General features: G+C 61.3%; 93 protein-coding genes and 1 tRNA gene (1 of these 94 running past the window's edge). 43 read left to right on the forward strand and 51 right to left on the reverse strand.

Going from position 1 to position 88,736, the window contains the following annotated elements; all coding sequences use genetic code 11:
* The 4 genes in view from EKH80_RS13450 to EKH80_RS13465 are tightly spaced (at most 4 nt apart) and all read left to right on the forward strand, a layout consistent with a single transcriptional unit that may run on beyond the window.
* Window positions 1-888 carry the 3' portion of a phosphoribosylaminoimidazolesuccinocarboxamide synthase gene (locus tag EKH80_RS13450; protein ID WP_126685286.1) on the forward strand. It extends 9 nt beyond the left edge of the window, so the window shows 888 of its 897 coding nt (coding positions 10-897); its start codon lies beyond the left edge, outside the window; the stop codon is at window positions 886-888.
* Window positions 889-892: 4 nt separating this feature from the next.
* Window positions 893-1,225, forward strand: coding sequence for a DMT family transporter (locus EKH80_RS13455; protein ID WP_126685287.1), 333 nt, complete (start codon window positions 893-895; stop codon window positions 1,223-1,225).
* Window positions 1,225-1,713, forward strand: coding sequence for an Mpo1 family 2-hydroxy fatty acid dioxygenase (locus tag EKH80_RS13460; protein WP_230473674.1), 489 nt, complete (start codon window positions 1,225-1,227; stop codon window positions 1,711-1,713). Before EKH80_RS13455 ends, EKH80_RS13460 begins: the two co-directional genes overlap by 1 nt.
* Window positions 1,710-2,123: a hypothetical protein gene (locus tag EKH80_RS13465; RefSeq protein WP_126685288.1), complete on the forward strand. Its 414-nt coding sequence runs from the start codon at window positions 1,710-1,712 to the stop codon at window positions 2,121-2,123. The genes EKH80_RS13460 and EKH80_RS13465 overlap by 4 nt, the downstream gene beginning before the upstream one ends.
* A 103-nt stretch (window positions 2,124-2,226) precedes the next feature.
* On the opposite strand, the gene tkt is transcribed toward EKH80_RS13465, so the two are convergent.
* Window positions 2,227-4,221, reverse strand: a complete 1,995-nt coding sequence (tkt, locus tag EKH80_RS13470) for a transketolase (RefSeq protein WP_126685289.1) — start codon at window positions 4,219-4,221, stop codon at window positions 2,227-2,229.
* A gap of 267 nt (window positions 4,222-4,488) precedes the next feature.
* On the opposite strand from tkt, the gene EKH80_RS13475 reads away from it, so the two are divergent.
* On the forward strand, window positions 4,489-5,085 hold the full coding sequence (locus EKH80_RS13475) for an outer membrane protein (RefSeq protein ID WP_126685290.1): 597 nt from the start codon (window positions 4,489-4,491) through the stop codon (window positions 5,083-5,085).
* 72 nt (window positions 5,086-5,157) lie between these two features.
* On the opposite strand, the gene EKH80_RS13480 is transcribed toward EKH80_RS13475, so the two are convergent.
* The 4 genes from EKH80_RS13480 to EKH80_RS13495 form a co-directional block, all read right to left on the reverse strand.
* The gene (locus EKH80_RS13480) at window positions 5,158-6,162 is read right to left on the reverse strand and encodes a class I fructose-bisphosphate aldolase (RefSeq protein ID WP_126685291.1); all 1,005 of its coding nucleotides are present in this window, start codon (window positions 6,160-6,162) and stop codon (window positions 5,158-5,160) included.
* A 137-nt stretch (window positions 6,163-6,299) separates the two neighbouring features.
* The gene (locus EKH80_RS13485) at window positions 6,300-6,743 is read right to left on the reverse strand and encodes an energy transducer TonB (RefSeq protein WP_126685292.1); all 444 of its coding nucleotides are present in this window, start codon (window positions 6,741-6,743) and stop codon (window positions 6,300-6,302) included.
* Window positions 6,744-6,829: 86 nt separating this feature from the next.
* Window positions 6,830-8,302 carry a pyruvate kinase gene (gene pyk, locus EKH80_RS13490; protein ID WP_126685293.1) on the reverse strand — a complete coding sequence of 491 codons (1,473 nt, stop codon included), beginning with the start codon at window positions 8,300-8,302 and terminating at the stop codon, window positions 6,830-6,832.
* A gap of 422 nt (window positions 8,303-8,724) precedes the next feature.
* Complete coding sequence (locus EKH80_RS13495; protein ID WP_126685294.1) at window positions 8,725-9,537, reverse strand: S1/P1 nuclease; 813 nt, start codon at window positions 9,535-9,537, stop codon at window positions 8,725-8,727.
* A gap of 169 nt (window positions 9,538-9,706) precedes the next feature.
* Here EKH80_RS13495 and gap point away from each other — a divergent pair, with 169 nt between their 5' ends.
* A complete protein-coding gene (gene gap, locus EKH80_RS13500) occupies window positions 9,707-10,720 on the forward strand; it encodes a type I glyceraldehyde-3-phosphate dehydrogenase (RefSeq protein WP_126685295.1) in 1,014 nt (337 codons plus the stop codon).
* A 70-nt stretch (window positions 10,721-10,790) separates the two neighbouring features.
* Here the strand turns inward: gap and EKH80_RS13505 are convergent, their stop codons facing one another.
* Complete coding sequence (locus tag EKH80_RS13505; protein WP_126685296.1) at window positions 10,791-11,717, reverse strand: 2OG-Fe(II) oxygenase; 927 nt, start codon at window positions 11,715-11,717, stop codon at window positions 10,791-10,793.
* Window positions 11,718-11,873: 156 nt separating this feature from the next.
* On the opposite strand from EKH80_RS13505, the gene EKH80_RS13510 reads away from it, so the two are divergent.
* Window positions 11,874-13,445 (forward strand): glucosyltransferase domain-containing protein, encoded by a 1,572-nt coding sequence (locus EKH80_RS13510; protein WP_158628836.1) that lies wholly within the window; start codon window positions 11,874-11,876, stop codon window positions 13,443-13,445.
* A 71-nt stretch (window positions 13,446-13,516) separates the two neighbouring features.
* Window positions 13,517-13,927 carry a group III truncated hemoglobin gene (locus tag EKH80_RS13515; protein WP_126685298.1) on the forward strand — a complete coding sequence of 137 codons (411 nt, stop codon included), beginning with the start codon at window positions 13,517-13,519 and terminating at the stop codon, window positions 13,925-13,927.
* Between the two features lie 156 nt (window positions 13,928-14,083).
* Here EKH80_RS13515 and tpx read toward each other — a convergent pair whose 3' ends face one another.
* The 4 genes from tpx to hppD all read right to left on the reverse strand — a co-directional run bounded on the left by tpx (window position 14,084) and on the right by hppD (window position 18,281).
* Window positions 14,084-14,584, reverse strand: a complete 501-nt coding sequence (gene tpx, locus EKH80_RS13520) for a thiol peroxidase (RefSeq protein WP_126685299.1) — start codon at window positions 14,582-14,584, stop codon at window positions 14,084-14,086.
* Window positions 14,585-14,687: 103 nt separating this feature from the next.
* A complete protein-coding gene (locus EKH80_RS13525) occupies window positions 14,688-15,671 on the reverse strand; it encodes a fumarylacetoacetate hydrolase family protein (RefSeq protein WP_126685300.1) in 984 nt (327 codons plus the stop codon).
* A gap of 112 nt (window positions 15,672-15,783) precedes the next feature.
* The gene (hmgA, locus tag EKH80_RS13530) at window positions 15,784-17,082 is read right to left on the reverse strand and encodes a homogentisate 1,2-dioxygenase (protein ID WP_126685380.1); all 1,299 of its coding nucleotides are present in this window, start codon (window positions 17,080-17,082) and stop codon (window positions 15,784-15,786) included.
* A 104-nt stretch (window positions 17,083-17,186) separates the two neighbouring features.
* The gene (hppD, locus tag EKH80_RS13535; RefSeq protein ID WP_126685301.1) at window positions 17,187-18,281 is read right to left on the reverse strand and encodes a 4-hydroxyphenylpyruvate dioxygenase; all 1,095 of its coding nucleotides are present in this window, start codon (window positions 18,279-18,281) and stop codon (window positions 17,187-17,189) included.
* A 114-nt stretch (window positions 18,282-18,395) separates the two neighbouring features.
* Here hppD and EKH80_RS13540 point away from each other — a divergent pair, with 114 nt between their 5' ends.
* Window positions 18,396-18,881 carry a MarR family winged helix-turn-helix transcriptional regulator gene (locus tag EKH80_RS13540; protein WP_126685302.1) on the forward strand — a complete coding sequence of 162 codons (486 nt, stop codon included), beginning with the start codon at window positions 18,396-18,398 and terminating at the stop codon, window positions 18,879-18,881.
* 34 nt (window positions 18,882-18,915) lie between these two features.
* Here EKH80_RS13540 and EKH80_RS13545 read toward each other — a convergent pair whose 3' ends face one another.
* Both EKH80_RS13545 and EKH80_RS13550 read right to left on the reverse strand, forming a co-directional pair.
* Window positions 18,916-20,424: a peptide MFS transporter gene (locus EKH80_RS13545; RefSeq protein WP_126685303.1), complete on the reverse strand. Its 1,509-nt coding sequence runs from the start codon at window positions 20,422-20,424 to the stop codon at window positions 18,916-18,918.
* Between the two features lie 148 nt (window positions 20,425-20,572).
* Window positions 20,573-21,424: a tryptophan 2,3-dioxygenase gene (locus EKH80_RS13550; RefSeq protein ID WP_126685304.1), complete on the reverse strand. Its 852-nt coding sequence runs from the start codon at window positions 21,422-21,424 to the stop codon at window positions 20,573-20,575.
* 268 nt (window positions 21,425-21,692) lie between these two features.
* Here EKH80_RS13550 and pdhA point away from each other — a divergent pair, with 268 nt between their 5' ends.
* From pdhA to EKH80_RS13565, 3 genes are all read left to right on the forward strand, one after another.
* Entirely contained in the window at window positions 21,693-22,778 is a 1,086-nt protein-coding gene (pdhA, locus tag EKH80_RS13555) for a pyruvate dehydrogenase (acetyl-transferring) E1 component subunit alpha (RefSeq protein ID WP_126685305.1), read from the forward strand.
* A 3-nt stretch (window positions 22,779-22,781) separates the two neighbouring features.
* Window positions 22,782-23,762, forward strand: coding sequence for an alpha-ketoacid dehydrogenase subunit beta (locus tag EKH80_RS13560; protein WP_126685306.1), 981 nt, complete (start codon window positions 22,782-22,784; stop codon window positions 23,760-23,762).
* 77 nt (window positions 23,763-23,839) lie between these two features.
* Entirely contained in the window at window positions 23,840-25,213 is a 1,374-nt protein-coding gene (locus EKH80_RS13565; protein ID WP_126685307.1) for a dihydrolipoamide acetyltransferase family protein, read from the forward strand.
* Window positions 25,214-25,267: 54 nt separating this feature from the next.
* Here the strand turns inward: EKH80_RS13565 and EKH80_RS13570 are convergent, their stop codons facing one another.
* The gene (locus EKH80_RS13570) at window positions 25,268-26,188 is read right to left on the reverse strand and encodes an alpha/beta fold hydrolase (RefSeq protein ID WP_126685308.1); all 921 of its coding nucleotides are present in this window, start codon (window positions 26,186-26,188) and stop codon (window positions 25,268-25,270) included.
* 139 nt (window positions 26,189-26,327) lie between these two features.
* Between EKH80_RS13570 and EKH80_RS13575 the strand changes: the two genes are divergently transcribed.
* Together EKH80_RS13575 and EKH80_RS13580 are read left to right on the forward strand one after the other, a co-directional pair.
* The gene (locus EKH80_RS13575) at window positions 26,328-26,747 is read left to right on the forward strand and encodes a winged helix-turn-helix transcriptional regulator (protein ID WP_230473675.1); all 420 of its coding nucleotides are present in this window, start codon (window positions 26,328-26,330) and stop codon (window positions 26,745-26,747) included.
* A 140-nt stretch (window positions 26,748-26,887) separates the two neighbouring features.
* Window positions 26,888-27,454, forward strand: a complete 567-nt coding sequence (locus EKH80_RS13580) for a lipocalin-like domain-containing protein (protein ID WP_126685309.1) — start codon at window positions 26,888-26,890, stop codon at window positions 27,452-27,454.
* 49 nt (window positions 27,455-27,503) lie between these two features.
* Here the strand turns inward: EKH80_RS13580 and EKH80_RS13585 are convergent, their stop codons facing one another.
* Both EKH80_RS13585 and EKH80_RS13590 read right to left on the reverse strand, forming a co-directional pair.
* Window positions 27,504-28,886, reverse strand: coding sequence for a sensor histidine kinase (locus tag EKH80_RS13585; protein ID WP_126685310.1), 1,383 nt, complete (start codon window positions 28,884-28,886; stop codon window positions 27,504-27,506).
* On the reverse strand, window positions 28,883-29,578 hold the full coding sequence (locus EKH80_RS13590) for a response regulator transcription factor (protein ID WP_126685311.1): 696 nt from the start codon (window positions 29,576-29,578) through the stop codon (window positions 28,883-28,885). The genes EKH80_RS13585 and EKH80_RS13590 overlap by 4 nt, the downstream gene beginning before the upstream one ends.
* Window positions 29,579-29,749: 171 nt before the next feature.
* On the opposite strand from EKH80_RS13590, the gene EKH80_RS13595 reads away from it, so the two are divergent.
* Window positions 29,750-30,250 (forward strand): Spy/CpxP family protein refolding chaperone, encoded by a 501-nt coding sequence (locus EKH80_RS13595; protein WP_126685312.1) that lies wholly within the window; start codon window positions 29,750-29,752, stop codon window positions 30,248-30,250.
* Window positions 30,251-30,398: 148 nt separating this feature from the next.
* Here the strand turns inward: EKH80_RS13595 and EKH80_RS13600 are convergent, their stop codons facing one another.
* Both EKH80_RS13600 and rocF read right to left on the reverse strand, forming a co-directional pair.
* On the reverse strand, window positions 30,399-31,772 hold the full coding sequence (locus tag EKH80_RS13600) for a tryptophan--tRNA ligase (protein ID WP_126685313.1): 1,374 nt from the start codon (window positions 31,770-31,772) through the stop codon (window positions 30,399-30,401).
* Between the two features lie 67 nt (window positions 31,773-31,839).
* Entirely contained in the window at window positions 31,840-32,763 is a 924-nt protein-coding gene (gene rocF, locus EKH80_RS13605) for an arginase (protein ID WP_126685314.1), read from the reverse strand.
* A 492-nt stretch (window positions 32,764-33,255) separates the two neighbouring features.
* On the opposite strand from rocF, the gene EKH80_RS13610 reads away from it, so the two are divergent.
* Together EKH80_RS13610 and EKH80_RS13615 are read left to right on the forward strand one after the other, a co-directional pair.
* Entirely contained in the window at window positions 33,256-34,020 is a 765-nt protein-coding gene (locus tag EKH80_RS13610; protein WP_126685315.1) for a hypothetical protein, read from the forward strand.
* Window positions 34,017-36,344: a pyridoxal phosphate-dependent decarboxylase family protein gene (locus EKH80_RS13615; protein WP_126685316.1), complete on the forward strand. Its 2,328-nt coding sequence runs from the start codon at window positions 34,017-34,019 to the stop codon at window positions 36,342-36,344. The genes EKH80_RS13610 and EKH80_RS13615 overlap by 4 nt, the downstream gene beginning before the upstream one ends.
* A gap of 134 nt (window positions 36,345-36,478) precedes the next feature.
* Here EKH80_RS13615 and EKH80_RS13620 read toward each other — a convergent pair.
* From EKH80_RS13620 to EKH80_RS13635, 4 genes are all read right to left on the reverse strand, one after another.
* A tRNA-Thr gene (locus EKH80_RS13620) sits at window positions 36,479-36,554 on the reverse strand.
* Between the two features lie 30 nt (window positions 36,555-36,584).
* On the reverse strand, window positions 36,585-37,307 hold the full coding sequence (locus EKH80_RS13625) for an SPOR domain-containing protein (RefSeq protein ID WP_126685317.1): 723 nt from the start codon (window positions 37,305-37,307) through the stop codon (window positions 36,585-36,587).
* A gap of 28 nt (window positions 37,308-37,335) precedes the next feature.
* Window positions 37,336-38,091, reverse strand: a complete 756-nt coding sequence (locus EKH80_RS13630; RefSeq protein ID WP_126685318.1) for a type III pantothenate kinase — start codon at window positions 38,089-38,091, stop codon at window positions 37,336-37,338.
* Window positions 38,088-39,059 (reverse strand): biotin--[acetyl-CoA-carboxylase] ligase, encoded by a 972-nt coding sequence (locus tag EKH80_RS13635; protein ID WP_126685319.1) that lies wholly within the window; start codon window positions 39,057-39,059, stop codon window positions 38,088-38,090. Before EKH80_RS13635 ends, EKH80_RS13630 begins: the two co-directional genes overlap by 4 nt.
* Window positions 39,060-39,414: 355 nt before the next feature.
* Here EKH80_RS13635 and EKH80_RS13640 point away from each other — a divergent pair, with 355 nt between their 5' ends.
* Window positions 39,415-39,789, forward strand: a complete 375-nt coding sequence (locus EKH80_RS13640; protein ID WP_126685320.1) for a hypothetical protein — start codon at window positions 39,415-39,417, stop codon at window positions 39,787-39,789.
* A 28-nt stretch (window positions 39,790-39,817) separates the two neighbouring features.
* Here the strand turns inward: EKH80_RS13640 and EKH80_RS13645 are convergent, their stop codons facing one another.
* The 6 genes from EKH80_RS13645 to EKH80_RS13670 all read right to left on the reverse strand — a co-directional run bounded on the left by EKH80_RS13645 (window position 39,818) and on the right by EKH80_RS13670 (window position 45,429).
* Window positions 39,818-41,245 carry an ATP-binding protein gene (locus EKH80_RS13645; protein ID WP_126685321.1) on the reverse strand — a complete coding sequence of 476 codons (1,428 nt, stop codon included), beginning with the start codon at window positions 41,243-41,245 and terminating at the stop codon, window positions 39,818-39,820.
* Window positions 41,199-41,885 carry a response regulator transcription factor gene (locus EKH80_RS13650; protein WP_126685322.1) on the reverse strand — a complete coding sequence of 229 codons (687 nt, stop codon included), beginning with the start codon at window positions 41,883-41,885 and terminating at the stop codon, window positions 41,199-41,201. The genes EKH80_RS13645 and EKH80_RS13650 overlap by 47 nt, the downstream gene beginning before the upstream one ends.
* Complete coding sequence (locus EKH80_RS13655; RefSeq protein WP_126685323.1) at window positions 41,885-42,205, reverse strand: PepSY domain-containing protein; 321 nt, start codon at window positions 42,203-42,205, stop codon at window positions 41,885-41,887. Before EKH80_RS13655 ends, EKH80_RS13650 begins: the two co-directional genes overlap by 1 nt.
* 84 nt (window positions 42,206-42,289) lie before the next feature.
* Window positions 42,290-43,270 (reverse strand): tRNA dihydrouridine(20/20a) synthase DusA, encoded by a 981-nt coding sequence (gene dusA, locus EKH80_RS13660; RefSeq protein ID WP_126685324.1) that lies wholly within the window; start codon window positions 43,268-43,270, stop codon window positions 42,290-42,292.
* A gap of 128 nt (window positions 43,271-43,398) precedes the next feature.
* The gene (locus tag EKH80_RS13665) at window positions 43,399-44,331 is read right to left on the reverse strand and encodes a hypothetical protein (protein WP_126685325.1); all 933 of its coding nucleotides are present in this window, start codon (window positions 44,329-44,331) and stop codon (window positions 43,399-43,401) included.
* A gap of 474 nt (window positions 44,332-44,805) precedes the next feature.
* Window positions 44,806-45,429: a hypothetical protein gene (locus EKH80_RS13670; RefSeq protein WP_126685326.1), complete on the reverse strand. Its 624-nt coding sequence runs from the start codon at window positions 45,427-45,429 to the stop codon at window positions 44,806-44,808.
* A 1,304-nt stretch (window positions 45,430-46,733) separates the two neighbouring features.
* Between EKH80_RS13670 and EKH80_RS13675 the strand changes: the two genes are divergently transcribed.
* Window positions 46,734-49,364, forward strand: a complete 2,631-nt coding sequence (locus EKH80_RS13675) for an autotransporter outer membrane beta-barrel domain-containing protein (RefSeq protein ID WP_158628837.1) — start codon at window positions 46,734-46,736, stop codon at window positions 49,362-49,364.
* A gap of 477 nt (window positions 49,365-49,841) precedes the next feature.
* Here the strand turns inward: EKH80_RS13675 and EKH80_RS13685 are convergent, their stop codons facing one another.
* Window positions 49,842-51,365: a hypothetical protein gene (locus EKH80_RS13685; RefSeq protein ID WP_148110425.1), complete on the reverse strand. Its 1,524-nt coding sequence runs from the start codon at window positions 51,363-51,365 to the stop codon at window positions 49,842-49,844.
* 250 nt (window positions 51,366-51,615) lie between these two features.
* Between EKH80_RS13685 and EKH80_RS13690 the strand changes: the two genes are divergently transcribed.
* The gene (locus tag EKH80_RS13690) at window positions 51,616-52,392 is read left to right on the forward strand and encodes a ferredoxin--NADP reductase (RefSeq protein WP_126685330.1); all 777 of its coding nucleotides are present in this window, start codon (window positions 51,616-51,618) and stop codon (window positions 52,390-52,392) included.
* 20 nt (window positions 52,393-52,412) lie between these two features.
* Here EKH80_RS13690 and EKH80_RS13695 read toward each other — a convergent pair whose 3' ends face one another.
* Window positions 52,413-53,063, reverse strand: coding sequence for an RIO1 family regulatory kinase/ATPase domain-containing protein (locus tag EKH80_RS13695; protein ID WP_230473677.1), 651 nt, complete (start codon window positions 53,061-53,063; stop codon window positions 52,413-52,415).
* A 100-nt stretch (window positions 53,064-53,163) separates the two neighbouring features.
* Between EKH80_RS13695 and EKH80_RS13700 the strand changes: the two genes are divergently transcribed.
* Window positions 53,164-53,649, forward strand: a complete 486-nt coding sequence (locus EKH80_RS13700; RefSeq protein ID WP_126685383.1) for a DUF456 domain-containing protein — start codon at window positions 53,164-53,166, stop codon at window positions 53,647-53,649.
* Window positions 53,650-53,726: 77 nt separating this feature from the next.
* On the forward strand, window positions 53,727-55,499 hold the full coding sequence (locus EKH80_RS13705) for a DUF885 domain-containing protein (RefSeq protein ID WP_126685331.1): 1,773 nt from the start codon (window positions 53,727-53,729) through the stop codon (window positions 55,497-55,499).
* A 358-nt stretch (window positions 55,500-55,857) separates the two neighbouring features.
* Here the strand turns inward: EKH80_RS13705 and EKH80_RS13710 are convergent, their stop codons facing one another.
* Both EKH80_RS13710 and EKH80_RS13715 read right to left on the reverse strand, forming a co-directional pair.
* Window positions 55,858-56,868 (reverse strand): hypothetical protein, encoded by a 1,011-nt coding sequence (locus EKH80_RS13710; RefSeq protein ID WP_126685332.1) that lies wholly within the window; start codon window positions 56,866-56,868, stop codon window positions 55,858-55,860.
* Window positions 56,869-57,126: 258 nt separating this feature from the next.
* Window positions 57,127-57,285: an ankyrin repeat domain-containing protein gene (locus EKH80_RS13715; protein WP_126685333.1), complete on the reverse strand. Its 159-nt coding sequence runs from the start codon at window positions 57,283-57,285 to the stop codon at window positions 57,127-57,129.
* Between the two features lie 518 nt (window positions 57,286-57,803).
* Here EKH80_RS13715 and EKH80_RS13720 point away from each other — a divergent pair.
* A complete protein-coding gene (locus EKH80_RS13720; protein ID WP_126685334.1) occupies window positions 57,804-58,466 on the forward strand; it encodes an energy transducer TonB in 663 nt (220 codons plus the stop codon).
* A gap of 84 nt (window positions 58,467-58,550) precedes the next feature.
* Here EKH80_RS13720 and EKH80_RS13725 read toward each other — a convergent pair whose 3' ends face one another.
* Entirely contained in the window at window positions 58,551-58,823 is a 273-nt protein-coding gene (locus EKH80_RS13725; RefSeq protein WP_126685335.1) for a hypothetical protein, read from the reverse strand.
* Between the two features lie 235 nt (window positions 58,824-59,058).
* Here EKH80_RS13725 and EKH80_RS13730 point away from each other — a divergent pair, with 235 nt between their 5' ends.
* From EKH80_RS13730 to cls, 3 genes are all read left to right on the forward strand, one after another.
* Window positions 59,059-59,637, forward strand: coding sequence for a cysteine dioxygenase (locus EKH80_RS13730; protein WP_126685336.1), 579 nt, complete (start codon window positions 59,059-59,061; stop codon window positions 59,635-59,637).
* Window positions 59,638-59,676: 39 nt separating this feature from the next.
* Complete coding sequence (locus tag EKH80_RS13735) at window positions 59,677-61,044, forward strand: FAD/NAD(P)-binding protein (protein ID WP_126685337.1); 1,368 nt, start codon at window positions 59,677-59,679, stop codon at window positions 61,042-61,044.
* A gap of 180 nt (window positions 61,045-61,224) precedes the next feature.
* Entirely contained in the window at window positions 61,225-62,643 is a 1,419-nt protein-coding gene (gene cls, locus EKH80_RS13740; RefSeq protein ID WP_230473678.1) for a cardiolipin synthase, read from the forward strand.
* Here the strand turns inward: cls and EKH80_RS13745 are convergent, their stop codons facing one another.
* Window positions 62,644-63,027, reverse strand: coding sequence for a hypothetical protein (locus EKH80_RS13745; RefSeq protein WP_126685338.1), 384 nt, complete (start codon window positions 63,025-63,027; stop codon window positions 62,644-62,646). It lies immediately after the preceding gene.
* Window positions 63,028-63,112: 85 nt separating this feature from the next.
* Between EKH80_RS13745 and pncA the strand changes: the two genes are divergently transcribed.
* Window positions 63,113-63,748, forward strand: coding sequence for a bifunctional nicotinamidase/pyrazinamidase (gene pncA, locus EKH80_RS13750; protein WP_126685339.1), 636 nt, complete (start codon window positions 63,113-63,115; stop codon window positions 63,746-63,748).
* Between the two features lie 24 nt (window positions 63,749-63,772).
* Here pncA and EKH80_RS13755 read toward each other — a convergent pair whose 3' ends face one another.
* Both EKH80_RS13755 and EKH80_RS13760 read right to left on the reverse strand, forming a co-directional pair.
* On the reverse strand, window positions 63,773-63,961 hold the full coding sequence (locus EKH80_RS13755; protein ID WP_126685340.1) for a CPXCG motif-containing cysteine-rich protein: 189 nt from the start codon (window positions 63,959-63,961) through the stop codon (window positions 63,773-63,775).
* A 2-nt stretch (window positions 63,962-63,963) separates the two neighbouring features.
* Complete coding sequence (locus EKH80_RS13760) at window positions 63,964-64,689, reverse strand: HAD family hydrolase (RefSeq protein WP_126685341.1); 726 nt, start codon at window positions 64,687-64,689, stop codon at window positions 63,964-63,966.
* A gap of 119 nt (window positions 64,690-64,808) precedes the next feature.
* Between EKH80_RS13760 and EKH80_RS13765 the strand changes: the two genes are divergently transcribed.
* Window positions 64,809-65,708 (forward strand): ion channel, encoded by a 900-nt coding sequence (locus EKH80_RS13765; RefSeq protein ID WP_126685342.1) that lies wholly within the window; start codon window positions 64,809-64,811, stop codon window positions 65,706-65,708.
* A gap of 66 nt (window positions 65,709-65,774) precedes the next feature.
* Here the strand turns inward: EKH80_RS13765 and EKH80_RS13770 are convergent, their stop codons facing one another.
* Entirely contained in the window at window positions 65,775-66,149 is a 375-nt protein-coding gene (locus EKH80_RS13770) for a YciI family protein (protein ID WP_126685343.1), read from the reverse strand.
* Window positions 66,150-66,359: 210 nt separating this feature from the next.
* On the opposite strand from EKH80_RS13770, the gene EKH80_RS13775 reads away from it, so the two are divergent.
* Together EKH80_RS13775 and EKH80_RS13780 are read left to right on the forward strand one after the other, a co-directional pair.
* Window positions 66,360-66,662, forward strand: coding sequence for a lipid-A-disaccharide synthase N-terminal domain-containing protein (locus EKH80_RS13775; RefSeq protein WP_230473679.1), 303 nt, complete (start codon window positions 66,360-66,362; stop codon window positions 66,660-66,662).
* Window positions 66,659-66,934, forward strand: coding sequence for a lipid-A-disaccharide synthase N-terminal domain-containing protein (locus EKH80_RS13780; RefSeq protein WP_126685345.1), 276 nt, complete (start codon window positions 66,659-66,661; stop codon window positions 66,932-66,934). The genes EKH80_RS13775 and EKH80_RS13780 overlap by 4 nt, the downstream gene beginning before the upstream one ends.
* 157 nt (window positions 66,935-67,091) lie before the next feature.
* On the opposite strand, the gene EKH80_RS13785 is transcribed toward EKH80_RS13780, so the two are convergent.
* Together EKH80_RS13785 and EKH80_RS13790 are read right to left on the reverse strand one after the other, a co-directional pair.
* Window positions 67,092-67,844, reverse strand: a complete 753-nt coding sequence (locus EKH80_RS13785; RefSeq protein ID WP_126685346.1) for a LytR/AlgR family response regulator transcription factor — start codon at window positions 67,842-67,844, stop codon at window positions 67,092-67,094.
* Complete coding sequence (locus EKH80_RS13790) at window positions 67,841-68,923, reverse strand: sensor histidine kinase (RefSeq protein WP_126685347.1); 1,083 nt, start codon at window positions 68,921-68,923, stop codon at window positions 67,841-67,843. The genes EKH80_RS13785 and EKH80_RS13790 overlap by 4 nt, the downstream gene beginning before the upstream one ends.
* Before the next feature lie 195 nt (window positions 68,924-69,118).
* Between EKH80_RS13790 and EKH80_RS23835 the strand changes: the two genes are divergently transcribed.
* Entirely contained in the window at window positions 69,119-69,616 is a 498-nt protein-coding gene (locus EKH80_RS23835; RefSeq protein ID WP_158628839.1) for a nuclear transport factor 2 family protein, read from the forward strand.
* Between the two features lie 69 nt (window positions 69,617-69,685).
* Here the strand turns inward: EKH80_RS23835 and EKH80_RS13800 are convergent, their stop codons facing one another.
* Window positions 69,686-70,375, reverse strand: coding sequence for an aspartate/glutamate racemase family protein (locus EKH80_RS13800; RefSeq protein ID WP_126685349.1), 690 nt, complete (start codon window positions 70,373-70,375; stop codon window positions 69,686-69,688).
* A gap of 145 nt (window positions 70,376-70,520) precedes the next feature.
* Between EKH80_RS13800 and EKH80_RS13805 the strand changes: the two genes are divergently transcribed.
* The 7 genes from EKH80_RS13805 to EKH80_RS13830 all read left to right on the forward strand — a co-directional run bounded on the left by EKH80_RS13805 (window position 70,521) and on the right by EKH80_RS13830 (window position 73,428).
* The gene (locus tag EKH80_RS13805) at window positions 70,521-71,132 is read left to right on the forward strand and encodes a hypothetical protein (protein WP_126685350.1); all 612 of its coding nucleotides are present in this window, start codon (window positions 70,521-70,523) and stop codon (window positions 71,130-71,132) included.
* 164 nt (window positions 71,133-71,296) lie between these two features.
* Window positions 71,297-71,536, forward strand: coding sequence for a hypothetical protein (locus tag EKH80_RS13810; protein ID WP_230473680.1), 240 nt, complete (start codon window positions 71,297-71,299; stop codon window positions 71,534-71,536).
* A gap of 22 nt (window positions 71,537-71,558) precedes the next feature.
* Window positions 71,559-72,053, forward strand: coding sequence for a RidA family protein (locus tag EKH80_RS13815; RefSeq protein WP_126685351.1), 495 nt, complete (start codon window positions 71,559-71,561; stop codon window positions 72,051-72,053).
* Between the two features lie 170 nt (window positions 72,054-72,223).
* The gene (locus EKH80_RS13820) at window positions 72,224-72,568 is read left to right on the forward strand and encodes a carboxymuconolactone decarboxylase family protein (RefSeq protein ID WP_126685352.1); all 345 of its coding nucleotides are present in this window, start codon (window positions 72,224-72,226) and stop codon (window positions 72,566-72,568) included.
* Between the two features lie 52 nt (window positions 72,569-72,620).
* Window positions 72,621-72,944: a hypothetical protein gene (locus tag EKH80_RS13825; protein ID WP_126685353.1), complete on the forward strand. Its 324-nt coding sequence runs from the start codon at window positions 72,621-72,623 to the stop codon at window positions 72,942-72,944.
* A gap of 43 nt (window positions 72,945-72,987) precedes the next feature.
* Window positions 72,988-73,164, forward strand: coding sequence for a hypothetical protein (locus EKH80_RS23840; protein ID WP_158628840.1), 177 nt, complete (start codon window positions 72,988-72,990; stop codon window positions 73,162-73,164).
* A gap of 75 nt (window positions 73,165-73,239) precedes the next feature.
* Entirely contained in the window at window positions 73,240-73,428 is a 189-nt protein-coding gene (locus EKH80_RS13830) for a DUF805 domain-containing protein (RefSeq protein WP_126685354.1), read from the forward strand.
* Window positions 73,429-73,536: 108 nt separating this feature from the next.
* Here EKH80_RS13830 and EKH80_RS13835 read toward each other — a convergent pair whose 3' ends face one another.
* Window positions 73,537-73,920, reverse strand: coding sequence for a hypothetical protein (locus tag EKH80_RS13835; RefSeq protein ID WP_126685355.1), 384 nt, complete (start codon window positions 73,918-73,920; stop codon window positions 73,537-73,539).
* Window positions 73,921-74,258: 338 nt separating this feature from the next.
* Here EKH80_RS13835 and EKH80_RS13840 point away from each other — a divergent pair, with 338 nt between their 5' ends.
* Window positions 74,259-74,831, forward strand: coding sequence for a class I SAM-dependent methyltransferase (locus tag EKH80_RS13840; protein ID WP_230473681.1), 573 nt, complete (start codon window positions 74,259-74,261; stop codon window positions 74,829-74,831).
* A complete protein-coding gene (locus EKH80_RS13845) occupies window positions 74,776-75,756 on the forward strand; it encodes a flavin reductase (RefSeq protein WP_230473682.1) in 981 nt (326 codons plus the stop codon). Before EKH80_RS13840 ends, EKH80_RS13845 begins: the two co-directional genes overlap by 56 nt.
* Before the next feature lie 171 nt (window positions 75,757-75,927).
* Here EKH80_RS13845 and EKH80_RS13850 read toward each other — a convergent pair whose 3' ends face one another.
* Together EKH80_RS13850 and EKH80_RS13855 are read right to left on the reverse strand one after the other, a co-directional pair.
* Window positions 75,928-76,635 carry an alpha/beta fold hydrolase gene (locus tag EKH80_RS13850; RefSeq protein ID WP_126685358.1) on the reverse strand — a complete coding sequence of 236 codons (708 nt, stop codon included), beginning with the start codon at window positions 76,633-76,635 and terminating at the stop codon, window positions 75,928-75,930.
* 47 nt (window positions 76,636-76,682) lie between these two features.
* A complete protein-coding gene (locus tag EKH80_RS13855; protein ID WP_126685359.1) occupies window positions 76,683-76,949 on the reverse strand; it encodes a hypothetical protein in 267 nt (88 codons plus the stop codon).
* On the opposite strand from EKH80_RS13855, the gene EKH80_RS13860 reads away from it, so the two are divergent.
* Window positions 76,948-77,475, forward strand: coding sequence for a DUF3592 domain-containing protein (locus EKH80_RS13860; RefSeq protein WP_126685360.1), 528 nt, complete (start codon window positions 76,948-76,950; stop codon window positions 77,473-77,475). The genes EKH80_RS13855 and EKH80_RS13860 overlap by 2 nt on opposite strands.
* A 115-nt stretch (window positions 77,476-77,590) precedes the next feature.
* Here the strand turns inward: EKH80_RS13860 and EKH80_RS13865 are convergent, their stop codons facing one another.
* Complete coding sequence (locus tag EKH80_RS13865; protein WP_126685361.1) at window positions 77,591-78,397, reverse strand: hypothetical protein; 807 nt, start codon at window positions 78,395-78,397, stop codon at window positions 77,591-77,593.
* Window positions 78,398-79,091: 694 nt separating this feature from the next.
* Here EKH80_RS13865 and EKH80_RS13870 point away from each other — a divergent pair.
* Together EKH80_RS13870 and EKH80_RS13875 are read left to right on the forward strand one after the other, a co-directional pair.
* Entirely contained in the window at window positions 79,092-80,216 is a 1,125-nt protein-coding gene (locus EKH80_RS13870; RefSeq protein ID WP_126685362.1) for a YadA family autotransporter adhesin, read from the forward strand.
* 416 nt (window positions 80,217-80,632) lie between these two features.
* The gene (locus EKH80_RS13875) at window positions 80,633-81,295 is read left to right on the forward strand and encodes a response regulator (protein WP_126685363.1); all 663 of its coding nucleotides are present in this window, start codon (window positions 80,633-80,635) and stop codon (window positions 81,293-81,295) included.
* A gap of 256 nt (window positions 81,296-81,551) precedes the next feature.
* Here the strand turns inward: EKH80_RS13875 and EKH80_RS13880 are convergent, their stop codons facing one another.
* The 8 genes from EKH80_RS13880 to EKH80_RS13920 all read right to left on the reverse strand — a co-directional run bounded on the left by EKH80_RS13880 (window position 81,552) and on the right by EKH80_RS13920 (window position 88,625).
* On the reverse strand, window positions 81,552-83,351 hold the full coding sequence (locus EKH80_RS13880) for an amidohydrolase family protein (protein WP_158628841.1): 1,800 nt from the start codon (window positions 83,349-83,351) through the stop codon (window positions 81,552-81,554).
* Window positions 83,352-84,009: 658 nt separating this feature from the next.
* Window positions 84,010-84,492, reverse strand: a complete 483-nt coding sequence (locus EKH80_RS13885; protein WP_126685365.1) for a hypothetical protein — start codon at window positions 84,490-84,492, stop codon at window positions 84,010-84,012.
* A gap of 160 nt (window positions 84,493-84,652) precedes the next feature.
* A complete protein-coding gene (locus EKH80_RS13890) occupies window positions 84,653-84,961 on the reverse strand; it encodes a DUF4288 domain-containing protein (protein WP_126685366.1) in 309 nt (102 codons plus the stop codon).
* Window positions 84,962-85,643: 682 nt separating this feature from the next.
* Complete coding sequence (locus EKH80_RS13900) at window positions 85,644-85,931, reverse strand: hypothetical protein (protein WP_126685368.1); 288 nt, start codon at window positions 85,929-85,931, stop codon at window positions 85,644-85,646.
* Between the two features lie 108 nt (window positions 85,932-86,039).
* A complete protein-coding gene (locus EKH80_RS13905; RefSeq protein WP_126685369.1) occupies window positions 86,040-86,300 on the reverse strand; it encodes a hypothetical protein in 261 nt (86 codons plus the stop codon).
* Window positions 86,301-86,433: 133 nt separating this feature from the next.
* The gene (locus EKH80_RS13910) at window positions 86,434-86,859 is read right to left on the reverse strand and encodes a hypothetical protein (protein WP_126685370.1); all 426 of its coding nucleotides are present in this window, start codon (window positions 86,857-86,859) and stop codon (window positions 86,434-86,436) included.
* A 260-nt stretch (window positions 86,860-87,119) separates the two neighbouring features.
* The gene (locus EKH80_RS13915; RefSeq protein WP_126685371.1) at window positions 87,120-87,776 is read right to left on the reverse strand and encodes a hypothetical protein; all 657 of its coding nucleotides are present in this window, start codon (window positions 87,774-87,776) and stop codon (window positions 87,120-87,122) included.
* Between the two features lie 189 nt (window positions 87,777-87,965).
* Window positions 87,966-88,625 (reverse strand): hypothetical protein, encoded by a 660-nt coding sequence (locus EKH80_RS13920; RefSeq protein WP_126685372.1) that lies wholly within the window; start codon window positions 88,623-88,625, stop codon window positions 87,966-87,968.
* Window positions 88,626-88,736 lie beyond the last annotated feature (111 nt).

Here is an 88,736-nt window from a genome sequence, read left to right on the forward strand (position 1 = left end):
ACCCTGCTGCAATCGAACCTGCCTGGCCTGGAACTGATCCACCGCGGCAAGGTGCGCGACGTTCACGCGTTGTCCGGCAACCGCCTGCTGATCGTGGCCACGGATCGCCTGTCCGCGTTCGATGTGGTGCTGCCCGATCCGATTCCCGGCAAGGGCGAAATGCTTACGCAGATCTCCAACTTCTGGTTCGGCAAGACCGCGCACATCGTGCCCAACCATCTGTTGCATACGCCGCTGGAAGAGGTGCTGCCGCCCGGCACGGACCTGCAGTTGTACCGCAAGCGCGCCGTGGTCACCAAGCGCCTAAAGCCGGTTCCGGTGGAAGCCATCGCCCGCGGCTACCTGATCGGTTCGGGCTGGAAGGATTACCAGGCCAACGGTTCGCTGTGCGGCATCAAGCTGCCTGCCGGCTTGCGCCAGGCCGAGCAGTTGCCGCAACCGATCTTCACTCCGTCGACCAAGGCGGCCGTAGGCGATCACGACGAAAACGTCAGCTTCGACGCCGTAGTCGCGGCAGTCGGCAAGGACCTCGCCGAACATGTGCGCGACGCGACCCTGGCCATCTACAAGTGGGCTGCCGCCTACGCGGCCGAGCGCGGCATCATCATCGCCGACACCAAGTTCGAATTCGGCACCGATGAAGACGGCAAGCTGTACGTGATGGATGAAATGCTCACCCCGGATTCCTCGCGCTTCTGGCCCGCCGACCAGTACCAGGTGGGCATCAGCCCACCGAGCTACGACAAGCAGTTCGTGCGCGACTATTTGGAAACGCTGGACTGGAACAAGCAAGCACCGGGCCCGCAGATTCCGGCGCAAGTGATCGCCGGCACTTCGGCCAAGTATGCCGAAGCGCTGCAGCGCCTGGCCGGCATCACGCTGGAATGAGCGCATGAACGCCTGGATCTGCCTCGGCCTGGCGATCCTCGCCGAGGTAATCGCCACCAGTGCGTTGAAAGCGTCCCATGGCTTCAGCCAATGGGTGCCCAGCCTGGTGGTGATCGTGGGTTACGGCATCGCCTTCTATTGCCTGAGCCTCGCCCTGCGCAACGTGCCACTCGGCATTGCCTATGCGATCTGGTCCGGGGCGGGGACCGCACTGATCGCGCTGATCGGCGTGGTGCTGTACAAGCAGAAGCTCGATCCGGCCGCCCTGCTTGGGATCGCGCTGATCGTCGCGGGCGTGCTGGTTCTCAACCTGTTTTCCAACAGCAAGGCGCATTGATGACGCCCGCATCCGGCCAACGCAATATGAGTGAGTGGCTGGCCAGCTACAGCCAGGACCATCAACACCCCGTCAATCGCGTACTGCACTGGATCTGCGTGCCACTGATCGTGTGGAGCGCCCTGGCCTTGCTGTGGACCGCACCGGTACCCGAATCCTTGCTGCGCCCGGGAGCGTGGGCAGTATTTACGATCGTGCTGGCGTTTGCATGGTATTGGAAGCGTTCGCATCGCCTGGGCGCTGCCCTGTTGGTGGCACTGTCCATTCTGGCGCTGATCTGTGCGTGGCTCTTCGCGCCACTGGGGCCGACACGCATGCGCTGGCTTGCGGTGGGCGTGTTCGCGATCGCCTGGGCGGGACAGTTCATCGGCCACCTATTCGAGGGAAGGCGGCCGAGCTTTTTCACCGACCTGGCCTATCTGCTCGTCGGCCCGGCGTGGCTGATGGATAAACTGTTGAACCGCATCGGCCTGAAGGAAAAACCATGACGGGTTTGCTTGCGCTGCTAAGCAGCCTGATCTGGTGGGTCCTTTTCAGCAGCATGGGAGCGGTTCTTCCCAGCGCGATCGCCTGGGTGGTGTTGCGCTGGAGCGAAGGCGCGACGGTGGTGTTCAACCGTACTTATCTGGCGTGCCTGGTCTGGAGCTCGTTGACGCTGCTGATGGGCGCGATGGCCGCGGCGCACGTTGGTATCACCCGTCCGCCCTTCGGGCCTCTGCTTGCCAGCGGCGCGTTCAAGGTATCGCTGGTGTTGTCGATGTTGATTGGCGTGCTTGCGTTGTGGCGTTTGATCCCGCGGGTGGACGCACGTCGGATTCGCATTGGCAGCGCCTGTGTAGCGGTGGCCGTGGTGATGGCCATAGTGTTCGGTATCGCGACCACACTGGTGAGTTCGTAGGCTAGGCTGACCAGCCCAGCATTCTTTCGACCCGCCGATAGCGGGATTGCCGTCCCGGCCCACGCCCCTCCGCTACAAGGGAGGGGCGTAATAAAGCCTCGGGTTAGCCGGTTACGCGCTTCACCGCATCCACCACATTCGCCACAGTGAAGCCAAAGTGCTCGAACAACGCACCGGCCGGCGCGGAAGCACCGAATGTGCTCATGCCGATCACTTCGCCATCCAGGCCCACGTACTTGCGCCAGAAATCGGCGCTGGCCGCTTCCACCGCAACGCGCGCACGGCACCAACCGGGCAGAACGCCTTCGCGGTATTCCAACAGCTGGGCATCGAACACTTCGTTGCAAGGCATCGAAACCACGCGCACCGGCACGTTCTGTTGCGCGAGCGTGCGCGCAGCCTCCATGGCAAGCTCGATTTCGGAACCGGTGGCGATCAGGATCGCCTTGAACTTGGTATCGGCCGGATCATGCAACACATACGCGCCACGCTTGATATCGGCCAACTGCTGCGCAGTGCGTTGCTGATGCTTGAGCGTCTGGCGCGAGAAGATCAGGCAGGACGGGCCCCGCCGGTGCTCGATCGCCTCCTTCCAGGCCACTGCCGATTCCACCGCGTCACAGGGACGCCACACACGGTTGTTCGGAATCAGGCGCAACGAAGCGAGGTGCTCCACCGGCTGGTGCGTGGGGCCGTCTTCGCCCAAGCCGATCGAATCGTGCGTGTACACGTGGATGGAGTGCGCGGGAATCAGCGCGCTCATGCGCACTGCGTTGCGTGCGTAATCGGAGAACACCAGGAAGGTGCCGTCGTAGGGAATGAAGCCGCCGTGCAGGGCCAGGCCGTTGGCGATCGCGCTCATGCCGAACTCGCGCACGCCATAGTGCACATAGTTGCCATCCGGTCCGGTGACGCTCCGGCTGCCCTTCCACATGGTGAGATTGGAGCCGGCCAGGTCGGCCGAACCGCCGATCATCTCCGGCAGCAGCGGACCGAATGCATCCAGCGCCATCTGCGAGGCCTTGCGGGAAGCGACGTCCGGGCCATCGGCCTGCACTTTGTCAACGTAGCCCTGCGACTGCCTGGCCCAGTCGGCCGGCAGTTCGCCCGCCATGCGACGGCGGAATTCCGCGGCAAGTTCAGGATAGGCGGCTGCATACTTGGCGAAAGCTTCGTTCCACTGCTGCTCGCGCTCAGCGCCGACTTTCTTCTTGTCCCATGCCGCATAAATGTCCTCAGGGATCTCGAAGGGCGGATGGCGCCAGTCCAGTGCATCCCGCGCGGCCGCCACTTCGTCCTTGCCAAGCGGCGCGCCATGCGATTCTTCCTTGCCCTGCTTGTGCGGGGCGCCGAAACCGATGATGGTCTTGCAACAGATCAGCGTGGGCTTTTCGTGCTGCGCCGTCGCGGCGGCGATCGCCTTCTTCACGGCTTCCGAATCGTGACCGTCCACGCCACGAATCACGTTCCAGCCATAGGCTTCGAAACGCTTGGGCGTGTCGTCGGTGAACCAGCCTTCCACTTCGCCGTCGATGGAAATGTTGTTGTCGTCGTAGATCGCGACCAGCTTGCCCAGCTTCCACGTACCGGCCAGCGAGGCCACTTCGTGCGAAACACCTTCCATCAGGCAGCCATCCCCCATGAACACAAAGGTGTGGTGGTCGACGATGGCATGGCCAGGGCGATTGAAGTGTTCGGCCAGCAGTTTTTCCGCCAGGGCAAAACCGACTGAGTTGGCCAGGCCCTGGCCCAGCGGGCCAGTGGTGGTTTCCACGCCTGGGGTTTCGCTCGCTTCCGGATGGCCGGCGGTCTTGGAATGCAGCTGACGGAAGCGCTTCAGTTGCGCCATCGGCAGTTCGAAGCCGGTCAGGTGCAACAGCGCGTACTGCAGCATCGAGCCATGGCCGTTGGAAAGCACGAAACGGTCGCGGTTGGGCCATTTCGGGTTGCCGGGGTTGTACTTGAGGAAATCGTTCCACAGCACTTCGGCGATGTCGGCCATACCCATCGGCATGCCGGGGTGGCCGGACTTGGCTGCCTCCACGGCATCCATGGCAAGGGCGCGGACGGCGTTGGCAAGTTCGCGGCGGGACGTCATCAGGGTATCTCCGGGGGCAGGCGCAAAACGTCTATTGTCGCCGATTGACGACTTCCTGTCGTCCGACACCTAGGGATGAGCGGGACTTTGCGCCTGCCCGGCGCCATGGCGTGAAACACAGTTTAATTTTTAATATTGAACTACGCGGTATTGAATTTATCGGACGCGTCCTTATCTCCTGGCCACGCATCGCTAAAGCGTGCGTACGGGCGTTCGGCTTCCCCCTCTGTGCCGAGCTCCCGACCCATGCATAACAAGGAGTACTCCATGAAGAAGTCGCTGTTCGCTGTTGCCCTGGCCGCCGCCGGTTTTGCTGCCGTACCCGCTGCCGCGTTCGCCCAAAGCGCCTCCTCCCCGACGGCCCAGCAAGGCTGGTATGTCGATGCCGAGGTCGGCTACGGCCAGATCAACAAGGGCCCCTACGATTCCAAGGGTGACGCCATCGGCGGCCTCAAGGGCGGTTACCGCTTTGCGATCAATCCGGCCATGTCGGTCGGCGTGGAGGCCGGTTACGAGTACCTTGGCCGCATCGATGCGCGCTATTCGAATGCATCCTCGCTCCGCTCCAAGCTGTACGGCCCGACGCTGGGTGCGAACCTGCGCTACAACTTCAGCCCGGACTGGTATGGCGAAGTGCGTGGCGGCGCTTTCTATGCCCAGGGCCAGGGCCTCACCGATAGCACCAATCCGAACTACCAGCGCTTTGATCGCACCCGCTACTACGCCGGCGTGGGTGTGGGCTACAACATCAACCAGCACTGGAGCGTAGGTGTGAACTACAACTACTACGACGGCTCCAACCGCAGCCATGGCGTGCAGTTGCAGACCAATGCCTATACCGCGCAGGTGGAATATCGCTTCTGATCGGGCACGCTATCGACTGCAAAACGAAAAGAGCGCCTCTCGGCGCTCTTTTTTTGTTCGTACAACGACCTATCAGCCCTTCCACTGGCCCAGCGCGGCCAGGCCATTGTCCTTGGCGCGGGCATGCACCACTTTCTGCGCGTCGCCGTAATGGGTCTTCATGTCCTTCGACCACAGCTTCAACGCGGCCTGCTGCATGGCGCGGCCGTAGGAGAAGGACAGCGGCCACGGATGCGGACCCATGCGGTTCATCGCATTGAGGTGCGCGGTGGACTGTTCGTCAGTCTGGCCGCCGGAAAGGAACACGATGCCCGGCAGGGTCGCCGGCACGGTGGTCTTGAGCACGCGCACCGTGGCTTCGGCCACTTCCTCGACGCTGGCCTGCTCATCCGCATCCTTGCCCGGAATCACCATGCTGACCTTCAGAATCGTGCCTTCCAGCAGCACATTCTGCTCGTACAGCGCATTGAACAGGCTGCGCAGCACGGCTTCATGCACTTCGTAGCTCACTTCGATGCTGTGGTCGCCATCCATGATCACTTCCGGCTCCACCATCGGCACCAAGCCGGCTTCTTGGCACAGCGCGGCGTAGCGGGCCAGCGCGTGCGTGTTTGCTTCGATCGCGGTGGAGCTGGGGTTGTCTTCGCTGATATTGATCACGGCGCGCCACTTGGCGAATTGCGCGCCAAGCTTCACGTACTCGGCCAGCCGCTCGCGCAGGCCGTCCAGGCCTTCGGTCACCACGTCGCCCGGGAAACCGGCCAGCGGCACCGTGCCCTTGTCCACCTTGATGCCCGGGATGATGCCGTTCTTCTTCATGATCTGGGTGAACGGCACGCCATCCTTGGTGGACTGGCGGATCGTCTCGTCGTACAGGATCGCACCGGAAATGTGTTCGGACAGATTCGGCGTGGTGAGCAGCAGCTCGCGATAGGCGCGGCGATTTTCCTCGGTGTTCTCGATGCCGACCGACTCGAACCGCTTCTTGATGGTGTTGGTCGATTCATCGATGGCGATGATGCCCTTGCCCGGAGCCACCATGGCCAGGGCAACGCTCTCGAGATCTTCAATGCTCATGGGACGACTCCGTAAAACTTTGGCGGCACTTGGCCGCAAGGGAGGGATGCCGCCCATTCGGGCGGACAAGCTGGAAAGCGCGCGATTATAGCCCCATCCCGTCGGCGGGGCGTTCAGGGGCCGCCTGGGGAGGTCTATCAGGCCTCGCCGTAGCCGGGCAGCTTGCAGGGCGCCATCAGCTGTGCGCGCCGGGCCGGGTCGTCGGGAGCATTAAAGGGAACGATGTAGTAAGTGGCTACCGGCGTATGGTTTTTGTTGCCTAGCGAAGGGCCATAACGGAAATTGGACACCGCGCTCACTGCCGCCTTGCCCAGGTCGCTGGGTGGCGCCAACTTGGCCACCTGTACGTTCAGCGGTACGCCATCGGTGTCGATCAGGTAGGTGACCGCCACGCAGCTGGGCTTGTAGATGTTCACGCCGCTGTTGGGCACGTCCACCGAAACATCGCGGTTGAGCAGGACCCAGTCATTGAACAACTGCTCCGGCGCTACCTTGCGCGCCTCTTGTGCCATGGCCGGCATGCCGGCTGCCAGCAAGGCTGCCACGAGCAGGGATGAGGCAATACGAGTCGTCGTGCGCATGGCGGAACCTCCGATGTCGAGCTGTGGGGACGTGGCGCCAGTCTAGCCAACCGACGGCGCTCCGGCGTAGCGCCTTGGCGCTCCCGTTACAGATCGCGCAGGCTTTCCACCACGCCATCCGCCCCCACTGACAGCAGCTTGAGCGTATTGGTGCCGCCACCCTTGCCGATGTGGTCGCCGTGCGTAAGCACTACCCGATCGCCTTCCGACAGCTTGCCTGCCGCAAACAGCTGGCGCACCGCTTCACGAGCCGACACCGCCGGGTTCAAAGTGTCATGCGTGAACTTCACCGGCTGCACATCGCGCAGCACCAGCATGCGGCGGCGCGCATCGTCAAACGGCGACAGCGCGTAAATCGGCACGGCGCTGCGGTAGCGCGAAAGCCATTGGGCGGTGGCGCCCGATTCGGTCAGGGCCACGATCGCACGCACGCCGATCTCGCTGGCCAGCAGCATCGCCGCGAGCGCGATCGCCTGGTCGGTACGATCCAGGTGATGCGCATCCTTGGTGAGGTCTTCCTTCGGCTCGAACTGGCGCTCGGCCCCCAGGCAGATGCGGCGCAGCGCCGCCACCGCCTTGTCCGGATGCGCACCCGCCGCCGATTCTTCGGACAACATCACCGCATCCGTGCCGTCGATCACGGCGTTGGCCACGTCCAGCACCTCGGCGCGGGTGGGGATGGGGGAACGCACCATCGACTGCAGCATTTGCGTTGCGGTGATGACGGCGCGATTGCGCTGCACCGTTTCGCGGATGATCTTCTTCTGCAGGCCGGGCAGCTCGGCATCACCGATCTCCACGCCCAGGTCGCCGCGCGCCACCATCACCACATCGGAGGCATCGATGATTTCGCCAAGCACCGGAATCGCATCAGCGCGCTCGATCTTCGCCACCAGCGATGCGTTGCCGCCGGCCTCCCTGAGCAGGCGACGCGCGAGGTCCATATCGGCAGCCGAGCGCACAAACGATACGGCCAGGAAATCCGCGCCGATTTCTGCGGCGAGCTTGATGTCCGCCTTGTCTTTATCGGACAGCGCATCGACAGACAAACCTCCGCCCTGGCGATTCAATCCCTTGCGATCGGAAAGACGCCCCCCGATCAGCACCCTGCAGCGTATTTCGCTGCCGGCCACTTCAAGCACCGTGAGCGCGACCAGGCCGTCATCCAGCAACAGGACATCGTCCGCCTGCACATCCCTGGGCAAGCCCAGGTAGCTCACACCCACGCGCGTGTTGTCGCCGGGCGGTGCATCGGCGCGGCAATCAAGCACGAACGGATCGCCGTCGCGCAACTCGATCGGACCGTTGGCAAATCGCTCGACGCGAATCTTCGGCCCCTGCAGATCGGCGAGGATGCCCACTTCACGGCCCACCTTTTCGGCCGCCTTGCGCACCGCCGCCGCGCGAGCGCGGTGATCGTCGGGCTGCCCATGCGAGAGGTTGAGGCGTACGACGTTGACGCCTTCGGTTAGGATTTTCTCGAGCATCCCGGGCGCATCGGTGGCAGGCCCTAAGGTGGCGACGATCTTGGTGCGGCGGGAGGGGGTGTCGGTAGCCATTGCGGGAGTTTTGGAAATTGTCGGACGAGACTAGCAGAACACCATGGCGCCCCTGCAATATCTTTTTGTGTGCAAACGTATGCAAGATTGCATGTGGCAGCGCGGCATGACCGACTCTGGCGATTTGGACGGAAAGACGTAAAAGCGCGTTCTGTGCGAGCTGGCACACGTGTGCCGCCGGAACGCATGTCTATACGAAGGCGCATGGTACGCACACGCACCCGCTGTCGGATCGAGCTCACGCGTCAAAGGCGGTCATGCCGCCATCGAGGGCGTCGCGTACGAGCCGGATTTCTACAAGTGCGTCATCGGCTACGACGGCAGCCATGATCTGCGCGTGCCATCGAGCAAAGGCGACGCCAGCAAAGCCGACGCGAGGAACGCTTGTCTACGCGCTGCCCTCGGCGACACGATCGTTCTGGTCAACCGTTCTGCAACGCCAGGTTCAGCACTTCAGCCAGCCGCCTGCCCGCTTCGCGCAGGCGGCTGTCGGCCACAGGCAGCTCGGTATCGATGTAGGCCTGATCGATCTTGTGACCGGCTGGATAGATATCGCGCGTGATCTGACAGGACTCTTCCGCCCATTGCGCCACCGGCTGGTCGAGCGGCGCGATCGGCTGCGGCAGCGGGGCAACGCCTTCGGCATCAAGCCGCTTGGCGTAGCTCTTCCAGTCCAGTCCACGCGTGCCCAGCAGGCCCGAATCCCACACCCGGTGCAGGTTCGAGCCTTGTCCCTGGAATTGCACCTGATAGGCGTTGCCGCCGGCATCGTCGCGATAGCCCGCGTGCAGCGGCTGATGCAGGTCGCCGATGAAATGCACCACGAACTTGAGCGCCTCTAGCCGTGCCGCATCCGGCTGGCTGCGATCGCCCAGGATGGCTACGTAACGCGGAATCGCCTCCACCACACACTGCCCGTCCTTGCAATCGCGCGGCGGCACGTACTTGCACGAAGGATCGCGAAAGTTGACGTAATGCAGGGTGCGCGTTTCCTTCCACAGTTCCTGCTGCTTGGGATCGTTGCGGATCTCGTCCGGCCAACTGGCAATATCGGCCAGCGACTTGGTGTGGTCCAGGGCCAGCAGGTGCTCTACCTCTGCCCGCGCGGCCGGGCTCAGATGGCGCTGGGCCAGTTCCGCCACCACGCTGTGTCCCAGCGGTCCCCATGCGTAGGCGGCGGGTGCGACGGTCAGCGCGGTGAACAAGGCTGCGGCAAGGCGACGGACGGAAACCATCGGGTACCCCTTGGAAACAAGTGCGGAATGATGCCACACGCGTCATGACAATCCGACGTGAACGGCATGCCCGGATGAGGGAGACGGCCGGTTCGGGCTAGAATGCGGGTTTTGGCGGCCAACGAGCCGCCGTTTCGCTGCCCCATCATCCTTTGGAGGACGCTGTCTCATGGCCATCAAGGTCGCCATCAACGGTTACGGTCGCATCGGCCGCAATACCCTGCGTGCGCTGTACGAAGCCAAGCGCACGAATGAAATCCAGATCGTCGCGGTCAACGACCTCGGCAACGCCGAAACCAACGCGCACCTTACCCAGTATGACACCGCCCACGGTCGGTTCCCCGGTGAAGTGTCGGTGGATGGCGGCGAGCTGGTCGTCAATGGCGACCGCATCAAGGTCTGCGCCGAACGTGATCCGGCCAAGCTGCCCTGGGGTGAGCTGGGCATCGACGTGGTGCTGGAATGCACCGGCCTGTTCACCTCCAAGGCCAAGGCCGGCGCGCACCTCGCGGCCGGCGCCAAGAAGGTGATCATCTCCGCGCCCGGCGACAAGGATGTGGACGGCACGTTCGTGTATGGCGTGAATCACGACCAGCTCACCGCCGCGCACCAGGTGATTTCCAACGCTTCCTGCACCACCAATTGCCTGGCGCCGCTGGCCAAGGTGCTGCACGAAAAGATCGGCATCGTGCACGGCCTGATGACCACCATCCACGCCTACACCAACGACCAGGTGCTGACGGACGTCTACCACTCCGACCTGCGCCGCGCCCGTTCGGCCACGCATTCGCAGATCCCGACCAAGACCGGTGCCGCCGCGGCGGTGGGCCTGGTGCTGCCGGAACTGTCCGGCAAGCTGGACGGCTTCGCGATCCGTGTGCCGACCATCAATGTGTCGGTGGTCGACCTCTCCTTCGTGGCCGCGCGCAACACCAGCAAGGAAGAAATCGACGCCGCCATCAACGAAGCTGCCAACGGTGCAATGAAGGGCATCCTGGCGGTCAACACCAAGCCGCTGGTGTCGATCGACTTCAACCACAATGCCCACTCCTCCATCTACGACTCGACGCAGACGCGCGTGATGGGCGGCACCCTGGTAAAGGTGCTGAGCTGGTACGACAACGAGTGGGGCTTCTCCAACCGCATGCTGGACATGACCAAGGCCTTGGTGGCGGCGAAGTAAGCCCAAGCTCCCCAGTTCACACAAAAAAAGCCGCCCTCGGGCGGCCTTTTTTTGGGGAGGTACAGAATCCCTAGCGCCGAAAGCGCACGAACGCTCGCTTGGCAAGATAAAGCAGGTGGCCGGTCAAGCCGCTGTCCTGTGCGGCACGCAACGCCGTGTTGTCCGTGTAAAGCATGCGGATATGTGCATCCCGCTGCTCCAACAGCTGCTTGATCTCCGCCAGATCGCCGCGCGTGAGCGCATGCCCCTCGGTGAAACGCTCGGACAACTGGCGGTTGACGTAGAAGGTGGTATGCCGCCCCGCGGTTTCTTCCGCCGGACGATCCTTGGTGTAGAAATACAGCGCCACAGAACGCCGCGTCATGTCGGCCTGTGCCTCGGGCAAGCGAATGGGATCAAAGCCATGCCATGAACGCTCCGAGGTTTCGAAGATCACGCAGCGATTGAACGCCGGGCTTACCAGGCGCGAAGCGCGGCCGTCCACATGCGGATCCCGGAACAACTCCAGGCAGCCACCCCACGCCTCCTCCCATTCGTGATTGAGATAGACGATGAGATTGAGTCGGCGATGCCAGCGTTCGCTGGGGTGATAATTGAAATCCACGTGCGCATCCAGCGACATGCCGTTGCGGTTTTCGTGCGTACCGCCCCCCAGATACCATGGATCATAGATCAAGCCATCGATGCCGGTGACGCGACCGACCACGTCCAGGAATGCCGGGCTTTGAATCGCATCGTCCAGCTGCTGGTAAGCCGGCCCCAGGCTTCGCACCTTGGCAAGCGTGGATTTGCCGCCAGGCTCACCGCCGTCACCGATGTAATTGCCGCGCTCGAAAGCGGGAAAAGCATCCAGCAAGGCCTGCGCGAAAGCCGGCTCGAGAAAGTCGTCGATGACGACGTGCGGAAACGGTGTCGCGGCCGCGAATTCCCCGGAATACTCGGCCAGCTTGGCCAGTACGGCCGGATTGATGATGGCGGTTCCTGCAGCAGCTTGCATGCAATCCCTTTTCGTCGGTATCTGGGCGCTCCACCAAGGATCGGCGCCGACCATGGCTCTTGCGCATGGGAGCTGGCATTCTAGCAATTTGGCCTTCGCCAAGAGCAGGCCGGGCGCCGATGCGCCTCGTTCATGGCCATGGAGAAAAACCGGCTTATGCCCCCATCGCAACAAAACCTCGCCGGCAGCAAGCAGGTGTTCGGCATCCTGTTCACCGGCTATCTGCTCTTCGTGCTCTACCCGATTCTGCGTGCAGACCGCCCCTGCAACGACGATATGGCACGCATGCTTTCGGGGGCGTACAGCTGGAACGACAACGGGCGCCCGCTCACTACCGCCTTGATGCGCCTGCTGGAAGGAAACCTGCCACGCCTGGTCGATTTTTCGCCCATGCCACAGATCCTCGCCATCGCCCTGCTGGCCTTGGCCGGGGTGCTGATCGCGCGCCGCCACGCCATCCAGTCGCCATGGCTGGCCGCCATGCTCGTGCTGCCTTTGGGCGCGCAGCCGTTTTTCCTGGAAAACCTCTCGTTCCGCTTTGACGCAGTCGCCATGGGTGCGTCTGTGCTGCTGGCCGTGCTCCCGGTGAGCGTGTGTCGTGACAACCTGCGCGGCTTCGCCCTGGGAGCGCTTGCGCTGCTCGGTTGCCTGTGCAGCTACCAACCATGCCTGAACGTATTCCTGATCTTCATGCTGCTCGATCTGGTGGCGGCGCAGGCTCGCGATGAGAAACCGCAGCGTGTGGCGCGACTGGCCGCGTTCTACGTCGGCGAGGCACTGCTGGCCATGCTCGTTTACCAATGGAAGGTGGCGCCCTCGATCAAGGACTGGATCCACGAGCACAGCCAGATGATCCACAGCCCACAGCAGTGGGACGTGGTCATCGGCAATGCGAAGAACATGGCTGCCTTCCTGCTTCACGCACTGGCGCGGCGCTGGACGCCCGTACTTGTCTGGCTCCTCGCGCTCACGGCATTGGCTCCCGCCACCATCGGCCTGCATTACGCGTTTGCATCCAGCGGGACGCGAACCCAGCCTATGTGGATCAGGTGCGGCCTGGCGCTCTTCGCGATCCTTCTGCCGTTAGTCGCCCTCGCCTGCGTGGCCGGCCCCATGTTGCTGCTGGTCTCGCCGATCATTTCGCCAAGGGTGTTTCCCGGGGTGGGCGCACTGATGGTCGCAAGCCTGGTCACCTTGCACATCGCATTGCGCAAATGGGGTGCCGGCTGGAGCCATGCGCTCTGCTTCACGGTAGCCGGAGTCTGGGCGCTGGGTATGCTGGGCTTTGCCAGCATCTACGGCAACGCGCTGTCCGCGCAAAAGCAATATGAAACGCAGATCGCCTCACAGCTTGCCAACGATCTGGCCGAGCTCCAGCAAAAACAGGGCATCACCCGCTTCCTGATGGACGGCTCGGCCGGCCTGTCGCCGCTTTCCGCCCATGCGGCCGAAGTCTTTCCGGTGCTCAACGTCCTGGTCTCGCCCTACCTGGTGGGGAACGACTTCCACTCGCGCAATTTCGTCAAGCTGTTCGGCACCGGACTGGACGAGGCCAGGCAGGATCCGACCGGCAATGCCGCGGCCGACGCGCTGCTGCTGCGTGCCTGTGATGCGCCGGCCGTCTACGTGAGAAACCGTTACGCGCTGCGCGTGGTCGACACTACCGCCGTGGTGACCTTCCCGGGCGGGCGTCCCTTGTCCTGTCCGGGCGGCTCGTCGAAGTCCTGAGCCGCCCCCATCGCAGCCCAAGCGGCATCCTGCCACGGGGAATACGATGGTCGGGGGAGTATCATGGCGGCATGCAAGATGCAAAGCTCGATGCTGCACAAATCGCTCGACTCGTTGATCGCTTTTACGAGAAGGTGCGCGCCGATTCCCTGCTCGGCCCCGTGTTCAATGCCGCCGTTCACGACTGGGTCGAACACAAGCTCACGCTGACTTCCTTCTGGTGTTCCGTAGCTTTAGGCGCCAATAGTTATCGCGGAAACCCAATGGCCGTTCATCGCATGCTGCACGGCATCCGCACCGAACATTTCGAGCGCTGGCTGTCGCTGTGGCAGAACACCACGCGCGAGGAACTGGACGAAGCCGGCGCCAGACTGATGCTTGGGCACGCCGACCGTATCGGGCGCAGCCTGCGGCTGGGCATGGGCCTGCAGGAACGCATTGGCGTGCGCCCATTCTCCATTCCAGTGATCGGGCGCGGCTAGGCACACGCCCCGGCATTGACCTGCCGCCCCGTACGTCGGGCGCTGTTCGCGTAGGCTGGGATGACAATCCCAGCTTTGATCGCAGCCAACCGATGCTGGGATTGTCATCCCAGCCTACGCAATGGTGCGTCACCAGGGTCGATGCTAACCAGTAGCTTACTGGAGAGCCTGCAGCGCAGCGTCGTAGTTGGGTTCGTGGGCGATCTCCCCGACCAGCTCGGTATGCACCACCTTGTCTTGCTCGTCCAGCACCACCACGGCACGTGCAGCCAAACCGGTCAGCGGGCCGGACGCGATCGCCACGCCGTAGTCCTGCAGAAAATCATGGCCGCGCATGGTCGACAAGGTCACCACGTTGTCCAGACCTTCTGCACCACAGAAGCGCGCCTGGGCGAACGGCAGGTCTGCCGAAATGCACAGCACCACCGCGTTGTCGAGCTGACTGGCCTTCTCATTGAAGCGGCGCACCGATGTTGCGCAAGTCGGCGTGTCCACACTCGGGAAGATATTCAGCACCTTGCGCTTGCCGCTGAATTTGTCCAGCGCGGCATCGGACAGGTCCTTCGCCACAAGTTTGAACGCGGGCGCTTTGCTGCCAACAGCAGGTAGTTGGCCGTCGACTTGAACCGGATTGCCTTTGAGGGTCACTTGGGACATATGCTGCTCCTGGCGTCGGTGAGAAAGGGACACGCGAAGATAACGCCGACAGCCCTGCGCGTCACCCCTTCCTTTCCGGCCAGCACCCTGCGGGCACGGCAGCTTACTTCAGCGGCGAAACAACCTGCTCGATGGCGCCGAAGATCGAGGCGCCTTGGAGGTCGGTAATTTCGATCCGCAGCGTATCGCCAAACTTCAGGAACGGCGTGCTGGGCTTGCCGTCGCGCAACGTTTCCACTGTGCGCTGCTCAGCCAGGCAGGAAGCTCCCTTGCTGGTGTCCTGGTTGGCAATGGTGCCGGAGCCGACGATGCTGCCTGCGGTAAGCGGCCGCGTTTTCGCCGCATGCGCCACCAACTGCGCGAAGTTGAACTGCATGTCGACGCCGCACTCGGCTTCGCCGAACCACTGGCCATTGAGCCAGGTGCGCATCGGCAGATGCAGCTTCTCGCCTTGCCATGCATCGCCCAGTTCATCCGGCGTGACGAACACCGGCGACAGCGCCGAACGAGGCTTGGACTGCAGGAAGCCGAAACCCTTGGCCAATTCAGCCGGGATCAGGTTGCGCAGGCTGACGTCGTTGACCAGACCGACCAGCTGGATATGGGCGACGGCCTGTTCGGGAGTCACGGCCATCGGCACGTCGTCGGTGATGACGACCACCTCGGCTTCCAGATCGATGCCGTAGTCTTCACTAGGTACCACCACAGGATCACGCGGCCCCAGGAAACCTGCACCGGTTGCCTGGTACATCAGCGGATCGACATAGAACGATTCGGGCACTTCCGCGCCACGCGCACGGCGAACGCGCTCCACGTGCGGCAGATAGGCACTACCGTCGACGAATTCATAGGCGCGTGGCAGAGGTGCCGCCAGGACCGACGAATCCAACGCAAAAGCATCTGCCGCCTTGCCGGTATTGAGCTCGTCCGACAAGGCGTTCAAGCGCGGCGCAACATTCGACCAATCGTCCAGCGCCGCCTGCAGGGTCGATGCGATGCCGGTTGCCTTGACTGCCTGCTTCAAATCGCGGCTTACCACGATCAGCGTGCCGTCACGGCCACCTTCCTTGAGACTGCCCAGTTTCATGCGTTCACTCCGTCGGCTGCCTTATGCGCAACCTTCCACGTAATCGATCTGCGGCGACACATCTGCGCGCGCCCGCTTATTTTGCCAGTGACTGCCGTTTCGCACAGCCCGCTTACGCACGCTGCGGATCGAAATGCCTGGCGATGCCCTGCCAGCACTGGTAGTAGTCGTGCTGCAGCTGCGGCGCGTCGAGCGCCTGCCGGGTCGGATGGATCACCTTGCGCGTTTCGAACATGAAAGCCATCGTGCCAGTAATGTGATCCGGTTTGCCGACGTCAGCCTTGCTGGCCTTTTCAAAGGTCGCCGCATCCGGACCATGTCCGCTCATGCAGTTGTGCAGGCTGGCGCCGCCCGGCGCGAAACCACCGGCCTTGGCGTCATAGACACCTTCGATCAGGCCCATGAACTCGCTGGCGACATTGCGATGGAAATACGGCGGCCGGAACGTACGCTCGGCCACCAGCCAGCGCGGCGGGAAGATCACGAAATCCACGTTCGCGGTGCCGGGCGTGTCGCTCGGCGATGTAAGCACGGTAAAGATGGATGGATCAGGGTGATCCACGCTGATGGAGCCCACCGTGTTGAAGCGGGTGAGATCGTATTTGTAGGGAGCATAATTGCCGTGCCAAGCCACTACGTCCAGCGGCGAGTGACCGATGCCTGCTTTCCACAATGCGCCCTGGAATTTCGCGACCAGCTCGAAATCGCCCTCGAGGTCTTCATAAGAAGCATGCGGGGCGAGGAAATCGCGCGGCAACGCCATGGAGTTGGCGCCGATCGGGCCCAGGTCAGGCAGGCGCAACAGCGCGCCGAAATTTTCCGCGACGTAGCCGCGTGCCTCAGCATCCAGCAGTTCCACGCGAAATCGCACACCACGCGGTATCACCGCGATTTCCAGCGGCTTGATTTGCAGCACGCCCAGCTCGGTGGCGATGTTGAGGCGCCCCAGCTGCGGCACGATCAGCAGCTCGCCGTCCGCGTCGTAGAAGTAGCGTCCCTGCATCGAACGATTGGCGGCATACAGGTGGATGCCGCAACCGGCCTGCTCGGCCGGACCGCCGTTGCCGGCGATCGTCACCAGCCCGTCGACAAAGTCCGTCGGTGTAGACGGCAGCGGCCACGGGTCCCAGCGCAGCTGATTCGGGGTAGCGGGTGCTTCGTCGAAACGGTTGTGGAAGCTGGCATGGGCAAGCGGCTCGAACGGCTTGTGCATCGCAGCCGGCCGAATGCGGTACAGCCAGCTGCGCCGGTTGCCGTGGCGCGGCGCGGTGAAGGCAGTGCCGGACAACTGTTCCGCATACAAACCATGCGCTACCCGCTGTGGCGAATTCTGGCCCACCGGCAGCACGCCAGGAATGGCCTCGCTGGCGAACTCATTGCCGAAGCCGGATTGGTAGCCGTTCGATTCCATCATGAAGTCGTTCTCGCACCATGCATTTTTCTGCCGCCATTCCCGCGAAAGCGGGAATGACGGCGCCGAGAAAAAGACGTCGTCCCCTCCGAATGGGGAGCGCGTTATAGTACTCCGCGACGCATCTGATCACGCTCGATCGACTCGAACAGTGCCTGGAAGTTGCCTTCGCCGAAGCCCTCGTTGCCCTTGCGCTGGATGATCTCGAAGAAGATCGGGCCAATGTTGTTCTGCGTGAAGATCTGCAGCAGTTTGCGCTGCTTGGTTTCCGGATCGGCGTCGATCAGGATCTTGTTCTTCTCCAGGCGCGGCACGTCCTCGCCGTGATTGGGGATACGCTGATTGATCACCTCGTAATAGGTGTCCGGCGTATCCAGGAACTGCACGCCTTTGGCGCGCATCGCTTCCACCGTCTCGTAGATGTTGTCGGTGAAACAGGCGATATGTTGGATGCCTTCGCCGTGGTATGCGTCCAGGTATTCGTTGATCTGGCTCTTCGGGTCGCTCGATTCGTTGAGCGGAATGCGCACGATGCCGTCCGGCGCGGTCATCGCCTTCGACACCAGGCCGGTCTTGGCGCCCTTGATGTCGAAGTAGCGGATCTCGCGGAAGTTGAACAGGCGCTCGTAGTAGTCCGACCACTTCTGCATGTTGCCGAAGTAGAGGTTGTGCGTGAGATGGTCGATGAAGGTGAGGCCGAAGCCGAACGGATTTTGGGCGGTGCCGGGCACCGGTTCGTAGTCGCCGTCATAGATGCTGCCGGCGCCGGCGTAGCGATCCACCAGGTACAGCATGCAATCGCCGATGCCCTTCACCACCGGCGCATCCACTGCCTTGCTATCGACCTTGGCCGTCAGCGTCTCGCCGCCATTGGCCAGCACCGCCTTCAGCACTTCACTCGCAGGCTTGCTGAAGCGGATCGCGAAGCCGCAGGCGCAAGGGCCATGCTTGGCGGCGAATTCGGCGGCGAAGGAATCCGGGTCTTCGTTCACCAGGAAGTTGACGCCGCCCTGGCGATAGACGGTAATCGGCCGGCGCTTGTGCTTGAGCACTGCGGCAAAGCCCATGTTCTGGAATAAGCTGTGCAGTTCGCCACTGCGGCCCGCCGGGGCGGCAAATTCAACGAATTCGAATCCGTTGATGCCCATGGGGTTCTCGAAGGTGGTGACCTGCATGCCGAGATTGGGTTGGGCGGTCATGGCGCTCTCCTGGTGAAGTTGACGCACGACGGAGGCAGGGTCAGCGTGCCACCATCAAGCTCAGCCCATCCTTATAGTTACAATTGAAACTAATTGCAAGGAACACCGCCGCAAATGTCCCACCCGCGCAAGCCCGCCCCCGCCGGAGCCGAACACGCCCCCCTCGAACTGGAGCGTTTCCTGCCCTATCGACTGTCGATTCTTTCGAACACGGTGAGCCAGACGATCGCCAACGACTACCAGCGCCGTTACGATCTCAGCATGACGGAGTGGCGCGTGATGGCGGTGCTGGCCCGATTCCACGGGCTTTCCGCGCGTGAAGTGGCGGAACGCACGGCGATGGACAAGGTGGCGGTCAGCCGGGCGTTGGCCCGCCTAGTCGAGGCTGGCCGAGTGCACCGGGAAACCCATGGCAACGACAAGCGCCGTTCCGTGCTGAGCCTGACCGAAGCCGGCTGGGTCATCCATGACGACGTGGCGCCGATGGCGCGCGCGCGCGAACGGGATGTGCTCGCCAAGCTCGACGAGGAAGAGCGCCAGTGGCTGACGCGCATCCTCGACAAACTGCTGGATGAGGTGCCTGGTTTGAACAGCCGGTGAGCGCTGAACGAGTTCAGCGCTGCATGCCTGCCACTTACTTCACCCCGTGCATCAAACGGTTCACCAACGGCGAAATCAGCAGCAGCAGGACGCCTGAGCCGGCCAGCACATAGAAGCAGAAGGTGAAGCCGCTCAGTGCCGAGGCCGCGGTCATGCCGGTGGCGCCGCTGATGTGCGAAGCCAGCATGCCGGAGAGGTTGCCCCCCAGCGCCGTGGACAGAAACCAGCCGCCCAGGCCCAGGCCCACCAGGCGTGGCGGGGCCAGCTTGGTCACCATCGACAGGCCGATCGGCGATAGGCACAGCTCGCCCACCGACTGGAACAGGTAGCACATCGCCAAGGGCCAGAACGGAATCAGGCCGTGGCTGTCGAGCAGATGCGACAGCGCATAGATCAGGCTCAGGAAGCCGACGCCGTTGAACACCAGCCCCAGGCCGAACTTGCGTGGAATGGAAGGCTCCTTGTGGCGGCGGGCCAGCACAGCCCAGGCAAACGCTGTCGCCGGCGCCAAGGCCACCACCCAAAGCGGCGTCATGGACTGGAACCAGCCCACCGGGAACACCCAGCCGCCGATCATCTGCCGATCCACCAGGTTTTCGGCCAGGAAATTGAAGGTAGTGCCGAACAGGTAATAGAACACCCAGAACAACACATTGAAGGCGAAGATGATCAGCATGGCGATCACGCGGTGGAGCTGCACCCGATCGTGGCGCAAGGCTTCGGCGACCAGCACCACCACCATGCCGACGAACAGCACGCCCATCACCCATTGCAGGCCGACCGCACCGAGCTTGGCCAGCAGCAGATAAGTCACCGGCACCGCGACCGCGACGCCGACAAGCACTTTCGCTACGCGCATGCGGCTTTCGCTGCCCGGCGCCGGGCGCCCTACGCCGCGCAGGCCACGCCGCCCGAACCAGAACCACAACAGGCTCAGGAGCATGCCCACGCCGGCTGCCGCGAAGACGATGCGGAAGTTCTGCTGCAGCGGTGTCTTGGTGAAATAGCTGGCCATCCAGCCCGTGATCAGCGGCGCCAGGAAGGCACCGCAGTTGATGCCCATGTAGAACAGCGTAAAACCGCGGTCACGGCGTTCATCGCCTTGCGCATAGAGCTGCCCCACCATCGAGGAAATGTTCGGCTTGAACAAGGCGTCGCCCACGATGACCATCGCCAGGCCGAACAGCAAGGCATCGCGGCTGGGGATCATCAGCACGAACAAGCCCGCCGCCATGACCACGGCGCCAAGCAGGATCGAGCGCTGATAACCGATGATCTTATCGGCTACATACCCCCCGAACACACCGAAGGCGAACGCCAGCGCCACATAGGCTCCAAAGATGCTACTGGCCCAGCCTTGCCCGGTGGGATCGCCGTTGTAGAACTGCGCCACCGCATACAACGCCAGCACCCAGCTGAGGCTGTAGTAGGCGAAGCGCTCCCAAAACTCTGTCATGAACAGCATCCATAACGGTCGTGGATGACCGAACAGCTGCGGAAAGTCGGGCGTAGCTCGGACGCCGGCTTCGGAATGCTGGTTCACTTAAGATTCCCCCGGGGGTATTGGACCTAAGAAGATGTAACGGGCCTGGTGCGTTCAAGTCAAACGCGATGCAGCAACTTTAGCCGCCGTCCCTGCCGCAGCCCATTGTGTTTGTGCCGGATTGATCGACGGTATGGGCTAAAAGCACCTAAGTGCTGCCAAGCACCGTTCGCACATCCAGCAACTCCGGGAAAAATTCCAGCTCCAGCGCCTTCCTCAAAAACGCCACGCCCGAGGAACCTCCGGTACCAGGCCGGTGTCCGATGATCCGTTCCACCGTTTTCATATGGCGGAAACGCCAAAGCTGGAAACTCTCCTCGACGTCCACCAACTGCTCGCACATGTGGTACTCGGACCAAAACACCGAACGCTGTTCATAGATGCGCTTGAAGACCGGCAATAGACCCTCATGGCGCTGATACGGCTCACTCCAGTCCCGCTCCATCCTCTCGGCCGGCACGGCATGGCCGCGGCGGGCGAGGTAGCGCAGGAATTCGTCGTACAAGCCGGGGGTCTGCAGCACCTCGCGCAAACGCGCCTGTGCAGCCGGGTCATAGTCAAACACCTTCAGCATCTGCGCGTTCTTGTTGCCCAGCATGAATTCGATCAGGCGGTACTGCAGCGACTGAAAGCCCGACGACGAACCCAGCGCGTCGCGGAATTCGAGGTATTCGGCCGGCGTCAGCGTCTCCAGCACTGCCCATTGCTCGAACAGCTGCCGCTGCACATGCTTCACGCGCGCAAGAACTTTCAGGCACTCGTTCACGTCGTCGATACGCAGATGAGCGATGGCCGCCGTCAGCTCATGGATGACCAGCTTCATCCACAGCTCGGCCACCTGATGCATCACGATGAACAGCATTTCGTCGTGCTGCGGCGGCTGGGTGAGCGGCTGCTGTGCACCAAGCAATTGATCCAGCCGCAAATAGCCGGCATAGGTCATCCGGCCGCTCAGGTCCAGTTCGATGCCTGCCTCGAGGTCCCGCTGGTTATCCGTCATGACGCCCATAAACCCGCAAAAAGATTCATGTTACCCGCTATGAAGAACGCCCACGTACGGGCTCGCATGCTGCAGTGTACCTTGCGGCGGAAAATGGCGCCCTGCTATTAATTGGTGTTTGTCTGGGTCCAGAGGATGTTTTGACGGCACACACATCGCGGTAATGCCCGCGTAAAATACGTCAAAGCATCCTTAAGCGCGTTCGGCCCCACTGGATGGGCCGCGCCTCCCCCGCAGCGTTTTCCCCTACCCCACCCGGGAGCGAGTCGTGTCCATCGCCGCCAAGTTTGAAATCGAATATCTGCAATATCTCGATGCCGAAGGCAAGCAGGTTCGTGATGACCTGCCCGAATTCGCCAAAGACCTCGACCACATGGTCGAGTTGTACAAGCTGATGATGTCCACCCGCGTGTTCGACGCGAAGTCGGTAGCGCTGCAACGTACCGGCAAGCTCGGCACGTATGCAAGCTGCCTCGGCCACGAAGCCGCGCACGTCGGCATCGGTAGCGCCATGAAGCCGGAAGACGTGCTGGCCGTGAGCTATCGCGAATACGGCGCGCAGCTGTATCGCGGCGTGCAGCCGCGCGAGGTATACATGTACTGGGGCGGCGACGAACGCGGCAACGATTACCAGAATGGCGCCGCGCGCCACGATTTTGCCTGGTCGGTGCCGATCGCCACGCAATGCCTGCATGCCGCCGGCACCGCACTGGCATTCAAGATCCGCAACGAGAAGCGCGTGGCCGTGTGCACGATCGGTGACGGCGGTTCGTCGAAGGGCGACTTCTACGGCGCCATCAACATCGCCGGCGCCCAGAACCTGCCGATGGTGGCCGTGATCGTCAACAACCAGTGGGCGATTTCGGTGCCGCGCAAGATCCAGTCCGGCGCGCCCACGCTGGCACAGAAGGGCATCGCCGCCGGCCTGTACTGCATCCAGGTGGATGGCAACGACATCATTGCCGTACGCAAGGCGATGGAAGATGCCCTCGAGCGCGCGCGCAACGGCGAGGGCGGCACCGTGCTGGAGCTGGTCACCTATCGCCTGAGCGACCACACCACTGCCGACGATGCGCGCCGCTACCGTGGCGAGCAGGAAGTGAAGGACGCCTGGGCGAAGGAGCCGATGACGCGCCTGCGCAACTGGCTGGTCGCCAAGAAAGTGTGGGACGACAGCAAGGAAGAGGCCTGGAAGGCCGAATGCGACGAGTGGATGGACAACGAGGTCAACGCCTACCTTGAAACCAAGACCCAGCCGGTGACGGCGATGTTCGACTACACCTTCGCCGAAATCCCCGCGGACCTCGCCAAACAGCGCGACCTCGCGCTCTCGCTCGACAAGAAGGCGCACTAAGCCATGGCACAGATCACTCTTATCGAAGCCGTCACCCAGGCTCTCGCTTATGAAATGGCCCGTGACGACAGCGTTGTCGTGCTGGGCGAAGACGTCGGCGTCAACGGTGGCGTGTTCCGCGCCACCCAGGGCCTGCAGGAAAAATTCGGCCCGCTGCGCGTGCTCGACACGCCGCTGGACGAAACAACCATTGCCGGCGTCACCGTGGGCCTTGCCGCCGCAGGCATGAAGCCGGTCGCCGAGGCGCAGTTCGAAGGCTTCATCTATCCGATGATGGAGCAGATCGCCTGCCACGCCGCACGCATGCGCAACCGCACGCGTGGCCGCATCACCGTGCCGGCGGTGTGGCGCGCGCCGTGGGGCGGTGGCATTCGCGCGCCGGAGCATCACTCCGAGGCGAACGAGCACCTGTTCACCAACATCCCGGGCTTGCGCGTGGTCATGCCCTCTTCTCCAGCACGCGCCTACGGCCTGTTGCTGGCCGCGATCCGCGATCCGGACCCGGTGATGTTCTTTGAACCCAAGCGCATCTATCGCCAGTACAAGGAAGAAGTGCCGGATGATGGCGAGGCGCTGCCGCTGGACGTGTGCTTCGTGCTGCGCGACGGCACCGACGTCACCATCGTGACCTGGGGCGCGCAAGTCAAGGAGGCGCTGGAAGCCGCAGACGCGCTCGCCGAGGAAGGCATCAGCGCCGAAGTGATCGACGTGGCCACCCTCACGCCGCTTGATTTCGACACCATCGCCGAATCGGTGCAGAAGACCGGCCGCTGCGTGATCCTGCACGAGGCGCCCAAGACGGCGGGCTTCGGCGCGGAAATCGCCGCCCGTATCGCTGAGGAATGCCTGTACGACCTGCTCGCCCCGGTGGAGCGCGTGACCGGCTGGGATACGCACATTCCGTTGTTCCGTCTGGAAATGAAATACCTGCCAAGCGCCGAGCGCGTGGTGGAAGCCGCCAAGCGCGCGCTGGCCGCGTCCTGACCTCACAACGAAGCGTCATTCCGGTTGCCGCCGGAATGACGCACAAAGCACATCAAGACTGATTACGGGAACCGAACATGGCCGACATCAAGACGTTCTACCTGCCGGACCTCGGCGAAGGCCTGCCCGACGCGACCATCGTCGAGTGGCACGTGAAGGAAGGCGATACCATCAAGCTGGACGCGCCGCTGGTGTCGATGGAAACCGCCAAGGCCGTCGTCGACGTGCCCTCCCCCTACACCGGCAAGGTCACCAGGCTGCACGGCGCCGCCGGCGACGTGATCGAGACCGGTGCCGCGCTGGCTGAATTCGAACCGGACCCGAACGCCAAGCAGCGTGCGGAAGCCGAAGCCACCGGCCATCATCACGGCCCCAAGAAGGCCGCCGCCGCGGAACCGAAGAAAGTCACCGCTTCGGATGAAGGCGGCGAGATCGAAACCAACGGCAAGGCCGAGCGCGAAGACGAGGGCACCGTGGTCGGCGCCATGGTCAGCGGCAGCCACGTACATGTCGAGCAGGCCTCCAGCGCTGGCGGTGTGAAGGCCGTACCGGCCGTGCGTGCGCTCGCCAAGAAGCTCAAGGTGGACATCACGCGTGTGCGCGGCACCGGCGCCGATGGCGTGATCACCCTGCAAGACGTGAAGAACGCCGCCACCAATGGCACCGCCGCGCTCGGTGCAGCCCCTGCGCGCGCGGTACCGGCTTCTGCCGGCCGCCATCTGGCTCCAGAGCTGCCGCAGCCGGAACCGGCACGCACCGCCATGTCGCTGGCCGGCAAACCGGTACGCACCGCGCCACCGAGCGTGCATGCAAGCGGCCAGCCGGAGCAGCTCAAGGGCGTCCGCCGCAACATGGCCCGAGTAATGTCCGAGGCGCACGCCAACGTGGTGCCTACCACGCTGGTGGACGATGCCGACCTGCACGCCTGGATCGGCAAGCAGGACATTACCGCGCGCCTGATCCGCGCCATCGTGGCTGCATGCAAGGCCGTGCCCGCGCTCAATGCCTGGTTCGACGGCAAGAACCTTACCCGCACGCTACACCCGCACGTGGACATCGGCATTGCGGTGGATACGGAAGACGGCCTGTTCGTACCGGCGCTGCGCAATGCCGACGTGCTGGACGGCGCCGGCATTCGCGCCGGCATCAAGCGCCTGCGCACGCAAGTGGAAGATCGCAGCATTCCGGCTACCGAACTCAGCGGCTACACCATTAGCCTGTCGAACTTCGGCATGTTCGCCGGCCGCTATGCCACACCCGTGGTCGTGCCGCCGTGCGTGGCGATCATCGGCGCTGGCAAGCTCAGCCATGATGTGGTGGCCGTGATGGGCGGCATCGAAGTGCATCGACGCATGCCGATCAGCCTCACCTTCGACCATCGGGCCGCGACGGGCGGTGAAGCGGCACGCTTCCTCAAGGCCTTGCTGGACGATCTGTCTTTGCCGAACTGATGCACGCCCAGCCACCGAAAAAGCGCCCGCAAGGGCGCTTTTTTTTGTGCCGGCTCAAGTTTGCTGCAGGAAGGCAGCCACGTGCGCAGCAACCGTCCCGGGCGCATCTTCGAGGCAGTAGTGCCCGACTCCTTCCAGCTTGTACACCGGTGCCTGCGCAAACAGCTCGCTGAACAGCGGCAGGAAATGTTCCGCCTGCAAGGTGCGGTCAGCCATGCCCCAGATGGCCAGCGCAGGCCTGGATTGAATCGCCCGCCTGGCCGCCGCGTCGGGCACCTCGAATTGATGGCTCCCCGTCGCGAAGCCCTTGGCCCAGCCGATCGCCCCCAGGCACTCGGCCGGTGTGGCGAAAGGTGCCGCATAGGCTTGCAGCCAGTTATCGCTGATCAGCGCATGGCGCTCGAAGCCATTGAGCTTCAACGTGCTCAGGATGTTGAAGCCGAGTTCGCCCAGCACGGCCTCAAGGCGGCCCTCCGCTTCAGCCTTCAGGATCCATTGAAACCATGGCGAAGCCTGCGCATTCGCGGTCAAGCGCTCGGCCAGGCGCGGCTGACCGAACGGCGTGGGCCCGTTGGTGGAAATGACCCGGCGGATGCGTTCCGGGTGCCGCGCGGCGAGTCCCATGCCGACCGGTCCACCGAAATCGTGCACGAGCAGGCTGATCTCGCGCAGATCCAGGCCGAGCACGAACCGTTCGAGATTGTCGACGTGATCCTGCAGCCAGTAGCTTCGGTCAGCCGGCGTGGCGCTCTTGCCGAAGCCCATGTGGTCGGGAACGACCACGCGGTAGCTGCCGCGCAATGCGTCGATCAGGTTTCGAAACAGATAGCTCCAGGTCGGCTCGCCATGCAGGCATAGGACGACCTGGCCGTCGCGCGGCCCCTCGTCGACGTAATGCATGCGCAAGCCGGCCGCATCGGTGAAATGCGGTGCATACGCGAAGGTGCCGTTGAACGTTTCGTCGGGCCCGACCATGATCTCGCTCCCTAGGTTTCAAATTGAAACTCATTGCTTTGTAGCAGACGAGGTTTTATGTTGCAACCTTACTTACAACGGCAACATCATGGTTAAACGAACCAGCCACGAGGATTCGCCATGCGGCGTCGCACGGCCCATGGACGCCATCGGCGACGGCTGGTCATTGCTGATTGTGCGCGATGCGTTCGATGGCTTGCGCCGCTTTGGGGAATTCCAGAAGAGCCTGGGGCTGGCCAAGAACATCCTGGCCGCTCGCCTCCGTCATCTCGTGGCACACGGCATCCTGGAAGCGGCCCCCGCCCCTGACGGCGGCGCTTACCAGGAATATGTCCTGACGGATAAAGGACGCGGCCTGTTTCCACTGCTCGTTGCGCTCAGGCAGTGGGGCGAGGAATTTTGCTTCGGACCGGGCGAAACCCACGTGCAGTTGGTGGATAGCAAGACCGGCCGCCCCGTACAAAAGCTTGAACCTCGCGCGCGGGACGGGCGCGTGCTGAAACCCGAAGAGACCTGCGTGCAACTGCCGTCGCGCTTGCCGAAGCGCAAGCGAAGCTGAAAGCCATCGAATCGGCGACAGGCATCGCGGGGTGCCCGCATGTCGATTCGCAATCACTGAAATATCGGTTTACCCCATGTTGGGCCGATTCCGTGGACGCATAGACTGCTTGCGCACTCCGTGCCCACCAAGGAATCCCCATGCATCCCCTACGAAAGCTTTTCATGTTCGGCATGATGGCGCTCGCCCTGGGCGTATCCGCGAGCCATGCCAGCACCAACGCGCAAGAACAGGCCCAGCGGAAGTCCGACTCGGCGAACCCGTCCGGCAGCATGCCGCCCCCCGCCTGGCTGGCCGGCACCTGGACCCTGGTCCGATGCGACAACGTCTACCCTGATGGCCATCGCGTCGAACTGTACGGCCCCCATCCACAAGGCCTGTGGATGATCGATACGCACGGCCATTACATGATGCTGATCGCGCGCGCGCAACGGGCCCCATTCGCCGCCGGCGACAAATCCAAGGGCACGCCTGAGGAATATCGCGCCGCGTCGCTGGACGTCAATGCGCACTATGGCAGCGTGAGCGTGCATGGCGATCAAATCAGCACGCATATCGAGCAGGCCTCCTTCCCCAACTGGATTGGTCGCGGCGGCAGCACCGGCTACACCCTACAGGGCAACGAGCTGACCTATATCGTTGCCAAGCCCAGCAGCGGCGCAGCAGAGGGCGCCCATGGCGAGGTGGTTTGGCAGCGCCTGGATTGAGCGACAGCGTATCAGGTGTATTCCGGCAATCCGGACGCAGCGATTCTCGTCAAGCGCTTGCCGTGCTCACCTGCAACGGCAGGCGCATGACGACTTCCAGGCCGCCGCCCTCAAGGTTTCGCGCCATCACTTCGCCACCATGCGCGTGCATCACCCGCTGCACGATCGCCAATCCAAGCCCATGCCCCGTGGCCTGCACCGCGTTCTTGCCGCGGAAGAATGGGCGGAACAACAGTTCCAGTTCCTCGCTAGGTACGCCTGGCCCGTGATCGCGAACGTGCAGCTCCACGCACGACTGCAGGCGGCCCAGATCGATTTGCACGGCGGCCTCGGGGGGACTGAACTTGATGGCGTTGGCAAGCACGTTGTCCAGCGCCCTCTCCAGCAGAATGCCGCTGCCCTGCACGGCGACCGGCCCGTCGTCGGTCCATTGCAGGACGATGCCGCGGGCTTCGGCATCGATGCGTGCCGCCGCCACGCGATCCCTGGTCAGTGCCGCCAGGTCGATCGATTCACGCACCATCCCCGGCAGGCTGCCTTCCAGCCGCGACAGCGCCAACATCTCGGCCGTCATGCGATCCATGCGTGCGATCTCGTGTTCGGCGCGCTCGAAGTGCGCTGCGGCGGCTCGCGGATCCGTACTGTGCTGGGCCAGGTCCAGAATCAGTTGCAATCGTGCCAGGGGCGAACGCAACTCATGCGAAAGGTCCTGCAATACGCCGCGCTCATGGACCACCAGATGTTCGATGCGCTCGGCCATGCCGTTGAAATCGCGTGCGAGCTGGCCCAGTTCGTCGTGCTGCCTGCTCCAGCGCCGGTCGACACGGGTGGAGAACTCGCCTCCAGCCATCTTGCGAGCGGCTGCGCGCATCGCTTCGACCGGCCGGGACACGCTGCGCGCTACCCACCAGCCGATGATCGCGATCAGCAGCAGGGAAAGGCCCAGCTGTACGCCGAGCAGGATCTTTTCGCGCGTGTGCCGCGGAATACGTGTCCGCGAGCTGCTTACCGCCACCAACTGTCGCACATGCCCGTCGTGGCCCGTTACGTTCTGCACGGCAATGTAGAAACCGGGCCATGGATTCAATGCGATGTCGTGTCCGGATGACAACCAGTCAGGCAAGGTGTCACGAACCGGCGGAGGCAGGCGGATATCGCGCAAGGGCCCTCCGTTTTCGTACAGCGTGGCATCCACGCCCTGTTCGCGCTCCTGCCTTACCCATGCACCCAGGCCGCTGTCCCCGCCTTTTTCATAGGCCTGCTCGGCCGCCTGCGCCATCGCCGGCCAATCGAAATCTTGCTGCATCGAATAAGCGATGAAGCTGTGCGTCAGCAGCCCGCCCAGCATCAGCACAATTACATTGGCGATGCAGACGGAGATCAGCAGGCGCCAAAACAGCGGGCTACGCAATGGGCTTGTGGATGGGTTCATGCCGATCCCATGCTGTTGGGCAGGAGCACATAACCCGCGCCGCGTACCGAGTCGATGCGCGGCGCCTGCGCCGATGCTTCCTGCAGTTTGTGGCGGAGCCGGCTGACGTGTACGTCGATGCTTCGATCGAAACGCTCCAGCTCACGCCCCAGTGCCACGCGAGTCAGTGAAGTCTTGTCGACCACTTCGCCGGCGCGCTGCGCCAACAGCAGCAGCAAGGCGAATTCCGCGCCAGTGAGATTGAGCTCTTGATCAGCCGCATACGCACGCCGTTCGGCAGGCAACAAGCGCAGCACGCCGGCAGTGAGCTCACCCGCCCTTTCCACCGTGTGGCGACGCAATTGCGCTCGCACGCGCGCCAGCAGCTCGCGCGGCAGGCACGGCTTGGAAAGATAGTCGTCCGCGCCCAGTTCCAGCCCGACCACGCGATCCACCGGCTCACCGCGCCCGGAAAGCATGATCACCGGCAACCGGTATTGAGCGCGCAGATCGCGCAAAGTATCCAAGCCGCTGCGGCCTGGCATCATCACGTCGAGTATCAATAGATCCGGACGCATGGCCGGATCGCGCAGGTGCGCCAGCACAGTTGCGCCGTCGTGCACCACATCGACCTGCAGGCCCTCGCGGCGCAGGTATTCGGCCAGCAGCGAGCACAGCTCGCGATCGTCATCACCAATCAAGATCCGGGACATCCGCCAAACCGTCGACAAGGCCTAACCTACTATCGCATGACAACGGCGATGGTCCTGCGGTCGCTGACACCGGACTAACTTTACCCTTCTTTACACCGCGGCAAAGCTCTTAAACCTGCCCCTGCTTTCCAATGCTCATGCAAGACCCTTCCCCCTAGCAGGAGCTTCACCATGCGCAAGTCCATGACTTTGTCCCTCCTTCTCTCCGCTGCCCTGGGCGTATCCGCGCTGGCCGTCGCCCACGACGGTGGCCCCGATTTTGGTCCCGGTCCCCATGGCCACCACGCCGAAGCCATGCTTGCCCTGCATGGCCTGAACCTCACGGACGCCCAGAAAGCCCAGGTCAAACAGATCCTTCAACAAAGCTTCGCAACGCTGAAGACGCAAGAGCAGGCCGTTCACCAGCAACACGAGGCCTTCGAAGCGCTGTCGCCGGGTGCATCCAATTACCAGTCCGCCGCAGCCAGCCTGGCCCAGGCTGAAGCCGACCTCACCAAAGCCCGCATCACTGCCCGCGCCGCCGCGACGGCGCAGATCTACAACAGTGTGCTGACCAGCGCACAGCAGAGCCAATACGCCAGCCAAAAGGCTGCGTTCCAGGCACGCAGGGCGCAGTGGGAACAGTTCAAGCACGAACATCCGCTGCCGGCAGGCGCCAGTTCGGCGCCGTAACGCGCAGCGTGCCATGACAAAAAAAGATGGGTTAGCGGCGCTTAGCGGACGTTCTAACCGATAAGTTGAGCGATCGCCGCGGCATCGGCGATCGCTTTTTTTTGTTCTGAGTGTTGCGCGGACTGTGCCCGGCTGCTCGAACAGCTAGTTACTCACCTTTTTCCTGCTCAGCCAGCAGGTCCAGCGCCGTACGCAAATAACCCAGTGCTTCATCACGCGCCATTTCGTCGGTGTAGTCCGGCGCGGTCGCCACCGGTTCGCCGTCAAGCTCAAGCACCCATGAACGCGGCAGGCTACGCACGGTTGCAGCCGCGCCGCCGAGCACTTTCAGGCGCTTCTGCACAGAGCCGGCTTCCTTCGGATCCTTGAACGACCTGGACAGCAGCAACTCATCGCCCTCCGACGAAAACAGGCGGAAACGGAAGCTGCCATCGGCGTCGCGGAAGCTGGCAAAACGCGGCGGCTTGGCCGCTTTCGTCGCCTGACTGGCTGCACCGACAGGCAGACTCACGGAAGACATCGTGCGCAAACCAGTCGCGGCACGCAGTTCGGCAATTTTCGGACCGGCGATCGCCCGCGCCTTGCGTGCCCCCTCGCGCAGGATGTCTTCAATATCGCCGGGTCGCGCGATCAGCTCCTCGTAGCGCTCGCGCATCGGTGCGATATCCGTTTCCAGGCGTTCGTACAACACCTGCTTGGCATCGCCCCAGCCGATCCCCTCCTCCAGTGCACGGCGGAAGGCATAGCTTTCGGTTTCGCTGGCAAAGGCGTGGAAGAGGGTAAACAACGAGGAACTGTCCGGGTCCTTTGCCTCGCCCGGCATGCGCGAATCCGTGACGATGCGCATGATGGTTTCACGCAACTGCTTCGCACCACCGGCGAACAGCGCAATGGTGTTGTCGTAGCTCTTGGACATCTTGCGGCCGTCCAGCCCCGGCAAAGTGGCGACCTGCTCTTCGATCACCACCTCAGGCAGCACGAAGAATTCGCGCCCGTAGATGTGATTGAAACGCTGCGCCATGTCGCGCGTCATTTCGATGTGCTGGATCTGGTCACGCCCCACCGGCACTTGCTGTGCGTTGAACGCAAGGATGTCCGCCGCCATCAGCACCGGATACATGTACAGGCCCGCCGTCACGCCTGCATCCGGGTCTTCGCCCGCTTCGGTGTTCATGTCCACGGCGGCCTTGTAGGCATGCGCTCGATTGAGCATGCCCTTGGCGGTGACACAGGTAAGGAACCAGGTGAGTTCCGGAATCTCCGGGATGTCGGACTGCCGGTAGAACGTTACTTTGTTCGGGTCCAGGCCCGCCGCCAGCCAGGTGGCCGCGATTTCCAGGCGCGAGCGTTCGATGCGGGCCGGATCATCGCTCTTGATCAGCGCGTGATAGTCGGCCATGAAAAAGAACGCATCGACATCGGGCCGGCGACTGGCGGCAATCGCCGGCCGGATCGCACCGACGTAATTGCCCAGGTGCGGCGTACCGGTGGTGGTGATGCCCGTGAGGACGCGTGTTTGCATGCGGCATTCCAGGATAGGTCAAATGGCCCGCGCACCCTGCGCGGGCCGGTTTTGCAGTTTAAGAACTTTAGTCGGGCTCGCGCATCAAGGTGGACTTGCCGAACAGCGATTCGACCAGTTCCACCGCCAGCCGAGCCGTGCGGTTGCGCTTGTCGTAGGCCGGGTTCAATTCCACGATGTCCAGCGAAGCCAGGCGGCCGGTATCGGCGATCATCTCCATGCACAGCTGCGATTCGCGATAGGTCGGACCGCCACGTACCGTCGTGCCCACGCCGGGCGCGATCGAGGGATCCAGGAAATCCACGTCGAAGCTGACATGCAGATGGGTGTTCTCGTCGAGCCCATCGAGCGCTTCTTCCATCGTGCGCTTCATGCCCACTTCATCGATGTGGCGCATGTCGTAGATATCCATCTTCGCCTGGCGCACCAGCCGCTTTTCGCCTTCGTCCACCGAACGGATGCCGATCTGGCGGAACACGTCCGGCGTAACCGCGGGAACGCGATCGCCGATTTCCACCAGCTCGCGCGGCCCGTTGCCGCACAGGCAGGCGACCGGCATGCCATGGATATTGCCCGAGGGGGTCACTTGCGAAGTGTTGAAATCGGCGTGCGCATCCAGCCAAAGCACGCGCAGCTTGCGACCCTGCTCGTGGCAATAACGCGCCACCGCACTGATCGAACCGATCGCCAGGCTATGGTCACCGCCCAGCATGACCGGCAGTCGACCCGCCTGCAGTTCCTGGTGGATGGCCGTGTGCACGGCAAGGTTCCAGGCGATCACTTCCGGCAGATGCCGATAGCCGTCCTCCGGCGGCTGCCAGGGGTTCATCGGACCGTGCAGATTGCCGCGGTCGATCACCTGCATGTCGCGCCGGCGCAGCTTCTCCCCCAGCTGAGCTACGCGCAGGGCCTCGGGCCCCATTGAAGCGCCGCGATGCCCGGCGCCGATATCGGTCGGCACGCCAACCAATGCAACCACCTGTTTTTTCATACGACCTTGGCTTATGTCCTGCATGAAACCCAAGTTTAGCGGCTCAAGAGGGGTCACATGCGGGAGCAAGCGGGTCGAGCACGGTTTAGGCAACTTGCTCGCGTTCTTATGTAACTGAAAAATATGACATTTCACGTAGGAAACCGGTTCTGGGCGAGCATCGTCCGCAGGCCCGATTAACCTCAATGTGACGCTTCCGTGAGGCATCGTGCACACGTCCATTGCTAGGTTGGGGCGCTGTCGTGTCACTGAGCGTCACCCGTACGTGCTTCGTCTCCAGGGGGAGACTTGCATGCTTGTCGGTTAGGCTTCGTGCTTCAGCTCCATTTGCGCAATGCATGCCGCATCGCTGAAGGCGGCATGGTTTTCGGAAGTCGTCGATCCCTCCCCCTCCAGGAACCACGTGGCGAGCGGCACTGCATTGCCAACAGCTACGCGCCCGTTTGTGAAACTTCGCTGTTCACTTAAGCGATCAACCTAAGGAGGTGGGTCATGATCTCAACCTATCCGCTGGCCGACTCGCCGGACCAGCACGGGTTTGTGATGATGGGAACCGAAACGTTGTTTGTGCACCACCTGGCCATGTTCAACATGGAAGACCATCGCTATCAGCTGCTTTTGCAAGTGAGTTTGCCCCCCTATGCCATGCAGGCCTATGCGGCGGACAGAGCCTCGCAACCGCCAGGCACCACCTACATACTCGGCAATCTGCAAACGGATCTGATGACCATCCCGCAGATCGCCAGCGGCCAGCGTATCGCCTTCAACGCCGATATTTTCCGCGGGCTGCCGAGCGATCCGAACACCGATCCGCCGCTGATCCATAACGTCCCCGTGCGGATCGAGCGGATCGTGATATTCCGCCGCTTCGACTATTGCATGGATTACCCCCCCTACCTCACCTACTACCTGTTCGGGGCAGGAACGAAAGCACATCTGGTGCACTGGACCAGTCAGTCGCCCGACTTCGACCAGGTGCTTGATCTGATCGAGGTGCCGGCGTGGCTCGATGCGGAGCACCTGGCCTCCGGCGTAACGGTGAACTTTCTGTCGTTGCCGCAACAGTTCCACACCAGCAACCCGCTCACTGCGCCCGCCTACAGCGTCAGTGTCGGCGGTATCGGCGAGTACCTCGTCGATATCGGAGTCACCTCGTACTTCGACACGGCAGCCATCAACATGGCCCATGAATCCAGCGGCGGTGAGCAGTTGCATGCAGCGCACCGCGCCAACGCAGAGCTAGGAGGAAGAGCATGAATTCGAAAACATCCGCCCAGCGCTTCACCGAGCAGCTCAACCAAGCGCTTGCCCAAACCAAAGCCGGCGATGTGTTCTCACTCGACGTCCCTGGCACTTCGTCCCTGGCGGCATGGTTCCTCGGACCCAAGGCCGAGAACGAGCAGCTGCTGAAGGAACTGATCGCCGATGCCATTGGGGCGCATTGCATGGATCGGCGCGAATACTTTCCGAACGATCCGCCCTACGTAACCGAGGAGATCAAGAAATCCCAGGCGTACAAGGAATCGGTAAAGGTGATGCGCGAGGAGTACCTCCATCTCCTGGAAAAGCTGAAAGGCTCGGTGCCATTTTTCAGCTACCGTTATCAAGCCCACATGAACTGGGACATCACCTTGCCCGGTGTTGCAGGGTATTTTGCCGGCATGCTGTACAACCAGAACAATGTTGCCTCGGAGGCCTCGCCGGTCACAACGCCGCTGGAGATGATCGTCGGCGACGATTTGTGCGAACTGCTCGGGTATCGGATACCGCCGAAAGACGACATGGCGGCCATCCGTCCCTGGGGACACATCACCTGCGACGGTAGCGTGGCCAATCTTGAAGCGATGTGGTCCGCGCGCAACTTGAAGTATTACCCCGTTTCGGTAGCCGCCGCACTCATGCGCGAGCCGTCGCTGGCCGCGGCCAGGAACATGACGGTGCGACTACCCAACGGTGAGCGGGAGATCCTGACGCGGCTGACACCATGGCAGCAGCTCAATCTCGAACCGGACGTGGTTTTGGCCATCCCCACAGTGATGGTGAACGACTACGGCATCAGCTCGGCGTCGAACGAGGGTATCAACCTCATCAACAATTACTCCATCCAGCAACTGGGCTACGTCGAATTCGCGCGCCGGTACCTGAGAAGCGAGGTAGGTGCACCGGCGCTGATCGGCCCGGCGACGATGCACTATTCCTGGCCCAAGGCGGCCGCCATTCTGGGCATCGGGCAAAACAGCCTCGTCGGCGTCGATGTAGACCTCAACGCGCGCATGGCTATGCCGGCCCTGCGGGCTGCACTGGACCGCTGTCTGGCCGAGCGCCGGCCGGTGATACTCAATATCGCCGTGCTGGGGTCGACCGAGGAAAGCGCAGTCGATCCCCTGGACGCAGTGATCGCCTTGCGGGACGAATATCGTCAGGCCGGTTTCAGCTACCCCGTGCACGTCGATGCGGCGTGGGGCGGCTATTTCGCCGCGATACTGCGTACGCCCAAGCACGATGCGCCCCTGGCGGCGAAGGCGGACGGTTTGCGCTTCACACCCGATCTGGCGATGAGCGACTACGTCACGGCACAGTACGAAGCGCTGCCTGCTGCCGACTCCATCACCATCGATCCGCACAAGGCCGGCTACATTCCCTATCCGGCGGGTGGCCTGTGCTATCGCAACGGTGCGCAGCGCAATCTGGTTTCCTTCACCGCACCCGTGGTCTACAAAGGCACTGCAGATCCCACCGTGGGCATCTATGGTGTGGAAGGCTCGAAGCCGGGCGCGGCGGCGGCCGGCGTCTATCTCAGCCATCGCGTCATCCGCACCAACCAGAGCGGCTACGGCAAGATCCTCGGGCAATCGCTGTTCAACAGCAAGCGGCTTTACGCTGCCCTGGTGACGATGGCGCTGGAGGAGGATTCGCCGTTCGTCATCGTGCCGTTCCAGCGTCTGCCGGCAGAGCAGGCCGGCGGGACGAAGAAGGAGATTCGCGCGCAACTGGAATACATCGCGCGCGAAATCGTACCCAAGTCGAATGAAGAGCTGCTGCGCGATCCGCAGGCGATGCAATTGCTGACCGAGCTGGGCTCGGACCAAATCATCGTTTCCTATGCGTTCAACTATCGCCTGGATGACGGCGCGCTCAATCACAGCGTGGAATTGCTCAACGCATTCAACACTGCCATCTACAACCAGTGCAGCCTGCAGCCGAACAGCGACCACACCCGCGAAACGCCGATCATCCTCACCAATTCGGCCTTCGAGCCTAGCGTGTATGGCCAGGCCTTCGTCGAAGCATTCAAACAGCGCCTTGGCGTGCAGGGCGATCCGGAGCAGTCCATTTCCTTCCTGCTTTCCACCACCATGGATCCGTGGATGACCAGCACGGAAAAAGGCAATTTCATTCCCACGCTGATCGACGCACTGCGCAAGGCGGTGCTCGGTGCGATCCGGGAAATCAAGGCACAGCCTTTCACCGTGTTCCGGGGCGAAGAGGACGAAGCCATCCGCATCCCGCTCAAACCCGGTACGGCAGCAGCTATCGGTACCAGCGGCAATGGCCACGCCCGGCCAAGAGCCAATCTGTAATCTGTAATTCTGTCCAGGCCTAGCGCCATGCGGGCATTGCCATCACCCTCCCCTGCTTTGAGAGGAGGGTGATGTGCTTGATGAAGGCCCCGAGGAAACGCGACAAGAGGGCATGGCGCCGCGCGGAAATTTCCTGGTGCCGACAGTCTGACTCGAACAGACGACCTACCGCTTACAAGGCGGTTGCTCTACCAACTGAGCTATGCCGGCATTGGGCCGTGCATTCTAGCAGGCTCAGCCCTAAAAGCAGCCGGTACTGTGCGATCCGATGGCCGGATCATGGATCCGGCTGCGCCAGTCGAAGTGCTGGCTGTCGGTAGGAATCAGATCCAGCCAGTATTCGGGCACGCTTTCGGTGCGCTCGCTTACCTGCGCCGGGAAGCCCGCGGCAATGATTTCGTCGCGGCGCTTGCGGGCGTTGGCGGGGTCCTTGAACAAACCCAGCGACACGGTGTTCTGGTTGTCGCCCGCATTCACCACAAAGTAGTCCTGGATATTGCGCGCGCCGAGCTGGCGTGCCTGCGCCAGGGCGGCCGCGTGATTCGGACTGGGTGGCAGGTGCACCCACCAGCCGCGCGTTTGCGTGGTCTGCTCCTGACGCGCGCGCATGCGTTGCACTTGCGCCCCCAGCGTATTACGGGCAATACGCAGGTCCTCCTGCGTCGCGAACGGCCCCAGCGCCATGCACGCGTAGCTGAGTGCATTGGCGCTAGGTACCACGGCGGTTGGTGCATTCGTGCTGGCAGGCGCTGAAGCAGGCGTGGCGGCTGTGGCCGGCGCCGCCGCGGAAGGCGCAGGGGCGGTGCTGGTCGCGGGCGGCGGCAGTTCGGACAGCAGATGCAACTTGGGTACGCCCGGATCCGTGGCGAAACCGGCATGCGTATCGTTCTGGCCTAGCAGCAGCCACGCGCCAACAGCAATATTCAAGGCGATCAACAGTACGAACAGCAAACGCAGCAACATCAGACAAGTCCCCCCAGGTGGGTCGATTCTAGGAGGATGGATACGCCGGATGTGAGGCCGCCCACACACCGAGGCCCCGCAGCACGCTGTCGGCGCCAAGTTCGGCAGGCATGCCCAGCAGCGGCAGCAGGGCTGCGGCATCGCCCCCGTCCAGCAGTAGACGCTGCGGGCGGCTCGATTGCTTGGCCACGTTTGCCGCGAATCGTTCGATCAGGGCGGCAACGGCCTGCCAGCATCCCGAGACGACCGCATCGGCGGTGTTGTCGGCAAGATCACGGATCACGCCAGGGTGTTCCGGCCGCACGCGTGCGGTGGCGCCAAGCAGCGAATGCTGCATCAGCAACGGCCCCGGTGCGATCAGGCCACCCAGGTGCTGTCCGTTCGCGGCCAGGGCATCGAGCGTCAATGCCGTGCCGATGCCGGCAAGAACGCAAGGCACTTCTTCCACAGCATGCGCGGCCACCATGGCAAGGAAGCGGTCAACACCCAGGCGCTGCGGATCGGCGTAAGCGATGCGTACACCGCAGGCTTCAGCCGCAGTGCGCACCCATTCGACCTGCTGGCCGAAAATTTCCGCCATGACGCGCTCGATCTGCACTTCGCGTGCCGCATCGACCACGGAGGCACCCAGCACCCGTTCCGGCGAGTCGAGATCGCCCCAGGCCTGGGCCAGCACGGCGGATACATCTTCCTCCCACGCCACCGCGCCGCGCAGGATCCATTCGCCGGCATCGGCTACAGCCCATTTCAAGCGCGTATTGCCAAGATCGAGCAGCAGCTTCATACGCGCCGCACCGTGACGTCGGCGCTGTCGATGCCGTGCAAGCCCGTAGCTGTCTGCAATTGCAGCGATCCGCGCGCATCGATGCCCGCACCGATGCCGTCGAGTTCGCCTGTTGCGCTGCTCACGCGCAGCGGCACTCCACGCAGCGCATCGTGTTCGGCATATTCATCGACAAAAGCGCGGAAACCTTCGCGCTCGAATTGCTGCAATCCCTCCACCAGGCTGGAGATCAGGGCGGCAACTGCCTGATTGCGGCCCGGTGGCCGGCCCTGGGCAAGCGTAGCCAGATCACAGATGGGCTGCCCTGCCTGCTCGCGCAGGTCATCGGTGAGCCGCAGGTTGAGGCCAATGCCGATCACCGCCGCGCACGGCCCTTGATACTCACCGCTCAGCTCGACCAGGATGCCAGCCAGCTTGCCGCCATCGGCGAGCACGTCATTGGGCCATTTCAAGAGCACGCCATCCATTCCAAGTGCGTGCAACGCGCGTAGCACGATCACACCCGTAGCCAAAGACAGACCTGAGAGCGCCGCGAACCCCGCCTCGAATCGCTTCAGGCACGACAGATAGATGTTCAAGCCCGGAGGTGACAGCCAGCTGCGCCCGCGCCGGCCACGGCCGGCCGTCTGGGTTTCCGCCATCACGACGCTGAAGTCGGCGGCGTCGCCGCCACGCCGCAGCAATTCACTCGAAGTGGAATCGATCTCCCAATGGACCTCCAGCGCCCCCAGCCGCCGCATGACCGCCGCTGGTAGCTCCGCGCGGATCGCCTCGCGGTCAAGCATCTGGATCGGCCACGGCAAGCGGTAGCCGGCCGCACCGGCGGATTCGACCGGCACGCCTCGCTGACGCAAGGCCTCGATCTGTTTCCAGATGGCAGCACGCGTGATGCCGGCTTCGGCGGCCAGGCGGGAGCCGGAAAGCGTCTCTCCGGAAGCCAAGGTGGCCAGTAGCTGTTGCGGCTGCATGGCCTCAATGGCCCCAAAAGTGAGCGAGTCGCGCGGGTCGCGAGGAAACGAGTGGCACAGGCAATGACATCGGCAAAATGAACGGCATTAAACAGGATGTTTGGCGCGTCAACAAACAGGGGTGTCCGGGCGAAGCCGTCAACCACCGACTATCGCCCGATAGATCAAAGAGTTAAGCGAGGAAGGCAATCCATGACGGGCACGGGTAGATCGTCATTTTAGGCCTGGGCGCAGCTATTGTTGACGCGATACCCTGGCCATAGCCTACGAAAGGCCGATGAAGACACTGGCATCCAGACGAGGTTTCTGGGACTATCCAGGGGCTAGGCTTTATGCCTTGGGGGCTGGGACTGCCATGCGCGCCACATCATTGTTGCTCGTCTGCCTGCTGGGTCTTGGGACCGCCGTCAATGCGGCGGCTGCAGGAGCTGCTGCGGCTGCCGGCGCCATGGGCGCAAGCGCCGGTTGCACGGGGCGCAACGGCGGCAGCGAACATGCCGGCAGCCATGACACATCTTCTTCGTCCAGCGGGGATGTGATGAATGTGCAGCGCGACAACAGCACTTCCTCCCGGCCGCCGTCCTCCAGCAATCGCTCCGGCAACTCCGGCGGCAACGGCATGGATGACAGCCCGGCTCGCTTCAGCAGTGGCGATTCCTCGCCGGATGGCTCCTCGCACGGCTCTTCCGGGCTCGGCTGGCAATCGCTTTTGCCCGGCTCGATCCAGTAACCGCCTTCGCCGTAAACCCTGCCGCTGATCAGGTGGGCGGCAACGCCACGCTGAACCTCGCTCCGCCGAATTCCGGCGAACTGTCCACGGTCAGCTCCCCGTTATAGGCACGCACGATATCCTGCACGATGGACAGGCCAATGCCATGGCCTTTCACACGTTCGTCTCCACGCACACCGCGCTGCAGGATTTTTTCAAGCATGGCTTCTTCGATGCCGGGGCCATCGTCTTCCACGCTGAGCAACAGGCCAGGGCGTGCGCGGCCCGGCTGGCGGTGCGCCCTGGCCACCAGCAACACGTGGTGACCGGCCCATTTAAACGCGTTCTCCAGCAGATTGCCCATCAGCTCCAGCAGATCGCCCTGCTCGCCGTAGAACGCTGCACCGTCGTCGATATCGAATTCGCACAGCACGTTCTTCGCGGCATAGACCTTTTCCAGGCTCTGCACCAGATCTTCGGCATGGCCGGCGATCGGCACCGCGGCGGCGGCAAAGGTCTGGCGCCCGGTAGTAGCCGCACGCGCGAGCTGATACGCGACCAGCTCATCCATGCGCCGCACCTGGTCCAGCACTGGCGTACGCACGAGGGACGGCAACTCGCTCGCTTCCACCTGCGAGCGGATCACCGCCAACGGCGTCTTCAGGCTGTGGGCCAGATCGGCAAGCGTGTTGCGATAGCGCGTGCGCTGTTCGCGCTCGCTATCGATGAAGGCGTTGATCCGGCCGGTCAAGCCGGTGAGCTCGGCGGGATACTGGCTATCCAGTTGGTCGCTCTGGCCACGCTCTACCCGGCTCATGTCGCTGGCCACCTTGCGCAATGGCGTCAGACTCCAGCGCAGCAGCAGCAACTGCAGCACGATCAGCATCACGCCCAGGGTGGCCAGCCAGCCAACCAGGCTGCGCCGGTAAACGGCGGTGTTGCTTTCCAGTTCGTCTTCGGTCTGTGCCACGGTAAAGGTTAGGTGCACCGGTTGGCGCTCCGGCACCTCCAGCGCCACACCCCAGCTGAAGTAGTAAAGCCGCCCCAGTTCCGTATCGACCGGACCGATGAATTGCGACTGCCCCGGCTGCAGCGGATGCAGGAAGCTGAAGTCGCGCCCCAGCGCCGAAGACGATTCCCAGTGGAAACCATTGTCGCCCAGCACCACGGAATACAGGCCCGAGCCGGGGCGTGAAAACATCGGGTCCGGCGGCGTATCCGGCATCAGCGGCGTGCCGTCACGCCGCGCGTCGGTACCGGCGATATAGGTGATTACGTAGTCGTGCAGGCGGCCTTGCAGCTTGTTGAGTTCGCTGGCGGCATAGGTGCGCGACAACGTCCAGCCAATGGCGCCCAGGAAGGCGGCCAACACAAGGCCGGTGGTAAGCGCTGCACGCGCCGCCAGTGAGAACGGGCGGCGCGTGGCTGCTTCATTCGTCTTCGCTGCGAGGGATAGCAAAGCGGTACCCACGTCCACGCACCGTCTCGATCGGCTTCAACGCCCCTTCCGGATCCAGCTTCCTGCGCAGGCGGCCGATGAAGACCTCGAGCACATTCGAATCGCGATCGAAATCCTGTTGATAGATGTGCTCGGTCAGGTCGGCCTTGGAGACCAGCTCGCCGGCATGCAGCATCAGGTATTCCAGCACCTTGTACTCGTAACTGGTGAGGTCCACCGCCTTGCCTTCCACCGTCACGGTTTGCGCGGTGGTGTCGAGCTTGATCGGGCCGCAGGCCAGCACCGGCTTGGACCAGCCGCTGGCACGGCGCACCAGCGCATTGATGCGCGCGAGCAGCTCTTCGACGTGGAAGGGCTTGACCAGGTAGTCATCGGCACCGTGCTTGAGGCCTTCGACCTTGTCCTGCCAGCTGCCGCGCGCGGTGAGGATAAGGATGGGATAGCGCTGCCCGGCTTCGCGCAAGGACTTGACCAGGTCCATGCCCGACATCTTGGGCAGCCCCAAGTCGATGATGGCCAGATCGAACGGCACTTCGCGGCCCAGGTACATGCCTTCTTCGCCATCCTGGGCGGTATCCACGGCAAACCCGTCGCGTTTGAGTCGAGCCGCCAGCGTCTCGCGCAGCGGCGCTTCGTCTTCGACCAGGAGGATGCGCATCAGTGTTTCTCCTTTTTGCTTCCGCCGTTAGGGGGTTTCTTGGAGGAGGATTGTGCCGCAGGCGGCACATGGGTGGCATCGGACGGCACGGCGATCACGCGCACATGCCCTTCGGGCGTTAGCACCTTGATGCGGTACTCCACCCGATGCCCGATATGACGTGGTTCGGCCGACAGCACCTTGCCGCCGACCCTTTGCTGTACTTGGGTAACAGCCTGGTCCAGGCTCATGCCGCCCTGCGCAGGCGCTGTCTGGGCGACAGCCGTGCCGGCCACCAGCAGCCAGGTCGCGGCCATCCATGCGAGTTGCTTCAAAGCCATAGTCCCGTGTGAGTGCCGGAAGGGTCCGGTTCCTGAACATACTGCTCAACCCGGGCTGAATAATGACCGGACGGCTGAACGGAGCTATGCGGCGGCCAGCATCGGCGCCATGGCCTGCTCCACCAAAGCCCAGCCGGCTCCCTCCCGGTGCGCCCCCTCGCTCAGGACCCTCCGGAAACTGCGAGCCCCCGGCTCGCCCTGGTACAGCCCCAGCAGGTGGCGGCAAATGTGCTTGAGTGCAGTCCCCCGCGCCAGCTCCGCCTCCACGTACGGACGCATGTGCCGCAGCACGCTTTCGCGCGCAGGCAGCGGCGCCCCGTAAAGCGCTTCCTCGACCCGGGCCAGCACGTAGGGATCGTGATAAGCCGCGCGTCCCAGCATGACGCCATCCACGTGGGCGAGATGCTCGCGCACCGCCTCCACCGTGGTGATGCCGCCATTGATCACTACCACCAGTTGCGGGAATTCGCGCTTGAGGCGATACACACGCTGGTAATCCAGCGGCGGAATCTCGCGGTTCTCCTTCGGCGAAAGCCCCTGCAGCCAGGCTTTGCGCGCATGCACCACCAGCACCTCCACGCCCGCATCGAGCATCGCCTCGGTGAAGTGCTGCAGGTCCGCGTAGTCGTCTTGGTCATCCACACCGATGCGGCATTTCACGGTGACGGGCACCGACACCGCATCGCGCATCGCCTTGACGCAATCCCCCACCAGCGCCGGCTCGCGCATCAGGCACGCCCCGAAGCGCCCGGACTGCACCCGGTCGGAGGGGCAGCCGACATTGAGGTTGATCTCGTCATAGCCGGCCTGCGCTCCGTAGCGCGCTGCTTCCGCCAGCTCCTGCGGATCGCTACCGCCCAGCTGCAACGCCAGCGGGTGTTCCTGCTGGCTATGCTCCAGCAGCCGCAACTGCTTGCCGCGCACCAGCGCCGCGCTGGTCACCATCTCGGTGTAAAGACGGGCGTGCGGGGACAACAGGCGGTGGAAATAGCGGCAGTGCCGGTCCGTCCAGTCCATCATGGGGGCGACCGAAAGCCGGAAATCATCTCGATGAGGTCGAAGCATGCCGCGCATTGTACCCGGCCGACCACGATGGCTGCATGGAGCGGACGGCGGGGAGTATCTTCATAAGGTCCGCTGTGAGTCGGAAGCGGGCACCTAGATCGACCTGCAAAAGCCCCGTCACATTCGGCTCAATTGGCATTCGACTTCTTCCCTGGACGCAACCAAAGGCTAAGGGCAACTACCGCGAGCACCAGCACGAAGACCCCCAGGAAGATCTTTCCCAACGAGACCATTGTGCCATGGGAGTGTTCACCGTAATCGAGACGAAAAACTTCATCATTGAAGTTCAGTGCCGAGATCTCCGGATGACCAACTTCGTAGGCGATCGGGACCTGCTTATTTGTGCGTGCGTAATTGACATGAGGATCATCGAAACGATCGCCGAGATCTGCGTAGCCATGTATGGACTTCGATGCATCGCTCGTTTCAGTTGACGGCGTAAATGCGTATTCCACGTAGATGCTGCAAGATCGTCTACCACAGCCTCCCCTATAGATCCGGACGACGTCTGCCATGGTCCGCAGGCCGTTACGCTGAATCCTGATCTCGGCACGTTCCTCGTTGTGCCCAAGAGTCGCGACAGCAAAAAACAATACCGCAAAAACGAGCCCGAAGAATGTAGCGGCAAATACAAATACGGACTTAGGATCACTGGAATCGACACCCGCACTCATGCGCCTGCCGATAACCACCACCGCCATCAGCGCGATGAAAATGAGCAACTCAAATCCAGCGTCACTGTGCAGAAGAATGGTGGATGCTGACGACGGATCGGCAAGTATGGGAATACCCAAGTACAAAAAGAGCGCATAGAGAATTCCGATGAGCATCCAGTACTTATTGAGGGCTGTCTCCTTCGGCGCCCTCCGGTAGGAAGGTCCTCCGTGCAGTCGGCTGCCTGACTCAGAAGAGGGATTGGGGTTATCTGTGTAGATCACTAGCGGGCTAGGTGATTCCTGCGAGGTCTTCACATACGCCTTGCCGCAAGAAGGACATTGCCAATCAGGCGCCTGATCAGTCGGCCTTCTTTGATAACCACAAGCGTGACAAACGGTTTCCATACCAATCCCCGTATGGGCTGATCTGATTGAGTGAATGATTTTGCCTACGGGTCAGAAATGTCTGCTTCGCGTCGGAAGCGCACTTTGCGATAGGAATACGAATCCCTGAGGAATCTAGTTGGCATTGGGTGCCCCGCCCGGAGGCATAGTTCCTGCCGATTGCGCATGAGCGGCGACCGTCAACAGGCTCAAAATCGCAAATAAATAGAAGCGCATCTCCCCCTCCTGAGTTGTGCCACCCCAGTTTACTGGCCAAATCAGCTCGCCGACAACGTATGCACATCAGAAGGATCCAGCTGGAGCTTGGCCGGTGACGCATGATTGGTATTACTAGCTAGGCCTCATGGGTCACTCTATGGCGCCGCATGGGCGCCATAGAGTCCGCGCAGAATTTTTAGAGCTCTCCGCAGGGTGCGTACGTCCGTTTCGGAAACGGATCTTGGAGTACCCCGGATATTGACGCGCCGCGTCTCCTTACCTCCCAGACGGACTTGCATCGAAGGTCGCCATCGACAGAAGTGCGAGCACTTCGCCGTAGCCGACGAGCTTTCCGCCCTCGTGAATGCTCCACTTTCGGCCAGCCTGAATAACGTTGGCCAGGTCCGTCCCGTTACGGAATGAAACGATGATCTCCGCGAGGTCGCCTGGGTATATCCATCGATTGTCCTCCAACTCAAACTGACCGATGCAGGACACCAAACCATTGGCTCCATGAAAAGTGCTATTTGATCGATATCCGGTCGCCACGGGTCCTGAGCGGCCACCGTCTTTCGTGGCAATCATTTGCACCCGAGCGAGCACATGCATACGCCCTCTGTTCGCCAAAATACACGCAATGGAGAAGGCGAGCCCTACGCATACACCAGTGCCTATCACCCATGGACTCCAGAACTTGTTTTGCAGTGGCGTCACGTAGACGGTGTAGACGCTATTGCGTCCGACCAGCATGGGAACAACGTGGTCTGGCGGCACAGGATGAAATGGTTCGTGGACTACGGCCAGGTTATGCCAGAACCAAATTACAACGAACGGAATGCACGCAATTCCAAGCACTACCGACGCGGCATGCCAAAAACCATTCGAATTGCTCGCAGTCATGAGACCTCACTCTGAAGGTAACCAATGATAGTGATCTGTACGAATCGCTTCCGCTTGAAGTCGACGTCAGGGCGATCACGGCATGACCGCTTTGGGTTGTCGAAAGCAGACAATCAGAGCTTGCCCAGTGTCCGTCGACGCAGCAAGTCCTCGCCACTTCACGGGCCTGGGTTCGGTGCAACGGCGGTATTACAAGGTGATCTACTGAAGACCTAAACGCATGCCAAATAAGGATTATTTGACTTTGTTCGCCCCATCCACCATAGGGGCTACGGTCAGGCGCCAGTCGTTGGGGCTAAGACTTTGCATGCAGATAGTTTAACTGCGTATCGGAAGTGACATAGCTTTGACGCTGCGCTGCCTACTCCAAGGAATGGCGGACGCCAGTCCAAATGAAGAAGCAACGATTTGACGGCCAGCAGCCCGAATCCTTCCTGCAATCCACCACGGAGACACTTAATCGTCAAGCAGACGATTCTGGGGCCACATCAGTCGATCCGCTGCGTCAGCGATCCCATCACTGAGCAAGCCATAACAGGCAAGCCTTGCATGAATCGACCCGCTTGACGCTGATGGCAATGCTTGTGGCAATGCTCGAACAAAATGCGAATACCCATCCAGACGCCCATAAAAACGACTTCAACCGGATACTTGGCACCCCATAGTGATCCACAAGGAATCTTTTAGCCCCCATCACCGCGTCGCCGAACATTATCGCGGATTATTGATACTGACCTGCCGCTCCCGCCTAAAGCGACTTCGATGGCAAATGATTCGCACCGCCCGGATAAACGGACTAACCAGCTCCGAAAACAGCGAAGCTCAAACCGCATCAGTCGCCGTTTCCACGCTATGGGCGCATGGCTTGAAATAAAAATCCATACCACCAATACTTGGCCAAGAACCAGTTTGCGCGCCTAGCCGCTGGCTGCGAACGGAGCCCGCGAAATTCAGACAAGGATCAGGGGAAAGCATGGAACATCGACATAGGGTCGCTTTGTGCTGGGCAAAATCAAAGCCAGCTTTCGCTTTAGCCCGCATTGCATGCGCCGGCCAGCGCTTCCATCAGCAGCGTGGGATTCAGCAAACCAATTTTTGGTGAACGCCTCGACGCCCCCTCTAGAACCGTTCACCTCATGCGTCTACGCCCCAAAATGGTCATCCGACCTTTTGCACCCTCAATTGCATCTTACTTTTTTTAAAGAATGGACGCCGTGACCCACAAGCACCCTATCGCCTCGAACCCGATATTTTGCCTTGGCCAACTTAATGGGGACATCTGCAACGTTCGCAGCCGCTCTTCCATGGGTTCGACCAAGATTGCAGCTTCATCAAATCCACGAAAATGTGCATTGGCGATTGCGTGTGGTGCGGCGCTCCTGGCCGCAGCGCTATCGCCTCCTGCTTCGGCCGGAGCTACGTCAAATGCGGTTAACGTATGGAACGGCAATGGTCAGGCCATGCCTGGACCGCCAAGTAACAATCCCGAATTTTTTGATAACTTCCCTGGCACTCCCGGCGGTGGCGGTGGCATATGGACCATGACGTCACCGAACTGGACCAATTACGCATTAACGGTGCACGGCCCCATGTCGCCCCAACCGGGGGTTGCGGGCTTTTATGAATTCGGCGGCACGGTCCAAGTCGACAACAGCGCCGGAAAAGTAACGGTGACGGGTATAAATTTTATATCGCCCATCAACTATTCCATAACCGGAGATCCTGTTGCCCTTGCAGCAAATAACGGTGCAATGCCTATCATCAGCGTCGGTAACGGGCTGACCATCGGTGTTGGCTATCATGTGCAGATCGACAGTGTATTGACCGGCAATGCGGGACTAGAAAAAATCGACGAAGGCAAGCTGATACTTACGGCAAACAATACCTATACGGGCGGAACAATTATCGCCGGGGGAACGCTGAAGATTGGAAACGGCGGCACCACTGGCTCGGTATTGGGTAACATCAACATTAACAAATATGGTGAGCTATGGATTGATCGTTCCGATTCGTTCGCGCTCTCAAACACACTCAGTGGCGTAGGAAGTGTCACACAAGCAGGCACTGGCACACTGACCCTCACGGGCAACAATAGTGCCTACAACGGCAACATTTTTATTCAAAGCGGTGCGTTAGCCGTTACCGATCCTACTCAAGTAGGCAGCGCAGGTATCTCCCTGTTGGGTGGCGCGCTTCAATTGACCGGTAATTTTACGTTACCAACCCCAATTGCCGTGGCTGAAAGTGGACAAATTGATGTTGCGAGCAATTCCGTCGTTACTTTCGGCCACGGCCTTTTCGCCGGGGCCAACCTGCTGAAGACGGGTGCGGGAACGCTGACGATTGCAGGCCAGAGCTACCAAGACGCCCCAGTCGAGGTCGCTGCCGGAACGCTGAATATCACCAGCGATTTCGGCCATACGCTGAACGCACCGGACGGCAGCCCCATTACAGGCAGCTATACCATAACAGTCGACAACGGGGCGACCTTGGTGGCCGACAGCAATATTCAGGGTGTAGCCGTCCATAGCGGCGGCACCCTGTCACCCGGTATTGACGGGACCGGAACCATAAAGATCACCGGTGACTTGAGTCTCTCGGCGGGCTCGACCTATAACCTCGCTGCGAACGCATCCGGCCAAAGCGGCCTCGTCCAGGTCAGCGGGACCGCCAGCGTGCAAGGCAGCTCCGTGACCGTCAACGCGATCGGAAGCAGCTGGATGCCATCGACGCACTACACCATTCTCAGTGCGAAAAGCATCAATGGCGCGTTCGGCTCAGTCAGCTCCAACTTGCCCTTGCTGTCGCCCGCACTTAGCTACGACGCCAATGATGTTTATCTGACCCTGACCCCGAATATTGTGGAATTCGAGTCATTTGCCGTGACAGGCAATCAAAACCAGACGGCTTCAGCGCTCACCGCTTCGCCGAACAGCCTCGTTTACGACGCTCTGTTGCCGCTTACCGCAAATCAGGTAAGGACGGCCTTTACAGAGCTTACTGGAGATAGCCTAGCAAGTGCGCACGCCGCCATTCTTGAAGACAGTTACTTTGTGCGCAACGCCATCAACGATCATCTACTACGCACCGGTAGTACGGGCCAGATCGAGCAGAGTGACAACGACAGCAGCGTTTGGGCCAGCCTTTGGGGCCATGACGGGAATCAGGACAGCGATGGCAATGCTGCACGAATGCGGGTTAACGGTAGCGGTCTATTGGTTGGAGCCGATCGCAACCTGGACGCTTGGCGAATCGGCGCCGTTGTTGGCAGCGGCGAATTGTCCAGCCGGAACAGCGGCGGCGAGGGTGATACCCATAGTACTAACAAAACGTTCGGCCTCTACGCCGGCACCGCTTTGGATGCCTGGCAGTTTCAGGGCGGCGTCGCGCATAGTTGGTACACCACACGCAGTCACCGCTATATCAACGTGATTGGATTACAAGGAGCCACGGACGCAAACAGCAGCAACGGCATCACCCAGGCTTATTTCGATGCGGGATACCGGTTTATGTTCAGTCAGGGCAGCCTCTCTCCCTACACCGATCTTGCGCGCGTATGGATGCACCAAGGCGCCATTCGCGAGAATGGCAGTGCCGCCCTCAATGTACAAGCCGCCGACGTCGGCGTGAATTACGGCACCTTGGGTTTGCGGGGAGTGTATGAACCGACCGCCAATCTGCAGTTGCACGCCGCTGTGGGATACCAACATGCGATGGGCGACCTGCGCACTATCGACAAGCAGAGTTTTATCAGTGGCGGCAATGTCGATTTCACGGTAGCGGGCTTGCCCGTCACCAAGAATGCCAGCGTGGTGGATCTCGGCGTGCGATTCGCTCTCAGCAGAAGGCTCGATATCGAGGCCGGTTATCACGGACAATTCTCCAATCACGTGACGGACAGTGGAGCACGCTTGTCGTTGAATATGAAGTTATGACACCTCCAAGCAACCCGACAAAAGCCGTGCAAACCGCATGCATAAGGTTGCACGGCCGCTGTTTTAGCTAAATGCGCGCGGGAAAGCAGGCGATGGAAGCAACGGCATCGCCTGTCCGTCCCATTCATCATTGGAGCTACGAATCTATGTGCCTGGGTATGAGACTTGGTCTTCCTCTGGCCAATCACGAAAGGGGTGATCGAAGGAAATTTGCGCACGCATCCTGAGCAAGGTGTTTACCTCAATGCAGTGCCATGTCCTCGGCAACCCGGCGGCGCATGTAATGGTGAAATGACACCGATCTAGTACCAGTGGCCAGTGCCAGGAAATCGCAGCGCAGTCATTTCTCGTCTTGATGCATCGGGAGGTTCCCGGCCAAAGATTCAAGAGTATCCTTGGCTAAAGCTCTATGCGTTCTGCCCCAGGCGACGTGCCCCCTTCCAAAATGCCCTCCGGATTCCTAGCTGGCCCCCGGTGTCAGTGACTCCCCGGTGCTTCCCAGTCTCCGTCAGTTTTGCGCACGATCAGATCGCCCTTCCTTGTTCCGCCCGCTATCTGCCAGCCCGCCTTTAGCTTGAGAGTCCAACCTTGTCCTTCGACGATGCCAGCGTGGGCGCTCGCATCAGTTGGCGCAGCGACCGCCAGACGCTTCCAGTCAGGTGACATCAAGGCAGCATCGCGTACCTCGATCGTCCCCCAGTCCGAAATCACCTTCATGGTGGGGTAGACCGTGCCAGCATCGCCCATGGACACCAGCGTGCTCGGGTTGAACATCACATGCGGATCGTGCAGCGGCAAAACCAACAGAGGGCCGTCGATCAGTATTGCCTTATAGCTTGCCACTTGTTTCTGATGACGCTGCTCTCGCAGTTGCTCAGAAGCAAGCAGCGCCGCGCCGTGGTAAGCAGTTGCACGCGTCTGGATTTCTTCCTCCGATGCGGTGACTGGGTGGTAGCTGAGCGCCGTAGCCAGCAACTCCGAGAGCCCGATGTCGTTGGCGCGTATCTGGAGTCGCCACGTTGGTAGATAGCGATCAAGCAGCAAGCCATAGGCCGGGCCGGTGGCGTAAGCGAACGAACGTACGAAACTCGGTGTTTGCTCCCGGACGGCGAGATCCTTGCGCGCCAACGCAACCCGCTCCACCGGCGACAGCGCGCCCACGGTAACACCGGTGTACTCGGCCAGCCCTTCGTTTCGCTCTAGCGCTCGTTCCGTTGCGGCGGCGTTGGGAAACTGCTGGTGGCGGGCCGCCCGGAACAGCAAGGCATCCTCGATATGGCCGCGCCGGGCCTTTTCGTCCGTTGCCGCAAGTGCCTGGTCCAAAGCCCTCCATTCCAACTGCATCAGGTAGCGGCCCTGCAGCGCATCCAGGTGGTCGTTCCCTCCCCCCGGGGGCGGCGCCAACGGGGGCGGCGCCAACCCAATCCGCGGTTGAATGCGGTGAAACGACTCATGCGCCATGATGATGCGGCGCTCCCCCGCATCCGCCGGCATCGGCCACAGCATTTGCGCCCAACTTACACCGGCCCACTCCAACGAACTGTTGGACATCGACACCTCGTCGGGAAGACGTCCGATGAACACGTCCTGCTCCGGTTTCAACCGTCCCTGCGCGTCGGCCTGGCTGGCAATGATCCGGCGCGTGGATGGGTCCACGAACATCATGGGACCGCACAAACTGGCACCCCACAACCTGCCGTGATCGATGCTGCATTGGCGGTGGGCCTCGTCGAACCAGGCCTTCGCCTGGCCGGGCTCGAAGGGCGTCGCATCCGCCGCGAACAAATTCATGCAGGCACAGAAAGACAGCGCAAACGTCAGGAGCAGCCTTGAATGATGCATAGAGACTCCATCTCTGGGGAATGATGAACAGCGTTTCTCTAACGGGACATTCGGATTCGATATCGAACCCCTGAACAAATGGTCCGAAGCCCCTACCGCACAGCGTCCGAAGCCTAGCTCATAGCCCATCGCCAGGCGACAAATGGCAAATTGGGACATGGGAATGCCCCTCCCTTGGGTCGGGACTGAACGGTCCCTTCCGGGCAAGGCGCCCCAGGTCTTGTACATGGCCACGAGCCCCCATATGAGAAACCGCTAACACGAAACTCGGCCAAATCACGTAATCTATGGCCCTGCCCGTGGCAAGCACGGCACTCGCAAGGCAACGGCTACCCCGCCCCTCCCCGCGAGCAAGCGGCTGTTTCGTACAGCGCTATCCCCGTTTTCACAAACTCGAGAAGAACTAACCATGGTGGCTTTGGCGACCGAGCAAGTCATTGACGTTCATCATTGGAACGGCAGCCTTTTCAGCTTTCGCACCACCCGCGACCCCAGCTTCCGTTTCGACAGCGGACAGTTCGTGATGATCGGCCTGGAAGTGGACGGCCGACCGCTGATGCGGGCGTATTCGATTGCCAGCGCCAGCTGGGAGGAGCACCTGGAGTTCTTCTCGATCAAGGTCGAGAACGGCCCGCTCACCTCACGCCTGCAGCACCTGAAGCCAGGCGACAGCGTCACAGTGAGCCGCAAGCCCACCGGCACTCTGGTGCTGACCGATCTGAAGCCCGGCAAGCACCTCTACCTGCTCGGCACCGGCACCGGCCTGGCGCCTTTCATGAGCATCATCCGCGATCCGGAAACCTACGAGCGTTTCGACAAGATCGTGCTGGCGCATGGCGTGCGCAACATCAGCGACCTGGCCTATTCGGACTATCTGCAGAACGAGCTGCCGCAGCACGAATACCTCGGCGAGCTGGTGCGCGAGAAGCTGATCTACTACCCCACGGTGACGCGCGAACCGTTCCGCAACCGCGGCCGCATGACCGACAACATCGTGGACGGCGCGATGGCCGCCACCATCGGACTGCCGGCGCTCAATCCTGAGACCGATCGCGTGATGCTGTGCGGCAGCCCGGCCATGCTCGACGACCTGTGCGCGTTGCTGGATGCACGCAGGTTCCAGGCTTCGCCACGTACGCGTGAACCCGGGGATTACGTGATCGAGCGGGCATTCGTCGAGAAGTAGGTTGGGATGCAAGCCCCAGCCTACGAACGTACCCTGCCCTTGCCCTCGTTGTCCCAGTACCCGAACACCCTGCGCGCAATCAGCTTGTAGAGACGCTTCCCCGTTGCGCGCCACAACCGCGAATGCAGCGCCGGCGTATTCAACATCGCACGCTGGCGTGCCGTGAGCGCTTGTGCGCAATACGTACGCTTGTGCTTGAGCAGATGACGCAGGTCTTCGCGGGCCAATAGGCGAAACAGGCGGCCGCGTTTGCCACGCGTCCAGGCAATCTGGAAATCGACCAGCGCCGGGCGTCCATCCGCGCGCACCAGCCAGTTGGGCTCCTTCGCCAGATCATTGTGCACGATGCCGTGCCGGTGCAGTTGCGCCAGCAGACGCAGGGCGTCGCGATAGTACGCGCGATCACGCGGCTGCGCCTGCTGCATCGGTCTACCGGCGATGTAGCCGCGCAACAGCTCGCGGCCATTCCATCCCAGCAGCGCTGGAACCCCTTCAACGCCTTTGAGCTTCGCCAATGCACGTGCTTCACGTGCCGCCGCGCGGTGGGCAAATGCACTCGCCCACCAGCGGGCCGCGCGTATATCGCGACGAATGCACGTCACGCCGTCGCGCTGGACGACCTCGATGCGCCCCAGTTCGTCGGCCTTCAGCAGGATGGGATGATCTGTCACGTGCTTGTCAATGCGAGACTGTGCCAATGCTGCCGGAACGGCAGCAAACTATTGTCGCCGATTCGCGGCCCCGTCGCCCAAGGACCCCTGCATGCTGTTCATGGACATTGCCCTGTACGCGCTCGCCATTGCCTTGATCGTGGGCGGGTTGATCGGCACGGTGCTGCCTACTGTCCCAGGCATCCCGATGATCTTCGGCGGCATCTGGCTGGCTGCCGCGCTGGATGACTACCAGCATCTGGGTAGCGTCTGGCTGATCCTACTCGGCGTCCTGGCGGCCATTGGCGTGGCCATGGACTTCGTCTGCGCCTCGTTCGGCGCAAAGCGCGTGGGCGCCAGTTCGCTGGCGATCTGGGGGGCATCGATCGGCACCTTCATCGGCATGTTCCTGGGCCTGCCCGGGCTGATCCTCGGTCCTTTCGTCGGCGCCCTGGTCGGCGAACTCGTTTCCAGCAAAAGCGTGCTGCGGTCCGCCCACGTGAGCATCGGCACCTGGCTGGGGCTGCTGTTTGGCGCGCTGGTGAAGCTGGTGCTGTCGGTGACGATGGTGGCGCTGGCCGCCGGGGTATGGCTGCTGAACCTGTGACCCATGGCTTTGGAGGCATGTGTCGAGCGCATCATTGCGAATAAGCTCGCCTCTTTGAACCCAAAGGGATGGTCGTCATGATGAAAAGTCTCACCTTGGCCGTGGCAGTCGCCTTGGTCGCCACCGGAACGGCCCACGCCCAGGATGCCAAGACGCCATCCTGGGTCCAGCGCAGCAATGACGACGCCAAACCACTGCTCGAGGCCCAGGCGAAGTTCAATCCCGAGAACGCCTCGCAGATCGGCCTGCCAGGTTATGACGACAAGGTCAGCGACCTGAAATCGGGTACCGATGAACGCCAGGTCGCGGCCCTACGCGATGCGAAGAGCCAGCTCGACAAAATGGTGGCAGCCGAACACGATCCCAACGTGCGCCAGGACCTTCAGATCATGATCAAGGCGGCGGCGCTCAACATCCAAGGCATCCAGCTGAATGACAAATACATGCTGCCCTACTTCGACGTAGGCCAGCTCGTGTTCAACGGCGAGTTTCCACTGTTGAAAGACGAGGTCGACCCCAAGCGCAGGGCCTATGCGCTCAATCGCCTGGAATGCTACGTGGGCAAGGCCCCAGGCTGCACGCCGATCACGCAGCTAGCCGAGGCAAGAACAGCCGAGCGCCTGTCGGACGCGCATCTGCTCGGTCCATACAAGGGCAGCGTGGACCAGCAGCTGCGCAACACGCAGAGCTATGCGCAAGGCATTCGCGAGTTGTTCCAGAAGTACAAGCTTGACGATGCTCGGGGCAAGGCTGCGCTCGATGCGATGGACGCCCAACTCAAGGAGTACGACTCATGGGTACGCAAAACCGTCGTGCCGCACCAGCGCAGCGATTTTCGCCTGCCCGAACCGCTGTACACCTATAACCTCAAGGCGGTCGGCGTCGACATTCCCGCCGCGGACCTGATCAAGCAGGCGCAGCTCGAATTTTCGGAAATTCGCCAGGCGATGCAGATGATGGCGCCGGTGGTGGCGAAGGACGAGGGCATTCAGGCCTCCGACTATCGTGACGTGATGAAGGCCCTCAAACAGCAGCAGCTCGGCAAGAACGATGTGACGTCCTGGTACACCCAGGTCATTGCCAAGATCGAAGACGCCATCCGACGCGAACGCATCATCACGCTGCCGCAGCGCGAGATGCAGCTGCACCTGGCATCCGCCGCCGAGACCGCCAACCAGCCTGCGCCACATATGGATGCGCCACCGCTCATCAACAATCACGGTGAGCGCGGCACGTTTGTGCTGACCATGGGCAATCCGTCCAGCACCGGCAGCGCCTCGGATGCCTACGACGATTTCACCTTCAAGGCTGCCGCCTGGACGCTTACCGCGCACGAAGGCCGGCCGGGGCATGAACTGCAATTTTCAGCCATGGTGGAGCGCGGCGTATCGCTGGCACGCAGCCTGTTCGCCTTCAATAGCGTGAATGTGGAAGGATGGGCGCTGTATTCCGAAGGGGAAATGCTGCCCTTTGAGCCCCCTGCCGGCCAGTTCGGCGCTCTGCAGGCGCGTTTGATGCGCTCGGCGCGTGCGTTCCTCGATCCCATGCTGAACCTGGGCCTGATCAGCAAGGAACGCGCCCATGATGTGCTGCGTTATGACGTAGGCCTGTCCGAGGCGCTGACAGGCGAGGAACTGGACCGTTACACCTTCAACAGCCCCGCCCAGGCCACTTCGTATTTCTACGGATACATGCGCCTGCAGCAGTTGCGTCTGCAGACGGAACTGGCGCTGGGCAAGCAGTTCAACCGTCAAGCCTTCAACGACTTCGTCATCGGTCAAGGCCTGTTGCCGCCGGATCTGATGGAAGAAGCGGTGCGTACGCAGTTCGTGCCCGCGCAGAAAAAGTGATCCTGCCGCCCCTCTCCCTTCGGGGAGAGGGCTGGCGTTCGCAGCCCAAGCTGCCGAACTCCCTCGCCCCTTCAAATAATCAAAAGTCTTGCCGCGCACCCGGATGGCACCCTCACGCCAGGCCACACAAAACCACCCCGCTACAGCGGGATGAAAGTGTGGCGAGGCTCACAGCCCTCGCTTCGTGAAGACTGTCATCACACAGGCTCCACGGTTCACCAAGCTAGCTTCCGGGAACATAGCTGTCGCGGATATCGCCTCCCCGATATCCGCTAATCCTGCAACCCCGCTCCCCCGCGGGGTTTTTTTTGGAAGAAAAGAGCTCCCCCGCGCGAACGGAGGAGCTGATGGGCAACAATCAGTAGCGCAAGGTAACGCTGCTCGCCGTATGGGAGACGTTGTAATTGCACTGCGGGGTAGTGGAGCCAACCGGGTAGTCCGAACCCCATGGCGGGTTGGAAATCTGACTGAAGCCGGTGTTGTAGACCGCGATGCTCGAATACGTCAGCGGCGAACTGGCCGGCAACTGGTTGCAGCTGCTGACGCCATAAACTTCCATCACGCCACCGAACACCCAGCGCAGGTTGCCGTAAGGGCTGGTGCTGAGCGTGGTGCTCTTGCCGGTGGTGACATCCTTGGAGGTAATGGTCCAGGTGCCGCAATTGTTGGCAGCCTTGCACTGGGTGATCCCCAGGATGGTGTCACCCGCTTTCACGCTGATCGGGCCGCTGTAGTAAGTGGTCCCGCTTACACAGCAGTTCCAGCTTGATAGCGTCCATATCGTGCCACTGAAAGCGTCATAGCCGAGCACCGGCTGCAGAATGCTTTCCACCGTGGGCAGTTGCTCCAGTCCCGGGAAGAAATAGTCGGTCTGCCCGGACTGATTGGTCGGCGTGCTCGGCACCTTCCAAGTCGCCACGATCTTGCCGATGTTGACGGAGCTGCTGTAATTGGCATCTTCCACCCAGCCGTTGATGGTGGGTTGGCGCAAGGCCTGGATCAACGGCATGAAGGAACTTCCGTTCGGTTCCACCCGCGTGCCGTCGAATCGATAGTGCGCCAGCGTGCAAGCTGCCGGTTTGTGCACCATGCCATTGGGCAATTCGATGCTGCCGTCGGCATGCAAGGTTTCGCCCTCCTCCACGCGCTGGATGCACGAGGCGGAAAAGAAGCCGTTCGGCGTCACCACGTAGTCGGCCGGGACGCCTTGCGGTCGCAGGTTCGCATCGAACTCGCCCAGCGCTTTGGGCGTGAACGATTGGCTAGCGTCATCCGCCGCGAACGACATACCGCACGCGGCAAACGCGGCCATGACCACGAGCGCGCATGCGCTTTTCCACGCTTTCCGTCGTTGCTTAAATGGTTTCATGATACGCGTACCTCTTCAAAGTGAGTGGACGCGCTCCTTCGCCGACGAAGGGCTTATCACCGCTCGAGGTGCAACGCAGACACCAGACCCCCGAAGGGTACCCCTACCCTCCCTGTCGCCCCGGCAAGCAGGGCCGGGGCACTCTCGGCGCAAAGCCGTGCATCAGCGGTGAACGAATGGTTGGCTTTTCACAAGCCGTGTACGTCTCACCGCACAAATCCAGCAGCCGGAAAATTTCGCCCATGTCCGGGACGCCGCTCAATGAACGGCACCCAGTTCCCGAAGCGTTGCCAGCATGTCCTGATTGCCTTGCTTGGCGGCAATGGCCATGGGCGTTTGGCCCTGGGCGTCGCGGCTGTCCAGATGCGCTCCCGCGTGCGCCAATTCGGCCAGCAGATCTTTTCGACCGAATAGCACGGCAAACCAACGACTGCGATCGCCGGAGGCAGTGCGGTAGCGAAGATGAAACTCGGCACATGCACCTCGTCGATGTACGTCATCGTGTTATGGCTTCGCGCCGGATCACGATGTCGCGCCGGCATTCCGGCCCCTCTCAGGTCGCGTGCGGGAAACAGCCGGTGCGGCGTTCCAGGGTGGCGAAAACGCGGAAGCGCTGTTCCCGCCTCAGGTTTGCCAAGGTCGATTCAAAGTGGGCGAGTTAGTCGATCATGGCGGCCTCTATAGCAATGGCCTGCCGCCAGGGGGGGGCCGTAGCAATCCTACGGGGCTCGCACGCATTGTTGAAATTGAAAAATGCCACCGATCGATATTAGCCATCTACAGGTGAGCCAACCCATCCATCACACCATTTGGACGGCTATTGCACAAAACCGGGAAGTAGGCATAGGCTTGAGCCGCATCCGCACGATCCCCCCGTGTCCCCACACGGCGTGATGGATGCCTACAACCCACATCGAAAGTCAGGAGGTCGTCCTATGTCGTCCGCAGGCCTGGCAGTCGTTCGTCATGCGCATCATCCGGACATGGCGCGTGTTTCCGCGCTCAGTGCAGCCATCGCCCTCAACCTTGTCGCCTTGGTCTTCGCACTGCGCCCTTTGGCTCCGCAGATCGCCGAAGTGCTGACATCACCTAAAACCACTACCATAACCATGATCGAGCCACCGCCGGTGCAGCCACCGCCTCCGGACATCCTGGTGAAGCCGCTGCCGAAAGCCGTGCCGGTTGCCCCGCACGTGCCGATCGTGCAGCACGAGCAGCCAAAATCCCCCCCCATCACCGCCCCACCCACGATCGAGCCTTCGCCTAACAGTCGACCTGTTACGCCAACACCGACTGCTCCGCCACAGACCATCGCGCCGGGCGTGGTGTCATTGGCCTATCGCTCGTCGCCGTTGCATTTCCCAACGCAAGCCCTGCGCATGCATGTGCAAGGCACGGTGCTGTTGCGCGTGCTGGTGGATGAAAGCGGCAAGCCGGTCGACGTCGTGATCGAGCACAGCAGCGGCTCTGCCGTGTTGGACAAGAGCGCACGTGAGCAGGTGCTGGCGAGCTGGCTATTCCAGCCGGCCGTGATGGCCGGTCATGCGGTCAAGGCGTGGGCGAGCGTGCCTGTCAGCTTTGTGTTGAACGATATGTAAAGAACGACCGGCACGGATAGGGAGGCAGGGGAGAAAAACCGGCACTGAGGCGGCGCCGGCGGCCTTCCCTGCTCCCTGCACCATTCAGTGCGGAACCGGCGCGACCGAGGGCTTGCGTGCAAGATGGACTATCGTCCAGATCAGGCCGAACAGGAGCAATGCCGGCAGCATTACCGGCAGCAACGACAAGGCGATCAGCGGCAACACCAGCAGCATGACCAGGCCGCCGATAACGATCCCCAACGCCCCGGCAAACAGGCTGAACAAACCGCCGATCAGTCCAAAGGTCAGCTTGAAGACCAGGCCGACCAGCCACAGCCCGCCTACCACCAAGAAAATGACCATCAGCTCGATCATGTCCGTTCCTCCGGCATCGTTACGCGCTTGGATGCGCTTGGGCTCGACAAAGGTTTAAGGATTTGTCTGCAAGGCCTGCACAGCCGATATCCTTGGCTCCGCTTGATGACAAGCATAGGCCGATGCGGCCGACGTTTCATGCTACGGAAGTCATGCCGGCTCTGCTGCGGCCTTACGACCATTTAACGGCGTGCATGCTCCACTGCGGAGCATCTTAGGTCTGCTCAAGAACCGTATGCGCACCTATCGACACAGTCTTAAACGCTTGCGTGATATGGCGCTGGCCTATTCGCTGGAAAAAAACCCGGATCTCGCTTCGCTTGCCCGCGAACTCGGCGCAATCGTGCATCGCGATGCGCACAAGCTTGCCGACGGCCTTTCCGATTTGCGTACGCACAATCGCGGTTTCGAACGCTGGCTGGTCGCGCGACGCAGCCACCCCGGCGTCAGCGTCCTGGTAATGGCATGGCCGCCTGGCTACAGCACGCCGTCGCATGATCATGCGGGTTTTTGGGGTATCGAGCTGAGCCTGTATGGCGCGCTCGAAGTGGAATCGTGGTCGCGTGCATCCACGTCGGAAGCTTGGCAATTGCGCGGCCGCGACTGGCTCGGCCCTGGCGATGCGACCTGGTTCGACGCGGACCCGCCTTACATGCATCGCTGCCGCAATCTTTCGCGACAGGAAACGGCGCTGACCTTGCACGTATACGGTGGCGACCTCGAAGATTTTGCCGCGTATGAGCAGGTCGAGGCAGAGCCGTACTGGCAGAGCTTGCTGCAAAGAGCTCGGATCGCCGGCCCGCTGCGCGTCTGACCTGGGCAAACGCGTTTTTCGCACCATTCAAGGAGTGACATGTTTCGACGCGTCGCCATCATTGGCGGCGGCGCCGCGGGGGCTACGCTGCTAAGCGAACTGCTGGAGCGCCCCGTGTCGCAGCCGCTACACCTGGACTGGTACACCGGCGGCGGCACGCCAGGTCGCGGCGTTGCTTACGGTACGCGCTCGGAACGGCATCTGCTTAACGTGCGCGCCGCCTCCATGGGCATGTTCGCCAGCCGGCCCAGTGGCTTTCTGGAACACATGCAGAAGGCTGATCCCAGCATTTCCGGCACCGATTTCCTGCCCCGTTGCCGCTACGGCGAATACCTTGAAGCCCAAACCGCCAGCGCGTTGGCACGCGCCAAGAGCAATGGCCACGATGTACGTGTAGTGCCCTACGAAGTCGATGCGATGGTGCCCGAAAACGACGGCGTCACCCTCTTTCAGGGGGAAGCCACCACGCGCGTCGAAGCCGCCGTGCTCGCGCTCGGCACCTTGCCGCCGCGTCCGCTTTCGCAAGTGGATGACAGCGCCCTGGCCAGCGGTCGCTACATCATGCAACCATGGCCCTTTCTTGCCGAAGCCAAGCCGCACGCGCAGGCCCATCATGTCGTGGTCATCGGCCTGGGGCTGACTGCCGTCGATGTGATCGTCGAACTGGCAGCACTGTGGCCGAATGCACACTTCACGGGAATTTCCCGTCACGGCCTGCTGCCGGAAGCGCACCAGGCCAGCGCCGCGCTGCCGTTCGAAGACAGCGAGGAACTGATCGAGGCGATGCGCGATGCACCGGACATGCGCACCTGGATGCGTCTGCTGCGCGAAGCCGTCGGGCATACCGACGACTGGCGCCGCGTGATCGACTGCCTGCGTCCACATACACAGGAACTCTGGCAGTTGCTGTCGCTCGCCGACCGCTCGCGTTTCCTGCGCCATGCGCGTTGGGCGTGGGAGCGCGCGCGCCATCGCCTGCCACTGCAGGTGGCACAATCCATCGCCGCGCTGGAAAAAAAAGGCCGCCTGCAACGCCACGGCGGGCACCTGCACGGCGTAACGCTAGGCGAGCACGGCCCGCAATTGCGCTTCGTACCGAAAGGCGACAAGCGCGAACGCACGCTTGATGCCGACCTGGTCGTGCAATGCATCGGTCTGGACAACGACATCCGCCGCACCCAGCACCCCCTGTTGCAACAGATGGTCACCAACGGCCACATCCGCCCCGACCCTTTCGGCTTGGGGCTACAAGCCATGCCGGACGGCCGCCTGCTACACGACGGCACTGCGTGGCCGCGACTGTTTGCTATCGGCAGCATGCTGCGCGGCACCTTGTGGGAATCCACCGCCATGCCGGAAATACGACAACAGGCGCGGCACCTGGCGGATCATTTGCTGGCGGACTGACTTCCGGACTGCCCCTCCCCTGCGACGGCAGGGTGGGGTTGTGTGGGCTTGCGGCATAGTTTGAATTGACCGCGAGGCTGCTTCACCCCACCCCAACCCTCCCCTACTGCACGTAGGGGAGGGAGCCGATCGCGGCATGCTTGGAACCATCGGGTGTCCCCTCGCCCAACGCGAAGAGGCATGGTCTACTTCACGCCCATGACCTTAGCGCAACTCCTCGCCTTGCTCGCCTTCATGCTGCATGTGGCCGGCATCCTTGCCGCCATGCATGCAGTGATGAATACGCGCACTCCGCAAGGTGCGTTCGCATGGGCGCTGGGCTTGTCGCTGCTGCCTTACGTCACGCTGCTGCCTTACCTCTATCTCGGGCGCAGCCATTTCCAGGGCTATGTAACGCTGCATCGCGTGCATCGCCAGCGATTTTCGCAGGCGTTGCAACGCGGTGAACATGTCGACGCCCCCCCGTCGTGCATTCGCTACACCGCGCTGATGCAGATGATGCATGGCACGTTTCATCCCGGGCAGCAGTTGAAATTGCTGGTCGATGGCGAAGCGGCTTTCGAAGCGATCTTTCAGGCCATCGCGCGGGCCGAACACTGCATTCTGGTGCAGTTCTTCATCTTCCATGCCGATGGCCTCGGGCACCGCATGCAGCAAGCCTTGCTTGAGCGGGCAGCTGCCGGCGTGCGCGTGTTCGTGCTGTTCGACGGCATCGGCAGCCATGCCCTGCCCCGGCACTATGTAGAAACCCTGCGCCAGGGCGGCGTGGCGATCCAGCCGTTTGCCACGCAACGGCGCCCCCATCGCTTCCAGCTCAATTTCCGCAACCATCGCAAGATTGTCGTGGTCGACGGCTGCCAGGGTTTCGTGGGCGGTCTCAACGTCGGGGATGAGTATCTGGGCCTGAAGCCGCCTCTCTCCCCCTGGCGCGACACCCATCTGCAGCTGGCCGGACCGGCCGTGGACGACCTGCAGCGCAGCTTTGCCGTGGACTGGCACTGGGTGACCGGGGAATTGCCGCCCATGCTGCCGCCTCGTCCGGCCCAAGGCGGCGCCCATACGCTGATTGCGGTCACCGGCCCAGCCGACCTGCAGGAAACCTGCTCGCTTTTCTTTACGGTCGCCATCAACGCCGCACGCAAGCGCTTATGGCTCAGCACGCCCTACTTCGTTCCCGACCAGGCCGTGATGACCGCGTTGCGCCTGGCGGTAATGCGCGGCGTGGACGTGCGCGTGCTGCTGCCCTCGCGCCCGGATCACCACACCGTGTTTCTTGCTTCGAGCCTGCACGCGCGCGATGCGATCGAGGCCGGCGTCCGCATGTATCGCTACCGGCCAGGCTTCATGCATCAGAAGGTCATCCTGATCGACGACGACGCTGCCTGCGTCAGCAGCATGAACCTGGACAACCGCTCGTTCCGGCTCAATTTCGAGATCGGCGCGTTGAGCGTGGATCAGGCGTTTGCCCGCGACGTGGAGCAAATGCTGCAGGAGGACTTCAGCAAGTCGACTGAAATCACGCGCGAGGAATACCGCAAGGCAACTTATCCAAGGAAGCTCGCCATGCATGTGGCGCGGCTGTTTGACCCGATATTGTAGTTAATCTCCGCGCAGCGCCCGCCGCCAGTCGCCGCCGCGAAGGATCCAGCCCAGGCCAGCGCCGACCAGCGCCCCGACCATCTCCCAGAACACGCGCTGCCCGATATTGTCCGGATCGTGCACCTGCGCCAGCCGCGCCTTCAGGAACTGAATCGAATTCATGTTCGCGTAGTTGAAATAGACCAGGTCCCACAAGTCGCCACTGGCGGTAAGCAGCAGGGAAAGCAGGAAGGCGATGGTGATCACGCGCAGCGGGTTCCAGCCTTGTTTGCGGCCAATGACGTGCAACACCAGGTACAGCAGCAGGGCTACGACCGCGCTGATCGCGCCCGCTTCCAGTCCGCCCTCCAGGCCATACCCCATCCACGATTGGTCGTAATGCATCTACCGTTCCCGCCTGCCCGCAGTGATCGCTTGCATTATGCCGGCGAAGCGAGTTGGAATCATGCGCCCGCTCAGCAGACCCATCATGCACTCCCAAGCCGCCCTGATCGTCGTCGACCTGCAACCGGATTTCATGCCCGGCGGCGCGCTGGCCTGCCATGCCGAGGACGCCATCGTTGCCGGCATCGACCGGTTGCTGCACAGTCGCCTTTTCAGGCACGTGGTAGCCACTCAGGACTGGCACCCGCGCGGACACGTCTCCTTCGCCAGCACGCACGCTGGCAAGCGCCCGTTCGAGCAGATCCCGCTTTACGGCCATCCGCAAACCCTGTGGCCGGACCACTGCGTGCAGGCCACGCCGGGTGCGGCACTGCACCCAGGTGTCGACTGGTCGCCGGTGGACCTGATCCTGCGCAAGGGCAGTCATCCGCAGGTGGATTCCTATAGCGCCTTTCAAGAGAACCACGGACCGGATGGCCGGCGCCCCAGCACCGGGCTGGCTGGCTGGCTGCGGGAGCGCGGCGTGAACGAGGTGTACGCGGTAGGGCTGGCGCGCGAAGTCTGCGTGTTGTGGACGGTGCAGGATGCGCTGGCGCTGGGATTCCGGGCGCACGTGGTATGGGACCTGACGCGGCCGGTGACGCCGGACAGTGATGCGGCTACGCGGGCGATGCTGGAGAACTTGGGGGTAGGGGTCGTGGAGTCGGCCCAGCTGTCCTGACCGGCTGCAGGGAAAGGAGCAGCATCAAGCCTCGTCTTCTCCCGCCACGCTCACCTGCACCTCCTCATCCGCCCCGATCCACACCGCCACGCTGATCGGCCGGCAACACACCTGGCAGTCCTCGACGTAATGCTGGTCGCCCGCCGACGCGTCGACCAGCAGCTCGATGCGCTCGCCGCAATAGGGGCATTGGATGGTGCGTGGCGTCAGCATGCTCATGCCAGGGACATGGCCCGTTCGGCCAGCTGCGCGATAGCGACAGGAATGGCCGAAGGCATATCGACGGTGAGCATCCGGGGCGCGTCCGCCTCGCCCAGGCCGTTTTCCAGTTCGTGCTCCCAGGTCACGTGGTAAGGCATGTGCACGCCCCACCCGCCCAGGCGGATCACCGGCTCGATGTCCGAGCGCAATGAATTGCCCACCATGGCGAACTGCACAGGCTGCAGCGAGAACTCGCTGAGCACCCGGCGATAGGTCGTCACGTCCTTTTCCGACACGATCTCGATCCGGTGGAACAAGTCCGCCATGCCGGACTGCGCCACTTTCTTCTCCTGGTGGAACAGGTCGCCCTTGGTGATCAGCACCACTTCGTGATGCTCGGCCACGGCGGCCACCGCCTCGCGCACACCCGGCAGCAGCTCCACCGGATGCTGCAACACTGTCTTGCCGATCTCCACCAGGGCATGAATGTCGGCGGCGGAGATGCTGCCTTCGGTGACGGCTATGGCCGTTTCCACCATCGACAGCGTCATGCCTTTGGCCCCGTAGCCAAACAGCTTAAGATTGCGCCGCTCGGTCGCCAGCATGCTGGCCTGGACCTGGACATCGCCCACGTCCACGTAGCGCCCGATGATATCGGTGAAGCGAGCGCTGGCTTCGCGGTAATAGCCCTCGCTATGCCAAAGCGTGTCGTCGCCGTCGAAACCGATGAGCTTGAGCATGGCGCATCCTTGGAGAGGGATTGGCAAGCTTACCGCGCCGGCCAACCCGGCGCATGCCGTGCCGGAGGTCCCGGCGCGAACGCTACAATTCGCTCTTAAGCACCAGGTGGGAGTCGCACATGAACGGCAATCGGACAGGGTCTTTCTGGCAGCGGCCGCGCGTCGTACAGATCGGCGGACGTCCGTTCGTATCCCACGGGCTGAAGGAGCGCTTCTGGGACGATTTCTATCACCGCGCGCTGACCATGAGCTGGCCGGGCTTCTTCGGCATGGCGGTCAGCGTGTTCCTGATCTTCAACGCCCTCTTCGCGATGCTCTACCAGCTCGACCCGAACGGCATCGCCAACCAGTTCCCGAAGGGGCTGGCCGGGGCGTTTTTCTTCAGCGTGGAAACGCTGGCCACGGTGGGTTATGGCGATATGCACCCGCAGTCGATCTACGCGCACGTCGTAGCCACCGCGGAAATCATCCTGGGAATGGGCAATATCGCCGTTTTCACCGGCCTTATCTTCGCGCGCTTCTCGCGGCCGCAAGCGAAGATCCTGTTCGGCAAGCACCCTGTGGTGCGCATGATCGACGGCAAGCAAACCCTGATGATGCGCGCCGCCAACATGCGGCAGAACCTGATCGCTCAGGCCTCGGCCCAGCTGCATCTGATTCGCCTGCACGCCTCGCCGGAGGGCTTTCAGCTGCGCCGCATCGAAGACCTGAAACTGGTCCGCGATCACCACCCGATCTTCATGCTGAGCTGGAGCCTGATGCACGTGATCGACGAGGAAAGCCCGCTCTATGGCGCCACGCCCGAAAGCCTGGAGGCGAGCGAGACGGCCCTGCTGCTCACCATCGAAGGTGTCGACGAAACCACGTCACAATCGATGCTGGCCCGCTATCAATGGGGCATCAAGGAAGTGCGCTGGAATTACCGCTATGTCGACCTAGTCCAACGGGACAACAATGGCGTCAGCGTTATCGACTACAACGTCTTCCATGAGGTGCTGCCGCTGGATGAGGAACGCTAGGCTGGGGTGCAAACCCCAACGTCGCCATCCCGGTCGATAGGTCAGTGTTGGGGTTTGCAGCCCAACCTACGCCCCCACCCTCAGCCTTTCCGCGTCGATATCCCTCACCGGCCGCACCTCGATGCATCCCGTAGCCGCCCACGGGAACGTCTGCGCAATGCGCACAGCCTCGTCGATATCTTTCGCCTCGACCAGGTTGAAGCCACCGAGGTATTCCCGTGCCTCCGCATAGGGCCCATCGATCACGGTGGTGCGGTTGTTGCGCACGCGCACAGTCTTGGTTCGCGCGGGGGGTTCCAACTGCATGGAATCAAGCAGGTGGCCCTCGGCGCGCAACTCATCCGCGTGCTTGAAGCAGCCGTTCATCATCGTGTCGTACTGGCCCGGGGGCAGCGCGTCCAGCAAGGTGTCGTCGTTATAGATCATGACCAGGAATTTCATGGGGTACTCGCAGGGACATCGAGGGGAAAGGCGGCCGACAGCCGGCGCAGGGTAGGCCAAGCCGGGAACGCGGTCCAGGGGCATTTCAGCGGCCTTTTCTCTCACCGTTCGAGACGCGCCCGGTATGCCTGTCATATAGTTCACGCGTTTGCCTGTGAAATACCGGCGTCTTGATGCCCCGTACTACCCCTCCGAGTAACCTGAATGGGAATGCTTAACAACGCCTGGCTCGTGCTGGGATTGATCGGCCAGACGGTGTTTTCCGGCCGCTTTCTGCTGCAATGGCTCTATAGCGAATACAAACAGCGCAGCGTGATACCGCTGGCGTTCTGGTACGCCAGCATCATCGGCGCCCTGCTGCTGCTGTGCTACGCCTGCTACAAGAAGGATCCCGTCTTCATTGTGGCCCAGGCCAGCGGATTGCTGATCTACCTGCGCAACCTGCAGATGCGCCGGCGCGGCCGCAAAGAGCCCGCGTCCGAATCCTCGGAATCCTCGGAGCTGGCGTCATGACCCTGGACAACCAGACCCTCTGGATCGGCGCGGGCATGCTCGGGCAGCTGCTGTTCGGCGTGCGCTTCCTGGTGCAATGGCTGTACAGCGAAGCGCGCGGCCAGAGCCTGATCCCGCCCGCCTTCTGGTACCTGAGCGTGGCCGGTGGCGTGGTCGTGCTGAGCTACGCGATCCATCAGCGCGAAATGGTCTTCATCATCGGCGAGTCGGTGACCCTGGTGATTTTCCTGCGCAACCTGATCATGCTGCGCAAGCAGCCCGACGCGGACTAGGGAACCCCTGATTCCACTGCAGAGCGTAGGCTGGGATGACAATCCCAGCTTTGCATGCGGCATCTCGGTGCTGGGATTGCCATCCCAGCCTACGTTTCACCAGACGCGCATCGCCGAGACGCTACAGCTCACCGTATTACCCTAATGCCGACGTCCTTCAGCGCAGCCGTAGCGCACTGCGCGCGGCATGCCGGTAGCGCCGGCTCAGGTCGAGCCGCGTACCATCGTAAAGCACGACTTCGGCATGCCCCTGGAACAGGGTATGCACTTCGCGGATGCGATTCATGTTGACGACGATGCTGCGATGGATGCGCAGGAAATGCACGGGATCCAGCGAGGCATGGAGGTCGCGCATGGTTTCGCGATGCAGGTAGGTCGTGCCGTTCGCGTGAATGCGCACGTAGTTGTCGTCGGCGCGAATCCAGTCGATGTCCGACACCGGGATCACGATGGTCCGTTCGGCCACCTGCACGCTGACGCGCTTCACGTAATCGCCGCCGCCGTGAACGACCGAAGCGCCGCGCTGCAGTTGCAGGCCACGCCAATGCTTGTACACCCGATCCATGGCCTGGTCGAAGCGGGCCTGGTCGATCGGCTTGAGCACATAATCGATCGCGTTGGCGTCGAACGCGCGCAACGCGTGTTCGGCGAAAGCTGTGGTAAAGACCACCATCGGCCGCGCATCGACGGGAATGCCCTCCTCCAACAAGCCGAAGCCGTCGCCGCCAGGCATCTGGATATCGAGAAAGACCAGCTCCGGCGCGAGGGCGACGACGGCCTGCCTTGCCTCCAGGATATTGCCGCATTCGCCGATCACTTCGATGCCCAGATGCGTGGCCAAGGCCTGGCGGATGGCGACGCGCGCCAGGATTTCGTCGTCGACCAGCAATGCTCGGATGCGTGGCTTCATGGGCGGCCTGCTACGAAGGGGAAGTTCAAATCAATGCAGGTACCACCCTCCGGCCGACTCGACATGCGCATCACGGCCGCATCGCCGAACATCGCCTTCAAGCGGGCACGCGTGTTGCCAAGGCCAACGCCTTCCTTCAAGCCGGTCTCCGGCAAGCCCAGCCCATCGTCTTCCACGCGCAAATGCAGATCGCTGTCAACGCGCCGCGCGACTATCCTCACGTGCCCGCCTCCGGTCTTTTCCAGCAAGCCGTGACGCAGCGCGTTTTCCACCAGCGGCTGCAGGATCAGGCTGGGCACCATCGCCGCGCCCGTATCGCCAATATCCACCTCCGCCGTCAGCCGATCCTGGAAACGTACCTGCTGGATGCCGAGGTACGCATCGACGAACTGCAATTCGCGCGACAGCGAAACCTGCTGCGCATGCCGCTCCTCCAGCGTAAGGCGCAGGAAATCGCTAAGCCGCGCGATCATCAGCTTCGACTGTTGCGGATCGGCAAGCACCAGCGCGGATATCGCATTGAGCGTATTGAACAGAAAGTGGGGCTGCAGCTGCATGCGCAACGCCTGCAATTGGGTCTGCGCCAGCTGACTCTCCAGTTGAGCGTTGCGCAAGCGTTCGTCCCGCAATGAATGACGCCACGCGAGGCCACGCAGCACCATCAGCATCAGCCAATAGGTGAGCAGCGAAAGATAGCTTTTGTAGATGGCTTCATAGTGCAGAAGGTCGGTGAAAGTGTAGAGGCCCCGGCTCGGACTGGGGCCGACCACCACCCAGAAAATCCCCAGCATAAGCGCGCTCTGCACACCCGCCGTAGCCAGGCTGCAGGGAAGATGCAACAACCAGAACCGCCGCCACCCCGATGCCCCCAGCCGCCCAAGCCAGGCCAGCCATGGCGTCAACGCCATCCACAGGTAGAAGTCGGTGAAGCTCCACGAGAGTGCGCGATGCCATGAGGTCGGATGGCTTTCGCTCATGGATTGCCACACATTGCTGGCGGCATACGACAAGGCCAGCATCGTCCAGAAGACGAAGGCAAGGGCCAAGGGCTTCCATTTTTGAGCTCGCAGTTGCGTCATGCCGGCGACCGTAGACTTTCGATACGCGGTCAAGTGTGCGAGTTGCCTTGCCGCTTGGGAAGCGCCCGCCACAACCCTTACCGCCCACCCTTGTTTATTGACCGCTCACCCCATCCAGCGGGCTCCGGTCACAAAGCGCATGCATGGGCGATGGCGACCTCACAAGCTCCGTGCTCCCCATCCCGGAGTTCCGCCATGACTGTAAGTCGCACCACCCTGACCTGCGGCTTCGCCGCCGTCCTGCTGGCCTGTTCGAGCCTCTCCGTGCATGGCCAGGATGCCGGCACCGTCGGTACCGATGAGACCCAGCACACCGCAGCAGCCATCCTGGCGGTCGACCAGCATTGGAGCATTGCCGAAATGACCGGTGACAGCGCTTGGCTGGCCGACATGCTGATGCCCGACTATCGCACGGTGAACACCGATGGCAGCGCGCACGACAAACAGGCACTGCTTTCCGGCATGGCCAAGCACAAACTCGTTACGCGTGCCGAGGCCGAGCTCAAGCTGGCCGCGTACGAAAAAGACCACCACATCGGCAGCACCGTGACGATCCACGGCGATATGGCTATCGTGTCCTTCTACGACACGTCGCTGGGCCCGCAAAAAGGCACTACTTCGGCCGATGTGTTCCTTTACCAGGACGGGCACTGGCATGCTTTGTATTCGCAGCACACCGGCGTGCATGGTTGACACGTAATACTTCGAATTTACTCCCTCCCCTACGGGTAGTAGGGGAGGGAAATGTTCGGACGCATCGCTCTATCCGATCGCCCACTCCGCCGCCCGGCGTGCATGAATCTGCGTGGTATCGAAGAGCGGCACAGTCGCATCCTGCGGCCCTAGCAGCAAGGACAATTCGGTGCAGGCGAGAATGATAGCTTCCGCGCCCTGGGCAACCAGCTCAGCCATGATGTTCCGGAACGCCACACGCGAGGAATCGACGATCTTCCCCACGCACAGTTCCTGATAGATCACGCGATGGATTTCCGTGCGCGCCGGTTCGCCCGGTATCAGCGCCTCGATGCCGTGCTGTTGCAGGCGCTCGGCATAGAAGGGTTGCTCCATGGTGAAGCGCGTGCCGAGCAGGCCCACTTTGCGCAGCCCAGCCACGCGGATCTCATCGGCCACCCCGTCCACCACGTGCAACACCGGCAGGCGGACGGCTGCTTCGATCGCCGGCGCGACTTTGTGCATGGTGTTGGCGCAGATCACCACGGCATCCGCGCCAGCTGCTTCCAGGCGACGCGCGGCATCAGCAAACAGGCGGCCGGCGGCATCCCAGTCACCGGCGTGCTGCAACCGGGCGACCTCCTCGAAATCGACGCTGTAGAGCACCAGCTTTGCCGAATGCAGGCCGCCCAATCGGGTCTTGACCGTCTCATTGATCAGGCGATAGTAGGGCACGGTGGATTCCCAGCTTATGCCGCCGATCAGTCCCAGGGTTTTCATCCTTCGTCCTTTGCTTGCCGAGGTCGGGATCTGCCCTCCAACCTACCGCAAGCACACGGCTGATGCATTGAAGTTTCTTCGCGGGCGGCCGATAGCCTGGCTGAGCACGGCCTCGTGGCCGCGCGGTAGTGACCTGGAGACCTGCATGATCGGCACCCGCCCCAATCTCGCTTACCTCAAGGCCGCCTGGGCGGCGCACGCCGGCATCAGCGCGCAGAACTGCCACCAGAGCTACGAAGAGGCTGGCATCTCGTTCGAACGCGTCAATCATTCCTGCATCGTGCGCAAGGATGACATGCAGGTGTCCACGATGCCGCTGCGGCATACCCGACAGGAACTGCGCATGGGCTTTCTGGGGCGCATCGAGCTGGAGGCGCGCAAAGCCGCCGGCGAGATCGAAGCCGTGCTGATGCGAGACCTGGCGCTGCCGGAAGGCCACCTGCTGATGGTGGAGATGGAGGAATCCATGCGCCACCTGCGCCGCCGCGGCAGCCGCGCGCTGGCGATTTTCATCGCGCCCACCGCTGCCGCCGACATATCCAGTCGCTTCGGCGTGGAAATCCAGGCCTTTCTCGATGCACCTCGGGCCTGCCTGTATGCGCACGCCCTCAACGGCGACGGTTATGCGGCGGTCGATCTGCTGGCCGATTGCGGCAAACGGGAACGCCATCCACGTGCGGCGACGTATGGTGAACTGGCGCAGCGTATCGTGGCCACGCTCAACGCCGCGCTGGAAAAAGCCGTCCTGCTGCGTTAACCCTTTTCACGCCGGTGGGCTTTACCGTCGCTAACGACTTTTTCACTGCACTGCAGAGCATCGTCAAGGGCTAGGCAGGGGCAGATGGCAAGGAAAAGGCGTCAGTGTGCTGAAAAACAAATCATCCACGGCTGCTTCTGTCGTCGTGTCAATTTGCTTTCGATGTGCTCGACCCGGACGAGCACTCCGTCAAGATCATCGTGTCCGACAGCGTGCGCAGCCGCCAACCCGATGTGCCGGTGCTGTTGATCACCGGCTACGATGCCAGTGCCGCTTACACTTCCCTCAGACTTCCCCCTGGCATGTCCCTGTTGTCCAAGCCGTTCAACGTCGACGCGCTGGGCGAGCAGGTGCGGCGGTTGATCAAATGGCGCCGCGCGCGGCTTGAAACAGGGACGCCCTGAAATCATCCAACTGGAGTCGCCGATGAAATCCACCCTGCTCGCGTTGGTTTTTGCACTGCCTGCCGGTTCATCCCTGGCCGGGGCGCAACACATCAATCCGCCCACGCTTGCTGCGCCACACGGCTATACGCACGTCGTCACCGTCGATGGCGGCCGCACGGTGTACATCGCAGGCCAGGTGCCGCTGGACCAGCACGGCAAGCTGGTCGGCGCCGGCGATTTCGCGGCCCAGGTACGACAGACCTTCGAGAACCTGAAAGCTGCGCTGGCGGCGGGCGGCGCGAACTTCTCCGACCTCGTCGAGATGACCACTTATGTGACCGACATGTCGCAGGTCGATACCTACCGCAAGATCCGCAACCAATACATGAGCGCCCCCCTGCCCACCGCCAGCCTGGTGGAAGTGAAAGGCCTGTTCAGCAAAGATGTAATGCTCGAAGTCAGCGCGGTGGCGGTGGTGCCCGCGTCATCGACTCACCCGCCGGTAAGGCCATCGGAGCGCACGCCCAAGGGTTGAGCCGAAGTTCCGATGCCGTCATCCCGCCTTCCCTGGATCAACGGCCGGTTGCTCGGAAATGGATCTGTCATGCCTGCTCACATGTTCTAGCCCCTGCAAGAGCGCATGATTGGGGATGAGCAGCCGGGCGTTGCGCCTCGCTGCCAATGGTCACTGTGAGGATCCTCCCCATGCTCGACTGGCTGGATTACCGCAAGCAACTGCTGGGCCGTATCGGCGAGATCGGCAAACTCAGCCCCGACACCGTCGCCGGCTACCAGACCCTGTCCAAGGCCGGCCAAAAGACCGGCCAGCTGGATGCCAAGACCCGCGAACTGATCGCCCTGGCCGTGGCCGTAACCACCCGCTGTGACGGCTGCATCACGGTGCACACCGGTGAAGCGCTGAAACATGGCGCCAGCCACGAGGAAATCGCTGAAGCCCTGGGCGTGGCCATTGCTCTCAACGCGGGCGCCGCACTGGTGTATTCGGCCCGGGTGATGGATGCGGTGAGCGCCCACGAGGCGGGGCACTAGCCGCCACCCGAACCGTGCGCGATTTCAAAATTCGGGACACCAGACGTCATCCATGATGCTGGCCAACGGCCGGCCGAAGACCCTGGCTACCGAGCGTGGTGAAGTCGTGCCCATGACCCCGCAGGAAATCGAACAACAGCTGGCCGAGCTGGCCGGCGCCGTGCCGCAACTGCTGAAACGGACCCCGGGTGTCGAATTCTGGATCGAATTCCTGGAACGGGCCGACGCGATCCGCAACCGCGTATCGGTTGATCACTATGACTGGGTGACCGGCCGCATCTACGAAGCATTGGCAGCCCACGGCATCTCCACACCCACCCGTTGGCTACTCGCCGCAGCCGGCACCGACTCAAGTGAATCGTCCCTGGACCGATAAGCTGATCAAGACCCTGATGTTGCGGGGCCTTGGGGGGACCAGCATGACCACATCCGTCGTCGCGGCACTGATGCTGCATAACCAATCCTGCTCCCGATGCCGCATGGGCGAGCCATGCCTGGTTGCCGAGCGCATCCAGGACGAATGGCTGCGCCAGCAGGCCTCCCTTCAAACCGAACGAACCCAGGCGTCCAGTCTGGCCACCGAAGACGCCGCCTGAGCGGCTGCGGCGGCCCCACCCTCCGGCTAAGCTTGACCCACTCCGATGGGGAGCCAAAAGGAGAAGTGAGGGCTTATGCATCCGCATCCGTTCTTTGGACTGCTCGCCGCCATCCTGGCCGTGATTCCGGCTTGGAGGGTCGTTTCGAAAGCCGGCTACCACGGCGCCTGGTCGCTGCTGCTCTTCGTGCCGCTGGTAAATATCATCATGCTGTACGTGTTTGCGTTCAGTCAGTGGCCGACCGAGCGGGCGCGTTCGCCCTGATTCCTGGGACGTAAGTCGGCAAATTTCCGGCTCCTCCCCTCCATGCAGTAGGGGAGGAGCCGTAGACGTGCCAATGCACAATCGTGCAAGCGCGCAACCGGTGCTCGCTTAAGGCGGCGATGCACCGAGCAAGCCCACCTTGTAGCCGGCCTCCCGCAACCGGCTGGTGGCCTTCACGCTCAACACCACCAGAATCACCAGGTTGACGAGCGGCACCAGGCATCCGATCACCAGCAACACCTTGGTACCGGTGGAATGACCAAAGCCCCCGCAAAGGCGGACGATGCCGACGATCGCCATGATCGCGGCGACAAGGCTCAGCACCAGCACCAGACCGCTGGAACTCCTGGCCGCCATGGTCAAAAAGTTCAGGATGATCGAATAGATGATCAGCTTCTGCCCGCTGGCGATCTGCTGCAAGTCGGCGCTGTCCGATGGTGGACGATCTTCCACTTCCGAACGTGGTGCCTGATACGGATTGTCACTGCTCATGCTTCCCCCCTACAACGTAAAGAAAACCTGCTGCAGGTAAGCAGCAGGCAGTAAAAAACCAGCCCTCCTGGTGGAATCGGCCATGCAGCCGCCGCCCCCACGCGCCTTTGTACATGCGAACCCCAATCAATGCCAGACGGATCCAGTAAGAGGCGACAAGCCGCCCCCTCGCAACCATCCATGGCTTGATCGGCACTCACCTGCGAAAGGCCATTCCGATCTGCGGCGAAGATCGCTCAACGCGCCAATCAGGCCCACACCCTGCCAGGGCGATCAACAAGATGCATAGCGGAGCGCAGTACCACCAATTCATTCTGAACTCGCCGCGGGACCGGGTGGTGCGCAACAGGTTTCAGCGGCTGGCACTGAAGCTCCTGCCCGAAGGCGCCGACGTGCTCGATTTCGGTGCCGGAACCGGTATCGATGCAAAGGCGTTTGCGGCCAAGGGACACCGCACCTTCGTCTACGAACCGTCTGCAGCCATGCGCGAGTATTTGGTGCAGCATTGCAGCGACGAAATCGCTCTCGAAAAGATCATCCAGATTCCATCGCCACTGGCCTGCAAGGTGCAGGGAGTCACTGCCAATTTCGCCGTGCTCAATCATTTCGAGGATCACACCTTGCTGTTCGAAGAGCTGTCACGCGTGGTCCACCCGGGCGGTTTTGTGCTGGCCAGCATGCTCAATCCTTATTATCTCGGCGACGCACGTTATGCCTGGTGGCGAAAGAACCTGGTAAATCTGCTGCGGCGCGGTCACTACGCCATTGCCAGCGAAAGTCGTATTCATCGGTTTGCGCCGCGCATCGTAGCGCGTGCCGCCACGCCGCACTTCCGGCTCGAACGTCTTGCTCCGCGTGGCTTGCGGCTGGCTACCGATCTGTACATGTTCCTACTACTGCGGCGGCTGTGAAATGCTCAAAGACTGGTTAAGGCCGTATGTGCGTCCCTTGCCGCAATGGTCCCCGGTTGCCATTGTTCCTCCGTCACAGATCGTCGTCGCCACCTTGCGATGGGTCGGCAACTCGGCAGATGTCACCACCGACCACACGGTGGCTTCGCTAAACCCGCTCATGATCGCGACCAGCTTCGATGCCGGCCAACTCCCCACATTGGAGTACAGCGACAGCGCGACGGGCAAGGCTTTGGGAATTTTGCGCCTGGTGCGCGCGGATTCGATCGCTGCGGAAGAGGCAGCCATTACCCTCTACCACGTAAAAGCCGGCGCACACCGTTGCCTCGGATGGCCACGCCGCTCGTGGAACGCGTGGCTACAGAACCGGAGCATGCTGAAAAATCGTGCATCGGGCCATTTGAATATGGAACCCGCCGCAGCACAGCACCTGATGATAGCGTATCTGCGTCCGCGCCCCGTTGTCCTTGTCTCCGTCGACGCGCCGGGACACCGGAACATCTTCCCCATGGACTTGATCGGCCCGCTGGAGCGCAGCGGCTTCTTTTCGCTTGCGCTTCGCAGCACCAATGTTTCACAGCCGATCATGCGCGAAGTCCGGCGGGTTGCCCTGTCCAGCATGCCGGCGTCGATGAAGGCCACGGTTTACAAGCTCAGCGAGCATCACAAGCAGCCGCTTGCAAACTGGGATGCACTCCCCTTCCCGCTTCGGCCATCGCGGGAATTCGGTATTCCCGCCGTTGCGGCGGCGTTACGTGTTCGGGAGTTGACCATTGTGCACAGCCAGGAGATCGGCTTGCACACGTTTTTCCTCTGCCGCATCGCTTCCGATGAAAATTGGGCCGAAGGCGACCAGCTGCATCACACGGCGGGCTTCCACCAGGCATACCGTCATCGGCAGGGCATGCCATTCAAGGAAGTGTAGGGATGCTCCGATCTATTCCACACTTCTGGCATCCCGCCAGGAAAGCCCGTCACGCCGGATGCTCTTAGCGCGTAGGCTGGGATGGCAATCCCAGCATCGCGCAGCGATCGGCATGGCAATGCTAGGTTTTGCAACCCAGCCTACGCGCTGGGAAGTCACGTCCAGTGTTCCTCAGGTGTGGCAAGGCGTGCCTGATGAACGGATAAATCCAGCAATCGCCTTGGCACACTCAACTGGCCGTGCCTGGAGGAGCAAGTGCGGCCCCTCGATGTCCACCTTTCTTGCGTGCTTGACGGCCGAGGTAATCGGCTTCCATGCGGAGGGGGCGAGCAACCTATCTTCGGTCGCCCTCAGATAGAGCACTGGCAAGGATATGGACGTCAGCAGCGAGGTTACGTCCACTTGTAGCGTCAAGGCTGCCCTCGCCTGCAGAACGTTGGGAGCGACTTCGGATATCGCATCCGCCAGTGCTTGGGTCAATGGCTTGGTCGCCCATCTTCCAAGCAGTAGCCAACGCAACAACGATAGGGGCGCGTACTGCGCGGGTGCCATGCGAACGAGCGGCGCAAGCGGTTTCAGCCAGGGAACGGCGACCCGCGCAAAAGTCGTCGAGAGAATCACGCCGGCGAGGTTCGGCGGAGGGCTTGCGGCGATCGATAGGGCGAGCGGTCCGGAAAACGATTCACCCAGCAACCAAAACGGTTGCTCACAGGGAAGTCTAGGCCTTATCCATTCTTCCAGGGCGGCATAGCCAAGGACCCGCTCCGCCGGAAACCTGATGGCAACTACCGACTCGAAAACGGATGCCGCGGCGTGCTTGAACGCGTCGTGCATGGTCGTGGTGCCGTCAAGGCCAGGGAGGATGACTAGTGCTGCCATCTACGCGCCGGCCAGACCTTTTGCCTATCGAATCGCAAGGCTCCCATTTAATCGCCCCTTCGACCTGAAGAAATCGCTGCAGGCTCACTCTTGGCCTCTACTTGCTTGGTCTGCGCATAACCGAAAAACACGCCCTTGCCCAACCGGAGCCGGCCCTCCGTTTGATGGTAGAGTCCGTCACAATGCTGACGCAAATAGCCGCCATAACGATGACTTGCCGGGTCTTCCACCTTCAAGACTGAATGATGCTCTGCGCCGAGCCACCCATGCTTTGACAGGCGCAAACGCGCGAACGCGCCAACAGGGGCTTCCATGAACATTCTTTTCCCGTCTCTTTTCAGCCTCGTGTTCATTTTCATTGGCGTGGGCATTATCAGCTTCGGCAAAAATACGGCGGCCAAGGCGAAGCAAAGCCTGTCCTGGCCGTCGACCGAGGGCGAAATTGCCCATTCGGCGGTACTGTATCAAACGGATACATCCAATGATCAAGGGGATGCATTCGATACTCAGACGGATACATCAAATACGATCCGCGCAACCTCCACGTACAAGGCTGACATCGTCTATCGCTATAAAGTGCGCGGCAAAAGTTATTCGTCTTCCAAGATCTCCTTCATGGATTTCGCATCGACCAACAACCGTGCGCAAAGCGTGGTCAACCGCTATCCCGACAATTCGACGGTGCAGGTTTACTACAATCCCGCCAACCCTGCCGACGCGGTGCTGGAGCCGGGCGACGCAAGTGGAATCACGCTCCTGTATGCCATCGGGTCCCTGTTCGCCGTCGCCGGACTTTTCTTCCTGCTCATGAGCCTGACGGGGCACGTGCACGTTCATTGAGGGAAGACCGGGAACTTGTTCCCGGAAATCGGGCAGGCATACGGCATGGATTGCACCAACCGTCGGCCTGACGGGCAGCCATCGCCATCCCTTGCCATGTTTCGCGAACAACACGCTAAAACGTGTAGTTGAGGCCAAATCCTACACCGTTGCTTCGCAGCCGGATGACGTTGCCATCTTCGCGGCTCCGTTCGTTCTGACCAAAATAGCGGTGGAAGCCGTAGAGCATGGCTTGCCAATGCTCCGCAAAGCGGTACTCGAAGCCGAGCAGGGCTTCGTCATTGCTTTGCGCCAGCCGTATCTCGCCGCCCTCCGTCCGCAGGCTGTTGACCCATGGCAACCGTCCTGCGGAGACGTCGGCAGTAAAAGTCAGTTCATCGGTCAATGGATAGCGCAAATGCAATCCCGCCACGGGCACCGGTAGTTCCTGTACGTAGAAATCCTCGCGCAATTCATGGCCGGCGCTGTGGGCCGCAATCGTGCCGTTGAGCTTGAAGTTGAGCATGACGTAAGTGGCGCCCACGCTCCACCAGAGTCGACCGCCGTGCCCAACGTCGAACAAGCGATGCCAATAGGAAGCATCGAAGGCGATGAAATTCTGAAACCCCGTGATGGTGTTCAACCGCCCTGGGGCGATCGTAGTGCCGTTGTAGTACACCGGCACCGCTGTCATCGCGTGCCCGTTCAATTGACTCGTCGAAACGCCGAAGTGCATTTCACCCACATCGGAAAGCGGCCGCCAGGCAAGCAGCCTGATCGTTTGCATCGTATGGACATGGAGATTCCGGTCCAGATCCAGCTTGCTTCCTTGCACGCTATTCTCGCGAACCTGCACCCAACCGGCAGGCACGCTGCCTTCGCCGTAGATCGCCAGCGTCCAGGGATAGTCGGCCGCATGGACCGAAACGGTCGCTAATCCCATGACCGCAATCAGAGCGGTCAGCCTGTGCAGAATGCATGGACTGAACAGCGACGTAAGGCTTGGCCGTTTTTTGATCATGGCCTGGACCCACGGTTCCGTAACCCATCCCACCCGTCCCAAAGAAGCACGGCTGCGATGACTCGGTCACGGACTCTACTCCACACGCCATTCAGGTGATGCGAAGGCGCCTGCCATCCCTGTCGTCCGTCACGTCGTCAGGCGTGTCATGTTGAAATGAGCCCGTTTACACCTGCCAAAACGTAAATCGATCCGCTAATGGCTATCACTGCGGGCTCGATCATGCGCACTGAAGGCGGAAACTTCGTTCATGGTCAGATGCGCGCTGGAAGAGTTGTGCGTCCGACCAGGCAGTTCGCGGAGACCTCTGGAATACGCCCTCTTCCGCTCTCTTCAATGAGACAAATCCTATCGTAGTATTTTTAACAAAGCTTCACAATTTCTTCATCCTCTGCCAGCAAGCAAACGCGCTGGCGGTCGATCAAAAGGAACCGCCTTTGCCAGCTGCAGAGGCATCTCCATGGATGGAGATTTTCTCCCCTTAGGGCTGGTGCGCTGTCTCGGAGACATCGTCGCACCGAGAGCCTTAGTCAATGCAGACATTTCACTGCACGGGTTAACAGGCCCGCGCAGCTAGGGAAGAGCGTTTCAAAAACAATCAATTTGGAGACTACTGTTGAACACAAAACATCAAAATGGGCGGCCTGAAGCTTCCCGCAAATGCGTTGCGGCGTACAAGTTTGCCAAGGGCGGCAAGAAGAAGACATCGGCCGTTGCAAGTCTTGCCATCACGGCGGTGCTTGGCCTGGGAATGAGTGCTCAGGTGGCGGCGCAGAGCTCGGCGCAAAAGGCGGAGCAGGACGCCGCCTGGGCACAGCAAACGGCGCAGGACGCCCAGACCAGAATCCTTAGAGCCTCCAGTAGCGTCACTGGAGCGCTGGGCGGCGGCTCGTCCGTAAAGCCGGATGGGACGCTGACCCTGCCAAAATACAACGTTGGCGGTGAGACGGTGTTTGATGTAGGCCGTGCGCTTACCAATGTCGACGGCCGCGTGAACAGCAATGCCGGACAGATCGCCAAGATCGATGCCCGTGAAAACAAAGACGCCACCATGATCGTCAAGGGCATGGCCAACATCGACGGCCGCGTGAACGACAACGCTGGACAAATCGCCAAGATCGACGCCCGTGAAAACAACGATGCCGCCGTGATCGTCAAGGGCATGGCCAACATCGACGGCCGCGTGAACGACAACTCCGCCCAACTCTCCAAAACCAATGCCCAGTTGTCGTCGGGCGTTATAGGAACCGGCGCTCAGGCAACGGGTACCAACAGCATCGCGCTGGGCCCCAACGCGGACGCCACGGGCAACAATTCGGTAGCGCTTGGCAACGGTTCTGTGGCCGATCGCGACAACACTGTGTCAGTAGGTTCGCCGGGCAACGAACGCCAGATCACCAATGTGGCGCCCGGTACACAACGCACGGATGCGGCCAACTGGGGCCAGGTGCAGGATGCGGTCAGGGACGAGCACGACTGGGCGAACCACGAGTTCAGGCAGGTCGACCGACGCATCGACGGAGTGGGTGCCATGACCGCTGCCTATGGCCAGATGGCTTTCAGCGCAGCCGGCGTGGACTCGGCCAATCGGATCGGCGCGGGTGTCGGCTATCAAAACGGCCAGGCCGCCCTGGCGGTGGGTTATTCGCGTCGGATCGGCTCGCACGTGAACCTGTCGGTGGGCGCAGCAACCTCGGGCCACGACACCTCTGCGGGCGCCGGCGTGGCGATCGGCTGGTAACGAGCCAACGCCTGATTCGAAAAGGCCATATGGCCACGAGGTCGGCTTTGTGTTGACCCCGTTGCACGAAGCCTGTCACTCGCAATCCATGCCCTCGGCGCCATGCCGGGGGCATTTTCTTATCTCGGGATGAAACATCGGGCCGGCCAGCCTACCCATGAGCCTTGCGCTTTCCCCCTCCCGTTTACCCATCGTTAGCGTACCGCCCCGATTGCGGCTATAAAATCACGCGCCGGTTTGAACACCTATCGCCGACCAAGTCGGCTCGTGAAAAGGGTGACCTGCCATGGCGCCCCGAAACATCGGTCTTGAACAAAAAATAAGAAGCAAGCGTACTTCTTATAGAATCATTATGTTGCTTATCAGCCAAGCCAGCACCGGAAACGTTGTATCCAGATCGAGCCAAGGGGAAGGGTATGAGTGACGCGCAGCGTATCGTTCCGACGGTCGTGCTGGCCGACGACCACCCGATTGTCCGGTATGCCATTCGCCTCATGCTTGAATCCAACCGCTTGGCCAAGGTGGTGGGTGAAGCCAGTTCGCCCATGGAATTGCTCCAGGTGCTGGCCGACACGCCTTGCGACATCGTCATGACCGATCTGTCCATGCCCGACGAGCAGAGCCGCGACGGCCTGTACCTGATCGAGCGCATCCTGCGCACTTATCCCGACAAGCCCATTGTGGTGGTCACGGCGCTGCGCAACGCGGGGGTTCTGAGCACCTTGTTGCATAAGGGCGTAAAGGGTTTGATCGAAAAGGAAGGCGAAGTCACCGAACTGGGCATGGCTTTGCGTAGCGTGAGCCACGGCCGCAGATACGTGAGTGCTTCGCTACGCGCGTTGCTAGCCAGCCGCGAGGTGCACGGCGAGCAGGAAGGCGCTGCCAAACTTACCGAAGCCGAAATGGAAGTGCTGCGCCTGTTTGCCTACGAAGGCCTCACTTCCCAGCAGATATCCGAACGTCTCAACCGCAGCCGCAAAACGGTCAGCCGGCACAAGCGCAGTGCCCAGGCCAAGCTGGGATTGTCCACCAATCAGGAATTGATCGAGTACTGCCGCAGCGTCGACCTGGGGAAATAGTGCCCACGCAGACCCGAATGGCACTTACTTAAGCGTGCATCTCAACACTTGCCCCGCTGCACCGACTCCCTCCCCTGCTTGGCAGGGGAGGGCTGGGGTGGGGTTGTTGGAGCTTGCCGCGCTACTTGAATTCTACGCGAGGTTGCTTCACCCCACCCCAACCCTCCCCTCCTACACGGAGGGGAGGGAGCAGATGGCTGCAACAGCGGAGCAATACGCTTACCAAATAAGCGCCATTGCACTCAGACCCTTTAGGCTACGGCGTGAATCCAACGGATTCCCACAATGGCGCCGGGTCATAAACAACGCCGGAGGCAATGGTCTTGAACACCTGGCGCGTATTACGGATATCCGACAGCGGATCGCCACTGAGCAAGACCATGTCCGCCCGCTTGCCGACCTGCAAAGTGCCCGTGTCCTTGTCCAAACCCATGACATGCGCCGGCACGCTGGTCGCGGCTTGCAGCGCCTCGTAAGGTGTAAAGCCTGCCTGCACGTAAAGCTCCAATTCGCGATGCAGGGAATAGCCGGGAACAGACTGATCGGTGCCCGCCATGAGGGTGAGACCTTGCCGATGCAGTTCGCGCAAGGTGGCCAGCATGTCCTGGTAGTACTTGGTAAGCCTTTCGCTCTGCTCGGCCGGAGCGCCCATTTCGTTCAAGCCCTGGGCCAGCGGTTTGGCCACATGATCGATACCGGGTTCGAAGGCACGGATCGGCGTGCCCTGCGGATGCATGGCGAGCTCGTAGATCACGGTCGTGTCATCGAAAACCGTATGATGCTGCTTGAACAGGGCCAGCTGTTCCTTGGCCGAGGGCGTTTCAAAATCGAGCGGCGGCATCGGCTTTCCGCGCTCGATATGCAATAGGTCACGCGCGATGTATTGGATGTGGTTGATGCTGTCGAAGCCGTCCTTGACCACCTCGGCACTCGTCATGCCGGACGGCACGTGGCCGGTGACCGTCATGCCCAACTTGTGCGCTTCTTCCGTAATGATCGGCACCAGCTCCGGCTTGACGCTACTGTAGACCTTGATCTGTAGCGCACCGATGTCCTTGTAGCGATGGACGATCTCGCGTGCCTGCTCAGGGGTATCCGCAATGACCGCGCCGAGGGTGATTGGACCGGTGCCATCGACCAGCCCTGCAATCAGCAGGCGCGGCCCGATGCCACGCCCGGACTGCAAGGCGTCGCGCACTGCGGTGATGTAGCTGAACTCATTGCCGCAATCCCGAACCGTGGTGACGCCTGATGCGAGGTAGATCGGACCCCACTCCACTTGTTCGTAGTGCGCATGCATATCCCACAAACCCGGGATGAGGTACTTGCCGCTGCCGTCGAGCACTTCGAGGTCCGACGCCGCTTTCGGCAGCTCGCCCGTAGCTTCGATGCGGACAATACGCCCGTTTTCGACATAGACCGACCTGTCGCGTTGCGGCGGTCCGCCTGCGCCGTCGATCAGCGTGACATGGGTGATCAGCAGCTTCTTGGCGGAAGCATGCGCGTCCTTGGAGGTAAGCTGCGCCAGCGCGTCCAGGTTATTGGCTACGGCACGCTGGATGAAAGTATCCAGCACTGGCTCAAAGGTGTCGCGCACCGCTTCGAAATGATCAAATTCCGCGTCCGTAGTTACCACCGCCGCCAGTCGCTGATCGTCATCCAGCCAGGCCGTCTCGCTACCCCACACCAGGCCTGAAATCACGTAACCATGCAGCTTCACCCGCTTGCCACCCAGCTGCACATCCAGATCGTCCACGGACTGAATATGGATGTCCTGCTCCGGCGGCGCGGAGATATGCGCAGGTCGCCCCTTGGCCATCCAATACCGCAGCAGCATCTGCTGCATGGCCACAGGGGAATAGCCATCGATCAAAAAGGTATGCTCGCCAACCGGATAATCTGACGCCTTGCCGTCGCGCAGCAACGTCACGCGAGCATTGTTCGGATCCAGGGTGAATTGGTCGTGCATGGGAGCGCCACGCGCTGCCTTGCCCTCGCTTTTCAACGTCAGCGGATGCCTGATATCCGCCGCAGTGAATTGCGTCTTCAATGGCACGTCCGTGCCACGATCATTGAAGAGGAAATCGGATCGAAGATCTAGATGAGCCGAATCGGTCGACAGGGTGTAGGTCTCCTTCCCGATCGGCCTGGCGAATTTATGCAGAACAAAACTTCCTTGTTCTGTGTGCGCCGAGGACTGTGCCAGCACAGCGCATGGCATAAGAGCGAGAAGAATGACGCAAGCAAGAGAACGGCTAAACGCACGCTGCATGACTTGCCCCTAAGAGGATCGGAATGACGCCGACAGAGAACCAGTATTTGATGGCTGGCCTTTTACCTGCATGTGCCATTGGATGGGCAAGCTAGTGGAACGATGACCTCAGCTTCGCCGCTATCCACCGCTAGGATGTGAACCTGGAACTGAGGTATACCCACGTTTTAGCCTGCTCCCCGCCAAATTCAGTATCAAAGGGATGGTATTTCAGAGCGAATCGTCATTCCGGCGAAGGCCGGAATCCAGTTTAGATACGCGTCCGAAGGACACATTCCTATATTTAACGATGCTGGGTGCTTCGCACGACGTAATTGAACTGGATTCCGGCCTTCGCAGGAATGACGAGCAAATACGTCAGGCATCGCCGCAACAAGCCAACTTTCTGATGTACCGACGGTTCTTGATTGAAAAACGTGAGGATACCTCAGAACCTGGAACCTTATTTCCTAGCGATTTGCGCATTTAACGCAGAAAGCGTCTGCTCCGCAACTCCCTCGAAGTACCCTCTATTCTTTGATGGATCATTCTTTATCAACTCACTATAAATCTTATCTGCAGCATCAAGCCTTCCTTGCTTTTGCATTGAATAGGCTTCTATCGAAAGATTGGAAATTAAAAAGGTTTCATCAGGATCTCTGGAAAAACCGATCAGACGCCAGGCGTAAATTGGATAGCCGATGCTCCACGTCTTGGTAGCGACCGTCAATGCAATCTGGCTCGCTGAATGGAATTGCCCACCTGCTAGCTCCCAATTATCGGCTTGCGCGGCTCGTGCTCCTTCCTGCCTCAGCGCATAAGCAGCCCTGATCTTCAACTCGTCTTGCCAAGTAAAGCTCGCTAGACTTGACAAAAACAGGCAAGCATAGGTGGCCAGAAGCGCCCCAACTAGCCCACTTAACGCGTGAGTTAAGATAGTTCGCATTTCATTTCTCCTCTTTGGCACCTGAAGCCATACTGCCAGTCAAAGGGGTCACCATTTCGCCGCCGGAGTCACTAGGCACGCATGGCCGTCGGCGAAAAGCCATTCCGTGGATGTCCCAATTTCGCCGAATCTCTCGGATCTCTACTATTACTAATCCCACTTAGGGTTCAATTTTCCGCTGTAAACTCTTAGCCTCATTATTTAGGAGGCTTCTCGAGAAAACCTCTACGCCGTCCAATGCGTCATCAATCAGCTCTTTAATCAAAGAGATACTATAAACTTTCCACGAAAGTTCATAGCCATCAGCCGTTTGATAAACAATCTCATCTGCAGTCGCATCGACCATTGCGCGCGACCTGGCAGCCTCAAGGCTAACAGCTTTGTAGATTCTAATGTTCTCCTCCCAAACATCTTCTCGCTCAGGATAATAACGCCCAACCATATACGTGTGAAAAATGAAATTATTCATTTTTTAAACCCATTATCATTGATTAGTTTCCATGCTTTTTGCGCAGCGGCATTACCGGAATCCTTATCCTTAATCAACTCTTCAATAGTTTTACCTTTATACTGGCCAGGAAATTCACGGTTAAAAGGTATTCGGGGCGAGGTATTCGGGGCATCCACTATTTGAATTGCAAGGCGCCCCCCTTCAAGCCAAAGGCTTGCTTGCGTGAATTCGCATGCTCTACCCCTTCAGCACCTCTCTCCGCCGATTTCGGCAACTTATATCTCTCTTGCCGTTCTTGAAAGATCCCGCCACTTCACACCTTACCTGAAACCAGTCAATGCATCTGCCTATCATCGCCACGGAATATGGGAGGAATACCCCGGCAGCTTCATCCGTACCCAGGTTGCCTTGTCCTTCCCGCACCCTTTAGCCAACACTGCCCCAAAGCCCTTGCCTTGGCCATCAAGGACTCCACCGTCCCCACCGCCCGCCAGTATCGATCTCGATGCCCAACATTTGCGACTGCCACTGCCGCTCGCGCAAGCCGAGCTGTGCCAGTGCTGCAGGTACCTCCGGCGCGACCGAGCCTCGTTTGTCATCACGCACCATCCGGCCACTCCAGTCCACCAGTTCCAGGTAATCGACTGCTCGCAAAGAGACTACAGCCGCCAGCAACGTTTCGCCCAAGGGGCTCAACGTCTCATTGAGCGAAGTCGGACCAGCCTCCACATTCTGCAAAACGACGACGAATCGACGTATGTTCCGAGGTAACCAACTCGGTCGCCACTACCGCACGGATGGGGTTCAAATCCACATAGGCCATGCAGGCCAGTACCGCCCGCTCGTTCAGCAAGGATTGGCACTTGAAGCGGCCCTCCCAGAAACGCCCCGTGCAACCGTCTTCGCGGTTGGCCTGGCAGGCAATCGGTTCGTTCAAGCAACGCATGAACCACGACACGCTTTCCAGGCGACGACGCAGCTCCATCATTCGCTCCTGGTCACCTTGCAGGCGCTGCGCCTTTTCCTGGCCCCGCCGCTCGTCAATCGTTTCATCAACCGAATCGGAAACAACCGAACCCAGCGTTCGGCCACTTCTTCATCCGTCCTTGGCCGCCTGCGGGTTCACGTGCATCACCAGGTGCACGTGATTGCTTATCACCGCGTAGGCATACAGCCCTACCGCAAAGCATTCCGCCAACGCCAGCAGTCGTCCTTCTACCCAAGCTTTCCCGTGCTCATTGGAGCGACTGCTATACGTGTCCTCTTCACAAAGGAAGGCGCGACGCACGCAACGAGAAACACAGTGGAAGAAACCTTCTGTTTCCGGGTCGACGATTTGGTGGCGTGGATAGGCCATGACCCCACCTACGCCCCGCCCGAAGCCAATGACATCAGTCAATGGTGCGCGCGGCCGTCGGCGAAAGGCCATTCTGTGGATGTCCCAACATGGGTATCTCCCAACATGTGTGTCCCAACATGGGTGTCAATCACTAGTTTGACCGCTTGAACGGAATCACCGCGACGTTTGAACGCAACCTGCGCATCGGCATGGCGCCTCCGACAAGGGTAAAGCACATCGGGCCGTGAGCAGCATCCAACTGCAATCGCTCTGCATATGCTTGATACGTGTATGGCGGTCCCTTAGCCATCGCCTCGGCGTAACCGGGAGCGCTCTTAGTGCCGAAATAGATGTGCGTCCTACTCCAATACACTCCACCGAGGCTTCCACCGTTGTCCTCCACCCCATCCTTGGTGCATGGGCCGACAATAAAATTGACGTTGAAGTCGTTCTCCTTGGCAAGCGCCAACAAGTCCGTGTTCGTGGTGAAATCGATACGCGAAATGATTTTCGATGGAAGGGGCGGCAAGACCGCCCATTCGAATTGGGTTTGATCCTTGAAGTTGACGTCAGTCACAGACGTCACTCGAATATCTCTTGGGCCGGCTGTGCAAGCCGTCAAAAGGCTTACGAATGAAATCAACCCGGCAGCAGCAGCCAGCCTGGTACGCGCGACCATTAGTTACCGCCTCGCCCATAGATGAAGGGTGCCGTCACTGGTGCCGCTCCCCCGATGACTTGCAACGGACTGCTCACGCCAGGGCTGTCGCACCAACATGTCGCATAGATGTCCCAACATGTCATTGATGGCGGACTCATCCAACATGTTCTGTTTGACTAGCCATTACGCAGGCTGTTTCGCTTAAGTCGGGCACGATCAGTGACCCAAGCAATGGCAACTACCATCAATCCAAAAAATATGACAACTAGGTTGTCATCAGCAAGACCACGAAACGACGGCACGCAGTAGGCATTGACTACCTCCACTAGCACACGCTGGCCTGTGTCCTTTAACAAGCGCGCGTCCTCTATCGGAACAAGGACATCGTCACCTTGACCGCTCGGCAAAAACACTCTTACGTGTTCGGTGTTTTCACGATGGTAATGCCCTTTGTATGACCAAGTAATTGGGGTGCCAGTTCTTGCATGCAAATTCACTGCTACAAGGCATGCAACCATCAAAAACATAGCCACCTTATGAAATTGAATCATATAATAACAATCTCGTATATATTTTAAACGTGATGCTGGCAATCCAACACCCCATTTGCAAGCATGCCCGAAGGCAACAGCGGGGCATTCGGGATGGGGCATTCGGGACATCTTGGGCATTCGGGGGGCATTCGGGACATCCACCATTTGAATAATAAACGACAACAAGGCGGTGCCAGGATTACCTACCCATCCAGATGGATATGTCGCCCCGGAATTTGCTTCGCTGACTTCGGCCGCCTTCAGTCCCGACACCACGGATGAGCAAACAAAACGATTCATCCGGTGGCGAGTGTGGCCAGCGTCGCTCGCTCCATGACTATCGACGCATTCCTTTTTCCGTACCCCTGCGAAACTCACCCGTACGCGGCTCGTCTGTCTCGCCCAGCTCCCTTCAGCCAGCTCTGCCCCAGGGCTCTTGCCTTGGCTGTCAGAGACTCCACCGTCCCCACCGCCCTCCAGTTGCGGCTCTCAATACCCAGCATTTGGGAGTGCCATTGCAGCTCGCGTAAACCAAGCTGGGATAGCACCGAAGGGGCCGCCGATGCGATGGCTCCACGCTTGCCCTCCCGCACGATTCGTCCACTCCAGTCGGACCAATTCCAAGTAATCGATTGTTTGCAAGGATTGCGCGGGCGCCAAACGCATGCCTGCCAGTGGACGCAACGCCGTGCTCAGTGAAATCGTCCTTGCCTCTGCGCGCTGCAAGCGATGGTGAATCGAAGTGTGCTCGGAGGCGGCCAGATCAACCACCATGCCAGCCCGGATCGGATTAAGGTCCACATAGGCCATACATGCCAGTACCGCCGACTCATCCAGCAAGGCCTGGCACTTGAAACGTCCCTCCCAAAAACGGCCAGTACAGCCATCCTCGCGATTGGCCTGGCGGGCAATCGGCTCGTTCAAGCACCGCATGAACCATGACAAATCCCCTAAACGATGGCGTAGCTCCGCCATCCGCTCCGGATCACCCTGCAGACGCTGTGCCTTTTCCTGGCATAGCCGTTCGTCAATCGAATCCTCTATGCGCACCGGAAACAGCCGAACCCAGCGTTCGGCCACCTCTCCATCCGACCAATCCTTGACCGCCTGCGGGTCCACATGCAGTACCACATGCACGTGGTTGCTCATGACGGCGTAGGCGTAGATGTAATGACCCAGTGATTTTCTGCTCAGGTGTAATCTTCACTTAGGAGACACCGATGAGCACGACGATGGACGAAGAGATTAAACGCTGGACAG

Origin of the sequence: Dyella choica (assembly GCF_003977665.1) — a bacterium.
Classification (GTDB): Bacteria; Pseudomonadota; Gammaproteobacteria; order Xanthomonadales; family Rhodanobacteraceae; genus Dyella_B; species Dyella_B choica.

What these genes read in the sequence shown, in the direction of transcription:
- EKH80_RS13455 (WP_126685287.1), top strand. Translation starts at nt 893, where the DNA reads ATGAACGCCTGGATCTGCCTCGGCCTGGCGATCCTCGCCGAGGTAATC.
- EKH80_RS13460 (WP_230473674.1), top strand. Translation starts at nt 1,225, where the DNA reads ATGACGCCCGCATCCGGCCAACGCAATATGAGTGAGTGGCTGGCCAGC.
- EKH80_RS13465 (WP_126685288.1), top strand. Translation starts at nt 1,710, where the DNA reads ATGACGGGTTTGCTTGCGCTGCTAAGCAGCCTGATCTGGTGGGTCCTT.
- tkt (WP_126685289.1), bottom strand. Translation starts at nt 4,221, where the DNA reads ATGACGTCCCGCCGCGAACTTGCCAACGCCGTCCGCGCCCTTGCCATG.
- EKH80_RS13475 (WP_126685290.1), top strand. Translation starts at nt 4,489, where the DNA reads ATGAAGAAGTCGCTGTTCGCTGTTGCCCTGGCCGCCGCCGGTTTTGCT.
- EKH80_RS13480 (WP_126685291.1), bottom strand. Translation starts at nt 6,162, where the DNA reads ATGAGCATTGAAGATCTCGAGAGCGTTGCCCTGGCCATGGTGGCTCCG.
- EKH80_RS13485 (WP_126685292.1), bottom strand. Translation starts at nt 6,743, where the DNA reads ATGCGCACGACGACTCGTATTGCCTCATCCCTGCTCGTGGCAGCCTTG.
- pyk (WP_126685293.1), bottom strand. Translation starts at nt 8,302, where the DNA reads ATGGCTACCGACACCCCCTCCCGCCGCACCAAGATCGTCGCCACCTTA.
- EKH80_RS13495 (WP_126685294.1), bottom strand. Translation starts at nt 9,537, where the DNA reads ATGGTTTCCGTCCGTCGCCTTGCCGCAGCCTTGTTCACCGCGCTGACC.
- gap (WP_126685295.1), top strand. Translation starts at nt 9,707, where the DNA reads ATGGCCATCAAGGTCGCCATCAACGGTTACGGTCGCATCGGCCGCAAT.
- EKH80_RS13505 (WP_126685296.1), bottom strand. Translation starts at nt 11,717, where the DNA reads ATGCAAGCTGCTGCAGGAACCGCCATCATCAATCCGGCCGTACTGGCC.
- EKH80_RS13510 (WP_158628836.1), top strand. Translation starts at nt 11,874, where the DNA reads ATGCCCCCATCGCAACAAAACCTCGCCGGCAGCAAGCAGGTGTTCGGC.
- EKH80_RS13515 (WP_126685298.1), top strand. Translation starts at nt 13,517, where the DNA reads ATGCAAGATGCAAAGCTCGATGCTGCACAAATCGCTCGACTCGTTGAT.
- tpx (WP_126685299.1), bottom strand. Translation starts at nt 14,584, where the DNA reads ATGTCCCAAGTGACCCTCAAAGGCAATCCGGTTCAAGTCGACGGCCAA.
- EKH80_RS13525 (WP_126685300.1), bottom strand. Translation starts at nt 15,671, where the DNA reads ATGAAACTGGGCAGTCTCAAGGAAGGTGGCCGTGACGGCACGCTGATC.
- hmgA (WP_126685380.1), bottom strand. Translation starts at nt 17,082, where the DNA reads ATGGAATCGAACGGCTACCAATCCGGCTTCGGCAATGAGTTCGCCAGC.
- hppD (WP_126685301.1), bottom strand. Translation starts at nt 18,281, where the DNA reads ATGACCGCCCAACCCAATCTCGGCATGCAGGTCACCACCTTCGAGAAC.
- EKH80_RS13540 (WP_126685302.1), top strand. Translation starts at nt 18,396, where the DNA reads ATGTCCCACCCGCGCAAGCCCGCCCCCGCCGGAGCCGAACACGCCCCC.
- EKH80_RS13550 (WP_126685304.1), bottom strand. Translation starts at nt 21,424, where the DNA reads ATGACGGATAACCAGCGGGACCTCGAGGCAGGCATCGAACTGGACCTG.
- EKH80_RS13560 (WP_126685306.1), top strand. Translation starts at nt 22,782, where the DNA reads ATGGCACAGATCACTCTTATCGAAGCCGTCACCCAGGCTCTCGCTTAT.
- EKH80_RS13565 (WP_126685307.1), top strand. Translation starts at nt 23,840, where the DNA reads ATGGCCGACATCAAGACGTTCTACCTGCCGGACCTCGGCGAAGGCCTG.
- EKH80_RS13570 (WP_126685308.1), bottom strand. Translation starts at nt 26,188, where the DNA reads ATGGTCGGGCCCGACGAAACGTTCAACGGCACCTTCGCGTATGCACCG.
- EKH80_RS13575 (WP_230473675.1), top strand. Translation starts at nt 26,328, where the DNA reads ATGGACGCCATCGGCGACGGCTGGTCATTGCTGATTGTGCGCGATGCG.
- EKH80_RS13580 (WP_126685309.1), top strand. Translation starts at nt 26,888, where the DNA reads ATGCATCCCCTACGAAAGCTTTTCATGTTCGGCATGATGGCGCTCGCC.
- EKH80_RS13585 (WP_126685310.1), bottom strand. Translation starts at nt 28,886, where the DNA reads ATGAACCCATCCACAAGCCCATTGCGTAGCCCGCTGTTTTGGCGCCTG.
- EKH80_RS13590 (WP_126685311.1), bottom strand. Translation starts at nt 29,578, where the DNA reads ATGTCCCGGATCTTGATTGGTGATGACGATCGCGAGCTGTGCTCGCTG.
- EKH80_RS13595 (WP_126685312.1), top strand. Translation starts at nt 29,750, where the DNA reads ATGCGCAAGTCCATGACTTTGTCCCTCCTTCTCTCCGCTGCCCTGGGC.
- EKH80_RS13600 (WP_126685313.1), bottom strand. Translation starts at nt 31,772, where the DNA reads ATGCAAACACGCGTCCTCACGGGCATCACCACCACCGGTACGCCGCAC.
- rocF (WP_126685314.1), bottom strand. Translation starts at nt 32,763, where the DNA reads ATGAAAAAACAGGTGGTTGCATTGGTTGGCGTGCCGACCGATATCGGC.
- EKH80_RS13610 (WP_126685315.1), top strand. Translation starts at nt 33,256, where the DNA reads ATGATCTCAACCTATCCGCTGGCCGACTCGCCGGACCAGCACGGGTTT.
- EKH80_RS13615 (WP_126685316.1), top strand. Translation starts at nt 34,017, where the DNA reads ATGAATTCGAAAACATCCGCCCAGCGCTTCACCGAGCAGCTCAACCAA.
- EKH80_RS13625 (WP_126685317.1), bottom strand. Translation starts at nt 37,307, where the DNA reads ATGTTGCTGCGTTTGCTGTTCGTACTGTTGATCGCCTTGAATATTGCT.
- EKH80_RS13630 (WP_126685318.1), bottom strand. Translation starts at nt 38,091, where the DNA reads ATGAAGCTGCTGCTCGATCTTGGCAATACGCGCTTGAAATGGGCTGTA.
- EKH80_RS13635 (WP_126685319.1), bottom strand. Translation starts at nt 39,059, where the DNA reads ATGCAGCCGCAACAGCTACTGGCCACCTTGGCTTCCGGAGAGACGCTT.
- EKH80_RS13640 (WP_126685320.1), top strand. Translation starts at nt 39,415, where the DNA reads ATGCGCGCCACATCATTGTTGCTCGTCTGCCTGCTGGGTCTTGGGACC.
- EKH80_RS13650 (WP_126685322.1), bottom strand. Translation starts at nt 41,885, where the DNA reads ATGCGCATCCTCCTGGTCGAAGACGAAGCGCCGCTGCGCGAGACGCTG.
- EKH80_RS13655 (WP_126685323.1), bottom strand. Translation starts at nt 42,205, where the DNA reads ATGGCTTTGAAGCAACTCGCATGGATGGCCGCGACCTGGCTGCTGGTG.
- dusA (WP_126685324.1), bottom strand. Translation starts at nt 43,270, where the DNA reads ATGCTTCGACCTCATCGAGATGATTTCCGGCTTTCGGTCGCCCCCATG.
- EKH80_RS13665 (WP_126685325.1), bottom strand. Translation starts at nt 44,331, where the DNA reads ATGGAAACCGTTTGTCACGCTTGTGGTTATCAAAGAAGGCCGACTGAT.
- EKH80_RS13670 (WP_126685326.1), bottom strand. Translation starts at nt 45,429, where the DNA reads ATGACTGCGAGCAATTCGAATGGTTTTTGGCATGCCGCGTCGGTAGTG.
- EKH80_RS13675 (WP_158628837.1), top strand. Translation starts at nt 46,734, where the DNA reads ATGGGTTCGACCAAGATTGCAGCTTCATCAAATCCACGAAAATGTGCA.
- EKH80_RS13685 (WP_148110425.1), bottom strand. Translation starts at nt 51,365, where the DNA reads ATGTCCCAATTTGCCATTTGTCGCCTGGCGATGGGCTATGAGCTAGGC.
- EKH80_RS13690 (WP_126685330.1), top strand. Translation starts at nt 51,616, where the DNA reads ATGGTGGCTTTGGCGACCGAGCAAGTCATTGACGTTCATCATTGGAAC.
- EKH80_RS13700 (WP_126685383.1), top strand. Translation starts at nt 53,164, where the DNA reads ATGGACATTGCCCTGTACGCGCTCGCCATTGCCTTGATCGTGGGCGGG.
- EKH80_RS13705 (WP_126685331.1), top strand. Translation starts at nt 53,727, where the DNA reads ATGATGAAAAGTCTCACCTTGGCCGTGGCAGTCGCCTTGGTCGCCACC.
- EKH80_RS13710 (WP_126685332.1), bottom strand. Translation starts at nt 56,868, where the DNA reads ATGAAACCATTTAAGCAACGACGGAAAGCGTGGAAAAGCGCATGCGCG.
- EKH80_RS13720 (WP_126685334.1), top strand. Translation starts at nt 57,804, where the DNA reads ATGTCGTCCGCAGGCCTGGCAGTCGTTCGTCATGCGCATCATCCGGAC.
- EKH80_RS13725 (WP_126685335.1), bottom strand. Translation starts at nt 58,823, where the DNA reads ATGATCGAGCTGATGGTCATTTTCTTGGTGGTAGGCGGGCTGTGGCTG.
- EKH80_RS13730 (WP_126685336.1), top strand. Translation starts at nt 59,059, where the DNA reads ATGCGCACCTATCGACACAGTCTTAAACGCTTGCGTGATATGGCGCTG.
- EKH80_RS13735 (WP_126685337.1), top strand. Translation starts at nt 59,677, where the DNA reads ATGTTTCGACGCGTCGCCATCATTGGCGGCGGCGCCGCGGGGGCTACG.
- cls (WP_230473678.1), top strand. Translation starts at nt 61,225, where the DNA reads ATGGTCTACTTCACGCCCATGACCTTAGCGCAACTCCTCGCCTTGCTC.
- EKH80_RS13745 (WP_126685338.1), bottom strand. Translation starts at nt 63,027, where the DNA reads ATGCATTACGACCAATCGTGGATGGGGTATGGCCTGGAGGGCGGACTG.
- pncA (WP_126685339.1), top strand. Translation starts at nt 63,113, where the DNA reads ATGCACTCCCAAGCCGCCCTGATCGTCGTCGACCTGCAACCGGATTTC.
- EKH80_RS13755 (WP_126685340.1), bottom strand. Translation starts at nt 63,961, where the DNA reads ATGCTGACGCCACGCACCATCCAATGCCCCTATTGCGGCGAGCGCATC.
- EKH80_RS13760 (WP_126685341.1), bottom strand. Translation starts at nt 64,689, where the DNA reads ATGCTCAAGCTCATCGGTTTCGACGGCGACGACACGCTTTGGCATAGC.
- EKH80_RS13765 (WP_126685342.1), top strand. Translation starts at nt 64,809, where the DNA reads ATGAACGGCAATCGGACAGGGTCTTTCTGGCAGCGGCCGCGCGTCGTA.
- EKH80_RS13770 (WP_126685343.1), bottom strand. Translation starts at nt 66,149, where the DNA reads ATGAAATTCCTGGTCATGATCTATAACGACGACACCTTGCTGGACGCG.
- EKH80_RS13775 (WP_230473679.1), top strand. Translation starts at nt 66,360, where the DNA reads ATGCTTAACAACGCCTGGCTCGTGCTGGGATTGATCGGCCAGACGGTG.
- EKH80_RS13780 (WP_126685345.1), top strand. Translation starts at nt 66,659, where the DNA reads ATGACCCTGGACAACCAGACCCTCTGGATCGGCGCGGGCATGCTCGGG.
- EKH80_RS13785 (WP_126685346.1), bottom strand. Translation starts at nt 67,844, where the DNA reads ATGAAGCCACGCATCCGAGCATTGCTGGTCGACGACGAAATCCTGGCG.
- EKH80_RS13790 (WP_126685347.1), bottom strand. Translation starts at nt 68,923, where the DNA reads ATGACGCAACTGCGAGCTCAAAAATGGAAGCCCTTGGCCCTTGCCTTC.
- EKH80_RS23835 (WP_158628839.1), top strand. Translation starts at nt 69,119, where the DNA reads ATGACTGTAAGTCGCACCACCCTGACCTGCGGCTTCGCCGCCGTCCTG.
- EKH80_RS13800 (WP_126685349.1), bottom strand. Translation starts at nt 70,375, where the DNA reads ATGAAAACCCTGGGACTGATCGGCGGCATAAGCTGGGAATCCACCGTG.
- EKH80_RS13805 (WP_126685350.1), top strand. Translation starts at nt 70,521, where the DNA reads ATGATCGGCACCCGCCCCAATCTCGCTTACCTCAAGGCCGCCTGGGCG.
- EKH80_RS13815 (WP_126685351.1), top strand. Translation starts at nt 71,559, where the DNA reads ATGAAATCCACCCTGCTCGCGTTGGTTTTTGCACTGCCTGCCGGTTCA.
- EKH80_RS13820 (WP_126685352.1), top strand. Translation starts at nt 72,224, where the DNA reads ATGCTCGACTGGCTGGATTACCGCAAGCAACTGCTGGGCCGTATCGGC.
- EKH80_RS13825 (WP_126685353.1), top strand. Translation starts at nt 72,621, where the DNA reads ATGATGCTGGCCAACGGCCGGCCGAAGACCCTGGCTACCGAGCGTGGT.
- EKH80_RS23840 (WP_158628840.1), top strand. Translation starts at nt 72,988, where the DNA reads ATGACCACATCCGTCGTCGCGGCACTGATGCTGCATAACCAATCCTGC.
- EKH80_RS13830 (WP_126685354.1), top strand. Translation starts at nt 73,240, where the DNA reads ATGCATCCGCATCCGTTCTTTGGACTGCTCGCCGCCATCCTGGCCGTG.
- EKH80_RS13835 (WP_126685355.1), bottom strand. Translation starts at nt 73,920, where the DNA reads ATGAGCAGTGACAATCCGTATCAGGCACCACGTTCGGAAGTGGAAGAT.
- EKH80_RS13850 (WP_126685358.1), bottom strand. Translation starts at nt 76,635, where the DNA reads ATGGCAGCACTAGTCATCCTCCCTGGCCTTGACGGCACCACGACCATG.
- EKH80_RS13860 (WP_126685360.1), top strand. Translation starts at nt 76,948, where the DNA reads ATGAACATTCTTTTCCCGTCTCTTTTCAGCCTCGTGTTCATTTTCATT.
- EKH80_RS13855 (WP_126685359.1), bottom strand. Translation starts at nt 76,949, where the DNA reads ATGGAAGCCCCTGTTGGCGCGTTCGCGCGTTTGCGCCTGTCAAAGCAT.
- EKH80_RS13865 (WP_126685361.1), bottom strand. Translation starts at nt 78,397, where the DNA reads ATGGGATTAGCGACCGTTTCGGTCCATGCGGCCGACTATCCCTGGACG.
- EKH80_RS13875 (WP_126685363.1), top strand. Translation starts at nt 80,633, where the DNA reads ATGAGTGACGCGCAGCGTATCGTTCCGACGGTCGTGCTGGCCGACGAC.
- EKH80_RS13885 (WP_126685365.1), bottom strand. Translation starts at nt 84,492, where the DNA reads ATGCGAACTATCTTAACTCACGCGTTAAGTGGGCTAGTTGGGGCGCTT.
- EKH80_RS13890 (WP_126685366.1), bottom strand. Translation starts at nt 84,961, where the DNA reads ATGAATAATTTCATTTTTCACACGTATATGGTTGGGCGTTATTATCCT.
- EKH80_RS13900 (WP_126685368.1), bottom strand. Translation starts at nt 85,931, where the DNA reads ATGATGGAGCTGCGTCGTCGCCTGGAAAGCGTGTCGTGGTTCATGCGT.
- EKH80_RS13905 (WP_126685369.1), bottom strand. Translation starts at nt 86,300, where the DNA reads ATGGCCTATCCACGCCACCAAATCGTCGACCCGGAAACAGAAGGTTTC.
- EKH80_RS13915 (WP_126685371.1), bottom strand. Translation starts at nt 87,776, where the DNA reads ATGAATCGTTTTGTTTGCTCATCCGTGGTGTCGGGACTGAAGGCGGCC.
- EKH80_RS13920 (WP_126685372.1), bottom strand. Translation starts at nt 88,625, where the DNA reads ATGAGCAACCACGTGCATGTGGTACTGCATGTGGACCCGCAGGCGGTC.